Genomic DNA, 115,343 nt, shown 5'->3' with positions numbered 1-115,343 from the left:
CAACTGCGTTCGGTGGCGCACAATATCAGCGATGCCGTCTATGAGAAGATTGCCGGTATTCGTGGGGTGTTCTCCACCAAGATCCTTTATGTGATTGCCAACCGTTTTTCGGCGGAACGAACCGATTATCAGCTGGTCTATGCCGATATGGATGGGCGTCGTGCGGTGACGGTGTTGCGTTCCGGTGAGCCGATTCTGGCGCCCAGCTGGTCGCCGGATGGCAAAAAAATTGCTTATGTTTCCTTTGAAACCGGGCGTCCTGCCATATATATCCAGGAGCTCGCTACCGGTGAGAGGCAGAAGATGACCAGCTTCAAAGGCCTGAACAGTGCACCGGTCTGGTCGCCGGATGGCACCAGGCTGGCGTTAGTGTTGTCCCGGTCGGGCAATCCGGATATCTATACACTGGATGTGGCAACGAAAAAACTGACCCAGGTGACACGTCACTTTGCCATCGATAACGAGCCTGCCTGGATGCCGGATGGTAAAAGCCTGGTGTTTACGTCGAATCGCGGTGGCTCTGCCCAGATTTACCAGATCCCTGCAACCGGTGGGGATGCGCGCAGATTGACCTTTGAAGGGCGGTTTAATGCCCGGGCCAAGGTGTTCCCGGACGGTCAATCCATCGCTATGGTGCATAAGGGTAAAGGGCAATCGGATTACAATATTGCGGTACTGGATCTCGAAAGTGGCAGGACGCGTACGCTGACTTCCATGCCGTTTGAGGATTCGCCTGCTGTCGCACCGAACGGCAAGATGCTGATTTATTCTGCACAGGATGGGCAGCAGGGTGTGTTGGGCATTATTTCTGCGGATGGACAGGTGAGCTACCGTCTGCCCTCCAAGGAAGGGGATGTCAGGGAGCCAGCCTGGTCTCCCTACATGCGCTAGTGTGATACCCATTTTCGGACGCGTTGAGTGGGGTGTTCGTCAGTGGTTTGAAAAGGTTTCGTGCACTGGCCTGAAGTTACGTAGCAATACGTGTTTACGGATTGCTACGCTGACTGGTCTGTGCAGGCTAACTCTGTTACCTTAGTTCAACTTTTTTATTCATTGCATATTGAAATACGATCAGGAGTTCAGGATGGAATTAGCCAAAATCGGCAAAGGTCTTGTTGCGGCTCTGATGGCAACCTATCTCGTTGGCTGTGCTTCTTCGGGTGGCAGTTCTTCCGGTCAGGAAATGGCGGGTGAGACCGATCAGTCTGTCACTGAGGTGGTCACCACCCCTATCGTTGATCCTGCGGTTCAGGCTGTGATCGACAGTGGCAAGGTGCAGGCTACCCCTGAGCAGATCACCGAAATGCTCACCCGTGATGTGTATAACTTCGATTTTGACAGTGACCGTCTGAGCCCGGAAGACTACCTGGCGCTGGATGTGCAGGCCGCTTACCTGACCTCCGAAGCGGGCAAAAATGTTAATCTGATCATCCGCGGCCATACCGATGAGCGTGGTACCCGTACCTATAACCTGGCACTGGGTGAGCGTCGTGCCAATGCGGTCAAGAACTACCTGATGCTGAAGGGTATTACATCTGACCGTGTTGAGGTCATCAGCTACGGTTTTGAAAAGCCGCTGGATCCTGCACATACTGATGCGGCCTGGAATAAAAACCGTCGTGCTGAAATCGATTCAGCCAACGGCTCACTCTGATTGTTGCCATGTCATTGGTCAAGTTGCGTCTAGCAGTGATCATGACTGGCCTGTGCAGCCTGCCCGCGCTGGCTGCACCCGTGCCGGTTGTTGATTCGAACCCGTCTTCGTTGACACTGCCTGTGGCAAATACACAAAGTCATGTGCTTGGTGCCACTGCGCCTGTGGGGCAGGCCGGTGCGCTGCTTGAGCAGATCAGTTCACTCCAGCAGGAAGTGTTGCAGCTGCGTGGTCTAGTTGAAGAGCAGGCGAATGCCCTTCAGCGCCTCAGTCAGGAAAACCGGGATCGCTATCTGGATCTGGATCGTCGCATTGGGATGCTGTCGAAATCCGGTCCGGCGCCAGACACGCAAGTGACATCACGTCCGACGGAGACGGGTAACACATCCGAAGCTGCCATACCTGGTGGGACAGATTCTGTGTCGGAACAGACGGTCTACCAGGAAGCTTTCCAGCTGATTCGTACACGCAAATTCGATGAGGCGATCGTTGCGCTTAACGATTATATTCGTCGATTCCCTGCGGGTACTTATGCTGATAATGCCCAGTACTGGCTCGGAGAGGTATACCTCGCACAAGGTAAGCTTGAGCAGTCCAAAGGTGCATTCGAAACGGTGCTGAAGGATTACCCTAAAAGTGGTAAGTCGCCGGATGCTATGTACAAACTGGGGCGTGTATTTGACCAGTTGGGCGACAAGGCGCAGTCCGAGAAGTATCTCAAGTCTGTGATCAGCAAGTATTCACAGAGTTCGGCGGCCAAGTTGGCCGATGTCTATCTGCGCAGTCTGCAAAGCAAGCCTATGTAAGCCAGTAAAAACGCATCCAGCAGTATGTTGGTGCGTTTTTACCAAAAAATCGACATATGGTGGAAATTAACACTTGTAGTCGTCGATGTAATCCGTAAGATTGCGTTCTGTTCCGGGTCGTTAGCTCAGTTGGTAGAGCAGTTGGCTTTTAACCAATTGGTCGTAGGTTCGAATCCTACACGACCCACCACCTTCTTGTCAGAGTAATGTCTGTTACTCACCTCTATGCCGGGTCGTTAGCTCAGTTGGTAGAGCAGTTGGCTTTTAACCAATTGGTCGTAGGTTCGAATCCTACACGACCCACCATTTCCTTCGGCGCTTCGCCAGCATGAAATCCCTGCTCTCCCTGTGCTAACATGCGTCCCCCAATGCTGCCTGTTTTTCAGCGGCCGTATGCCTTGGTATACAGGTAAATGGCTGTTTGTCAGGGCAGCGATGACAGATATGAAAGTGCCACAGGCCATATAAGCGGATGACACAAACAAGAGACAGATTATTTGTCAGCCAATACCTGTCGGAAGCGCCTGCTTCTGGTCAGGGCGTGGTTGATGAGGGGGCGTTGAAGGCGCGAATCAAGGCCTTGCTCAAACAGAAGAACGCCGTATTGGTTGCGCACTATTATACCGATGATCTAGTGCAGGAGCTGGCCGAAGAGACGGGTGGCTGCATTGCAGATTCCCTGGAAATGGCCCGCTTTGGCACTCGACATCCGGCGTCAACGCTGGTTGTGGCTGGTGTTCGGTTTATGGGGGAAACGGCCAAAATCCTGAATCCTGAGAAGCGCGTGTTGATGCCGACGCTGGAAGCGACCTGCTCACTGGATCTGGGGTGTCCGGCGGATGAATTTACCCGTTTTTGTGATCAGCACCCTGATCGAAAGGTGGTTGTTTACGCCAACACTTCAGCGGCGGTAAAGGCCAGGGCTGACTGGGTGGTCACCTCCAGCTGTGCCATTGATATTGTTGAGCACCTTGCGGGTGAGGGAGAAAAACTGATCTGGGCGCCGGATCGTTACCTCGGCCGTTATGTCGAAAAGGCGACCGGTGCTGATATGTTGCTTTGGGATGGTGCCTGCATTGTGCATGAGGAGTTCAAGGCGAAGGGGATTCTTGATCTCAAGCAGGTCTATCCTGATGCTGCGGTGCTGGTGCATCCGGAATCACCGGAATCTGTCGTGGCGTTGGCGGATGCGGTGGGTTCTACCACGCAGCTGATCAAGGCGGCACAAGCTATGAACAACCCTGTTTTCATTGTTGCGACTGATCGCGGTATTTTTTACAAGATGAAGCAATTGGCCGGTGATGGGAAAGAATTTATAGAGGCACCTACTGCCGGTAATGGCGCTACTTGTCGCAGTTGTGCACATTGCCCATGGATGGCAATGAATAGTCTTGAGTTGATTGCTGGTGCACTGGAGCATGGCGACAGTGAGATTCATGTGGATCCGCTCATCAGGGAAAAAGCGTTGCTGCCACTGGATCGAATGTTGGCATTTACGGCATCGTGATGCTTTCACGGAGTTGAATAAAAAAAACCGGCGACTCAGGCCGGTTTTTTTGTTTAGTGCATTTGTATTTACAGTTTCATCCGCTTTTTATATTCCTGAATCTCGATGACGCGCTCTTTCAGGGCAGTTTTGGTGCTGAACGGTGTGCTGGGTAAGTCGGCGGCATACTCCAGGTGTTTGATGGCGTCATCAAAGTTGCCTGTCAGGAAAAAGAACTCTGCCCTTGCCTTGTGGACTTCTTCAATATCACCGGCTTTGCCTGCAGCCTCAGCCAGCTGGTACCAGATTTCCGGATCGTCCGGACGTGTGCGGGAAAACGTTTTGAGTGTGCGGGTGGCTGCTGCGTACTGTTTATCCTGAAACAGCATATCTGCATAGGCCATCGTGAGAGGCAGGTTGTCGGGGGTGAAACGCAGCATATCCTTGATGTTGGCAAGGGCTTCCTTGTGCTCTCCTTGGGTAAAACGAATGCGATTGTCCAGAATACGGTAATACACATTGTCCGGTGTGCTGGCTAGCAGGGGTTTGAGTGTGTTGGCCGCTTTTGCTGTATCGCCACTTTCCAGTTGTGCCAGTGCCAGGCCATAGCGCGTCGCATTGGGGTAACTGGTATGGCCGGTTTCAAGGTCGGCGGCAAGGCGTCGCGCCGTATTCTCCGGCGAACTGGATGATTCGACAATCACCCGCATACGCATCAGATGGTAGGACGGATTGTCCTGGTAATTACGAACCGGGTATTGCTCCGCACGGCCGAGGGAGTCGGCAACACGGTTTCGGGAGACCGGGTGGGTGCGCAGGAATTCCATCTGTGGGCCGCTGCCTTCCATGCGGCTCATGCGTTCAAACAGCCTGGGCATGGCCCGGGGATCAAAACCGGCGCGGGCCATGTTGCGGATACCCACCCGGTCAGCTTCCTGTTCATTGTATCGGCTGAATCGCAGTTGTTCGCTTTGCATGCCGGCAATAGTCGAGCTCAATGCTGCGGCGCCAAGATCGCCTCCTCCGGCTGCGGCCAGAATAATGCTGCCGAGCAGGGCGGCCATGGAGGGTATGCGCTGACGCTGTGCAGCCTCGACCTGGCGGGCGTAGTGTCGTTGGCTCAGGTGGGCGAGTTCGTGTGCCACAACGGAGACAAATTCCTGTTCGCTTTCTGCATACAGGAACAGGCCGGCATTAATGCCGATAATGCCACCGGGTGCGGCGAATGCATTTAGCTGCGGGCTGTCTATGATGACCAGAGAAATGCGCCTGTCCTTCAGTTCACTGGTTTCTGCCAGGCGATAGATCAGTGCTTCGGTATAGCTGGTCAGTTCCGGATCATTCAGGGTTTTGACCTGGCTGTTGATCATCTTCAGGAAAACCTGGCCCAACTCATGCTCTTGCTGGGCTGAAACAACGCCGGACGTTGCATCGCCAAGGGTTGGCAGTTCTGAGGTGCCCTGCGCGGTGTTGGTCAACACCAGCAGCAGGCTGATGGTGGAGAGAAAATGGGCGATTTTTCGCATTAGCAAACAGCTTATTGGTTTGTGGTGAATGGCGAGGGCATTTTCTTTGTCCATAAGATACTATGATGAATTGGGTCTTTCATTAATAATTCCGTGATTTTTACCGTTCATGGCGGGTTTGCCGAAATGTATCAGTAACCGGTGGTGTTCGGGCATGGAGTTTGCCGTTGTTTTCAGGGTTGTGCGGGTGGTATGTCAGACATAGATGTTGAATTGGATGTCAGGGGGATGGCCTGTCCGATGCCATTGCTCAAAGCCAAGCAGGCTTTGAGTCGGATGGCGGCAGGTCAGGTGCTCAGGGTGTTGGCGACTGACCCGGGTTCAGTAAGGGATTTTCGCAGTTATGCTGAACTGGCAGGGCATAGCCTTGTTGCGAGTGATGAGTGTGAGGGTGTGTTTGTCCACACACTGAAAAAACATGGATAAAACAGCAATGTTCAGACTTTTTCGTGGCTGGATGCAGCGTTATTTTTCCGATGATGAAGCAGTGATGCTGTTTGTTCTTCTGCTCCTGGCCATGGGTATTATCATGGCCTTTGGCAGTATGTTGGCGCCTGTCTTTGCCAGTATGGTTCTGGCGTTTGTGCTGCAGGGGATGGTCAGTTGGCTGGAGCGGCGTAGCGTGCCCCATATGGTGTCGGTGTCGCTGGTGTTTGCCCTGTTTTTGGCCATGCTGATGGTCGTGCTGTTGCTGCTGTTGCCTTTGGTCTGGGATCAGGGGGTCAACCTGCTCAATGAGTTGCCACGGATGGTGACGCGGGGGCATTTGCTGCTCAGTGAGTTGCCGGAAAAATTTCCGGGCTTTGTCTCGGAAGCCCAGGTCAATGCCTGGATGGAAACGGCCAGCAGCCAGGTGGCCAACCTGGGGCAGTGGATTGTTTCATTTTCCCTGTCACGGATATCCGGGGTAGTGGGGCTGCTGATTTACCTGGTGCTGGTGCCGATCCTGGTCTTCTTCTTTCTTAAGGATCGTAAGGAGTTGCTGGCGTGGTGCTCATCCATGCTGCCGAAAGAGCGAAGGATGCTCAAGCAGGTTTCGGAGGAAATGAGTCAGCAGATTGCCAATTATATCCGGGGCAAGGTGATTGAAATTGTCATTGTTGGCTTGGTGACGTTTGTCTCGTTTATTTTTCTCGGACTGAACTATGCCGCGTTGCTGGGATTGCTGGTTGGACTTTCGGTGCTTATTCCGTATATCGGTGCTGCTATTGTCACGATTCCTGTGGCTGCTGTGGGCCTCTTTCAATGGGGCATGGGGCATGACTTTATCATTCTGATGGTCGTCTACGGTGTAATTCAGGCGCTGGATGGTAATGTGTTGGTACCCTTGCTGTTCAGTGAAGCGGTGAATCTCCATCCGATAGCGATTATTGTGGCGGTACTATTGTTTGGCGGGCTTTGGGGATTCTGGGGTGTTTTCTTTGCGATTCCTCTGGCGACGTTGGTCAAAGCGGTGATCAATGCCTGGCCTGGTGGAGAAGAGTCTGCTGCTGTCGATGTTTGAGAGAGCCGGGAAGCGAGGTGATCTTTGCTTCCCGGAACAGGCTGCGTTTGTGTCTTATTCCTCTTCGGTATCCGGCCTGACGGCTGGTTCAATTAAATCGGATAATGCCTGGGCGGCCTGCAGTACGTCTTCGACATGTTGCTTGATATGTACCCGACGCCATTCGTGCTGAAGGATGCCTTCCCGATCAATCAGGAATGTGCTGCGCTCAACCATGGGTGTGTCCAGGTCCGCTCTGCGAGCACGTAGAACGTCGAATAGCTCACACAACAGTCCTTCTGTGTCGGCAATGAGCTCGAATGGCAGCTGATACTGGTCTTTAAAGAGTTCGTGGGATTCAAGGCTATCTCTGGAAACACCAAATACCAGCGTATTCGCTGCCTGGAACTGAGGGTGAAGTGTCTTGAAAGACTGGCCTTCACTGGTGCAGCCAGGGGTGTTGTCTTTGGGATAGAAATAGAGAACGATGTTCTGACCCTTGAGTGCGGAAAGATCGACCTTGTTGCCACTGGTGGCCTGGGCGGTGAAATCGGGAGTGGGTTTGCCGATGCTCGCCTTCATGCTATGTCCTTACCTGCGTTAATCTGATTCTGGTTTATGGGGCCAGAAGTATGGACCACGGTTTCAGGGTTATCCTCCCGGTTTTGGCCCGATGCCGGCGTCCTGATCTATGCTTTTTATCGGCAGAGGCGCGTAGCAGTGAATATCGTTGCGATTTTCTATCGGTAAGAATGGTTACGCAGCTTGTGATATACCGGCATGGCCGGTAACATTTGCGCTTATTTTTATGGCTACTGGAGTGTATCGATGATAACCGGCAGTCTTGTTGCGCTGGTCACCCCCATGTTGTCCGATGGGGAAGTGGACTGGCAGCGTCTGCACGATCTGGTCGACTTCCATCTGGATAATGGCACTGACGCTATTGTGGCCGTGGGCACTACTGGTGAATCGGCGACGCTGACCGTGGAAGAGCATTGCCAGGTCATTCGCGATGTCGTAGCGCAGGTCAAGGGACGTATTCCCGTGATTGCCGGTACGGGCGCCAATTCAACCCAGGAAGCGGTGCATCTGACCGCGGAAGCCAAGGCGCTGGGCGCTGATGCCTGTCTGCTGGTAACGCCCTACTATAACAAGCCGACCCAGGAAGGCCTTTACCGACATTTTCGTACCGTGGCGGAATCCGTCGCGATTCCCCAGATTCTCTACAATGTGCCGGGCCGTACCGCCGTCGATATGCTGCCTGCTACGGTAGAGCGTCTGTCTGATCTGACGAATATTGTTGCCATCAAGGAAGCCACCGGCGACCTGGAGCGGGCGCGTGACATTATTGCCCGCTGCGCCGATCGTATCGCGGTTTACTCCGGTGATGATGGTACCGCCGTGGAGCTGATGCTGCTGGGTGGTAAGGGCAATATTTCTGTTACAGCCAATGTGGTGCCAGCAGACATGCACGAATTGTGTGCCCTGGCAATTGCTGGCAAAGCGGATGAGGCGCGTGCCATTCATCAGCGTCTGTTGCCGCTGCATAAAGCACTGTTTCTGGAGTCCAACCCGATTCCTGTAAAATGGGCACTGCAGGCAATGGGGCGGATGGAAGGTGGAATCCGTCTGCCGTTAACATCATTGTCAGAACAGCACCATGAAGCCGTTGTCCAAGCCATGCAGGCAGCGGGTGTTAATGTTTTATCCAAGGAGAGTGCATGCACAGTGTAAGGATGTTGCCGCTGGTGGCAGCAGTCTCTCTCGTGTTGGGTGGCTGCAGCTACCTGACCGGTAAGGATGGCTATTTTCGCGATAAATCCGAGGATTACGCGGCCGAGAAAACCTATGGCCGGCTGACGCTTCCTGAAGGGTTGAATCCTCGGGAAATGCCGGAGTACCTTCGGGTGCCGGAGCAGGTCGCGGAGTCCGGCAAGGTCGGTGGCGAGGTGCCTCGTCCGGACCAGCGCATTATGCGCACCGCCGATGAAGGTTATTCCGTTCAGCGCAGTGGTGATCAGCGATGGTTACTGGCTGAGAAGAGTCCTGAAAAAATCTGGCCTCAGCTGGTGCGTTTCTGGGATGTGAGCAACATTCCGCTTTCCACGTCGGACGCCAAACAGGGTGTTATGGAAACCCAGTGGATTGTGATGCGTGATGAAACCAGCAAGGATCTGGTACGGCGCCTGTTTGGGCGTGTTGTCGGTATGGACAGTACGGAACCGCAGGAAGACCGCTTCCGTTTGACGGTGCGTCAGGGGGTTCGTGCCGGTACCAGCGAGATCAGATTGCAGCATGCCAACCGTGCATTAGGCAGTGAAGATAAGGCAGTCTGGCGTGATGGTGAATCTGAATCTGGTAAGAACACCAGTCTTGAAGCAGGTCTGCTGAATGAAATGCTGGTCTTCCTGGTGCAGAATGCGGATGATCAGTCTGTGTCCCTAGTGGCCCAGAATCTCAGCATTGGTGATCAAAGTGCCCTGATCTACGATGGTAATGGCAATCCTGTGCTGAAAATCAGCCAGCCATTTGCCCGTAGTTGGCAGGCCGTGTCGGTTGCCCTGAGTGAGGCGAAAATTTCGGTTACTGACCAGAACCGGTCTGCGGGCATCTTCTATATTGAGTTGGGCGAACACAAGGCTGATAAGGATGATCAGAAAGGATTCTTTGGCGGCCTCTTTGGTGGTAGCGCCGATGACAGTGAAGATGAAGAAACGCCCAAAACAGCCTATCGCGTCAGGATTTCTCCATTGGGAGATGAAGTCCAGGTAACCCTGGAAAAGGATCTCAATACCCTGCCGCCTGTCGACGTTTCCGAAAAAGTGCTGCAGTCCATCAAGTCGCATCTGAGTTAATGGTCGATTCGACACCTGTCAGCGTTAATGGTTGTGCTTATATGGCCGGTTCAGTCTGTCTGATGAACCGGTTCATTGTCTCCTTGTTCCCTGAATCTGTTGAGTTCGTTCACCTGTGTGGAGAGTATGATGGAAAAGCGTGAGGAGCTTTACTCCGGCAAGGCCAAGTCTGTTTACACGACAGATGATCCCAAGCGTATGGTTCTGCTGTTCAGAGATGACACGTCAGCTTTTGATGGCGTCAAAGTGGATCAGCTGGATCGCAAGGGCATGGTCAATAATCTGTTTAATGCCTTTATTATGCAGAAGCTGGAAGAGGCTGGCATAGCCACTCATTTTGAGAAGGTGCTGTCTTCCCAGGAATCACTGGTCAAGCGCCTGGATATGATGCCTGTGGAATGTGTCGTACGTAATATTGCCGCGGGCAGTATCTGCAAGCGCCTGGGTGTGGAAGAGGGTATTGACCTGAATCCGCCAACCTTTGAATTCTTCCTGAAAAACGATGAACTGCATGATCCCATGATCAATGAGTTTCACATCCGCTCGTTTGGCTGGGCGGAGCCGCAGCATGTGGAAACCATGAAAGAGCTGACGTTCAAGGTCAATGATGTCCTGAAGCAGTTGTTCCTGGATGCCGGTCTGCTGCTGGTCGACTACAAGCTGGAGTTCGGTCTGTACGATGGCCAAGTGGTGCTGGGTGATGAATTTACGCCGGATGGTTGCCGTCTCTGGGATAAGGAAACCCGTAAGAAGCTGGACAAGGATCGTTTCCGTCAGGGGCTGGGCGGCGTGGTTGAAGCCTATGAAGAGGTCGGTCACCGTCTCGGAATAAAGTTCGATTAAGTTCTTCCCTTTGAGCTGCTTTTATGGCAGCTCACTGCTTCCGTTTTTTTAACAATTTCCTGAAATTTTAACTTGCATTTTGCATAGCCCCTCTGAGTCGCGGTCTCGCGCGATTTTTCTCTCTTGTCAATAATTATGCACAAATTTTGATCACTCTCTGCGAAGGTCAATGATTTGGCGCTAAGTCCTTGATTTTTCGTAAATCACTTCGTAACTATTTGATTAATAAAGAAAAAAATATTGGTCAAAAAGTAACCAATTTAACATTCTGCGAGGTTCGATGGGGGATTTCGGCGTTTTTCTCCAGCTCATCCACAAAGATATCCACAGAAAATGTGGGTAACCTGAATGCCCACATTCGGGGCGTTTTCGGGTGGATTTTTCCATGGCCGTAATGACGCATCGGCGGTCAGCTGTTCCATCATATTTGCGTTCGCGTTGCCCCTTGAATTCGCGCTCCCGCGACGCCATTGTGTGGGTATCGCTAAATCACAATCACACGGGTCTGTCATGAATCCAACAACCAATGTCATCGAGGTCACTGCGGACAATTTGCACAGTGAGGTGCTGGAACGCTCACAATCGGTTCCGGTGTTACTCGATATCTGGGCAGACTGGTGCCAGCCCTGCAAGATGCTGATGCCCATCCTGATGAAACTGGTTGAGTCTTATGAGGGAAAGTTTGTTCTGGCCAAACTGAATGCTGAGGACCCTGATCCGCAGGTTCAGCAGATTGCCCAGAGCCTGATGATGCAGTTGGGCGTGCGTAGCATACCGGCACTGATCTTTTTGCATGAGGGCAAGCCGGTACAGGTGCTGACAGGTATGCAGCAGGAAGGTGATTTGCGCGCTATCCTGGACCAGCTGACCATGAGTCCGGCGGAACGGGTGCAGGCACAGATTGAAACCCTGGTTGCCGATGGGCAGCCGGAACAGGCACTGCAGCTGTTACAGCAGCTCTTGCAGGAAGAACCCGAAAATATGGGGTTGCAGGTACTGCAGGCTAACCTGTTGCTGCAGTTGGGGCGTGTGGCTGATGCTTCACAGCTTCTGGATGCGCTGCCGGATGATGCGCCGGGTATTGCGCAGCCCAAAGCGCGTCTGGCTCTGCTGGGGCTGGCGGGGGATATTGCTGACCGTGCATCTGTCGAAGCCCAGGTGGCGGCCAACGAAAATGATCATGAAGCCCGCTATCAGTTGGCGATTCATCAACTGCTTGCTGACGAGCCGGAACAGGCGTTGGAGAGCCTGCTGTTCATCGTGAGGCGTGATCGGGAATTCCGTGAAGATGGCGCCCGAACCTTGATGCTGAAGTTCTTTGAGCAGCAGGGGAATGCGGATCCTATCGTACGTCGTTACCGGAGCCGCCTGTTTGCATTGATGCATTGATGCCATTCCGTCGTATAAGCAGGCGCCTTCAGTAAGGGCGCCTTTTTTCTATATGGCGTCTTTTACTGTCATGGTGAGGCTTATGGCAGAGCGTCTTCTCAGGACGTTGTGCTGACCATGACCCTGTCGGATAATAGGCGTCTTTCTTCTGTCTTTGTCCTGCTACTCTCGCTGTTGTAATTGTTCAGGTTGTCCTGCCCGGAGTCTCTCCTTCAAGGTGTTCCTGTGCCACCCTCTTTTCAGCATACGGGCTGCCGGGATAACAGGTTTTCTTCTGACAACTGACGATGAGTGAGTGGCATGATTCAGACTGAGTCGATACAGGTAGCCCAGGCTGTCGCCCATTATGGTAGTTTCACGGTGGCCGCCCAGCACCTGCACAAGGTTCCATCGGCCATCAGTTATACCGTACGAAAGCTGGAGGAGCAGCTGGGTGTTCAGCTCTTTGTCCGTGACAGCAAGCGGGTGGCGCTGACACCCGCCGGTGAACACTTCCTCAAGCATGCCGGGCGTCTGCTGGATAAGGTTCGTCAACTGGAAGACAGCACGCGCCAGGTCGCACAGGGGTATGAGCGGGAGCTACGCATCGCCATCGACAATGTGGTGAACCAGGGGGTGATGTACGACTTGATTCGGGCCTTCAATCAAGCCTTTCCCACGACACGATTGGTGGTTAATGGTGAAATCTACATTGGTTGTTGGGATGCCCTGTTTCACCAACGCTGCCAGTTGGCGATCGGTGCGCCTCAGACCGTGCCTGAGATTATACCGGGCCAGAGTCGGTTTGATTTTCGTTCCATGGGACTGCTGGAGTGGGAGCTGGTCATGTCACCGGATCATCCACTGGCCCAGGCCGATGCGCCACTGACCGCTGAACAGTTGCGGGATTTCCTGACCATTACGATAGAAGACAGTGCCCGCTATTTCCGGCCGGGAGAAAACTGGCTGGATGATAACCCCTCGGTGCTGGTTGTCCCCAATTTCCGTAATGCCATTGAATGCGCCATGCAGGGGATTGGTGTGACAACGCTACCCAGGCATTTTGCCCGTTATTACCTGGATCGTAGGCTGCTGGTAGGACGAGCCATTCATGGCGTACCCTGGAACACGACCTGTCATGTTGCCTGGAATGATGAAGTACGTGGGCCGGCGCTGGAGTGGTGTCTTGACTGGTTGGGCGACAGTGAACGGCTGAATCACTGCTGGCTGACCCATGATCCGGATACGCAGCCTGAATTGCATATTCCCTGACTGACACTGGCATGGGTGATTGCGCGTGTGCCAGTCAGAGGTGGAAGCGGCCAATAGTGCTTGAGGCTATCGGTTCGCCAAATCAGGCATAATCCGGTTTTTTCATGCTGACAGATCGCCATTGCTGCAAGCGGTCGATTTCGGCCAGAAGTCGTTTGATGGCCTGGTTGAGGGACTCTTCCGTCAAGGCATTGCTGTTTTGTTTGAGAAGAGATTCGGCTTCCAGGCAGGTTTCCTGCAGCAGTGGTACGCCGCAGTAACGGGTGGCGCCGTGCAGCTTGTGGACAATTTCCAGCAGTTGATCCAGGTTGTGATCCTGCCAGAGATCAATAATGGCGTTTCGATCGTCGGGCAGTTCATCCAGCAGCATGGTCAACAATTCATCCGCCAGCTCCTTTTTGCCGCCAGCAAGATGCAGACCTTGTGAGTGATCCACCACAGGAATGCCATTTTTACTGGTGAAGGCCGGATGAGCGGTTTCGCTGCTCTCCTGTTGGGCGGCCAGCAGTCTCAGGCCGGTCCACTTTTGGATGACATGACGCAGCTGGGATTCGCTGATCGGTTTGCTGAGGTAGTCATCCATTCCTGCCAGCAGCAACTGCTTTTTCTCTTCTGCCAGGGCGTGGGCGGTCAGGGCGATAATCGGCATGCGGCTTTCTGAGACTTCCTGTTCCCGGAGTTGGCGGGTGGTTTCCATGCCGTCCATGACGGGCATCTGCACATCCATAAATACCAAGTCGAAATGGCGGTTGCGGGCAATATCAACGGCCGCCTGCCCGTTATTGACAGCGGTGGTTTCTACGCCCAGATCGTCCAGCAGGGCGCAAAGGAGTTTCAGGTTTGCCTCGTTGTCATCAACCGCCAGGATGTGGGGTTGTCTTGGCAGGCTCTGCTTGATCTGGATTTGTTCACCTGTGGGGGCGTGTGATTCCAGTCGGCTGCTGAGGGCATGCATGATGGCGCGGGACAAACGGTTCCGGCAGGGAGGCTTAGCCAGTGTCAGAACAGTGTGGGACGCCTTGGTTGCCATGGTGCTGATGCTATCGAGGTAACCGGTCATGGCGGTGACCAGGAAGAGCGTGTCATCCGGCGTCTGGTTGATTAACTGGAATATCCGGTCGCTGTCCAGGTTGGCAGGGTCGTGCCCGATGACCACAAGGTCGAAGATTTCCCGGTCCTGTTCCGTCAGGGCTTCCTCAAAGTGTGCCAGCTGATCACAGCCACGCACCATCATGTCAAACTCTTCCAGCAGCTGCTCGAACGCATACCGTGTGTAGCGGCGCGGTTCGAACAGCAAAACCTTCTTGCCTGGCAATCGACAATTCAGTGCGCTGAGCTGGCCTTCGGTTGCAAACGGCGCCTTGAGGGTGAACCAGAATGTGCTGCCTTCGCCGATATGGCTTTCGAGGCCGATATCTCCCTGCATCTGCTCAACCAGGTTTTTGCAGATCACCAGTCCAAGACCTGTGCCGCCAATCTTTCGGGTGCGGGAGTTGTCCACCTGTGAGAATGCCTGGAACAGATGTTTCTGCTGGGTCTCCGAAATGCCGACACCGGTATCCGTGACGCTGACCTTGAGGATGGCGTGTCCGTCTTCCCGGTGATCGAGCATGACGCGGACGACCACGGAGCCATCACTGGTGAATTTGATGGCGTTATTGACCAGGTTGGTTAACACCTGGCGGAGGCGAAGCGGATCGCCAATGATATCCAGTGGTACGTCCCGATAGATCAGGCTGGCTATTTCCAGCGATTTGTCGTGCGCTGTGGGTGCGGCAATGGCGAGCACTTCATCCACCAGTTCGCGCAGGTTGAGCGGTGTGGCTTCCAGTACCAGCTTGCCTGCCTCTATCTTGGAGAAGTCGAGGATGTCGTTGATCATCGCCAGCAGGCCTTCGGCGGAGCTCTGCAATGTGGTCAGGTATTCGCGCTGGGTTTCGTTAAGGTTGGATTTCAGCAGCAGATTGGTGAAACCGATAATGCCGTTGAGTGGTGTCCGAATCTCGTGGCTCATGTTCGCCAGGAATTCGGATTTGACCCGGCTGCCTTCCTGGGCCCGTTTTCTGGCCATGTCCAGTTCGGCGTTCTTCACCTCCAGCGTTTCCATGGTTTCGTGCAGATCTTCGGTGGCCTGATCTATGGTCTGCTGCATTTCCTGGTAAGCGTCCTGCAGCGAGGTCACCATCTGGTTGATGCCGGTTTCCAACTGAGCCAGTTCGGCTCCCGCGCCGGTATGGATACGGGTATCCAGCTTGCCGCGGCTGATTGCTGAAACTGAGTCGCTAATGTGCTGGATAGGTCGGGTAATACTGCCAGCCAGCCTCAGTCCGGCCACAATCGTCACCAGCAGCGAGCTGAGCAGGAGCAGACTGCTCAGCAGAACCAGCTGGTATTGGTGGATATCGGTGCTGTCACGGGAGAAGCGAATCTTGAGCCAGCCTGTGGGCTTGCCGGGTGGCGTCAGGTTGATCGCGTGCAATCTATTGCCTGCATAAATCGGCGTAATGACGCATAAGCCTTGATCCAGGCGTGTGAGCAGGCTGGTCTCCGGTAGTGAGTTGAGAGTCTGTTGTCGTGCAAAGCGGGAGCCGGAATGGATGATTTCCTGGCCAGTGTTGTCGTAGATGCTGACGGCTCGTATGTCCTGCCGGCTCAGGGAGGTATCAGCGAGGCTCTGTAATAAATCGCCGTCGTTTGCCTGAAGCGCATGCCCGTTAAGCAGGCTTAATTGCTCCGCCGTGCGTATTGCCTGTTGTTCAAGGCGCTGGTTGATGTCATTCAGGTAGAGCCATGTCAGCCCGAATCCCAGCAGGATAGCGGCGGCCAGGCCGGGGAGAAGAGCAAGCAGCAGAACACGATGCTTGATGCTGGTCAGTTTCTTTTTCATGTTCTTATCAAACTGGCTGAGTCATGTTGTTATTGATTTTTTCTGGCCGTTTGTTGCGGCCATGCTCAAGCATTGTCGCATAAAACAGCGAGCATTTTGTGTGTTTCTGTTACTGGTTGATACCGTTTCCTGGGGCTGGAGGAAAAGCTTTAAATACGGGGAATAAAACCGTTAAGATGCAGCCCGGTTCATCGCGTCAATGGCAGCAGTGAGTAATAAATGGTTGCTGTCGCCGAACGTTGCAGGAGCATTTATGGCTGTCGCTGAAGTGGGTTCCAAGCAGGCATTTTTCGACAGGAAACGCTTAATCTTTTTTGCCGACTGCATACTGTTTGCCGTGTTACTCAATACCCTGCCCTTTGAAGAGAATGTGGTGACAGGGCTGAGTATCATCGCGTTTGTCGCCATCCTCTGGCTGACGGAAGCCGTGCATGTCAGTATCACGGCCATACTGGTGCCTGTACTGGCGGTCGTGTTCGGTGTGTTTGAAACACCGCAGGCGTTGAGCAGTTTTGCCAATCCTATCATCTTCCTGTTCCTGGGCGGTTTTGCCCTGGCGGCGGCGCTGCACAAACAGAAGCTGGACCAGTTAATAGCGGATAAGGTGTTGATATTGGCCCGTGGTCGTATGTCGGTGGCTGTCATCATGCTGTTTGCGGTGACGGCGGGGCTTTCCATGTGGATCAGTAATACGGCCACAGCGGCCATGATGCTACCGCTGGTCATGGGGGTGCTGGCAAAAGTCGATACTGAGAATGAGCGCAATACGTTGGTCTTTGTGCTGTTAGGGGTTGCTTACTGCGCCAGTATCGGCGGCATTGCTACGATTGTGGGCAGCCCGCCCAATGCCATTGCTGCGGCGGAAGTCGGTATTGGGTTTACCGAGTGGATGGCCTTTGGTCTGCCGGTGACCCTGGTGTTATTGCCGGTGGCCGTTGGTGTCCTTTATCTGCTGCTCAAGCCCAATCTGAATCATACCTTTGAACTGGATCACAAGACGATCGAGTGGAATCGTCAACGGTTGATGACCCTGGCCATATTCGCTCTGACGGTCAGTCTGTGGATACTCAGTAAACCGCTTAACGCCTGGTTGGGTGGTTTCAGCAAGTTTGACACGGTGGTGGCCTTGCTGGCGATTGTGTTGCTGGGCGTGTCGCGCGTTGTTGACTGGAAAGATATTGATAAATCCACCGAGTGGGGAGTGCTGATCCTCTTTGGTGGCGGTATCTGCCTGAGCAATGTGTTGAAAGCGACAGGCACCAGTGTGTTCCTGGCCCATGAAATTGGTGGTTTTCTGGAGCAGGCTGGACTGCTGGTAACGTTATTGACAGTGGCAGTGTTTGTGGTGTTTCTCACCGAATTTGCCAGCAATACGGCCAGTGCAGCATTGCTGGTGCCAGTGTTTGCGACTATTGCAGAAGCCCTGGGTATCTCCCCCTTGATTCTGTCGGTATTGATTGCCGTCGCTGCTTCCTGTGCCTTCATGTTACCGGTTGCGACGCCGCCTAATGCGATTGTGTTCAGTTCGGGTCATATCAAGCAGCGGGAGATGATGAGGGCGGGTATTTATCTCAACATCGTCTGCATTGTTATACTGACCGGCTTCGCCTGGTTGGTCTGGTAGAGTACGCTGGCGAGGAATATGGCACCGGTGCTGGAATATCGCTGGATGCGGACATGATCTTGGGGTAGGAGTGGAACGGACGGGTATGGACTATCCAACAATAGAAGATCTGGTAGGTGAGACGCCACTGATCAGATTGCAGCGTCTGCCTGCGTCGGATCGTAATACGGTGCTGGTTAAACTGGAAGGCAATAATCCGGCGGGTTCTGTGAAGGATCGTCCTGCGCTGTCCATGATTCAGGAAGCCGAGCGCCGTGGCGATATCCGGCCCGGAGATACGCTGATCGAGGCTACTAGCGGTAATACTGGAATAGCGCTTGCGATGGCGGCAGCGATGAAAGGTTACCGGATGGTGCTGATCATGCCAGACCACATGAGTGAAGAGCGCAAGGCCGCAATGAGTGCCTATGGGGCAGAACTGCTTGAAGTGTCGAAACAGGAGGGCATGGAAGGAGCCCGGGATCTTGCCCTGAAAATGCAACAGGAAGGTCGTGGCTGTGTACTGGACCAGTTCAATAATGCTGACAATCCCCTGGCCCATTTTCGGGGAACGGGGCCGGAGCTCTGGCGGCAGACGGGGGGGGAAATTACCCACTTCATCAGTTCCATGGGGACGACTGGCACTATCATGGGGACATCGGCCTATCTCAAGGAAGAGAATCCCGCTATTCAGATTATTGGCCTGCAGCCCGCAGAAAATGCATCCATTCCCGGTATACGACGTTGGCCTGAAGCCTACCGCCCCGGCATTTTCAACGCCGCCCAGGTGGATCAGGTCGTGGACATTGGTCAGGAGGAGGCAGAAAAGACCATGCGTCGTCTGGCCAGGGAAGAGGGTATCTTCTGTGGTGTTTCTTCCGGAGGGGCTGTTGCGGCGGCATTGAAGGTGGATCGTGAGGTAGTTGGCGCGACCATTGTGGCCATCATCTGCGACCGGGGTGATCGTTACCTGTCTACCGGCGTTTTTACAAATGTGACCGGTGTATGTTCCCCGTAAATGCGCTGGCGGTTCCTGTCAGCAGGCGTACAATACGCCCTTGTTTTACTGACAGGAATTCTGCCGATGCAACCGCGCACGCGTAACGCGCGAGCGACTGCTCCTTTCGATCTCTCCATTGACTCCCTTACCCATGATGGCCGTGGTGTCGGACGGCACAAAGGGCGCGCTGTGTTTGTCGCGAACGCCCTGCCGGGTGATACGGTCACCGCCAGAGTCGTCAAGTGCAAGGCGTCATTATGGGAAGCAGAGATTGACCGCATAATCGTCCCATCTCCCCAGCGCAAGACGCCGGAATGTCCCATCTATGGACAGTGCGGCGGGTGCAGTCTTCAACACCTGGATCATCCCGGACAGTTGGCTGTACATACCGATGTTGTTCTCGGGCAATTGAAGCGTTTTGCAGGTCTTGAACCTGAAACGCTGATGACGCCTTTGCAGAGTCCCCCCTGGGGATACCGTCACCGGGCCCGTTTGGCCGTAAGGTGGCTGAACCGGAAGCTGTCCCTTGGTTTCAGGGCGGCAGGCAGTAATACCATTATTCCTGTGTCCGCTTGTCCCGTACTGGCACCTGATCTTGAAGCGCTGCTGCCTGGTCTCGAAGCGACGCTGAAAATCACGTCAGACCCTCGGGCTATTTCCCATATTGAGTTGGCTGCGGGGGATCAGTGTCGGGGTATTCTGTTACGCCATATCAGACCGTTATCGGGGCAAGATCAGGATCGCTGGCGGGTACTGGCGGAGGAATATGGTGCTCATCTCTGGTTCCAGTCCAGTGAGCCGGATCCGCTTGTTTGTGGTTATTCGCCGGATGGGCAAGTATCACTAACCTATCGGTTACCGGAATTTACTTTAAAACTCGCGTTTTTGCCGGTAGATTTTATTCAGGTTAATCCTTATATCAATCGTCAGATGGTCAGCCAGGCTGTCGAATGGCTTGATCTTGCCCCGACAGATACCGTACTGGATCTATTCTGTGGACTGGGTAATTTTACCCTGCCTTTGGCGACACGGGCCGGACAGGTCGTAGGTGTGGAAGGGCTGGCCTCATTGGTTGAAAAAGGCCGTGAGAATGCGCGGATGAATGGCTTGAGCAATGCGGCGTTCATGCAGGCCGATCTGAGCCAAGACATCTTGCTTCAGGTGTGGAGCCAAAAGACCTATGACGCCTGTCTGCTGGATCCGCCAAGAACCGGTGCACGTGAAGTGCTGGAGACCTTGGCTGACCGGCTTCCCGGCCGATTGCTGTATATCTCCTGTAATCCGGCTACGCTGGCCAGGGACGCAGGCATTCTGAAGCAGGCTGGGTATCGTCTGGCACGGCTGTCGGCGATGGATATGTTTCCTCAGACGGTGCATGTGGAAACCATGGCGTTGTTTCTACGCGATTAATGGCATCCACAGCGGTGCCGAAAAAGGCGATGTTGTATGGCTGCCATCAGGCAGCCTCTGTTAATAAAAAGTGAGATGACAAGTAGATGGTTAAGGTCCGTGAAGATCACCCGGTAGGTTCCGATGGAAGTGTCGATCTTCAGTCATGGCTCGGACGGCTGAAGCGTGATGTGAATCTTACGGACGAGCAGATGCTGCTGGCGGCCTGTGATATGGCGGCGGGGGCAGAGGTAAATCCCGGTAAGCCCAGTAGCTGGTCGCAGATGAGCGGCAGCAGCACCCTCAAGATCGGCATGGAGATGACGGATATCCTGGCCGAACTGAAGCTGGATCAGACGTCACTGATCGCCGCACTGTTATATCGCTCGGTACGTGAGCATAAGCTCGCGCTCAATGATGTGCGTGAGCGTTTTGGGGAGGAGGTCGCCCGACTGATCAAAGGCGTTCTGGGGATGGCGGTTATCAGCGCCATCCAGAATCCGGCCCGGGCCCAGGTGCTGGGGCAGCAGCAGGATCAGCTGGAAAAAGTCCGGAAGATGCTGGTCTCCATTGTAGATGATGTCCGTGTTGCCCTGATCAAGCTGGCGGAGCGAACCTGTGCAATACGGGCGGTCAAGAATGCGGATCGGGAGCGGCGTCAGCGGGTAGCTCGGGAAGTATTCGAGATTTACGCGCCATTGGCCCATCGCCTGGGGATTGGTTACATCAAGTGGGAACTGGAAGACCTGGCGTTCCGCTACCTCAAACCCCAGGACTATAAGAAAATCGCGAAACTGCTGGACGAAAAGCGTCTGGATCGCGAGCAGTATATCCACGATGCCATTGAGCACTTGCAAACCGAGCTGAAAGCCAGCGGGATTGAGGCGGAGGTCAACGGCCGGGTTAAGCATATCTACAGCATCTGGCGGAAGATGCGCCGCAAGGGGCTGGAATTCCGGGATCTCTATGATATCCGTGCACTGCGCATCCTGGTGCATGAGATGCGTGATTGTTATGCCGCCCTGGGTGTCGTGCATTCCATCTGGAACCATATCCCCAAGGAGTTTGATGATTACATCGCCACGCCTAAGGAGAATGGTTACCAGTCCCTGCATACCGCGGTCATAGGTCCAGCCGGGAAAACCCTGGAGGTGCAGATTCGTACCCATGCGATGCACGATGAAGCTGAGCTGGGTGTGTGTGCGCACTGGAAGTACAAGGGAACCGATACCAAAAACGGCGCTGACAGTTATGAGGAAAAACTCAACTGGCTGCGCCAGGTGATCGAATGGCAGGAAGAGATCGGTGATGGTGTGGAAGGTTTGGCAGACCAGTGGAGGCTGGATGTTGAGCCGGACCGGGTCTATGTCTTCACCAAGGATGGCCACGTGGTTGACCTGCCGGTGGGCGCAACCCCGGTTGACTTTGCCTATCGCGTTCACACAGAAGTGGGCAACCGCTGCCGTGGCGCCAAGGTGGGTGGGCGGATCGTTCCCCTGAATTACACCCTGCATACCGGTGATCAGGTAGAAATCCTGACGGCCTCCAATGCTGTACCAAGCCGTGACTGGCTTAACCAGAACCTGGGTTACGTCAAGACCAGCCGTGCCCGCGCCAAGATCGTCAACTGGTTCCGTAAGCAGAACCGGGATTCCAACATTGAGGCGGGCCGTCACTTTATTGAGGCTGAACTCAAGCGTCTGGATATCAAGGGTGTGGACTTCCGTGCGCTGGCGGAAGTCATGAATTTCCACGCCGAAGATGACCTTTTTGCGGCTTGCGGCGCCGGTGATGTACGCACCATGCAGGTGGTGAATGCCGCACAACGTCAGGTGGAGCCGGAAGAAGAGTCTGTCTTTGAGTTGCGGACTCGGCCAAAGTCCTCCCGCAATGACGGTGATATTACTATTCATGGTGTCGGCAACCTGCTGACACAGATGGCGGGCTGCTGTCATCCGCTGCCAGGGGATCCGATCATTGGTTACATTACCCTGGGGCGGGGTGTCACCATTCACCGGTCCGATTGCGCCAATGCGTTACAGCTCCAGGAGCAGGAATCAGATCGTTTAATTGAAGTGAACTGGGGTGATGGCAAGGAGCAGACCTATCCGGTTGAGATCCAGGTCGTGGCCTATGACCGTTCCGGCCTGCTGCGAGATGTCACCGTGGTACTGGCCAATGAAAAAGTCAACGTTCTTGATCTGAATACGCATACGTCGAAGGAAGACAACATTGCCACTATGCTGTTGACCATCGAGATTGGGACACTGGATGATCTTGGTCGTATATTGGCCAAAATCAGTCAGTTGTCCAATGTCATTGAGGCGCGCAGGCACCGCAAGGGACGATAAATGGCCCAGTACACCCTGGAAGACCTTCTTCATCTAATGGCCCGGCTCCGTGATCCGGAGACGGGCTGTCCCTGGGATATTCGCCAGGACTTTGCCAGCATCGCACCCTACACCGTGGAAGAAGCCCACGAAGTGGCGGATGCGATTGCCAGTGCAGACTATCCCCATCTTGAAGAGGAACTGGGTGACCTGCTGTTCCAGGTGATCTATCACGCCAGAATGGCGGATGAACGATCATTGTTTGATTTTTCCTCGGTGCTGGATGGTTTGGTTGAAAAACTGATTCGTCGCCATCCGCATGTTTTCCCTGACGGGACACTGGCCTCACGTAGGCCCGCTAACGAGGCGGTTGAGGAGGTGGATGTCAAACGACGTTGGCAGGAAATCAAACAGGCCGAAAAGCAGGCTTCATCCAGCAAGAAGCCGTCAGGTTTGTTAGAGGATATGCCTGCATCGCTCCCGGCCTTGAAGAGCGCACAAGCTATTCAGGCTAAAGCGGCGGGACAGGGATTTGACTGGCCAGATGTTGCGCCAGTGTTTGATAAGCTGCGCGAAGAAATTGATGAGCTTGAACAGGCGTGGCGTAGCGATGCTATCGATGCCGTGCGTGATGAAACCGGCGACTTGCTGTTCAGCTGCGTTAACCTGGCGCGTCATGTCGGGGTTGATGCTGAACAATCCCTGTTGGGCTGTAACCATAAATTCAGACGTCGATTTTCGTATATTGAGTCACATCTGAAGGTGCAGGGGAAAAAGTTGCAGGACTGCTCTCTATCAGAACTTGATGCGCTTTGGGACGAAGCCAAATCATCGGGTTTATAGTGCAATAACGCGTAATTTACTCAAGCAATACTGTCGAATAAGGTCTTTTTCAGGCGTATACCATGGTCTTTTGGGAGGCGTGACTGCTTTGCGTAGTTGTGAGCAGCAACGCCATGCTGGCACGTTACTGCGTCTTTATTGGTTGCTTGTCGCTTATGGGGCGAGCGACCCTCGCTTCATTGTTCGGTAGCTATTTTATGGCTGTCGGTTATTGACCTGTTCTCGGGCCAGCAAGCCAATGATAATGCTGGCCGAGAAGGCAAACAGGTCGGACATATGCTCTTTCAGTGCTTCATTGATAATACCAATCTGGCGTTCGTCCAGGTTTATATCTGCAGGTATTTCCATGGGTGACTCGAATTTTTCTGTCAATGAAGGATGGACAGAGCGGTAGCTGCTAATGACGGCAGTCGTCTCTTCCTCTGTCAGACCAATCTTGTCACTTACTTTCCGGATAAACGTATCAACAACATCATCTTCCCTGGCTTTGTCTGGATGTGGAAAATCAAGAATCACGCCCATGCAGCAGCTCCTCCTCCATTTTGATGCTGGCTTTCAGTATGTGTGCAAGCGCATGACTCTGGCAAGTCACGTATTTTTGAGAGGATGCGGCAGGACAGCAGGGCGGATCTTATCCGTCCGCCCTGTGCTTTGGGTCAGGCAGGTGTTTGGACTGAAACCGGGTGAGGTTGTGGGCTCTTCAGTGTCCGGAGATCCATCCAGAGAACCCAGGCAACCGGGATGGCAAGGATGATATTCGATACTGGCAACGCAATCAGTACCCCCGTGATACCCAATAGAGGCGGTAGCGCTAACAGCAGGGGGATCTGGATCAGCATATTACCCGCCGTGATCCAGCTGGCAACACGGGATCTGGCCATGGACTGGAACCAGGCGGCAGTCAGGACAATAAATCCATCCAGAAACATGGAGAACAGGTGTAGATGAAGCGCCGTTACCGTCATCTGTTGCAGGGCGATATCATCTTTGTTGAAGATGAAGGCAATCGCTTCCGGGAACAGGTTAATCAGCAGTACGCTGCCAATCCCGATGCTGAGTACGGTTCCCAAGCCAATCCGCAGGGTGGTGAGCAACCGTTGACGGTTGCCAGCACCATGGTTATAGCTGACCAGTGGTTGAATGCCTGTGGCTACACCCTCAGAGAACATATAGTAGATTGCCTGGACATAACCGACGATGGTGAATGCGCCGACAGCTAACACGCCGCCATAATCCATCAGTAACCGGTTATGGATTGCCAGTACAAAGCCATAGTAAAAAAACATGAACAGGCTGGGTAATCCGGCGCTGAGTGTTCTCAGGGTATAAACCCACGAGAAACGCAGGTCAGTATGATTGATACGGGTATTGGCTCTATGACTCAGGAAATAGGTAATGCCCCAGAGACCGACTGAGGCTTGCGCTAACACCGTGGCCATTGCAGCGCCTGCGGCTTCCAGGCCCAGTACCACAATAAACAGCCAGTCCAGCACAATGTTCAGGATGGCGCCGGTTGCCATGATGATGGTGGTCAGGTGTGGCCGTTCATCATTGCGGATCATCAGGGGCAGGGCGGCGCCAGTCAGGGCCGCAATACTGCCGATGATCAAAATGGTCAGGTAATCTGCGGCCAGTTCGTGAGCGTAACCGGTTGCGCCCAGAAGGGTCAGCATGGGCTCTTCCAGCGGCAGGAAGACCAGTGGAAACAGCAGGCCAAAGATAACCAGCAACAGCAATGCGTTACCAATATAAAGGCGCGGCTTGCGATGGTCGTTTTGCCCTCGGCTGATGGACATCCACGTACCGGTGCCCATGCCAATCATGATGCCGACGCCGAGAATGATACCGGCAACCGGCCAGGCAAAATTCAGGGCGGCAAGGCCTTCTGCACCGACAACTCGGCCAATGAATATGCCATCAATCAGGACATAAATGCCGTTAACGACCATAGCGGCAACGGCCGGAATGGCGTAACGCCAGAACAGCCGAAGAATGGGTTGTGTGCCCAGGTCTGAAGAGGGAGTGGTTATCTGTGTTGGTTCCATATTTTGTTAGGCTAACTAATTATAAAAAGTGATCTTGGCATCAATATGTCGGCTGCTATCCTTTAATCTGGCGTTGATTTTACTGAAGCGCTGTCCTGCAGGCAGCGACAGGCCTTGTCCAGAAGTGTTTCCAGTATCTGGTACTCTTCCTCACTCATGGCTGCGCAGATCTTTTGGGTCATATCGCCAAATAGTTTGTCTTCCAGTGCCATGAGCGCTTCCCCCTGGCGCGTGAGGCTGACGCGTGTTGATCGTCTGTCATCCGGGCAAGGCGTCCGTTTGAGTAGATCACGGCGTTCCAGCTTGGCGACCATGGTACTCGCAGACGGTTTCTGAACCCGCATTTCAGCGGCCAGATCAGACAGCCTTGGTCGACCGAGTGTCTGTACGGCTTTCAGGTAATCGTATTCATTAAACGTGACGTGTTCGAATTGTCTGCCGACGTCGTCACTGCGCCAGAGTTTGGCCAGATAACGCTCTATGTAATCAAATGACTGAGAAAGATGCATAATAATAAATGGTTAGGGTGGCTAACTAACTGGAGTGTACCACCGGGCCAGTCTGAAAGGAATTGTGTGAATTCCGGTCGTGATTAGAGTGTATCAGGCAGGAAAAGTCTAAACGGAGTCTGTATCAATAGCCGTCGGTAGCGGGTAATGGTAATGGCCCGCTACCTTCGACGGACATGCTTAGTTATGCGCGTGCAATTCTTCGTTCAAGGCAATAGCCGACTTGTTGGTCAGGCACTCAATGGCACCATTGATAGAATTCCGGCGGAACAGCAGGTCAGACTTGCCGGCCAGGCTGGCGGCTTTGACGGTCTCGACCACCTGACGATTTTCATCCAGTAGCTGCACTTTGGAACCACCGGTAAGGTAAAGGCCGGCTTCTACGGTGCAGCGGTCGCCCAGGGGAATACCAATACCGGCATTGGCGCCGATCAGGCAGTTTTCGCCAACAGAGATGATCACATCATTGCCGCCGGACAGGGTGCCCATGGTACTGCAGCCGCCACCCAGATCTGATCCCTTGCCAACAAACACACCGGCGGAAATCCGGCCTTCGATCATGCCCGGGCCTTCGGTACCTGCATTAAAGTTAATGAAACCTTCATGCATGACGGTTGTGCCTTCACCCACATAGGCGCCAAGCCGGACACGGGCTGAATGCGCGATACGGACGCCGGCAGGCACAACGTAGTTGGTCATTTTGGGGAATTTGTCGACGCAGGCCACTTCCAGTGTCCGGCCGGCGGCACGAGCCTGCAGCTGGCGCTGGGGGAGTTCTTCCAGGTCGATGGCGCCTTCATTGGTCCAGGCGACATTGGGCAGCAGCGGGAAAATACCCGTGAGGTTGATGCCGTGAGGTTTGACGCAGCGATGAGAAATCAGATGAAGCTTGAGATAGGCTTCCGGCGTGGTGGTCGGCGCCAGGTCGTTTTCCAGTAGCGTCAGGATTTTCGGGCTTTCTGAATCCTCGAGGGTCGCCATGATGGCCGCCTGCTCGGTCAATCCGTGCTGAGAGAAGATGTTTTCGAGTGCGTGGCAGGTGGGATTGTCCAGCTCAACCACGACATTGCCGCCCACATAGCCTACAACAGGGCCAATTTTTTCAATCATTTTGAAGGACGGCTGGAACAGAGGGGCAGGGTAGTAAACGTCCAGCCACTCACCTTTGCTGTTCTTGGTGCCAATGCCGGCAGCGAGGGAAAAAAACGTGCTCATGTGCTCTTCTCTTTGATCCTTGTGCGGGTGAGATGGGGGCATGTTGCCGGATTATCAAGCCTGCTGGCGACAATTGTCAGTTTGTCAGGAGCGTCTGCCATTGTGCGGGCTGAAATCCCAGCTGATAGTGATCACCGGCAACCAGTAAGGGTCGCTTAATAATGGCCGGGTTTTCCAGCATGATGGCAATGGCCGAAGCGTGGTCGATCGTGTCACGGGTTGCTTCAGGGAGCTTGCGCCAGGTTGTGCCCCGGCGGTTAAGCAGTGCCTCCCAGCCCAGGCTGTCAGTCCATTGGGTCAGTTGGGCTTCGGTCAGACCGTCTTTGCGGTAATCGTGAAACTGGTAGGCAATGTTATTTTCATCCATCCAGCGACGGGCTTTTTTGATCGTGTCACAGTTGCTGATGCCATACATCGTGATCATGGGGTGTCCTGTGGTATATCCCTGTTGCTCCGGGATTTATCATACGCGTATTGTATTGTCTTTTCCCCCGGCGTTTTATCAATTTTATCGTTTCTACAGCAATGCTTTAATGGCGCTTGCTTGCAGTGTGATCAAAGCGGGCTAGACTGCCATGGATTCTTATTTCATGGACATGGTGATTGTTGTCACTTTACACGTGTCGTGACAGGAAGCGGTTTTTATTATCTAACGATATTGCTGTTCGGCAGGCTGGCACAATATGAGTATCTCACCCTGTTTGCGTATGTCCTTCAAAGGGTTTTTAACGTTTATCACCTTTTGCATACCAACAATAAGTCATGGCGATGATTATTATTTGAAGGGTTTGCTTGGTTACTCCCATACTGAATCGAAATTAAAAAAAGATATGGATGTTATTAATCAGGCTAATAAGGTCATCATTGATTCTTACGAGAATCATGATAAATCGGACAATGCTGCTGTGGTGGGGCTTGGGGCAGGGATTGATTTCAATTATCGTACCTATCGATTATCGGTGGGGGCTGCGTGGTATTGGCAAAATGAGATAAAAAACAAAGGGTACATTGATCTCCATGGTGAGGGCAGCTTTCGGGATTACAGTTATCAATACAAAACCCAGCATCAGCGGTTAATGCTGGAAGGCGCTTTTTATTGGCTAATGCATGAGCCCGAATTGCAGCCTTATATTTCAGCCGGGTTGGGTTATTCACGTAATCGTTTTACGGGATACAGTGAAAAAGATATTTTTCCGACAGATAGTACCGCTAAAAGCCCTGACCCAATCACACCATTTAAAAGTGCTACGCGTAATGAGCCAGCTTGGCAGATAGGTATTGGCATACTCATTCCTATATCGGAAGAGCTGTTACTGGATATGGGCTATCAGTACGCGAACCTCGGGAAAGTGGAGTCCGGACGGGACAAACCGGGGCGTTATAGCGGTAAGCTGAAAACAGATGATCTGACTAGCCAGCAGTTACTGCTGGGATTGATCTGGCATTTCTGAGAATCGTGTTATGAAAGCGTTGTTTATCGGGCTATTCCTGTTGTTGAGTGGATTCTCCAGCCTGGTGTCGGCTGAGGCTATGTTTCATATTCAGGTCGAAACGGAAGGCGACTTGGTCAAAGGCGATAAAGGGTTGTTGAAACTCGCCATCACGAATCGTTCAGTAGAAGCCGCTGATATCGTATTGCGGATTACTCAGACTGATGGACAGGTTTTGCTGGACAAGCAATCATGTCCGTTGGTCCGCCCAAAGGAAACCTGTCGAGCAACAATTGCTGTCACGCCAGCCAAAGCCGGTGATCAGCGATTTATTGTAGAAACCTTGGGGTTTGATACCAAATACCTGTGCGGCAAAACGGTGCAGCTGTTTACAGTCTATGAGACTGAACGGTATAAGTCCGTCTATCTCTCCGATCAGAAGAGTGAGTTTGCCCACGCCTGGGCGCTGGTACACGGTTTAGGTAGTACAGAAGATGCCGCCTTGTATATTAATCGACATGACGGCGACCCGTTGATAGAAGATCGGGGTGGGCGCACGCTCATGTGGTCAAAGGCACTTGCTGATGCTGATGATTTGAGTCAGCAGGTTAATGTCATATTGGCCCGTGAGCTGGAAGGGTTCAGTGGCAAGATTCACTTGTATGTTCAGTCGTCCATGATTGCTGATACCCGTCAGGTCGCGATTGATTCAGCGCTGGCATCACGCTTGGCGTCAGTGACTGTTTTCCCGGTTGATGCATCGATGTTGTACTATGATGCTGCACGCCTTCAAAAACTGGCAGCATTTGCCAGTGACCTCTATGGAAAAGGGGTGGAAACGGTAAAAATCTTGTTGTGGGATACCATTGATCAGTCTGCATTGACGTCTGGTTCACTCTCAGAGCTAGGACGATTACGCGATCATGGTGTGGTATTTGATACGTTCAGTTTTCTTAATAAAGGGCACAATATTGCTGCCCTGGGTGTAAAGGATTTATTGCTTACAGGAGGGCTTTACGCACAGTTGATTCCTGAATCCTCAGTGATTAATGATGCATTCGTTCCTGTCGCCAATTACGGCGCCGATAAAACTAATCTTCTTTTTCTTGGTTATCATGGTTATAGCGATCCTTATAGTGAAGCCTGGCATGAATTGTTGCCAAAAAAGCAGATCGACATACTGCAGGCCTTAAATAATAACTATGATGAGAGCCAATATAATTCCATCTATCAGAGCGCCCCGGATGATTTGGACATAAAGGCGTGGCTGAGTGCGAATGGTGCGGTCAGTTATTTTAAGCCGTCATTTCCACTGGTTTTATGGATAGCGCTTAATGAAGGCGCAGTGACCTATCAGCATAATCACCAGCAACAGACGGCCTATTTTCCAGCGCTGCCGGTCAGAGTCCTGTCGGCGGATAATGACCTGCTATATAGCCTGGATATTGATCGAATTGATGCAATTCTTGGGTACAGTCCAGTGGGTTCCCAAGATTATGAGCAGGATTTTCAGGCTTACACGGCATTCCTTCAGATGGTTGGCCGAACCCGGGATCAGATTCCATTTGTCGAATACTCGCAGTGGATTTCTGGCATGACGGATGAGTCGGTTGGTTCACTTGAGGAGTTGACGACTGAGTCTGTGTCAATCAATACAGAACAGGACGCTTTTGAGGCTGAAGTTGCCGATAGCCAGGAGGGCGTGATAACTGTAGGCACTGAGATACCTTCTGGAGAAGGGGCACAGGATATGCCCGTGGGTGCTGAACAAGACCAGGAACCATTGTCTGATCAAGCGCTTGTCAGTAGCGAAGAAGAAAAGGCGGGAGAGGGCGTTGTTGTTATTGATGATCCATCGGCCACTGGACAGCTAAAGCCTGGTGATGATGAGAGCGCTGATAGCGAGCAAACTCAAACCCTATCTGATCAGCCGGAAACGGCTGATGAAGGCACAGTTACGAATGAAGAAATATCTGCTGCTGATCACGCAGCGACTCATGCGCCTGAGCCTGACAGCTCACTGGAGCATCTGCCGATAGATAATTCCGATGTAGTGTCCGCTGATGAGAGTGCATCCAAGACCGACAAGCCGTTACATTATATGGAAAACCTGGTTGCCGGCTTTTCTCAGGAAGCATTGGCTGCCGTTCAGGCGTCAGGCGGTCAAGTGACACTGTGCGTAAAAGAACAGCCTGAGTGTATTGATGGCATGGTGCAGGGGTGTCAGCTGATTTTATTGTTTGCTTGCTGTGATGGTGTTTGTCTCTGTCCAGAAGCAGCGAAGGATAACGTGCAACAGCCGTGTTTGTGGTCAATGCCCTTGGTTCTTCAGGCTACGAAACAATAGCGGTGAAGAAATGCAGTGCTGATTGTCTGGCAACCAGCACTGCGTTCACGTCATTGTCCCAGTGCGTCCTGATTGGCGTAGTCTTGCAGACGCATGCATAGCGTTTGTTTCAAACGGCTGCATAAGTCCTGGTCACTAATGGCATTGCCTGATTGATCCGTAATGAAAAAGACATCTTCCACTTTCTCGCCCAGTGTGGCGATCTTGGAATTTTGAATACGGATATCAAGTTCCGAAAAGGTTTTCCCCATCATGGCAAGCAGGCCTGGCCGGTCTGTCGCATAGACTTCAACAACGGTGCGATTATTCAGCATGTCATTACTGATAATGACCTCAGGCGCTTTCGAGAAATGCTTTAATTGCCTGGGCGTTCGGCGATGTATGATGTCCTGGAAAGAGTCGGGGTTGCTCAGGATTTTGCTTAAGCGGTTGCAAAGACGTTCAATGCGTCCGGGGTTGTCCCCAATCGGTGAACCATTGCTTTCCAGTACGATAAAGGTATCCAGGCTGAAACCGCCCGACGATGTAATAATCCGTGCATCGTGAATGCTGAGGTTTTGTTGATCCAGCGCGGCAGCCGTGGCGGCGAACAGGTTGGAGCTGTCTTTGGCGTAGATAAAAACGGCTGTACCACCTTCAAAATGACGTTCTGTCGTTTCCCTGATAAGGACCAGTGGGGTATCGCTGTCACCATGGTGCAGGATGCCTGAGGCATGCCATGCGATTTCCTCCGGTGTGTGCCGAAGGAAATAATCGTCTCCCAAGGTGTCCCAAAGTGTCTGCACGGCCGTATCGTTGACACTGTTTTCACGCAGAAATTCCCGGGCGATGTGCTGGGTTTCAGCAATCAGCTCGTGTTTGTCGATCGGGTTTTCCAGGCCGCGTAGCAGGGCACGGCTGGTTTCCCGATACAGTTGGCGCAGCAGGCTGGCGCGCCAGCCATTCCACAAGGTCGGGTTGGTGGCGTTGATATCGGCGACCGTCAGGCAATAGAGGTAATCCAGGTGGCGCCGATCGCCTACCAGTTGGGCGAAGTGGTTGATGGTTTCCGGATCGGACAGATCCTTGCGCTGTGCCGTCATCGACATCACCAGATGGTTGCGTACCAGCCAGGCGATCAGGGCGCCGTCCGCTTCACTCAGGCCGTGCCTCTGGCCAAACGCCAGGGCATCCTCGGCGCCCAGTTCGGAGTGATCGCCGCCCCGGCCCTTGGCAATGTCGTGATACAGGCCGGCAATGTACAGTAATTCGGGGCGGTTGATGCGACGTTTGGCTTCGCAGGCGACCGGGAAAGGTTCTTCGCTTTCCTGGTAATTGAAGCGGCGAAGATGCTTGATCAGCAGCAGCGTATGGGCATCGACGGTATAGATGTGGAACAGGTCATGCTGCATCTGGCCGATGATGCGCCTGAACTCCGGCAGGTAACTGCCCAGAATACCGTAGCGAACCATGCGGCGCAGATTGGCGGTCAGGGCATAAGGGGCGCGCATCAACTCAATAAACAGCTGGTTCACTTCCGGATCATTCCGGAAGGTGTCGTCAATCAGGTTTCGGTGGGTTCGCAGCAGGCGAATGGTTGTGGCGCGGGGCCCAAGGATGAACGGGTTGCGCGTCATCAGGACGAACAGTTCCAGAATCGCTGGTGGATAATCGGAAAAGACCTGGTCGTTGATCACTTCTATATAGTTGTTGCGTACCTGAAAGCGTTCATTCAGCGGGATGATGTCTTCTTCCTTGTCAGAAGACAGCATTTCATCGTCAAAGTGCTGGAGCAGGAGATCCTTCAGTTCGCCCAGAATCATGACGGCTCGGAAGTACTTCTGCATGAACTGCTCAATGGCCAGGGTGCCATTGGTGTCATGGTAGCCAAAATGCGCCGCTAAGCCGCGCTGGTAATCAAACAGCAGACGGTCTTCAGCCCGGCCGCTCAGGCGGTGCAGTCCCCAGCGTACCTGCCAGAGAAAGTCCCGGGAGCGAAGCAGCATGTCGTATTCGGTTTCGGTGAGAAAATCGACCTTGACCAGGTCTTCCGGCTGGTCTGTGCCGTAATGGCGCCGGGTGATCCAGCCCAGCATGTGAAGATCCCGCAGGCCGCCCGGTGAACTCTTGATATTGGGTTCCAGGTTGTACTCAGTCTGGTTGAATTTCCGGTGTCGGCTGCGCTGCTCCTCGTATTTAGCCTGCAGGTAGGTTTGGCTGGGCCACATTTTGTCGGTGCTGATCAGGGACATCATCCGGCTGCGGAGGGGTTCGGGGCCGGTGATGGTACGGGATTCCATCAGGTTGGTAATGATGGTCAGGTCGGTACTGGCCTGACGGGCGCACTCTTCAACCGAGCGGACACTGGACCCGACCTGCAGGTTGATGTCCCACAGCAGGGTCAGAAACTGTTCAATATTTTCCCGGTAAGGCTCGGGGTCATCCTGCAGCAGCAGGATCAGGATATCAATATCCGAAAAAGGGTGGAGTTCGCCACGGCCGTAACCGCCGACTGCCAGCAACGCAATATCGTCACGACCGCCAAACAGGTGTTCCCAGGCCAGCGACAGAACCTGATCAATCAGCCAGGCGCGTCCCCTGACCAGTGCCTGAATGGGGACGCCCTCGTCGAACCACTGGTTCATGGTGGTTTCAGCTTGCTTGAGGCACTTTTTGTAAGCCGGAATAGCGGTGCTGGAGAGGGTGAGTTCCGCTCGGAACTGGCCGCGGTCAAAGAGTTCTGACTGCTGTTGTTCGGTGAGTACAGCGTTCATTCTGGTTATCCTGGTCACCGTTGGATCTGATATCTGGCAGCGGGCTGCCAGCAGCAGGGTCTCATCAAGGAGACCCTGTTTGTATTATTGCATCATCGTGGTGAAGATTAAGCGGTAAAGGTACTGGTGGTAAAGGGGATCTGCTCATCATTGCGCAGTGTGAGGATTTCCACGCCATCCTGGGTTACCAGTATGGTGTGTTCCCACTGGGCAGAGAGGCGGCGATCCTTGGTGACAGCGGTCCAGCCATCGGGCTTGAGTTTGGTTTGCTTTTTGCCGGCATTTATCATGGGTTCAATGGTGAACGTCATGCCCGCCACCAGTTCAAGACCTGTGCCCTGCTGGCCGTAGTGCAGGACCTGGGGCTCTTCATGGAAGCCCTTGCCGATGCCGTGTCCACAATACTCTTCAACCACTGAATAATGGTTGGCGTGGGCATGTTGGGCAATGGCAAAACCGATATCGCCAAGGCGTGTGCCAGGGCGTACCAGCTCAATGCCCTTGTACATGCATTCCTGAGTGACGGTGGCCAGGCGCTGTGCGTGCTCGGCGACATCGCCGACCATGAACATCTTGCTGGTATCGCCATGGTAACCATCCTTGATCACCGTGATATCGATATTGATGATATCACCGCTTTTCAGGGGTTTTTTGTCGGTAGGAATGCCATGGCAGACCACTTCGTTGACCGAGGTGCAGATGGATTTCGGGAATCCCTTGTAATTCAGCGGGGCAGGAATGGCGCCCTGCTTGTTGACAATATGGTCGTGGCAAATGCGATCCAGTTCCTCGGTAGTGACACCGGGAACAACATGGGCACCGATCATTTCCAGCACTTCGGCGGCCAGTCGGCCGGCAATGCGCATTTTCTCGATGTCTTCCAGGGTTTTGATAATGACAGTCATGATTACCGTGTGATTACTTATCGTTCGCCTTTCTGTTCAGGCCTATCGCGCCATTCTAGCAAAGGGCTGCCAGCGAGCGATAGTCTGAAGCGCTACCAGCCTGTCGCACGGCGGCGGGATTCTGGTATTATTCCCGCCTTTGCAATCCTGCGGTGAGTGGCAGAGGTTTCCTCTGGCGTAGAGACCCCGGAGTGCGTAACAGGACTGTTTTCAGGATACCAGCCGGTTATATATGTCAGATAACAAGATTCAGCAGGCGCCGGTTCCCATGCGGCTCGTGGGACCGGTGACGATTATTGGTGATGTTGTCAATGACAGCGTCATGCTGCCCCTGGCCACCTATGAGACCCCGTTGTGGCCTTCCGTCGGCCGTGGCGCGCGGGTGGCCAGTGTGGCGGGTGGTATCCGGGCGACTGTGATTGATGAGCGGATGACCCGTTCCATCCTGCTGGAGGCAGGCGATGCGTCGAAGGCATTGGCGGCCTGGCACAGTCTGCAGGGGCGCAAGGACGAGATGAACATGGTGGTGCGTGAATCCAGCCGCTATGCGCGGTTGATCGATATGCATAGCCAGATCGTCGGCAATCTGCTGTATATCCGCCTTGAGTATCTGACCGGTGATGCGTCAGGCCACAACATGGTGACGCTGGCTTCGGAAAAGCTGCAGGACTGGATTCTGGGTGAATACCCGGAATTGCGTTACTGCTCCATCTCAGCCAACTACTGCACGGATAAAAAAGCAACGGCCATCAACGGTATTCTGGGTCGGGGCAAAAATGTGGTAGCGGAGCTGCTGATTCCCCGGGATCTTTGTGAGCGCCGTTTGAAGACGACGCCCGAAAAAATTGTTGATCTGAATATCAAGAAAAACCTGTTGGGTACCATGCTGGCAGGCGGCATTCGTAGCGCTAATGCGCACTTTGCCAATATGCTGCTGGCGTTTTATCTGGCGACCGGTCAGGATGCCGCGAATATTGTGGAAGGTTCCCAGGGCATTGTGCATGCGGAAGTCCGTGAGGGAGATCTTTATTTTTCCGTCAACCTGCCAAACCTGATTGTTGGTACGGTCGGAAACGGCAAGGGTCTGGATTTTGTTGAGCGCAATCTCGAATTACTGGGTTGTCGTGAAAATCGTGAGCCCGGCGCTAACGCACGTAGGTTGGCGGTTATTTGTGCGGCGGCTGTACTCTGTGGTGAGTTATCTCTGCTGGCGGCCCAGACCAATCCCGGCGAGCTGATGGCATCTCATTTGAAGCTGGAGCGCTGATGTCGGATAGCAACGCGCCAGGTGCCGGTGAGCAGACCAACAGCCGGAAGGTCGAACATATCCGGGTGATTGAGCAGGATAGCGGCACTGACCGTGACGGTGGCTACTTTGATCGTATCCGCCTTGCTCATCGAGGGCTGCCGGAAATAGCCCTGTCAGATATCGATACCCAGGTTGAATTCCTCGGCAAAACCCTGTCGTTTCCAATGTTGATCTCCTCAATGACGGGGGGAGATCATGAACTGGTACGCAAGATTAACCGGAATCTCGCTATTGCGGCACAGACGACAGGTGTCGCCATGGGCGTGGGTTCCCAGCGAGTGATGCTGGAGCAGCCCGCTGCCCGTGCCAGCTTCGAGTTGCGCCAGTTTGCGCCGGATGCACTGCTTTTTGCCAACCTGGGAGCCGTACAGCTCAATTATGGGTGCGGCTTAGCCGCGTGTCGTGAAGTCGTCGATGCGTTGGATGCGGATGCACTGTATCTTCACCTCAATCCATTGCAGGAAGCGGTTCAGCCTGAAGGTGACACCAATTTCTCCGGTCTGCTGGACAAAATTGGTGGTATCAATGAGCGGCTGGGTTGTCCTGTCGTGTTAAAGGAAGTGGGATGCGGTCTGTCGCCGGAGGATATCGCCGCGGCAGCGGTTCGGGGTATTACCTGTGTTGATGTGGCCGGCCAGGGGGGAACCTCATGGAGTCGTATTGAGCACCACCGTGCGGCAGGATCCGGTCAGTCCCTGGGGCTTCGTTTTCAGGATTGGGGTATTCCTACACCATTGGCATTAAAGCTTGCGGCACCTTTTCGGGACCGCGTTGACCTGATTGCCAGCGGTGGATTAAGAAACGGTGTTGATATGGTCAAGTCTGTTATACTCGGCGCCCGATTGTGTGGCCTGGCGGCTCCGTTGCTGAAGCCGGCCATGGAGTCAGCGGATCATGTGATTACTGTGATTGAGACACTGAAGCGGGAATTTGCCACGGCCATGTTCCTGCTGGGTATGCCGGATGTGAAGACACTGTACGGCAATGAACAACTGATTCTGGATGACCGTTTCTGACACGTTGTGTGCAGAAAGACCAGAAGTCAGGTGAGTGAAAGAATACTGTCATCCCCGGACCGTGCAGGGTGATGGCAGGAAAACCTCAGGATTTCCAAGAGGCATCATGTCTGTCGGTATTGATGACATCAGTTTTTATTCGTCCAGTCTTTATATTCCTCTGGCTGAGCTGGCCACGCGCTACGGGATTGATCCTGAGAAGTATCGCGTCGGGCTGGGGCAGGAGGAGATGGCGATTCCCGCAGTCGATGAAGATATTGTGACGATGGGCGCCAGTGCGGCCTGGCCTGTTATTGACGACGATAATCGTGACAGTGTCGGCACCCTGCTGTTTGCGACGGAGACCGGCATTGACCAGTCCAAATCGGCCGGTGTCTATGTGCATCGTCTGTTGGGGCTGGGTTCCAACTGCCGTGTCGTAGAGCTGAAGCAGGCCTGTTACAGTGCGACTGCAGCCATACAGATGGCCTGTGCGCTGGTGGCCCGGCAGCCGGAAAAGTCCGTGCTGGTCATTGCCTCAGATATCGCACGCTATGGCTTGGGCACGCCGGGTGAAGCGACCCAGGGGTGTGGTGCAGTCGCCCTGTTGGTTAAGGCGAATCCGCGACTCGTTGAGGTGCATCCGGAGACCGGCTGTTACAGCGAAGATGTCATGGATTTCTGGCGTCCCAACTATATGGATACGGCGCTGGTGGATGGTAAATATTCCACCATCGTTTATCTCAAGGCGCTGCGTCAGTCCTGGAAACATTACCAGCAGGCTGGCGGTAAGGTCTTTTCTGATTTTTCCCGATTCTGCTATCACCTGCCCTTCGCCAAGATGGGGGAGAAGGCCCACCGCAAACTGGCGGTGACCTGTGGTGAAAGCATGTCAGATGAGCTGTTTGCGGAGCAGACAGGCTCCGGGCTGATTTATAACCGCAAAATCGGTAACAGCTATTCTGCCTCCCTTTATATTGGGCTGCTGTCGATGCTGGAAAATGATTCGGAGGATCTGTCTGGTCGGCACATTGGCCTGTTCAGTTATGGTTCCGGTTGTGTGGGTGAGTTCTTTGCCGTGACGGTTCAGCCGGGATATCGGGCCTATAGTCGGAGGCAGGCGCATGTGGACAGGTTGGAATCCCGGCAGGCGCTCAGTTATGACGAATATGCCCTGCTATTCGAGCATCAATATCCCCGTGTGGATGGCGAGCATGATTTTCCGGAAATGACGGATGGCCGCTTCCGGCTGGCGGGGCTGCATGATCACAAGCGCATCTATACAGAGACAGGTGCGCGCTGAATGCGTTATGATGCGCACGCTTAGTTGTTGCAGTGTTTTGCTGCCTGGTAAGGCTACTGTAAATGGCGTGGATGAAGGCTCATTTATGGGTCGTACGCTGTGGGTTGAAACTGTTTTCGGGATTGTCTGCGGATGAGGTCTGTTGCTCCGGGCAAAATTATCATTTCGGGTGAGCATTCGGTGGTGTATGGTTCGCCGGCTCTGGCCGTGGCTGTGGATATTCACGCCAATGCCGTGGTTGAGCGACTGGATGAGCCGGGTATTCATCTGCATCTGGACAACTATGGCAAGCTGGCGTCGTTGCCGCTGGCTGAGCTGGAGCAGGTTCGTCTGACCATTGATGAAGCGTATCAGCATTATCTTCTCGGCCGCTGTGCGGTGGACAAGGTGTTGCCCCATGCCGGTGAGCTTTACCTGTATGCCATTGCCAGTCTGTATAACAGCTATTCATTGCCCTTTGATCATGGTCTGGATATTTCCCTGAAGTCTGCCATTCCGGTGCGTTCCGGGATGGGTTCCTCTGCGGCGACGGTAGCGTCAGTGCTGGTGGCTGTGGCGGGTTATTTTGGTGCTCAGTTGGATAAAGAGTCTCTGTTTCGTTTTACCAGTCATACCGAGCGGCTCCAGCATGGTTGTACCAGCACCATTGATCCCATGGTGACGGTACATGGTGGGCTGGTACGAGTGGAAAACAGCCAGCTGTCCAGAAGCAGTGAATTACCGGAATTGAACTGGTATCTGGTGAATACCGGTGAGCCTGAAGTCAGTACCGGACAATGCGTGGCCGAGGTGCGGCGCCGGTTTGGCACCAGCACCATCTGGAATGAATTTTCCGCCATCATTCAGGGCTTGGAGCAGGCGTTTCTCTGTCGTGATACACGGGCGCTACGTGAATACGTCAAGCGTAATCATCAGTTGCTGGTCGATATCGGCGTGGTGCCCGATACTGTGCAGCGATTTATCAGTGACCTGAAATCCCACTACGGTGCTGCTGGCAAAATCAGCGGGGCCGGTGCGGTGCATGGTGAAAAAGCAGGATTTGTGCTGGTTCAGAGTGATGAGCCGGTGGAAAGTCTCTGCGATGAATACGGTTTCTCTGTTGCCAAGCTGCAGGCGGATCCTCTCGGTGCAAGACTCTGTCATTAATCCCGGTCAGGTTGTAGCGGTGTCGGTGCCCGGCAGTATTATGCTGCTGGGAGAGCATTCTGTTCTGTATTCTCAGCCGGCTGTCGCCTGTGCGGTTGATCGCTATATGCGTGTTCAGGTGGAGCCACTGGCCGGTCGAGAGATTATTGTCGAATCCGCGCTTGGCCCTTACTGCTCCCATCTTGATAACCTTCAGGCATGTACTTCCCATCGTTTTCTTGTTGAGATTCTCCGGCGCTGGCGGACGATTTTGGCGTGTGGTCTGAAGATCAATATTGTCTCTGAGTTTTCCCATACTGTTGGGCTGGGGTCTTCTGCGGCAGTGACGGTGGCGCTTGAGTCTGCCTTGCGGCGGATTTGCGGGCTGTCCATTGATCAGCAGGCAATTCTTCCGGCCTGTGTTGATGTTGTGCGAACCGTGCAGGGGCGAGGGTCGGGCACCGACCTGGCCGCCAGTGTGTATGGCGGCGTGATTGCCTTTGATGCAGACACCTTACAGGTGCAGCGTTTATCGTCCGGCTTGCCTATCGATCTTTATTATGCAGGCTATAAAACGCCGACTACGGATGTATTGGCGAGAGTTGCAGAAGAGGCTGTGCCAGTCTCAGGTGTGGTTGGTGGGCTTTACCGGTTAATGGGTGACGTGAGCCGGGAAGCAATAGCCGCGATCAAGGCTGATGATCTACCGCAGCTGGGGCGTTGCATGAATATGTATCAGGGGTTGCTGGATGCCCTGAATGTGAATGATGCAACGCTGTCTGCCATCGTTTATGGTTTGCGGGCATTGCCCGGTGTACTGGGCGCCAAAATTTCCGGTTCGGGGCTGGGTGATTGTGTCTGTGCGCTGGGTGATACCGGTGCTGGCTTGCCTGGATTCGAACGCATTCCTGTTTCTGTTTCCCCTGTTGGAGTCTCCGTTGACGTTTTCCCGCGTTGATGTTGCCCAGGTGATCCTGGGTGATTGTGAATACTGTCCTGTCGATACGTTTGAAGCCTGGTCGCCGGTTAATATTGCCCTGTGTAAATACTGGGGTAAGCGTAATGGTGTCTTGAACCTTCCGGTTAATGACAGCCTGTCCGTCGCTTTGCCGGGCAAGGGGACGCATACGCGCGTGACTCGGTTACAGGTTGGGGCAAAAGATATTGTTTTTTTAAATGATCGGCCGGTGCATGAGGCGGATAGCTTTTATAAAAAGGTGGTCGCTCATCTGGACCTGTTCCGGCTGGGTCGATCGGATCGTTTCCGGGTTGATACGGTGAACACCATAGCAACTGCGGCGGGTCTTGCTTCGTCGGCGTCCGGTTTTTCTGCCCTGACCCGGGCAGTGGCAGGTGTGCAGGGTTTCAGTCTCGATGATGGGGCGCTTTCCATTTTGGCGAGATTGGGGAGCGGTAGTGCGTGCCGGTCCATTTTTGAAGGTTTCGTGCGCTGGCATAAAGGTGAGGCTGTCGATGGCATGGATTCCTGTGCGGCGCCGTTGTCTCAGGTTTGGCCAGGTTTACGTCTTGGGGTGCTGACCTTGACCGGATCTGCTAAGAAGGTGGGCTCTCGTGAAGGGATGGCGCGGACGGTTGAGTCAACGCCGCTTTACTCGGCCTGGCCTGTTCAGGCGGAAGCCGATATCGCTATCCTGGAAGAGGCGATTGCTGCCCGTGATTTTGAGCAGTTGGGGGCCACTGCCGAACACAATGCCTTGACCATGCATGCTACCATGATCGCCTCCTGGCCCCCCTTGCTGTACTGGGAGCCGGAGTCGGTCGCTGTTATGCAGAAAGTCTGGCAGATGCGTGAGGACGGTGTGCCGGTTTATCTCACCATGGATGCAGGCCCCAATGTGAAACTTTTGTTCGAAGCGCAGGTCGAAGGCAGCATCAGGCAGGCGTTTCCTGATGTTGAGGTGGTAAAACTCTTCCCGTAAAGGGGTTCTTTTCGCAGGGAATCCTTTTTCCAGGGCTGGTGCATGCCGGTGTGGTTGTGGTATAAAAGCGCGCTTGTGGCGACCGCCGCAAGTATTCTTATGACTTAAAACCACACATGCACCGACACATGGTTCCTGGGTGCCCGTTTAAAAAGGGTCGAATCATGGGGTGTATGGAGGCATAACCCTTTTAAGGAGTTTTACATGGCTCAAGTGTCCATGCGTGACATGCTGAAAGCTGGTGTCCACTTCGGTCACCAAACCCGTTACTGGAACCCCAAGATGCGTAAGTTCATCTTCGGCGCCCGTAATCGCATTCACATCATCAACCTGGAACACACCCTGCCGGCGTTCAATCAGGCGCTGGATCTGATCAAGAAACTGGCTGAAGGTAAGAACAAGGTTCTGTTCGTGGGCACCAAGCGTGCAGCGAGTAAGATCGTCCGTGAAAGCGCGCAGCGTTGCGGCATGCCTTATGTTGATCACCGCTGGCTGGGCGGCATGCTGACTAACTACAAGACGATTCGTCAGTCTGTACGTCGTCTGCGTGACCTGGAAGTTCAGGCTGATGACGGCACTTTCGAGAAGCTGACCAAGAAAGAAGCCCTGATGCGTACCCGCGATCTGGAAAAGCTGGACCGCAGTCTGGGTGGTATCAAGGAAATGGGCGGCCTGCCTGACGCGATCTTCGTCATCGACGTGGATCACGAAAAGATTGCCATCCAGGAAGCCAACAAGCTGGGTATCCCTGTTATCGGTATCGTTGATACCAATAGCAACCCTGACGGCGTAGACATCGTTATCCCCGGTAACGATGACGCAATCCGCGCAATTCAGCTGTACGTTGAATCTGCTGCTGATGCGATCCTGGAAGGTCGTGCTGCTGCTGGCGCAATCGTTGAAGCAGCAGCTGCTGAAAAGGCAGAAGCTGCTGAAAAGGCAGAAGCTGCTGAAAAGGCTGAAGAGAGTGAAGAGAGCAGCGAAAACTCCGCGGAGTAATCGTCCTGTTCAGAAAAAGGGGGCCATGCCCCCTTTTTTGTCATTGGGGCCGGGTGCATGCCGTCGAGACGGCGCGATCCTGGTTTCAGGCATAAAGATTCTTTCGTGATGGTTGTTGTCTTTTTAGGGGCTCTGGAAGGACGGCGGCGAAATCAAGGTTTAGAGGATACGAAAAATGGCAATTACTGCTGCACTGGTAAAAGAGCTGCGTGAGCGTACCGGTCTTGGCATGATGGAATGCAAGAAGGCGCTGGTTGAGGTTGACGGCGACATCGAAAAGGCAATCGAGGAGCTGCGCAAATCCGGTCAGGCCAAAGCTGCCAAGAAAGCCGGCCGTACCGCTGCTGAAGGTGTGGTTGCCGTTAAAGTGGCTGACGATGCTAAGTTCGGCATGCTGCTTGAAGTGAACAGTGAAACTGACTTCGTTGCTCGTGACGACAACTTCCTGGGCTACGTGAACACTGTTGCAGAGCGTGCATTTGACGCCAAGCAGACCGATATTCCTGCCCTGATGGAGGGCGACCTGGAAACTGCCCGTCTGGCGCTGGTTCAGAAGATTGGTGAGAACATCAGCGTTCGCCGTGCCGCTTCCCTGGAAGGTGATGTGGTTGGTTGCTACGTTCACGGTAACAACCGTATCGCGGTTCTGGTCAGCCTGGAAGGCGGTAACGCTGATCTGGCCAAGGATATCGCCATGCACGTAGCAGCGGTTAATCCTCAGGTTGTCAGCAAGGATGATATGCCAGCTGATCTGGTTGAGAAAGAGAAGGAAATCTTCCGGGCGCAGGCGCTGGACAGTGGCAAGCCGGCTGAGATCGTTGAAAAGATGATCGTAGGTCGTGTTAACAAGTTCCTGGCTGAAAACAGCCTGGTTGAACAGCCATTCGTCAAGAATCCTGACATGACAGTTGGCAAACTGGCTGCAGAAGCCGGTGCCACCGTCACGAACTTTGTCCGCTTTGAAGTGGGTGAAGGTATCGAGAAGGAAGAAGTTGACTTCGCTGCTGAGGTTCGCGCCCAGGCAGGCCTGTAAGGCATACTGATACAGGGGCGGCAGAGGATTCTGTCGCCCCTGTTGTTATTCGATGGCGAATACCAGTGACCAATCGCTGGTTGATTGTCAGATCATGGCAGTCATTGGTCAGTGGTATTGGTATCATCAGAGAACACATGGGCATGACAGGATCGTATCAGGCTCCTGGTCATGGCCAAGCCCGTTGACGGAGAGCAGACATGCCCGGAACAGATCGCCAGCCCAAGTACCACCGTATTCTCCTCAAGCTCAGTGGCGAAGCACTGATGGGGAGTGAAGAGTTTGGTATTGATCCCAAGGTGCTGGACCGTATGGCGCTTGAAATCGGTCAGCTGGTCGGCATTGGTGTTCAGGTCGGTCTGGTCATTGGTGGCGGTAACCTGTTTCGTGGTGCGGCGCTGAGTGCTGCCGGTATGGAGCGCGTCACCGGTGATCATATGGGGATGCTGGCCACGGTGATGAATGCCCTGGCCATGCGTGATGCGCTGGAGCGCTCCAATATTAACACGCGCGTCATGTCGGCAATCCCGATGAGTGGTGTGGTCGAGCATTATGACCGCCGTCGTGCGCTTCGCTACCTGAACTCCGGTGATGTGGTGATTTTTTCCGCAGGCACAGGTAATCCTTTCTTCACGACGGATTCTGCCGCTTGTCTGCGGGGAATTGAAGTCGATGCTGACCTGGTGTTGAAGGCCACCAAGGTGGATGGTGTTTACGATCAGGATCCGGTCAAGTTTCCGGAGGCGACCAAGTTTGATCACTTGAGCTATGACGAAGTGCTGGATCGTAAGCTCGGTGTTATGGATCTTACAGCTATCTGCTTGGTACGTGACCACCAGATGCCGGTGCGCGTGTTCAATATGAACAAGACCGGCGCCCTGTTGAATGTTGTCGTCGGTGGCGACGAAGGAACCCTGGTTTGCGGGAGTGACGCATGATTAACGAACTGAAGAGTGATGCTGAATCCAGAATGCAGAAAAGTGTAGAATCACTGAACACTGCATTTGCGAAAATTCGTACGGGACGGGCGCACCCCAGCCTGTTGGAAGGTGTACGGGTATCCTACTATGGTGCCGAATCTCCGTTGAGCCAGGTGGCAAACGTGACGGCAGAAGATGGCCGTACTCTGGCGATTCGTGTCTGGGAGCGGAGCATGGTGCCGGAAATTGAGAAGGCTATCCTCAAGTCCGACCTGGGCCTGAATCCTTCTACGGCGGGTGAAGTCATTCGTGTGCCGCTGCCCCCGTTAACTGAAGAAACCCGTAAAGGTTATACCCGTCAGGCACGCCAGGATGCTGAGCAGGCGCGTGTGGCGATCCGTAATATCCGCCGTGATGTGCTGGCTGATATTAAGGAGCTCGAGAAGGAAAAAGAGATCAGCGAAGACGAAGAGCGTCGTGCGCAGGACGATGTGCAGAAGATTACTGACAAGTACATTGCAGCCGTCGACAAAACGCTGGAAACCAAGGAAAAGGATCTGATGATCATCTGATCAGACGGAACCCGGGCTTTGCCCGGGTTGTTGTTTGCCCGGATAGTGTGTGAGGTAACCCTGAAACAAGTCATGGCTGAACCACCTGCTTCCCATTCTACAGCGGAGTCTGGTACTGAGATTCCCGCCGACCGTATTCCCCGTCATGTCGCGATTATCATGGATGGCAACAACCGCTGGGCCAAGAAACGGCATTTGCCGGGTATTGCCGGCCATCGCGCGGGTGTTGAAGCGGTGCGCAAGGTTATTGAAGCCTGTAGTGAGTATGGTATCCGCGTGCTGACACTGTTTGCCTTTTCCAGCGAGAACTGGAAGCGGCCGGCCGATGAGGTCAGTGCATTGATGGATCTTTTTCTTCGGGCGCTTCAGCGGGAGGTGCGGAAACTGCACAAGCACCATATTCGCCTGAAAGTGATCGGAGACGTCAGTTCGTTCAGTCCTGCTATCCAGGCGCGTATCCGTGAGGCAGAAGCCCTGACGGCTGAAAATGCGCGCGTTACCCTCGTAATTGCTGCCAGCTATGGTGGGCAGTGGGATATTGTCCAGGCTGCACAAACGCTGGCGGAAGCGGTAAGGCGTGGTGAGATGGCGCCGGAAGATATCACCGAGGATCGCTTTGAGGCGACCTTGTCTACCGGTGAATTGCCGTCGCCAGACCTGTTGATCAGAACCAGTGGAGAACACCGTATCAGTAATTTCCTGCTGTGGCAGTGTGCTTATTCCGAGTTGTATTTTTCGGACCTGTTATGGCCTGATTTTGGTCCTGAAGAATTCCGCCGGGCGATTGTCGATTACAGTCAGCGACAGCGTCGTTATGGCAAAACCAGTGAGCAGCTAGAGGCAGAGTCAACGTGCTGAAACAACGAATAATAACAGCTCTGGCGTTGCTGCCGGTAGCATTGGGTGGGGTTTTTCTTTTGCCGTTGACGCCGTTCTCGGTGTTTATTGCGGTCGTTATCGCATTGGCGGCCTGGGAATGGGCTGGGCTGGCAGGGTTTACGAATCAGCTGGTACGCGTTGGCTATGCCGCGTTGACCGGTGGCATGATCTTTTTGCTTTCTCTGGCTTCTGCCGGGTTTCTGCTGGGCGCGGGGCTCACCTGGTGGTTGATGGCGCTGATGTTGGTGATCAGTTATCCCGACTCCAGGGTTGTCTGGCAGAACCGAATTATTCGATTGCTGATGGGTTGGCTGGTTCTTTTGCCAGCGTGGGGAGGCCTTGTCTATCTCAAGGGGCAGCCCCAGGGTAATTTGTTGATTCTTTATGTCTTTCTGCTGGTTTGGGCGGCCGATGTGGGCGCCTATTTTGCGGGCAGAGCTTTTGGGCAGCGTAAACTGGCGCCGAGTCTCAGCCCCGGTAAAACCTGGGAAGGTGTTTTCGGTGGTTTGCTGATGACGTCGCTGATTGCCCTGTTGGTCGGTTGGTATCAGCAGCTGAATTTGTTTGAATGCCTGGGGCTTGTCGCCATTACCCTGGTGGTCACCATGGTGTCGGTATTGGGTGACCTGCTTGAAAGCATGTTTAAGCGTGAAGCTGGTTTGAAAGACAGTAGTCAGTTGTTGCCCGGTCACGGTGGTGTCATGGATCGCATTGACAGTCTGACAGCGGCTATTCCCGTGTTTGCCGTCTTCTGGTTTCTGGCTATGGCGACCTGAGTGGTTGGCCAATAGTAGACCATAAAGGGGTGCCGACGTTTGTTGTGTTGGCATCCTTCGTCGGTGACCGATACTCAGGGCTTTCTTTGTGATTGCAAGGAGAGTGCCGTGATAATTGGCCGCTGGCGATTCTATTTGATCAGGCTAGCATGCCTGCTTTTCCGTTAGGTTGCTGGTTCAGTCTGCCCGGAGTGACAGCTGTTATTTCAGCACAGCATAATTCCTGAATACGCATGAATAATGTACTAGACCGTATTTATGCAGAACCGCGCGCTGAGTTGTCGGGTTTTGCGTTTGATGATGCCGTTGCGCGGGTATTTCCCGATATGATCCGGCGTTCGGTGCCTGGGTATACCACGATTATTCCCATGACAGGCATAATCACGTCGCAGTACGCCCAGCCGGACTCCGTTCTTTATGACCTGGGGTGCTCGCTGGGGGCATCCACGTTGGCTATGCGACATGGGGTGGATAAGGCGGGGTGTCGAATTGTCGGTGTCGATAATTCGGACGCCATGCTTGAGCGTTGCCGGAAATACATTGAGGCGGATAGTAGCAGTGTGCCTGTTGAGCTGCTGCTGGATGATATTCGCAATGTGCCTGTGAGCAATGCCTCGGTTGTCACGCTCAATTTCACTCTGCAATTTATTCCTCTGGAAGATCGGCTGTCATTACTGTCCGACATTGCTGAAGGGTTGAATGACGGTGGCGTATTAATTCTTTCTGAAAAACTGGTTTTTGAGGAAGGGGAGCAGACAGTGCTTGAAGATTTGCATTATGACTTCAAGCGGGCCAATGGCTATTCCGACCTGGAGATCAGTCAGAAACGCACGGCGCTGGAAAATTACCTGGTTCCGGAAACGTTGGCGCAGCATCGTGAGCGCTTGCTGTCAGCGGGCTTTAGTCGTGTGGTGCTCTGGTATCAATGTTTCAACTTCTGCTCACTGCTGGCCATTAAATAAGTTATGCCTGTTGACGAAAAAAAGCGCTTGCTGAACCCCCTCGATTTTTTCAGTGATTTGTTTCCGCTGATGGATAACCGGTTGCTTAAGCGCTGGCTCGATGTGTTGCCACAGCAGATGCAGCAGGTATTGGTGGACAATCTTCACGGTGATCTTGATCGTTGGTTGGCAGCGTTGGATCGGTTGCCGGATATTGCGGTTGAACAAGTCAGGCTGGATGCGTCGGCCGTGAGTGTGACGCCGCAGCAGCCGTTAGCGGATGATGTTCGGCATAAGTTGCATGAGGGATTGAAAGCGCTCAGTCCCTGGCGTAAGGGGCCGTTTGATTTTTTTGGAGAATTCATCGATACCGAATGGCGTTCTGACTGGAAGTGGGAACGGGTGGCTCCCCATTTGTCGCCATTGGATGGTCGGCTCGTGCTGGATGTCGGCTGTGGTTCCGGTTATCACTGCTGGCGTATGCTGGGTGCCGGTGCTCGACAGGTGATCGGGGTGGATCCGTCCCGGTTGTTTTTGGTGCAGTTTGAAGCGTTTAAGCGGTTTGCAGGGCGGTCTTTGCCTGTCCATCTCCTGCCGCTGAAGATGGAAGATGTGCCAGAGAATCTGAAAGCCTTCGATACCGTCTTTTCGATGGGGGTGTTGTACCATCGTCGTTCACCCATTGATCATCTACTTGAGCTAAAAGGTGCCTTGCGGCCGGGTGGAGAGCTTGTGCTGGAAACGCTGGTCATAGACGGAGCGCTGGGGCAGGTGCTGATGCCGGAAGATCGTTACGCCATGATGCGTAATGTCTGGTTTCTGCCGTCGCCGGATACGCTGTTGTTGTGGTTGCGTCGTGCGGGATTTCGAAATGCCCGGGTGGTTGATATGGCAGCTACCACGACAGAAGAGCAGCGTCAGACAGAATGGATGGCATTCAATTCTCTTGCTGATTTTCTGGATCCTGATAATTCTGGAAAAACGGTAGAAGGTTACCCAGCGCCTCTGCGTGCGGTGGTGATTGCGGACGCTTGATATAATGAACAAAAGCCGGTGAGTGCCGGCTTTTGTTTTATACGGGCTTCTGGCAGAGCATGTGCACGTAGCGGGCGAGATCCCGGTAAGGCGGTTTGCGTCCGAAGTGTTTTTCAACCTGGAGCATATCTTCTGCGGGTGTCATGTCGCGAACCGGTTTTGGCATATGGTCGTGTATGGCGCGAATGCCTGACCAGGCTTTGATGGAGAGTTCCAGTGTGCTCAGCCACGCATGCACATCGGCAGGGTCCAGCGGCCAGGCTGGCGTCAGGGGATTTTTCCGGTTTTCAAAATTGTCATGGTAGGCCAGTTTGAAATTCCGGTTCATCAGGTGGCGCCAGATCAGGGCGTTTTTGTTGTAGAACAGGATGGAAAGCCATCCGCCCGGTCGGGTTAGTGTGGGCAGGATATCCAGTACTTCGCGCGGCTGTTTCAGCCACTCAAGTACGGCGTGCAGCAGTACAAGGTCGACGGGTTCATCCAGGTGTTTCGGTAATGACTGGATTGGGCAGTGGAGGAATCGGATGTCAGCATCGGGAGCGATTCTGGCATATTCTTCCTGTGCCAGTGCCAGCATGTCGGCTGAGATATCGCATAGGATAACCCGATGGCCCTGGGCCGCGAGCATGGCAGAGTGCTGGCCAATGCCGCCGCCTGCATCCAGAATGGTCAGTTTGCGATTGCTGTCAGACAGTGCCGGGATATGGGTGGTCAGGTCTTCCTGCAGGATTTCCAGTCGAAGTTGCCCTTTCAGGGTGCCATAGATCTGTTGGCGGAAGCGATCCGCGATGCCGTCGAAATTTCTGTCCATGCGGTACTGAAAATGGTGGTTCCTGTTGCGGAGTGCTTTATTAAGGTAAATGCGCCAATAAAACAGGTTGCTGGCACGATAGGCGGCGATACCTGAGGTTAGTGAGCGCTTTTGTATTTGCGAATCCGTCAGTCACTATGCGAGGATTGCGCAAAATGTTGTAAAATCAGACACTTTATCGTTTAAGCCTCTTGGGGTAAATGCAGGAAAGCCGACAGGACTATGGGAACATTGCAGACAATTCTGGCGTTCATCGTCACCCTTGGCCTGCTGGTCAGTATCCATGAATATGGGCATTTCTGGGTTGCCCGGCGTTGTGGTGTCAAGGTACTTCGTTTTTGTATTGGTTTTGGTAAGCCGCTGTTCACCTGGCATGACCGGCACGGGACAGAATTTGCTATCGCCATGATTCCGCTCGGCGGCTACGTGAAAATGCTGGATGAGCGTGAAGGGCCGGTGGCGGATGAAGAAAAAGATCAGGCGTTTAATAACAAGTCGGTCTATGCCCGTATAGCGGTTGTCGCTGCCGGGCCGATTGCCAACTTCCTGCTTGCGATTGTTGCACTCTGGCTGATGTACTTGATGGGCGTTAAAACGGTCATCCCGGTGGTCGGCGACGTTGTGCCTGAATCACCCGCAGCTGTTGCCGGTATGAGTGCAGGGCATGAGGTAGTCAGTGTGGATGGTCGGAATACGCTGTCCTGGCATGCTATCAATATGGCTTTGTTGGCTCCGCTGGGTGAAACCGCCACGGTTGTGCTGGGTACCAGGCCTTTTGATGAGCAGGGCGCCGATACTCAATACTCCGATGTTCATCTCAATAACTGGCTTGCCGGTGAAGAAAATCCGGATCCACTGCGTTCTCTGGGTGTTATGCCATGGCGCCCGGAAGTACCGGCTGCTATCGGTCAGGTATTGGAGGGTGGTGCGGCTGAAGCCGCCGGATTGCGTACCGGTGATGTTGTGCTGTCTGCGAATGGGCAACGCATTCTCAGCTGGCAGGGCTGGGTCGATTTTGTGCGGGAAAATCCTGGTGCAGCGATACAGGTTGAGATTGATAGAGACGGCAGTAGTCGTTCATTAACGCTGGTGCCGGGTGAGAAAACGTTAGCCGATGGCCTGAAAATTGGGTACATTGGTGCCGGCGCGAAACCCTTCGAGTGGCCAGCTGATCGTCTGCGGGACATCAGTTATGGGCCAGTAATGGCTTTGGGGGTTGCGCTTCAGGACACCTGGTCGTTGACAACGCTAACGCTGGACTCTATCCGCAAGATGGTTATTGGGCTGGTGTCGGTTGAACATCTCAGTGGCCCCATTACCATAGCAAAGGTGGCTGGAGCCTCGTTTAAATCCGGTCTTGAAAGTTTTCTGAACTTCCTTGCTATGCTGAGTATTAGTTTAGGTGTTTTGAACCTGTTGCCTATCCCTGTGCTGGACGGTGGGCACTTGCTGTATTATCTGGTGGAGCTGGTGAAAGGCCGGCCGGTGCCAGAGAAAATACAGATGATCGGGGTACGTATTGGCATGACGTTGATTCTCGGACTCATGTTTGTCGCCCTGTATAATGATTTGAGCCGACTGTAACCGAAGGGGGAGTCCCGGTGCGGTATCAGTTTATCTTTTGGCTTTACGACCAATTTCTGGAAGAACGGATTCCATGAATCGATTATTGCTGCCTTTTGTTGCCGGTGCGCTCGTGGCCGGACAGGCGAATGCCTTTGTCATCAATGACATCCGCCTGGACGGGTTGCAGCGTATTTCGGCGGGTACGGTGTTCAATGCATTGCCAGTGGCCATCGGTGATGACGTTGATAACCCGGAACTGGCTGACGCTGTGCGAGCTTTGTTCAAGACCGGATATTTTCAGGATATCCAGATGGGGCGTGACGGCAATGTGTTGGTCGTCACAGTGGTGGAACGCCCCTCCATCAGTGAGATCAAGATTGAAGGCAACAAGGCCATCAAAACCGAAGATCTGAAGAAGGGTCTGAAGCAGGCTGGTCTGGCGGATGGCGAGATTTTCCAACAGGCAACGCTGGAAGCGATTCGGATGGAGCTGGAGCGTCAGTACGTTGCTCAGGGTCGCTACGGTGCCAGTATCAAGGCCAATGTTGAGCCACAGCCGAGAAACCGGGTGGCTATTACCATTGATATCAAGGAAGGCAAGGTTTCCACCATTCAGCATGTCAACATTGTTGGCAACAAGGTATTCAACAGTGAAGAGCTGATGGATCTGTTTGAGCTGAAACCCTCTGGCTGGCTTTCCTTCTACTCCAATGACGACAAGTATTCCCGCGAAAAGCTTTCCGGTGATCTTGAGCGGTTACGCTCATGGTATCTGGATCGCGGTTATATCAATTTCAATATCAATTCCACCCAGGTTTCCATCACGCCGGACAAGGAAAGCGTCTACATCACGGTCAATGTGGATGAAGGCCAGAAATACAGCGTGAAGAACGTCAAACTGGCGGGTGATTTGGTAGTGCCTGAAGAGCAAGTCAAGGCGTTGCTGTTGGTGAAAGACGGGCAGACATTCTCCCGTAAGCGAATCACGACAACGGAAGACCTGATAACCCGGCGCCTGGGTAGTGAAGGTTATGCGTTTGCCAACGTGACAGGAATTCCGCAGACCAACGAAGAAGATCATACCGTTGATATTACGTTCTTTGTTGAGCCAGGCCGTCGTACCTATGTGCGCCGCATCAACTTCCAGGGCAATACCAAGACGGAAGATGAGGTGCTGCGTCGTGAAATGCGTCAGATGGAAGGTGCAGCGGCTTCCACATACAAGATTGAGCAGTCCAAGGTTCGTTTGAATCGACTGGGTTATTTCAAAGAGGTCACCAGTGAAACCACACCGGTTCCTGGTACCAGTGATCAGGTGGACGTCAACTATACCGTTGAAGAGCAGCCTTCCGGTGCGATAACCGCCAGTATCGGTTTCTCTCAGGGTGATGGCTTGATTCTGGGTGGCTCTATCAGTCAGAGCAATTTCCTGGGTACCGGTAACCGTGTGTCGCTGTCGGCCAACACCAGCAAATACCGTAAGCTCTATAGCTTCGGCTTTACCGATCCCTTCTACACCGTGGATGGTGTGAGTCGTGGTTATAACGTCTACTACAGTGAGACGGACTACGACGAGACGGATGTTACCAACTATAACGTTGATACCATGGGTGCGGATATGACCTTTGGCTATCCGATATCCGAAACCTCCAGTCTCAACTTTGGTGTGGGCATCGAAAGTTCCACGATCAAGGAAGGTAATGATCCGGCGTGGATTGTCTCTGACTTCCTGAAAAAAGAAGGCGATAAATTCACGAACTTCAAGGGTACGATTGGCTGGTCTGAATCCACCTTGAACCACGGTTTGCTCCCAACTCGTGGCTACTCTCAGGGTGTATCCATGGAAGTCGCACTGCCAGGCAGTGACCTTCACTTCTACAAGCTGCATTATCGTGGCCAGTACTTCTTCCCGGTGGCGTCAGATTATTCCGTACGTTTCCATACGCGTCTGGGCTATGGTGGTGCATACGGTTCTACCAGCCAGCTGCCGTTCTATGAGAATTTCTATGGCGGTGGTTTCGGCTCGATTCGCGGCTATAAGGACAACACGCTGGGCCCACGGGCGCTTCAGTCGGATGGTGACTATGATCCGATTGGTGGTAATGTCATGGTGGAAGGTGGTGTCGAACTGCTATTCCCGCTGCCGTTTGTCAAGGATCAGCGCTCCATGCGTACCGTCCTGTTCCTGGATGCCGGTAACGTCTTTGATACGGACTGTAGTACCTCAAAAGACAGCAATGGCAACGATCAGGTCAAAATGTGCTCCAAGCCAGCCTTTGGCGACCTGCGCTACAGCGCCGGTGTGGGTCTGACCTGGATTACACCGCTGGGTCCGTTGACGTTCAGTCTGGCGAAAGCGCTCAATAACAAGGATGACGACGAGACTCAGGTCTTCCAGTTCTCTCTTGGGGCGCCGTTCTAATCGTGTTCTGATGTGAGCTGATGTTTCATCAGTAACTGATGACTTTTTCGAGGCAAGGCAGTAGCCTTGCCTTTTGCTTGTTGTTTCACCCCGTTTGCTGAAGCACAGAGGTTGTTTGTCGGCAGGGATGAATCTATCGAACCAGGTAATAACAGGAGTTTCAATGTTGCGCAGTATCAAATTCGCCCTGCTGGCCATGATTCTGGTTGCCCCATTGTCGCAGGCGGCAGCCCCTAACCGTGTTGCAGTGGTCAACTCTCAGATGGCGCTGCTGGAATCTGCCGCGGCAAAGCAATATGCCAAAGTGTCCGAGCAGCAGTTTGGTGAGCAAATCAATAAACTGAAAGGGCTTGAAACGCAATTCAAGACGCTGATGGGCAAGCTTGATAAAGAAGGCCCTATGATGAGCGAGGCTGAGCGCAACAAGCTGCAGTTGGAAATGCGTCGCAAGAAGGAAGACTGGGAATATCAGGCGCGCCAGCTTCAGGTCGAAAAGAATGAAGCTGACCAGAAAGAGCTCGCCAAATTGCAGCCACAACTGGAAGAGGCGATTCAGGCCGTTGCCAAAAGCGAAGGGTATGATGTTGTCATTGAACGTGCCGCAGCGCGCTTTGTTAAGCCGGAAAATGACGTGACCCGCAAGGTTATCGACAAGCTGAACCGGCTGACCGCCAAACAGAAGTAAGCAGACGAAAAGTAGTACATCCTGTGATGAAAGCCGAAAAACACTTCACTCTGGCCGAACTGGCAGAATTTCTCTGCGCGGATGTTCAGGGTGATAGCACCATTGTGATCCATCGACTCGCAACGCTCCAGGAAGCGGGCAGGGGTGCGCTCACCTTCCTGTCCAATCCGGCCTATGAGAAGTTCCTGTCGGGTACAGAAGCTTCTGCCGTACTATTGAGTCCGGAAATGGCAGAGAAGTACGAAGGTAATGCTCTGGTCATGAAGGATCCCTACCTGGGGTATGCCCGTGTCTCCCGCCTGTTTGAACCTGAGCCGGTCGAATACGTTGTTCATCCGACGGCCTGGGTTGATGAAACGGCAGTGGTCAGCCCTGAGGCCAGTATTGGGCCGCAGGTGACGATTGAGGCAGGGGCTTCTGTGGCTGCCGGTGCCAGAATTGGTGCCGGTTCTGTCATCGGTCGTAACAGTATTATCGGGAAGGATACGGTTCTAAATCCTAACGTTACCATTTGTCACGGTGTTGTCGTTGGTGACCGCTGTATACTGCACAGCGGTGCCGTGCTGGGTTCGGATGGCTTTGGATTTGCCCATGATGGCCAGAGCTGGGTCAAGATTGCGCAATTGGGTGGTGTCGTCGTCGGTGATGATGTTGAGATTGGCGCCAACTCAGCCATTGATCGTGGTGCACTTGCGGATACGATGATCGGTCATGGTGTGATTATCGATAACCATGTGCATATTGCCCATAATGTGGTCATTGGGGACAAGACGGCGATTGCTGGTTGTACCGGTATATCGGGCAGTACCAAAATCGGCCGCAACTGTATTATTGCCGGCGGTTGTGGTATTGCCGGTCATCTGGAAGTTACCGATGGCGTGCATCTGGCGGGAATGGCGATGGTCACTAAATCCATCCTGAAGCCTGGGCAATATTCCTCTGGTTCTGTCGGTTGTATGCCGGTGCGTGAATGGCGCAAGAATACCGTGCGGTTCCGTCAGCTGGATGATATGGCCAGACGTCTCAAGGAACTTGAGAAAAAGCTGGATTGAGGTGCGTGAAACCCGATGCTTGGAACAGTGTCGGGTTGTTTCCCGGTTCCCTCCCTGATCGGCATCCGTTGCTGGCTGCAAGCCAGCCGTTCTGCACGGTGATTATCTGCTTCTTCGGAGAAATGGTTCGCACATGATGCGTATAGATGAGATCAAGGCGCTTTTGCCCCAGCGTTATCCTTTTTTGCTGGTTGACAGGGTTGTCGATATTGACCTGGAAAAGAACACCATCGATTGCTACAAAAATGTCACGGCGAATGAAGAGTTTTTTAATGGCCATTTCCCCGACCATCCCGTGATGCCCGGTGTGCTGATCATTGAAGCGATGGCGCAGGCGGCAGGTCTTCTGGGCTTTACCATGGCGGGCAAGACCGGTGGCGAAAACTCCGTCTATTATTTTGCTGCTGCCGACAAGGTTCGTTTCCGTCAGCCTGTCGTGCCCGGTGACCGGTTGCAACTGGTTGCCGAGTACATGGGATGTAAAAGAGATATCTGGAAATTTTCCTGTAAAGCACTGGTTGATGGTAAAATAGCGAGTTCTGCTGTTATTACCTGTGCGAAAAAGGATATCTGAACTTGATCGACTCCCGTGCAATTATTCACCCGTCCGCGCAGCTGGACCGTGATGTTGAAGTAGGGCCGTTCACCGTTATCGGTCCTGATGTTGAAATCGGGGCTGGTACAAAGATTCACTCCCATGCAGTGATCAAGGGCCCGACACGCATAGGCAAAAACAATACGATTTTTCAGTTTGCATCTGTCGGCGAGGATTGCCAGGACAAGAAATATGCCGGTGAGCCAACCCGGCTTGAGATCGGTGATAACAATACCATCCGTGAAGGTTGCACGATTCACCGTGGCACGGTGCAGGATCAGAGTCTGACTAAAATTGGCAGTAATAACCTGCTGATGGCCTATGTGCATGTCGCCCACGATTGCATGATCGGTGATAACTGTATCTTTGCCAACAATACCGCCATTGCCGGTCACGTCATTGTCGGTGATGGTGTGATCCTTGGTGGTCTGACCACCGTACACCAGTTCTGCCAGATCGGCGCCTACAGCATGAGTGCGGCTCACAGTGCCATTTTCAAGGATGTTCCTGCCTTTATCATGGTCAGTGGTAATCCAGCTGAGGCCCACGGTATGAACTTTGAGGGCATGCGTCGTCGTGGCTGGAGTGATGATGTCATTCGCAGCCTGCGTCAGGCTTACAAGGTGATTTACCGTCAAGGGTTGAAAACCTCTCAGGCGGTTGAAGTCCTTCAAGGCATGACATCGGAAACTCGCCAGGTGCAACTGCTGGTGGAGTCGCTGCAGTCCTCTACCCGGGGGATTACCCGCTAAGGTTCTCTGACCTGCAGGGACATTCTGGATGACGAAACCCGTTACGATTGCCATAGTTGCCGGCGAAGCTTCCGGCGATATTCTGGGGGCCGGCCTGATTCGTGCCCTTAAACAACGTTTACCGCATGCCCGGTTCGTGGGTATCGGTGGTCCTGATATGCTGGCTGAAGGCTTTGAAAGCCTGTTTCCCATGGAGCGCCTGTCAGTCATGGGGCTGGTGGAAGTGCTTGGCCGCCTGAAAGAGCTGCTCCATATCCGAAAGACACTGGTTGAGCATTTCTGTACCGAGAAGCCGGATGTGTTCATTGGTATTGATGCGCCGGATTTTAACCTTCCCCTTGAGCAAAAATTGCATGATGCCGGTATAGCAACGGTTCACTATGTGAGCCCTTCTGTCTGGGCCTGGCGTCAGAAGCGTGTGTTGAATATCAAGCAGTCGACAGATCATATGCTCACATTGTTGCCGTTTGAGGCGCGATTCTATGAAGAGCATGCGATTCCGGTCACCTTCGTCGGCCACCCGTTAGCCGACAAGATACCGCTGGATATTGATGTGGCCGGTGCTCGTGAAGCATTGGGTTATGACGCTGAGGATCAGGTTGTTGCATTGATGCCTGGTAGTCGCGGTGGTGAGGTTAAACGACTCGGGCCAGTGTTTCTTCAGGCTGCGCGGCTCATGCTGCAACAGCAGCCGCAGTTAAAATTCGTTATTCCCTGTGCCAATGCTCAGCGTCGCGAGCAGCTGGAACAGTATCTGGCAGACATGTCGGACATGCCGGTCAAGCTGCTGGATGGGCAGTCGCACCAGGCCATGGCGGCGGCAGACGCTATCCTGATTGCATCCGGTACGGCGACACTGGAGGCGATGCTGCACAAGAAGCCGATGGTGGTCAGTTATCGAGTCGCCTGGCTGACGTACCAGATATTGCGGCGTATGGTGAAGTCGGAATGGGTATCCCTGCCCAATCTGCTGGCAGGTAAGGCGTTGGTGCCAGAGATTCTTCAGGGTGCAGCGACACCTGAACGCCTTGCCCAGGAAACCCTGGATGCCATGGAAAACAATGCGCGTCATCAGGATCAGGCCGAGCAGTATATGGCCATGCATAAAATGCTGAGGCGTAATGCCAGTGAGCAGGCCGCTGAAGCTGTCGTGGGATTGGTGGAGAAGCAGGGAGGCAGAATTCGTGCAGCAGAATGAGTTGTCTTTTTTTGTTTCCGATGATGAGGCCATCATTATTGCCGGTGTGGATGAAGTCGGCCGCGGACCGTTGTGTGGTCCAGTGGTTACGGCAGCGGTGATTCTGGATCCTTCTCGGCCTATTGAAGGACTGAATGACTCCAAAAAACTCTCAGAAAGTCGCCGTGAAGCGTTATTTGATGTTATCAAAGAACGTGCCTTGGCCTGGGCGTTAGGGCGGGCAGAGGTGGCAGAGATTGACCAGCTGAACATCCTTCATGCCACCATGTTGGCCATGCAGCGCGCGGTTGCCGGATTGTCCGTCAAGCCATCGCTGGCGCTTATCGATGGCAATCGTTGCCCGAAATTACCCTGCGCTGCGGAGGCTGTTGTCAAAGGCGATAGCCGAGTGCCGGAGATTGCGGCTGCGTCGATACTGGCTAAGGTTGCGCGAGACAGGGAAATGCTGGAGATGGATCGACAGTATCCAGGCTATGGTATTGCCAAGCACAAGGGCTACCCAACGAAAGCGCATCTTGAAGCCCTGGTAAAACTGGGGGTGACGCCACACCATCGACGTTCCTTTAAGCCGGTGCGTGAACTGGTGGAAAATCTGCCAGCCTGATCTTTTCTCCCTTCAGTCGGTGGGCGGTGTCATTCCCTCCGGTCGGCTGATAGACTAATCCGATTCTGTTCTTCATCCCCGAGCCTGTGTTTCATGACAACCCAGTTCGTTCATCTTCGTCTGCATTCTGAATTTTCCCTGGTTGATGGCCTTGTCCGGATCAAGCCCCTGATCGGTGCTGTCGCTGAGCGGGGTATGGCGGCGGTAGCGGTGACGGATCAGTCCAATATGTGCTCACTGGTCCGCTTTTACCAGTCTACCCAAGGGGCTGGCATTAAGCCGATTTGCGGTTGCGATGTCTGGCTGGAAAATGTCGATCCTACGGAGCCGCCAACCCATCTGATTCTGCTATGTATGAATGAGCAGGGTTACCGCAACCTGATGGAAATTGTGGCGCAGAGCTATCAGACCAATCAGCACCAGGGTAAGGCCCTGGTAAAACGACAGTGGGTGTTGGATAAATCTGAGGGCCTGATTGCACTCTCGGGGGGAAGTCAGGGTGAAATTGGCCAGAAGTTGCTGGCAGGTCATCCGGAGGAAGCGGAACAGTTGTTGAGCGAATGGCAGTCTGTTTTTGGGGATCGTTTTTATCTGGAGCTCCAGCGCACGGGGCGTCCAGGTGATGAGTCTTACTTGCATGCGGCCGTTGAGCTGGCGTCGCGTTGCCAGTGTGCGGTGGTGGCCACCAATGATGTGATGTTCATGGATCGGGATGACTTTGACGCCCACGAAGCCCGGTTCTGTATTGGTGAGAGTCGCGTGCTGGATGATCCCCGGCGTCCCCGGCCCTACAGCGAAGAGCAATACTTCAAAACACCTGAAGAGATGCTTGAGCTCTTTTCCGATATTCCTGAAGCTATCGCCAATACGGTTGAGATTGCCAAGCGCTGTAGTGTGCATGTGCCATTGGGTACTTACCACCTTCCGGAATATCCGATTCCTGAAGGAAAGACCATGGATGAGTTTTTCCGTGAGTTTTCTGCCCAGGGGTTGGAAGAGCGTCTCGACACTATTCTCGATAAAAATGATCCGGACTATGCGTCGAAACGGCAGGCGTACTATGATCGCCTGAATTTCGAACTGGATATTATCCTGCAGATGGGATTCCCCGGTTATTTCCTGATCGTTATGGACTTTATCCAGTGGTCCAAGAATAACGGTATTCCTGTAGGCCCTGGTCGGGGTTCCGGTGCCGGCTCGCTGGTCGCCTATGCCCAGAAAATCACCGACCTGGATCCGCTGGAATATGACCTGCTGTTCGAGCGGTTCCTGAATCCGGAACGGGTTTCCATGCCTGACTTTGACGTCGACTTCTGCATGGATAACCGGGACAAGGTGATCGACTATGTGTCGCGTACTTACGGTCGTGATGCGGTCTCCCAGATCATTACCTTCGGTACCATGGCGGCCAAGGCGGTGGTCAAGGATGTGGCCCGGGTGCAAGGCAAGTCCTATGGTATGGCGGATCGCCTGTCCAAGATGATTCCCTTTGAAGTGGGCATGACGCTGAAAAAAGCCTATGACCAGGAAGAAGGGCTACGCGAATTTCTTGAGAATGACGAAGATGCCCAGGAAGTCTGGGAGATGGCGCTCAAGCTGGAAGGGATTACCCGTAATGTGGGTAAGCATGCCGGTGGTGTCGTCATTGCGCCGACCCGATTGACGGATTTTTCGCCGCTTTACTGTGATGAAAGTGGCCAGGGTCTTGTCACTCAGTATGACAAAAATGATGTTGAAACAGCGGGTCTGGTTAAGTTCGACTTTCTAGGACTGCGAACACTGACGATTGTCGACTGGGCGCTGAAAATGATCAATCCGCGCCTGGAGAAACAGGGGCAGCCTCCCGTCGATATCATGCAGATCGATCTGGAAGACAGTGCTTCGTACACGCTGCTGAAGAAGGCGGAGACGACAGCGGTCTTCCAGCTTGAATCCCGGGGGATGAAAGATCTCATCAAGCGCCTTCAGCCTGACTGTTTTGAAGATATCATCGCACTGGTTGCATTGTTCCGTCCGGGACCTTTGCAGTCAGGCATGGTGGACAACTTCATTAACCGTAAGCACGGCCGGGAAGAATTGTCCTATCCGGATGCCCAGTATCAGCATGAATGGCTCAAGCCCATCCTGCAGCCGACCTACGGCATTATCCTGTACCAGGAGCAGGTCATGCAGATCGCCCAGGAGTTGGCGGGGTATACGCTGGGTGGTGCGGATATGCTGCGTCGTGCCATGGGTAAGAAGAAACCGGAGGAAATGGCCAAGCAGCGTTCAGTTTTCCAGGATGGCGCCAAGGGTAAAGGGGTTGATCCTGAGCTGGCGATGAAAATCTTCGACCTGGTGGAAAAGTTTGCCGGTTATGGTTTCAACAAATCGCACTCTGCCGCCTACGCCCTGGTGTCTTACCAGACGCTTTGGTTGAAAACCCATTATCCTGCGGAATTCATGGCGGCGGTTATGTCGTCGGATATGCAGAATACCGACAAGGTGGTCACGTTCATCGAAGAATGCCGAAATATGGGGCTGACGGTGTTACCTCCGAATGTTAACAGCGGCAGCTATATGTTTGGTGTCAACGACGATGGCAACATTGTTTATGGGCTGGGTGCGATCAAGGGGGTTGGTGAGGGACCTATTGCGGCTATTGTGGATGCGCGCAGTCAGGGTGGTCCGTTCAAGGATATCTTTGATTTCTGCCAGCGTATCGACAGCAAGAAAGTGAACAAGCGTTGCCTTGAAGCGTTAATCCGTTCCGGTGCGCTGGATATGCAGGGGCCGTATCCCGGCAAGAAGAAGCAGCTCAACCTCAATCGTGCAGTGCTGGATGCGAGCATGGAAGAGGCCGTCAAGGCTGCTGAGCAGTCGGCACGAAGTCTCGACAGTGGTCTCGGTGACTTGTTCGGAGGGCTAGTGCCGGAAGAAGATACGGATGCTTATGGCAACTATGGTCGTGTCAGGGAGTGGGCCGACAAGGAACGGTTGCGTGGTGAAAAGGATACACTGGGGTTGTACCTGACCGGGCACCCGATTGATGAGTATGAGAAAGAAATACGACACTTTGTCCGTAACCGGGTCGTGGATCTTCAGCCCGGCAGGGATAAAGTGAATATTGCCGGTCTTATTGTTGCCCTGCGTGTCATGAAGAACAAGCGGGGCGATAAGATGGGCTTTATTACCCTGGATGATCGCAGCGGACGGATTGAGGTCTCGGTCTTTGCTGACACTTTCAACAAGTTCCAGCATTTGCTGATTAAGGATACGCTCATTGTCGTTGAAGCCGAGGTCAGTTTTGATGATTACTCAGGGGCACTGAAAGCGGTTGTGAGAAATGTACTCAGCCTGGTGGACGCTCGCTCGCACTATGCCAACGAGCTGGAGATTGTGCTGGATTATGCCAGTTGCACTGCCGGTTTCGAACGACGCCTTCAGCAGCTCTTTGGTGACCATTCCGGCCAGACACCGGTCAGTGTGCAGTATGAGGGTTCCGATGCCCGAGCCCGGGTTCGCCTGGGCGACCAGTGGCAGGTGAGCCCCAGCGATGAACTGGTGCAAATGCTGAAAGATCAATTTGGCAAGGAACAGGTCAACGTCATTTATAGCTGACAGAATGCCGGGCAATGTCGTTACTATTGCCCGGGCGGTTCATCAGCTGTCCTGTTGATTCAGAAGAATATCCAGGTGTTGGTCGGCGGTTTTCTGGTAGCTGGTGCCGGGAAATTCCCGTGAAACCTTTCGGAACGCCGCCAGTGTCTGCTCGCGCTTTTCCGCATTCTGAGGTTGGCTGTTATATATAAGAGCAATCTGTAGCAGGGCGTCAGCTCTGAGCGATGTTGGCATCCCCCGTTCCCGGTAGACCAGTGTATAGAGCTCAATCACTTCATCGGTTCTGTTTTTGACGACAGCCCGCTGTGATAGTGCATTCATGGCTTGATCCAGCTTCGCGTAGCGTGGATCCGGTATCCGTTTGATTTGCTCCCAATCCGCCAGTTTTTCGTCAGGTGTGAATTTCACCGGATTCTCGATGAGATTTTCCACTTCAATGATTTTCGGGCGCGCATAGTCAGCAGCCCGGGTTTCCGGGAATTCGTTCACAATGCGGTAGAGATAATTCAGAGAAAGTGGGTAGTTTCGTTCCCGGTTATAACTGCTTTTGTAAATGAGGGCGACCTGGTAAAGGGCGATGGCTTTTATTTGATTGCTGAAGCCAATATGGGTGTAGCCGTTGAGATAGGTTTTCTCCGCCGCCGCTGACTGGCCATTGATAATGGCGTCGACCGAATAGGTGAACAGGTCGCCTTCCTCATCAATGATCGCCTGGGCAACTTTTAATCGCTGGTCTTCGTGGCGTGCCAGTTCCCGGGTGCCGACATTGGCGACAAAGAGCGGCGTACTGGGGGCGCATCCGGGCAGGCTGCTAACGGTGAGCAGGATTAAAATGAGACCCGACAGGCTTCTCCCGTGACGCATTTTCGACACTCCATGAACCATTGTCTTATTGTTGTTGTGTGGTTATCTGCGTCGAAAGCATACCATGAAACGCGTAGCGGTAAATCATGTGGCAGGGGGATGACAGAAAAACGACACTGCGTTGATAGCCTTAATGAATGGATTCTCTTTTATAGCTATTCCTGATTGCTTGTCAGTTAAAGGAATTAAGTGGTCTGGCATCTAGTAAAAAGCGGTTTAAATGTCTGTTGGTGGCAGAGCTACGCTTTCTATGACGGCAATGGTTTTTACCAGCGTTTTTTCAGGGTAATGAATCAGGCTGTTAACCGGCTTGTCCGGTTTGAAAGAACGTCATGCTGCAGTCGATACTCTTTTCTTGTTTGAGCTGCCGGGGGCAGTGGGGGATGAGAACAGGGATCACAGAAAACCTCGATGCGCAGTGATGTCATCGGGGTGCAGTATTCTGCTGGGTCTTGATGGAAGTACAGGCATGGCAAGGAAGGCTATCAGTGAAAATAGTCACCGGATATGCAGTGAGCGTCTAGCCGAGTATCTGGTGGTGTATAACCGCTGTAATGACATGCAGATCGGGTATATCGGCAATATCAGCCGTAATGGCCTGATGTTGATCACGCCCTGGATGATGGAGTTGGGTGGCGTCTATTCGATGCGCATTCAGCTGCCGGAACCGCTGGGAGGTTATACGGTCATCGATTTTGATGCCCGTTGTCAGTGGTGTCACAGGGATATCACCCCGGACTGTTATGATTCCGGTTACACGATCATTGAGCGTAGTGAAGGCTTTGAGCAGTTGGTCAAGGCATTGCAGTTCTACTTCTCCTTTCAGACCTGATGCAGGCAGTCTCGCATCAGGTTTTTTTTCATCATTCCCTTAAAGTCACTAACGAGCGAATACGTCAGCTGTTACTCTTTCATCAGTTCTAGATGAAATGGGAAGTTTCAGTGACGCAGACTTTTTACTGGTACGACTATGAAACGTTTGGCACGGATCCGGCGCGAGACTGGCCTGCCCAGTTTGCCGGTATTCGTACCGATGCGGATTTCAATGAAATCGGTGAACCGCTCGAACTGTTTGCCCGGTTGCCGGATGATCAGGTGCCAAACCCGGAGGCCTGCCTGGTCACGGGGCTGACCCCGCAGAGGGTGAATGCGCGGGGAATCTGTGAAGCCGATTTCATTGCCCGTATCAACCAGGAGTTCAGTCAGCCAAATACCTGTGTGCTGGGGTATAACACACTGCGTTTTGATGATGAGGTGACCCGCTACAGTCTGTACCGTAATTTCATGGATCCTTATGCCCGTGAGTGGCAGAACGGTTGCAGCCGCTGGGATCTGATTGATGTTGTCAGGTTGTGTGCGGCCTTGCGCCCGGAGGGCATTCAGTGGCCCAGGCGTGAAGATGGCGCTGTCAATTTCCGGCTCGAAGAGCTGACGGTGGCTAACGGAATCAGTCATGCGGATGCCCATAATGCGGTGTCCGATGTGCGGGCGACAATCGCCATGGCGCGCTTGCTGCGGGAAAAGCAGGAAAAACTCTTTAATTACGCGTTGTTTAATCGTCAGAAATATCAGGCAGCAAAGCTGCTGGATATTCATGCACGGAAACCCGTTGTTCATATTTCTGGGCGCTATTCATCGGCACGCCATTGCCTGGGTATTGTTGTGCCGATTGTCGCCCATCCGACCAACAAGAATGGTGTTGTTGTTTATGATTTAAGTGTTGATCCTGAACCTTTTCTGGATCTCACTGTTGATGAGATCAGACATCGTCTCTATACCGCAACGGATCAACTGCATGAAGAGGGGCTTGCTCGTATACCCATAAAAACAGTGCACCTTAACAAGGCGCCAGTGGTGGTTCCGTGGAAAGTATTGCGTGAAGAGGATAAAGAGCGTCTCTCGATTGATCAGTCTGGCTGTGAGTTACATCATCAGCGTCTGTTTTCAGACCAAAGCCGGTTTAATGCCTTTGTGACAAAGGTAGGTCAGGTGTTGTCCGGGCATTCGTTTGAGCCGCATACTGATCCGGATCATATGCTCTATAGCGGTGGCTTTTTTAGTCCGGGTGACCGTGAACGGATTCAGCAGGTGCGGATGACGCCGCCTGACCAGTTGGGCACCTTAAAATTATCCTTTACTGATGCGCGGCTGGATGAAATGCTGTTTCGTTACCGGGCCCGGAATTGGCCTGAAACACTGGTTGATGATGAAGCCTCCGAGTGGCAGGCATTCCGGCGTCAGCGTTTGCTCGATAGCAGTGGTGGGGGAAGCATCACGCTCGAACAATGTTATGAGCGGATTGATGCGTTGAAGGCTGACGTCGATGAGGGGAAGAAAGCGGTACTTTCCGAACTGATAGCCTATGTTGATCAGCTTCAGTCCGGACTTTAGTTCTTCATGCGAGACATTATGATTCGGTGTGAGAGGATTCTGTGACAAGCATGTTGAAATGCTCCACCAGTCGACCCGAATAAACCGGTTTTTCAATGTAGTCCAGGGCGCCTGCACGAATGGATTCTACGGCGCTACTGACATTGCTGTGTTCCCCGAGCACGATTACGGGCAGTGAAGGCTCCCGCTGTTGAATCTCGGCCAACAGATCGGTCACGAGCATATCGCTCACCTCGTAAGCCGTAATCAGAAAGGCGGGTTGATTCTCATCCAGTTGCGCAATCAGTTGTTGCGCGCAGGTGAAATGCTGCATCTGGAGCTGTCGAGATGTGCACAGGCTGTTTACTGTATCCCTGACAGCGGTGTCTTCTTCCAGAAGGTAAACTGTGTTCCGTTTCGCAGTACGCATAGCTGACCCTGTCTTATCAGATACAGAGGCCGCCTTCGTCCATCAGGCATTTTATGCAGGTATGGAGCGATCGGGGGCAGCCAGGTGGTTCTTGATCTCTTTGGCTGGTGTACGCTGGTTTCAGATGATCTGTACCAGCCTGATAATCATAGAATTGAGGTGTCAGGGCAGCCATTGTTGCTTTTACCCAGCCCCCTGTGAGTAACACCTACGGTTGCGTGTGCGGTCGACAGGTTGTGTGTGAAAGGAGGATGTATACGACAATGAGCAAGTTGTTTTTATCGTCGGAAGTAGGCTTTTGGCGAACGCGGGCTTCGTTCTCAGTCTCTGGGGTAGGATGTGGCAATGGGATATCACGGTTGAGTGGGTATCCCATTGCTGTGTGGTGAATTCAGTGACGGATCACTTGAATTTGAATTCATCCTTGAGGTGTTCTTTCACCTGCATCACCTGACGAACCAGGTGGGCAAGGGATTTGGTCCCCATTTTTTCCATCACACGGGAGCGGTGGATTTCCACAGTTCGCTGGCTCAGGTTGATGTCAGCCGCGATCACCTTGTTGGCCTTGCCCTCGACAACGTGGTGCAGGACCTCACGCTCTCTTTCGGTCAAGGTGGACAGTCGGCGCAGAATTTCCTTGTGCTCCAGCAGTTCGGCGCGCTGCTGGGCATCCAGCTTCAGTGCGTCGTTGATATAGTCGAGCAGCTCCTGATCGCGGAAAGGCTTCTGGATGAAGTTCATCGCGCCATCCTTGATTGCCTGTACTGCCATCGGTACATCACCATGGCCGGTGATAAAGATAATCGGGAGGATACAGTGCATGTCGTTCAGTTTGCTCTGCAACTCCAGTCCGCTCATGCCCGGCATGCGGATATCCAGCACGATACAGCCAGGATGGTTTTCATCGTAGGCTTCCAGAAACTCGGCCGGTGAGGCGAAAACCTGGACTTTCTGGCCAACGGAATTCATCAGCATCTTGAGCGAATCCCGAACCGCTTCATCATCGTCAATGATAAATACTGTGGGCTCTTGTTGTTGCTGTTGCATGATTACTCCACTATTGCTAACAGGCTTGAATGATATATCGAATAACTTGCAGGGAGCGTGACTTTGTTTTCAGCATGCACGTTTAACATCTTCGTGATACCGATAAACCAGACTGAAGCTTGCAGGCAACGTCCCGAGTGGAATTTCACGTCACCAGTAACTACATAATGATTTCAGTGGGAGAATGCACATGGCTGTTTAATGGCGTGCATCGACCTATCTTTGGGATAGATCCATGCTTCTCTGCGGACGTGTAGCGTACTGCGAAGGGTGCACATCGCAACCACCTTGATCCCGGAAACACTATGTATAGCTACTTATAGTCCCTACCTTTCGAATCGGCAAACAGACTCACCTTCCGGCAAACTGTTGGCAAAAACGTGTTTTCATTACCAGGCCAGTGTCGCTGCGATGCTATGATGATTCAACGGGAATCAAAAGCCCCTGCCGGTCAACTGGTCAATGAGTATAACTGTACATCCTATGGATATCAGCAGTGTGATACACAGCGTAATGATTTCACTCTGAGTCAGCCTGTTACGCATTGATATATCCCTTGCAGGTAATATTTTGCGGTAGAACACGCCAAAACTGTCCTGATTCCACTAACCGGTTAGGTTATTGCCTTGGGTCAATTTGAATTAGTCGTACAAGTACCTGAGGTTGTACGGATAGTGCTTACTTTGGGGCGAGGTTAGCTTTCACGCGGTCAAAGAAAAGCAGGCCCTGTTCTGGTTCATGTGCTGTTGTCATGGTTGGGAAATGTGTGGAATACTGCACAGTCAGAGAATAAAAACAATAAGCTAAAGGGCTCTATCATGCGCCACTCCTGTTCTGCAGTCCTGTTTGTTTTCCTGTTGTTTTCCTCCAGCCTGAATGCTGTTCCCCTGACTTCTGATCAGAAAGAACAGGTATACCGCGCGCAGCTGGATATTTACCGGGCGGCAACCCACTTCCATCTTTATACCCTCCTTGAGGGTGACCGACAGACACGGGAACAGCTGGATATTGTTGTTAGCCAGCTACAGGGGAATCCACTTTTCACTGAAACGCCTGAAGATCAGGATGCATCTTTTGACGCCGTTTTGTCTCGATACATCTCTCTAATTCAGTCCAATGAAATTGCTTCAGAAGGCTATACATCGGTCTATACCATCAATGATATGGAGTCTGCCCAGACTGAATTGCTGGCGATGCTGGAAACGCTGGCAGCCAATGAAGAGAGTGATCAGGCACTCAAGCTGGAGTTGTTAAAAAGTGCCGTTCAGATGGAAAAGATCAGTACGCGTTATACCCGTCTGGCCGCACACTGGAATGGACGAACCGGCATATTACCTTATCCGGAAGGCGATACTGTGGATGTTCATGCGCAGCGTTTGACAGAGCAGCTGGATAGGCTGCTTAGCCGGAATGATCTCCCCAATGCATTGTCAGCAAGACTGTCGAAAGTTGAGAAAAAGTGGCGTTTCATTGCACCGAAGCTGATGGATTACCAGAATCAGACCGTGCCTTATCTGGTGAGCCGGTACAGTGAATCGATAGTGGGGCAGTTGATGCAGGCAGCGGGTGAGTAGAAGGACGATTGTCGTGTTTATGGGTAAAAACCGGCTTCCATGGAAGCCGGTTTTTTTTACGTTTAATGATCAGTTTGCTTTACGCGTTCTCGCCGTCATGTCGATGGGAGCGATCATGTTCTCAGGCTTGAGCAGCTCCATCAGCTCTTCGTGATCCATCAGGCCTTCTTCTAGCACCAGATCCACAACCCGCCTGCCGGTCAGCAGTGCGGTCTTGGCGATACGGCTGGAATTCTCGTAACCCAAGTAGGGGTTCAGAGCTGTCACAATACCGATGCTGTTATCAATATAGGCGCGGCAGACGTCAACATTGGCGGTGATACCTTTCACGCACTTTTCAGACAGCATGGTCATGGCATTGGTCAGGTCCTGGATGGATTGCAGGATCTTGTAGACGATGACTGGCTCCATCACGTTCAGCTGCAGCTGACCCGCTTCGGCAGCCATGCTCACGGTCAGGTCGTTACCGATGACGTGGAAGGCCACCTGGTTGACTGCCTCCGGAATCACCGGATTAACCTTGCCAGGCATGATGGATGAACCCGGCTGCATCTCCGGCAGGTTGATTTCATTGAAACCACACTTCGGGCCGGACGACAGCAGGCGCAGGTCGTTGCAGATCTTGGACAGCTTGATCGCCAGACGCTTCAGCGCACCGGACAGGATGACAAAGGCACCCATGTCAGAGGTTGCTTCCACCAGGTCGGTGGCCAGGATCATTTGATGGCCGCAGATGTCAGACAGGTGTTTGACGGCCAGCGGCGCATAACGGCTGTCGGCGGTGATGCCGGTGCCGATGGCGGTACCGCCCAGGTTAATTTCCTTGAGCAGGTCGATCATGCTCTGGATCCGGTCGATGTCTTCCCCAATGGTGGTGGCGAAGGCACGGAACTCCTGGCCCATGGACATGGGCACGGCATCCTGCAGCTGGGTACGGCCCATCTTCAGGATATCCTTGAACTCCTCGGACTTGACGTCAAACGCGGCTTTCAGCTGCTTGGCGGCAACCACCAGCTGCTTGTGCTTGAGCACCATACCCAGACGAACGGCTGTCGGGTAAACGTCGTTAGTGGATTGCGCCATGTTGACGTGGGTGTTGGGGTGCAGGTACTGGTATTCCGCCCGCTTGTGACCCATCAGCTCCAGCGCACGGTTGGCAATCACCTCGTTGGCATTCATGTTGGTTGAAGTGCCGGCGCCGCCCTGGATCATATCCACGGGGAAGTGCTCATGGTGCTTGCCATCGATGATTTCATCACAGGCCATGCAGATGGCGTCCGCCTGCTCGTCGGAGAGCTGGCCGAGGTCATGGTTGGCCATGGCGCAGGCTTTCTTGACCATGGCCAGCGCCTTGATCAGGTTGGGGTAATGGCTGATCGGCACGCCAGTGATGTTGAAGTTCTCCATGGCGCGCTGGGTTTGTACACCCCAGTAGGCTTCCAGGGGAACCTGCTTGTCGCCGAGCAGGTCGTGTTCAATACGGTATGCGCCGGAGAGGTGAATCTGTGTCATGCAATGGCTACCTGATGCCAGGACTGTGAGAAATCAGCGGTTATGTACTATGGACTCAGACATCGATGAGGGCCGAGGAGTTCCAGTGACTGCTCATACCGCCTTATGAAAGGGCGATAGTCTCTGGGTGGGTGGGGTTTACCACAATAGGCAGAACTACCTATTAGGTGGGAGCGGCGCTGATCGTTTGTGGTGTGATGAGCGGGATTGGCACGATACCTGTTGATGGATGCACCACAATGGCGGTGTGTGACGCGCTGCTATAGTTAAAAAGTAAGTGATTTCAAGGCTCTGCTGCATTCTCGAAGGCGGACATCTGGACAGCCACAGGACGGCCTGCATGGGGTTACAGAGTGAAAAACCGGACGACAAGACCATTGATGATGCGCTGAGTCAGTTGGCCACACTCTATCAGCAACTGATGGACGAGTTGCCGGAGGCGTACCTGGAAGCCATTGAGACATTACCAGCTGACCAGTTTACCCCCCAGGCATTGTCTCAATTAGCCAGCACGTTCACGGCGGATCTGGATGAAACGGAGCGGGACAAGCTGGACGCCTTGAACCAGACATTGGCCGAGCAGGGGGAACAGCTGATTTCGGCCCTGAGAGTTATTGCTCAGGAGCGTTCTCCCAAGCGCTCCACAGGACGTAATCGCAAGCGGTTTATCTGAGGGATGGATGACAATGGATGGCATTAACTCTCCCCGGCGAATCCCTTCTCAGGCTCCCGTTCAGGAAAAGCCCCAATCCTCACAACCGGAACACCAGGCAGGCGGTACGGAAAAACCTGCCAGCAAATCTGCCTGGGCGAACACCGAAAGCTGGTTTGAGGCGACACTTGGACGTAAGAAAGGGGGCGTTCGCCAGGCGGGTCAGTTACTGGAAATTATTCGGAGCGCCACGCTGGTGGCGGGCAGTTTGACGGGCAAGGTCCCGGCTATTGCTGGAAAGTCGCTGGAAGATATCAGTCTTGGCAGTGTGTTACCCGATACCCGTCCGGAGGCCTTATTGCAATCAACCGCAGCCAAAACGGCGCCAGATACCCAGCTACCACCAGCAACGGTCAGGAAGCCAGCAACATCGAGCACTGAGGCGCTGGCCCAGCTGCTGGATAATGCTGAAAAAACGCTGTCCACGCTCGACAAGAAAACGGCCACATTGACCAAAGTGGTGAAGCAACTGCAGGCAGAGTATGACCGGCTAACCACCCCGAAGCCCCAGTGGCGGGATCCGTTCCAGGGACAGCGCCTGGAAGCGGCAGATCGTTACCAGGCGGATTCGGTGGTCAAACCGAAACTGGAAAAGGCACAGCAACTACTGGCAGACCACAATCGATCCGCCAGGGCTGAAAAAAAGGCTACTATTCGGCAGATCCAGCGCGACCTGACCCATGGCATGGAAACAACGGCGCTGAATGTCAATGCAGACACGATCAGTCGGGAACTGGCCGGTAAGTACAAGCAGGCGACCCTGAATGTCTGGAACCGGGTCAGTGATCTGCTCAATGGCTTGGGGGGGCAGGCCAACAAGCCGCTTGAGGCCGCCTTTTCCAATCTGTATGACAAATACGAAGCACTGGACGAGGCGGGTATCACCAGCGATGAGAGTAGTGGTGTTGCGGATGAGGACGGCGATGCACGAGGCTGGATGCACCAGACCCGTAAAGAGGTCTTCGGCGAAAAGGGGCCGACGCATGAGGCGGTGCACCAGGGGATGATTGGTGATTGCTTCTTTCTCGGACAGCTGGCGGGTGTCGCCCAAGAAGATCCGGATTTGATTCGCTCCGGGATTCGAGAGCGTACGCATCCTGTGACGGGTGACACTATTGCCAACCAGTTTGAAGTCCGCTTTTTCGAACAGGATAAAGAGGGCAAAATGGCTGAGGTCTGGGTGCCGGTCGATGCGCTTAATATCCTGGATAAAAACGGTGAACCCATGTTTGCCGATACCCCGGACATGGATCGGGATGGCCGGGAAGAGATCTGGGTGCAGCTGTATGAGAAAGCCTATGCGGCGTACCGTTCTGATACCAAGGAACTCGCCGATGGCCTGCTGGAAATCGACCAGGGCGGCGGAGGGCATGAAGCCTATTTTTCTCTGACGGGGAAAACGGCGACCCCTAAGGATGTGGCCCGGCTGTCAGATGCGGAACTGGTGGCAACACTGGCCAAGACTAACCCGGATCCCCCCCATGGCCAGCCGGTCATGATTGGCAGCAAGGGGCGCAGTGATCGGCAGGAAATTGCACAGGGGATTCCCGGTAACCACGCCTTTCAGGTGCTTCAGGTGAGGATGGAACAGGATAGCGGTGAGTATCAGGTCATGATCCGTAACCCCTGGGGCCATACGGAGCCAGGCCAACCGGCGAACCAGGGTGATGGCATCTTTGAAATCAGCCTTGATGAATTCCGCGAACACTTCTTTGTGGTGATTGACCCGGACAAGCCGCTCCTGGCCTGACCGGGTGTTTTATTGATCTGAATTAGGGAAATAAAACCTTACTGTTGATAGGGTTTGCCCACATTGCGACTATTGAACTCGCTAAAAGGAATACCCCTGTGTTGTTACCTGTCACAACCATCCGGCACTACGTGCTGGACGATGTTCTGTGCAACATCGTTTTCTCCTTACATGACATTTCCTGTCAGCCATCCCGATTATCCATCAGGCCATTGCTAACCGATATTCCCGATCAAGCGTCTGGCTAACGGGTCGGAATACCGTTGCTCTCATGGCAAGACTGACCGGTTTATACCGGTAACCGACACAATACTCTGATCATACCTTTGACCTGACCGCGTCATGCTGTCGGGAGAGTGTTGTTGTGCCTGTTATCTGCGTAAAACCGGCTCTGGATATTGCCGCTTTTTATTGTGCTTATGATGGACGACAGATCATGCATGCCATCGGTATTGATATTGGTTCAACAGCCGCCAAGGTTGCGGTATTACATCGGGATGCGCTTCAGCACCATTTTGTCATCCCCACAGGCTGGAACAGCGCGGAAACGGCGCAGATTATTCTCCAGAATTTATCAGAACAGGGACTTAGTCCGGACAACGCCTACATCATCGCCACGGGTTATGGCCGGGTGTCAGTCCCCTATGCCCACAAGACCATCACAGAAATAACCTGCCATGGTCGGGGCGCAGCGTTTTTTACGAATAGAAACTGCACCATTGTGGATATTGGCGGCCAGGACACCAAGGTCATTTCCATGGACGGTGGCCGGGTGGTCAACTTCACCATGAACGACAAGTGTTCTGCCGGTACCGGCAAGTTCATTGAAGTTATGGCCAATACCCTCGGTGTCACGATTGACGATCTGACGACGCTGGCCGCAGCCGGTTCCGGCATCACGATTACCTCCATGTGCACGGTCTTTGCAGAATCCGAAGTCACCAGTCTGATCGGGCGGGGCGAAAAGAAAGAAAATATTGCCTTTGGCATTGTGGATTCGGTCGTCAACAAAGTCCGTTCTCTCTGCATCAAGCACGGACGTGATGAGCAGTATCTCCTCACCGGTGGCTTGAGCAGTAATCCCTATCTACTCCACAGCCTGGAAAAGACATTGCAGGCGAGCGTGACGTCCAGCCCCCTCGGCCGCTACGCCGGAGCGATTGGCGCCGCGATGCTGGCGCAGGAACGTATTCACTGAAACCAACGGATGATAACCATGGAAAAGATTGCTGTATCCAATTTGCCGGAAAAGTTTGATGAGTTTGGTGAAGCCCGCAGAAACGGTTTTCTGGCCGTCAAGGAATTCAAGGATCGGGGGGAAAGGGTGGTCGGCACCTTCTGTACCTTTACCCCGAAAGAGGTGATTTATGCCGCTGGCGCCCATCCCGTGTCGCTGTGTTCCGTCAGTGAGGAAACCATACCGGATGCAGAAAAGCATCTGCCCAGAAACCTCTGTCCATTAATAAAAGCCAGTTACGGTTTTGCGCTGACAGACCGTTGTCCCTATATGTATTTTGCCGACATGATCGTTGGGGAAACCACCTGCGACGGTAAAAAGAAAATGTACGAGTTACTGGGGGAGATCAAGGATACCTGGGTCATGCAGCTGCCCCAGACCCAGGAAAAGACCGATGCCCAGGTGCTTTGGCAGACGGAAGTCAGAAAACTGATCGAGAAGCTGGAGCAGAAGTTTGATACGGTCATCAAACAGGAAGACCTGGCTGCGGCAATCCGGTCGTGTAACGAAGACCGTCGTGTACTCAAAGCCTTCCACCAGCTGGGGCGATACAAGCCTTCGGTGATAACCGGGTTCGACCTGTTTACGGTGCTCAATGGCGCCAGTTACACTTTTGACAGGGAAACCATGAAGGCCAATGTCCGGCAGATGATTGCGGATGTTGAAGCACGCCATGCAGAGGGTGAATGGGTCGCTCCCGAGCATACCCCGCGCATATTGATTACCGGTTGTCCGATTGGCGGTGTCGCCAATAAGGTGATCAAGGCGATCGAAGAGGCCGGTGCTGTCGTGGTGGCGCTGGAAAATTGTCAAGGGTATAAGGAACTTCATGAAGAAGTGGCGGAAGACATTGATCCGGTCGAGGCCATTGCCAGGAAATACCTGAATATCCCCTGTTCTGTGATGACGCCAAATAAAGGCCGGGAAACATTACTCAAGGCTATGATTGATGACTATCAGGTCGATGCTGTCGTTGATGTGCTGCTGCAGGCCTGCCACACCTATAGCATCGAAAGCTATGGTATCCGGAAAATCGTCACCGGTGAGAAACAGATTCCGTTTATGACCCTGGAAACCAATTACTCCGAGTCTGATACTGGCCAGATCAGAACCCGGATGGAAGCCTTTGTAGAGATGTTGTAGCAACGTCTTTTTCCCGTAAAAAACACCTTTCTTGTCAGCTATTGATGAAAGGTGTTCCCTTCCTTCGACAGTATTCAATGAAACCTATTTCTCGCTCTATAGGTGTTCCTCTTGTGCCATGTGTATTGCTTTGTCAACAGGAAACAGTGCGATTGACTATAGTGAAAATGAAAAGCGAGATATTGATTGAATGATGGATAAACGGGCTGACTGACACGGCTGTCATTCAGCAGAAAAGGAGGCAATGTTTGTGATTCGGGCGAAATGGATTTTGCCTTTACAGGTTTGGGTTTTCACGACGTCATCCCTTGGTGAAGCGCAGAATATTCCTTCTTCTGCAGACCCGGGAGTGGTGGTGCGCTCTTTGCCTGAGTACCGGCAGCCGGTTAACACCCTGTCGATTGAAGGGAGAAAGGCTGAATCATCAAAACAACTACCTGTAGAAACGCAATCCGTGACATTTCCCCTGTCAGCGATCCGTCTTGACGGGAATACTGTCTATACGCCGGAACAGCTATTGCCGCTGTACAGTGAATTGCTGGGTACAACGGTTTCTCTGGCTGTTCTGCATCGTGTGGCAGATGAGATCACTGCCCAATATCAGCGTGATGGTTACCTGTTGTCTTTTGCGATTATCCCTGCTCAGGAAATCAATCAGGGGATCGTCACCATTAAGATCATTGAAGGCTCAGTGGATCGGGTGCTGGTGAACCAGGGGAGCGATATCCCCGTTGACATCTCACTCATTCAGCACTTCTTACGTCAGATTACGGCAGAGAAACCACTGAATACCAACAAACTGGAGCGCCAGCTCCTAATGATTAATACCCTGCCGGGCATTGCCATCGAAACGGTTCTCAAAGCGTCTCCTGATAAGCCGGATGTAGCGGATTTATATGTATTCCTGATCCAGAAACCCCTGCAGCTGGCCGCTACGCTGGATAACCGCGGTACGCAGTACCTCGGGCCTGAGCGGCTGAGCGTTCAGCTTACCGGCAATTCGCTGCTGGGGCGCTCTGAGCGGATATCCGTGGGGTTGAATACAACGCGTGGCGTGGATGCCTTCGGGAGCGATGACCCTGGGCGATTTAATTATGTTTCCATGGCGTACCGTGAAAATATCGGCTACTCCGGCCAGCAGTGGTTTGTGAATGCCAATGTTGGCAGTACACACCCGGCGTCTGTGGACGCACTGGCAGGGTTGGATATTGAAGGTGACTACCAGCAGTATTCGATTGGGCTGCTATGGCCTGTCAGGTATCAGCGAACTGAGCGGTTCATTGTGCAGGGGCGGTTTGATTATCAGCAGACTGATTCGCACCTTGCTAGTGAACTGATCACCCGGGATCGGGTGCGCAGCCTCAGGTTGGCAGGATTGTACCAGTTTGCCGATGCCGGGGCGGGCATCAACACGTTTCGGCTGGAGTTGAGTACGGGGCTGGATATCCTGAACGCGTCTGATAATGACAGCACGCTCAATTCCCGTGAGGGAGGGCGAAGTGATTACTGGAAATTGACATTCAATGCCAGCCGGACACAGCCGTTAACGTCGCGGCTTGAATGGTCTTGGAGTGGGATGGCTCAGTGGAGCGGCACGGAACTGCTGGCCGGTGAAGAATTTGCCCTTGGCGGCCCGGGGCTGGGGGGCGCCTATGATAGCGGTGAGCTGACCGGTGAGCATGGGGTGGCTGTGCGCACCCAAGTGACCCACTGGCTTTCCGGCAGTCACCCTCTGCTGTCAGGGGCTGGTGTTTATGGTTACTACGATGTTGGACTTGTTTGGGACAGGTCTGACGATCAGCATACACGATCCAGCCTGACGTCATCCGGCGCCGGAATCACGCTGGATTTTGGCCGTGTCAATCTTAATCTCGAGCTGGCAATGCCGATGAATCGTCATGTTGAAAGCGAGCGCGCCGCCAGCCATGGCAAGGGGCCCCGGTTGTTTTTCTCTCTCTCCGGGAGTTTTTAGTTGATGCGGCTACAGTGGATGACAGTGCCAGTCTTGCTGGCCATTCAGACGTCCGTACAGGCATTGCCCGAAGGCCAGACGGTGGTCAGTGGTAATGCTACCGTGGTCTCGGATGGCACGACCATGGTCATTGAAACCAGTGATAAGGCACATATCCGCTGGAATGAGTTCGATATCCCTTCAGGCAAATCCGTGTGGTTCAGGCAGCCCAATGCCAGTTCCATTGTTGTCAACAAGATCCATTCAGGCAGTCGCAGCGTTATTCATGGTCAGCTGGTGGCTAATGGCCAGTTGGTTCTCATTAATCCCAATGGAATTCTGTTCGGGGCGGGATCTCAAGTGGATGTGAATGGCCTGCTGGCCACAACCTATAACCTGCCAGATGCCAGTATTAGCACTGGATTGGCGACAGGGGCGTTCACTTTCAGTAATGGCAGCGTCGGACTGGCGACGATTGAGAATCAGGGGCGGATTTCCGCACTGGATGAAGGGGTGATTGCATTGGTTGCACCGGCCATCAGGCACTCCGGTGAGATCAATGCCCGTCTCGGAAAGGTATCGTTGGGCGCGGGTACTGAGTTTACCCTGGATTTTTTTGGCGATGGACTGGTTAATCTGGCAACAGGCCAATCTGTATCCACTATCCCAACGGGAGGAAGTGGTAGTCCGGTTGACAGCCTGCTGGATGTAGCGTCATCCGGGGTGATCAAGGCGGATGGTGGTACGGTGAGTCTTCAGGTGCAGGCTGCTGCGGGATTGATGGACAGCGTGATCAATATGGATGGCGTTATACGGGCGCAAACCGTCAGCACCGGATCCGGAGAACAGCGTGGAACCATTATTCTCCATGGGGGAGATCCTTACGAGTACAACGATGCCCGTAAGCGGGTGCTGGTTACGGGAACCCTGGATGCCAGGGGGCTGGATACTGGTGAAGCGGGGGGGGAAATCGGGATTTTTGGACGTACCGTAGAGCTGGATGGCGTCAGGGTTGATGTCACAGGTTCTGCCGCCGGCCTGGGAGGGACGGCACTGATTGGCGGGGATTACAGCGATGTTGCGGATGGTGGTGATTATAACGGAGGAGAGGACAAACCGCTTTCCCTGGGCACCTACCTGTCCAGTGACTCATTGATCCTGACCAATGCCAGCGCCAGTGATCAGGAAAAGGCCATGCCGACCGGATTAATCGTTTACCAGCAGGGCACGACCAATACGGTGTTTTCAGCGGGCCATGATGGGCTGGTGGACCCTAACCAGGCCGCCGGTGTCAGTGGTGCCGCCGCTTTTGCTCCCGACCGCACACAGCTGGACAGTAATGGGATCACGGATGGTCATGGTCTGGGATCAGAGGTGTCACGTGATACGGAATCAGGCGCGATCTTTGATGAGCTTATGGCATGGTTTCGGGACAATACCGGCAATTTGGCTTACGGGATCCGGCTCAATGTGGCAAGACGGTATGTGGACGTGAATCGTGACCTTAATGCCCCCTCGCAGCAGATTGCTGTAGGCAATAACGATGGTAGCGGCAGCGCTTCCCTGGGTAATCTTGGCGTTCCGGCGACGTTTGGGGCCGATATCTGGCAGGAGTATCATGACGCCATTGACCGGGCGCAGGCAGACATTGACAGCAATAATACCTACACCGTGGGTTCAACGACCGGGGTCGGTCTTTATATTGACCTGCACGGTTATTCCGGTAGCTACACGGGTGCCAGCGGGACAGATTATAACCGGGCCATCCAGTTTGGTTATAATTTCAGCGCCAATGGACTTTCCGACCTGAGTGCAACAGATCTTACCTTCCAGTCAGCCTCAGGGGCTGGTGGTTATGGCTATAACGCTGGCACGGGGGATGTGTTGAAATACAGCGCCACGACGGATCCTTTCTATGGTCGCATACGCGGTAATTCAGCCTACGCATTGACTGTTATCCGTCAGGGAGACGGAGAAACCGGGCTGGATCTCGATGAATTGCTGCGGGGCAGCAACAGTCTCGCGAATCGGTTGCAAGCCCATGTGGAAAGCGACTCCGACTTAGGGGCAGATTACCAGCCCGGCGGAAGCAAGGCCTATTACGCATGGCCCAGCCCTGACTATTCTCAACCGCCTTATGAAAGCTATGATCCCGGCAGTGGTTCAGTCACCATTGATTCCTCCCAGGATGCGCCTGGTGGTGCAGTACCGGTCTTTCCGTTTGGTGATGCAGACCACTATTACATCGGAGGCTATTCGACTGATGCCCATGGCTCATCAAAAACCTATGTCCAGGATGATGCCAGCAGTGTGGGAAAACATGTGGATGGCCTTCAGATAGAAATGCCCCGATGGATTCGCACGGATGCTGATGAGCGCACCGTTTTTAGCAGAGCACTTGGTAATACGGTCAAGGATTTTTCCACAGCCTATTATGGGGTGGATTGGTCAACCCATCGTCTGCCGACGGTGGCCGGTGACAGCTATTCAGATACCAGTACAGTGTCTTATACAACAACCCCCACGGTTCCCACGATTGGAGTTGAGGCGGCATTAAGTCAGTCTGGACATGTCAGGACGGTAATGGGGTATTGGCATGATTTGACGCTTCCTGTAATGACAGATACCCATAGCGACGGCATTAGGCATGATAAGGTGACGAGTTCTGCTAACGCTGAGCAGACGGAGGAAACAGAAAACAACACCGTCGTGCCAGAGACGGATGTTTCACCATCAACCGGTCTAAATGAGCCACTCTCTCTTCAGTGCTTTTGGGACTGGAGTCAGGAAACACCGACCCCCGTTGGCCAATGTAATCGTTCCTGACCCTGGAAAGGGTACATGGTGTGGTCATCGGTTATCTTCAGAGCGCTTATGCGTTGCATAAGCGCTCTGGGAATGAAATCAAGCAGAAATATTCACCAGTCTCGCGGGTATCGTCAGGTTATCAGGTATTGCATCATTGGCGTAATTTGTTAGTTCCAGGCACATACCGCATTCCGAAGAAATGGCCCGTGGAACGGGCATCACACGGCATGCTACCGCTGCCGCTTTGAGTTGGGCCTCGGCCTGGATAACAGCGCGGGTATTTTCAAACAGAAGAAACTGACGCTTCATTGTTCTTTTGCCACCTTGGTCAAAGCATCCAGCAGATAATCAAAATCGCTGTTGGAATGGTAAGGAGAAAGAGAAAATCGACAGGTGCCGTCCGGTGCGGTGCCCAGGTGTCGATGCGCCAGTGGTGCGCAATGCAGACCGGCGCGGGTTTCAATGCCAAAACCCTCATCCAGACGCCATGAGAGTTCTGAACTGGCCAATATATTGTGCGTTAGCGAAAAGAGGCTGCCTTGGTGGGCAAAGTCCGCAGCTGCATGCAATTGAAAGCCCGGAATCACTCGAATAGCTGTCAGTAATTCTTCAAGATCATCACGATAATGTGACGCTTCCGGTGGATGAGTCAGCGCGGCCTCCAGACCAAAGATGCCGGCGACATTCGGTGTGCCCGCCTCAAACCGGTCAGGCAGGAATTCCGGCATATCGAGATGTTCACTGTTACTGCCGGTTCCCCCTAAGAGCAGAGGCTCTAGTGTCTGGGGATCACGTGCCCAGAAACCACCGGTACCGGTGGGGCCAAGTAAACCTTTGTGACCGGTAAAGATCACATAATCCAGCCCCCATGCCTCGGCGTTGAAGGGGACTTTACCCAGTGACTGGGACGCATCAACCAGCAGTGGTGTATGACCGATAGCCTGTCGTATAGATGGCAAAGGCTGCGTTACACCGTTGACATTGCTCTGGTGGTTAATGACAACCAGACGGGTGTCGTCAGGTACGCTGATATGTGCCACATCAATCAGGCCGTCGGAGAAGGCTGGAAGATAGTCCAGCTCGATGGTACCGGCCTGGCGGAGCGCCTCGAGAGGGCGCGCAATGGCATTATGTTCCATCGGAGAAATCAGAACCCGCCCGCCGGTAAGATCCATTCCACGAATCACGGTATTGGCGGCCTGAGTGGCGTTGGCGGTAAAACAGAGATGACCGGCGTCGTGAATGCCAAGAATACCGGCCAGGGTATCGCGACACTGCTCCACCACCCGTGCCACCGTACAGCAGCGCTGATTGGCTGAGCGGCCATAGCTGCCACCGACTTCTGTCAGGTAGCGGGTGACGGCTTCAGCCACCTGAGGTGGCTTGGGAAAGCTGGTGGCGCTGTTATCAAAATAGGTCAGGGGTTGGGTCACGTTCATGGATAGATCACATGGCCTGTGCTGGACAGGGTGTCGGAAATGGCATACATGTTTGAGATCGTGCCTGCCGCCAGCCGTTGCTTGAGATCAAAGAACTCGACGCATGTGCCACATAGCAATAGCTCAACGCCCTGTTCTTCCAGTACCTGCAGGGCGGGTGCGGTATCGCTGTCTTCTGCAGCCAGCAAAACGCCGGCGTTGTAAAACACCAGGGCTGCAGGTTTGTTGTCGTTTTCAACCAGAGTATTGATATAGGCCTTGATCAGCAGGCTACCAAGTTGATCGTCACCGGAACCCATCTTGTCGCTCTTGAAAGCGACAACAAAGTGCTGTTGGTCTGCGTTCATGTTGTGATCCTCTCCAGAAAAGCTGTCCGGGACAGGGCGGTTATGCCGTCAGTGATACCTGTCTGCCAGAGTATTCAGAAAAAGCCGTATTCCTTGTATCCGCAATACCCCGTTCGTTAGATACAGAGGGTGAACCAGAACAGGAAAAATCACCTGCGAAGTGCATCATTAGCGTGTTGATCAGCTGGTCTATAATGCCGGAAGAGGTGTACGACAATGCTTAATCATGTAATAGGCATGTTCTACCATCCGCACAAGGAATGGGATGCCATAGATCATGAAATTGATCGTCATGAGCGTTTTTATCTCTCCCACCTGTTTCTGTTGGCGGCCATACCCGGTATTTGTTCCTATCTCGGTGCGACACGCGTCGGCTGGTCACCGTTGGGTCTTGACCCTGTCAAACTGACGCCGTTCAGTGCGCTTCTGATGAGTGCGCTTTCCTACTGCGCCATTGTCGGTGCGATTGTCTTCATGGGATTGTTCATTCACTGGATGGCTCGAACCTATGGTTGTCATCCGTCCCGTGGGCGTTGCATCATCTTTGCGGCCTATACGGCAACACCACTCTATATGACGGGATTGCTGGCCCTGTTTCCTTCCGTCTCCCTGAGTCTGTTCGGAATTCTGATGGGGGTCAGTTATGCCGTGTATCTGCTGTTCATCGGGATTCCCCATGTCATGCATATTCCGTTTGAGCGGGGGTTCCTGTTTGCCAGTGCGATTGTGTGTGTTGGCTTGGTGGTTCTGGTGTCAATGAAAGTGATTTCAACGCTGTTCTGGGAGGTGGGTTTCGGGCCGGTCTTTGTGGATGGCTAGGAGGCTGCCCGAGAATAGACTGCCATCCTCGCTATGGACGCAATTCTCTAGGCGTCGCCATTATCGCCCTGTTGCTGTTTCAATTGCTGGACCCAGCGGAAGACTTCGGCGACAGGGCCTATCAGGTCAGAAGGAATAAAGGCGCCAACTTCTGTCTGGCTGAACAGGGCGCGGGCAAGGGCGACATTTTCCATAACCGGAATGTCGTTTTGCTCTGCAACCTTGAGAATGAATTTGGCCTGTCCCCGTTTGCCCATGGATGTCACCATCGGCAGTGGTGTTTTCTCCCGGTCGTAATATAAGCCTACAGCGATATGGGTCGGGTTCTTGATGACGACATCGGACTTTTTCACCCCTTCGTCAGAATTAATGATTTCCTGGTGGATCTCTTTCCGCTTGTTCTTGATTTCTGGATTACCGTCCATTTCTTTGTATTCTTTTTTGACCTCATCCTTGGTCATTCGCTGTTCTTTTGTGAAATTCCATTTTTCAAACATGAAGTCTGCAATGGAAATGACAAGAAACGCGATGATCGAGAAAATCATCAGTTTCTTCAGCAGCGCAGCCAGTACCGGCAGGATGCAGCGTGAACCACACCAGGGCATGTTGACCATATCCGGTAAGCTGGCCTTGATCACGTAATAAACGACGAATGACAGAAAGACAATCTTGATGATGGATTTGAGCAATTCCACCAGGTTCTTGATCGAAAAGATTTTCTTGGCACCCTGTACCGGGTCGATTTTCTTGATATCCGGTTTTATCGATTCAAAGGCGATCAGGAAGCCAAATTGCATGACATTGCCGAGGATGGCAGCAAATGCGGCGACGGCCACCAATGGCGCCAGCATCGTGAGCATTTTATGCAACAGGCCTTCGGCTACGAGTCGGAATGCTTCCTTGAATTCCAAGTTGTAGAATTCTGCCGGGTACAGCAGGATTTCCTGAAACATCATCAGGTACCAGTCACCCAGCGCCCACAATGTAGCGACCACCATCAGGATGGTTGCGGTGGAAGCGACTTCCTTGCTTTTGGCTACCTGACCTTTTTGTCGGGCGTCGCGGAGTTTTTTCGGGGTGGGTTGTTCTGTCTTTTCGCTGCTGCTCTGGCCGCTCATACCATCAATTCTCCCAATCGGGTGAACAGCCAGGGGATTTTGGCGGAATGCTCTTTGCCCAGTGTCATGATGGTGGTGATGCAGACCACCAGTAAGGCGAGTGCGACGGCACTTTTGATCGGCATGGCCAGGATAAACACGTTGAGCTGTGGTGCTGAGCGGCTGATGAGGGCGACGCCGAACTCGGCAATGAACATGCTGATGATTGCCGGTGCCGCAAGCCATACCGCCAGAGTAATGATCTGGTCAAACTGACCCAGGAAAAAAATGACCGCTGACTGGTTCAGCACCGGATAAAAACTGAAAACAGGCCAGGCTTCATAGCTGTGGAAAATGCTGTTGAGCAATATCAGGAAGACGCCACTGACCAGGTAAAGGGTAAAGAATGTCTGGCCGAAGAGGATACCCATCGGTGAAGATTCCGAGCCGGTCATGGCGTTCATGCTACTGGCCATGGAGGCACCACGCTGGTTATCAATGAAGAAACCGGCGGACTCCAGCGCCCAGAAGGGAATGGTAGCAATAAAGCCGATCAGCATGCCGATCAATACTTCCTTCATGATCAGCGCGAGCAGCATCCACATGCCCGGTGAGGTGTCAGGCTGTTGTTGTGACACCAGGGGAAACAGAAAAATGGCAAGGCCGCCCACCACGCCATTACGGATCATCGCACTGCCAAGGGATTTGGCGTTTAGCATGGGCACCACGGTAAAAATCGCCGTCATCCGGATCATCGTCATGGAATAGACATAGAGGTATTCCTTGATCGTATCGATGAATTCCGGCGGCATCAGCGTATCTCGGGAATCTGGTTCATGACGGCCAGGGCAAAGTTGAAGATTTCAATGCCCACCCATCGGGCGGTCAGGAAGATACTGATGACCACGGCCACCAGTTTGAAGGCAAAGGGCAGTGTCTGTTCCTGGATCTGGGTCAACGCCTGGATAAGACTGATCAGCAGGCCGATACCGGCTGCCGCTATGATAGGCGGCATGGATAGAACCAGCGTCAGCATCAGCGCTTCGGCGGTTAGATTGAGTATGTCGGCATTGACCATGATGTGCTCCTGTCCCGGTTCAGGCGTAACCCATGACCAGCCCGTGAATTAGCTTGGTCCATCCATCCAGTAGCACAAACAGCAACAACTTGAACGGCAGTGAGATGGTCATGGGTGAGACCATCATCATCCCCATGGCCAGCAGAATGTTGGAAACGATCAGGTCAATCACAATGAACGGCAGGTATAACAGGAAGCCGATCTGGAATGCCTTGGTCAGTTCACTGATGGCAAAGGAGGGGACCAGTACCATCAAGCTATCGGTGGCGATCTCTTCCTGATAATCGGGTGGCCAGAGCGCCTTGGCGCTTCTCAGGAAAAAAGACCGTTCCCGTTCATTAGTATTTTTGATCAGGAAGTTGCGGTAGGGTTCAATGCCATCTTCAAAGGCGCCCCGCCAGCTGTCGTCCTTCAGGCTGACTTCCCGATCCTTGAGAATTTCATAGGCATCCATCCCCACGGGCGCCATGATGTAGATCGTCAGAATAATGGCCAGCGCGTTCAGCGCCATGTTGGGCGGAATCTGCTGCAGACCCGTGGCGTTACGCAGAATACCGAACACCACCACCAACTTGAGGAACGAGGTGCCCAGAATCGCGATAAAAGGCACCAGCGACATCAGCGCCAGCGGCAGAATGAGGTAAAACGGCGTTGTAAGATTCAGGTCCATGCGTGCGAGTCCCTGGCGGTTGCTGTTTACAGCAGTCGAACGATTCGCGCGCCCAGCTGATTATTGATCTGTACCAGTTCACATTCGGCGAAGGGCTTGCCGTTGGCTTTTACCGTGACCGGGCTGGACATATCCCGGTTCAACTCAAACGTGAAACCAGGCTGGAGCTGGCGGGCTTCGCCGAGGGTCAGTTCCTGCTGGCCGACATCGAATACCAGCCGGACAGGAATGCCATCAATATCCCGGCCACTGGCCGTCTGGGCTTGCTGCGCCTGCTGGCCGTCATCAACCTGTTCGTCAAGGTCTTCATCCAGGTCGTCATCGTATTCATCAAATTCATCACTCATGTGATTCTCCACGGTCTCTTCCAGAAGGACGCGGGTTCCGTCGATACGACCGAGAAACCCGTTCTGCGACGAAAGCCGCACAAACAGGTGGGTTTTGTCCTGGTAATAGCAATGGTCGAACAGCAGCACATCGCCGGTGGCCAGATGGCGCAACTGGGTATCGGCCAGCACGGTGTAGCCCACTTCGAGGGTCAGAGGGCACATGAGTGTGTCTGGCAGGTAACCGCCAGCCTGCTGCTGGAGCAGAGCAAGCCACTGTCGGGTCTGGTTGTTGACAGTCATCAGAGCGCTGCTGTTCTGGCTGTCAGTGCTGAGCATCAACTCGATGCCGGCGGGCAGTTCTTCGGCCGGGTTGAAACGGTTGGCGTGAATCAGCTGGATGTCGGTCTGCAGCAGGGAACGGAGGTCGCCCAGCAGCCGGTCCATGACCATGGACAGGGTGCCCACCAGCAATTCTTCCGGAAGACTCTCAGCTATATCGCCGAGTCGGCTGTTACCCAGTGACACCTCATTGAAGAGTGCGCTGTTGAGGAAAATAAAGGTATCCATGCCATCAATACTGGCTGTCAGCCGCAGGTTGTAGCGGCGGTTCAGCAGTAATGGGCGCACCGTCACCATGCAGTTTTCAGACGCCAGCTGTGAACGAAGCGCTGGAGGCTGACCACAGACCATGTTGTTCAGCAGGGCCTGCTCATGGCTGATTTCCGTGCAGATCAGGGGCTTGATGGCCATGATTCAGGTTACCCGTTATCCTCGGCATCATCGTCTTGCGACTCGTCCCCGGCATACTGGTTACGGGAGCGTCCATCGCCGGACTGATCCGAGTCACTGTCGTTCTGCAACTGGATGTTGACGGAGACATTGTCGCCAAACTTCCGGTTCAGGGTGTCATTGAGTGCCTGCTCGCCCTTGCTGAGAAAATTGAACGAATCGGCGGAGGTCGTCATGAACTCGACCTTGATGTCTCCGCCTTCGCGGCGAAATATCACTTCGGTACCCGGCAGGATGCTGTTGTTCAGCTTGATGTTGACAGTTTTGACATCACCCGCCGTCTGAACCTGTATCCGTTCAACAATCTTCTCAATCTTGTCGATGGCATCTTGGGTGTTGGCGCCCTGGACTTCAGCGGTTTTGGCGGCTGAGACATCGGCACCTTTGGCATGAACGGCCTGTGCACCCTGCTCCTGTTCCCGGTCACCATAGACAGAGCGAAACAGGTCTTCAGGCGATTCGCTGTCGGTCTTTTTGGCGTCTGGCTGCTTGCCTTCGCGCAGTGTGTCTTTTTTATCGGTGGGTAGCCTGGCGTCTTCTGGTAGCTTGTCCTGTTTGGATTCTTTGGCACCTTTGGCCTTGTCATTCACCAGGGCTTTGCTGAAATCATCGGCATCTTTCTGGTCGGCATTGCCTCGGGCTTGCTCGTCAGCACCGGTTGTGGATTGCTGGTTGTTTGTTGGCCCTGTAGATGGCGTTGGTGTGCCACTGATGCTCATGTCTGCTTCCCTGCTGTGTCATCAGAACTGGTAACGCCATTAATACCGGTTTCTGGGATTGAACTCTTCGAGTTCCTGTTCTTCCTGGTAGGCCTTCTTTTTGGCCTCTTCCTCGTCCAGAACCTGGGTGAACTCCTCGAACTTCTTGACCGCCTGCATGGCCACTTTCAGTACAGCCTCGGCCTGCTGGAGCTCTTCCCGGACTTCTTCAACGCGGGTTTCGGCCTTCCTGATGGTTTCCTCGAGTACGAGGTCATGCTCCCGCATCCTGGCAATGCGTTGTTTCAGGAAGTCCAGGTCGTGCTGATGGACCTGGGCATTAATGATGTTATCGTAGAGATTGCGTTCTTCTTGACCACGCCAGTCTATATAAGTCGTCAGCTCTTCCTTTTTCTGGTCGACTTCAATCACCGCCTGTTCAAGGCGATAACGGATTTTCTTGACCTCATCCTGGGCGGATTTTTCCCGGATACGTTTGATTCTCAGCAGGTCATGCAGCATCAGCGAACCAGTTGCAGCATTTGTTGCAGGGTGGTTTCGTACTCCGTGAATTCATCGGTGCGCTGCCTGAGGAACTGGCGGATGTAATCAATCTTGGCCAGTGCTTCATCCGCGACCTGATCGGTACCCTGACGGTACTCGCCCACTTTGACCAGCAGTTCAATCTCCTCGTACTTGGCCATCAGTTCCCGGATTCTGCCGGCAGTCATCTGTTGTTCTTCAGGAACAATGTTATTCATGACCCGGCTGGCGCTGGCCAGTACATCGATAGCGGGGTAATGGTTGGCGGCTGCCAGTTTTCTGGACAGGATGATGTGGCCGTCGAGAATCGAGCGGGTTTCATCGGCTACCGGTTCGGTCATGTCATCACCTTCCACCAGGACGGTGTATAGCGCGGTGATTGAGCCCTTGTCCGACATGCCGGCCCGTTCCATAAGGCGGGGCAGGGTCGCGAACACCGAGGGCGGAAAGCCTCGCCGGGTGGGCGGTTCACCGGCGGACAACCCGATTTCACGCTGGGCTCGGGCAAAACGTGTGACTGAATCCATTAGCAACAGCACTTTCTTGCCCTGGTCACGGAAATATTCGGCAACGGCCGTTGCCGTATAGGCTGCCTTGGCCCGCTCCATGGAGGATTTGTCGGACGTTGCGACAACCGTCACGGATTTCTTGACGCCTTCCGGGCCCAGGTCATGTTCCAGGAATTCCCGGAGTTCCCGTCCCCGCTCACCGATCAGCGCCAGCACTGTCACATCGACTTCGGCGCCTTTGACCAGCATGGACAGCAGGGTCGACTTACCGCCACCAGCGGCTGCAAAAATACCCATCCGCTGACCTTCACCGCAGGTCAGCATCCCGTCCAGTACACGGATGCCCAGGGGAAGCGGGTGGTCAATGAGTTTCCGGGTCAGGGGATCAGGCGCATCAGCGTAAACCGGATACCAGGCTTCGGGCTTTGCATTGTTATTGGGATCCTTGTGGATCGGATTGCCCATGCCATCAAGCACCTGGCCGAGCAGATGGGGGCCAACTGCCACATGATGCACCCGACCGGTAGGAATGACTTCAGTATTGGATGAGATACCCAGCATTTCACCCAGGGGCGTGAGGACAGCATCGTATCCCTGGAAACCAACCACCTCAGCAAAACCGACTTCCTCTTCTCCCGGGGTGACCAACTCACACAGCTCGCCGATCTTGGCGCCAGCAACGGCGGCCTTGATGATCATGCCCTGGACTTCCGTGACCCGGCCACGGATATCCACCAGTCGGCTGCCGTCAACGGCGGTCTGCAGGGCTTCTGTCAGGTATTCGAGTGCGTCATTGTTGCTCACGAGACAGTTCCTTCTGTCTGATCAGCGGAATATTAGGAAAGTATATGTTTCCACTGTCGATGATGTCCGGGACGATCGCTAAAAGGTGCTGGCAACCGTCAAAATAAAAGCGCCGACAGAGCGGCGCTTTTATTGCGGAACCGACATCTGTCAGAAATCAGACCATGATGCCCATGTCCCCGCCCGCTTGACCGGGGGGTGGCTTGGGTGCGTCATTCGAGGGACCCGTCTTGCCGGACAGATCAATCGGGGTATCACTCTCGTTGTCCACTTCCGCGATACACCACTCCAGCGTATTCACGAACTTCTCCAGATTGGATTCAAAGGAACCGTAATCAACGGAGCCTGGCATGGACTTGATCAGCAGGATCTCAGTCTTGTCATGGTTGAGCGCGAGGAACGCACCCTGCATGCTGTGATGCTGCAGGTTGATGAACAGCAGCTTTTCAAACAGCTTGGCTTTATCGGTGCCATGGGGGTCGAGACGCTTGACGGAGGAGACAAACACCATCGCCTCGTCATCCTCGAGGTACTCGATGTTGACGATCATGGTATCGTCGAAGCAGAGGCCGCAGGCGCCGTGCTCATTGAGCTTCAGTTCGCCCAGCCCAATCCCTTCGGCAAAGCGTTGCAGGTTTTCTTCGACATTCTGCCGGTGTGACATGGTGGTGAATCCTCCCTGGATCTAAAAATGTTGACAGGTTGCAGTGATTACAGGGTTAGACTCACATTCCCCCTGTAAAGTTCCGGCTATTTCAGTGACTTATAGCTGGAACTTCACACCAGACGACGTTCAGTTGCATAGATGCCTCCTGAAAACCTGCCATCAGATATACCCCTAAGTATATACAAGCTCAGAGCAGGGAAAGCGCAATTACCGTTCCAGTATGGCAGTGACCCCCAATCCACCGGCGGCACAGATGGAAATCAGACCCCGGCCACCTCCGTTTTCTGCCAGCGTCTTGGCCAGTGTAGCGATGATTCTGGCACCGGTGGCCGCAAAAGGATGGCCTGTGGCCAGTGAACTGCCTTTGACATTGAGCTTGTTCCTGTCAATGGCGCCCAACGGAGCGGAGAGTCCCAGTTTTTCCCGGCAGAATGCCGGATCTTCCCAGGCCTTGAGCGTAGACAGCACCTGGGCGGCAAAGGCCTCGTGGATCTCATAGAAATCAAAGTCCTGCAATGTCAGCCCGGCTTTTTGCAGCATTCTGGGTACAGCATAGGTGGGTGCCATCAACAGGCCTTCCTTGTCATTGCCCGTCTTGCCAAAGAAATCGACAGCAGTACTGTCATAATGGGTGAGGTAGGCCTGTACCGGCAGATTACGCTCAGCCGCCCAGGCTTCACTGGCCAGCAGGACACAGGACGCACCATCGGTCAGGTTGGAGCTGTTGGCGGCCGTCAGAGTGCCTCCGTCACGGTCAAAGACCGGCTTAAGGCTGGCCAGCTTTTCTAGCGAGGTTTCAGGGCGCAGGGTGTTATCCCGCTCCACCCCCTGGAAGGGCGACACCAGGTCATCAAAGAATCCCGAAAGATAGGCATTGTTCAGGTTCTGGTGGCTGTTAAAGGCCATTTGGTCCTGGGCTTCCCGGGGAATTTGCCAGTGTTTCGCCGTAATTTCGGCATGTTCGCCCATGGATTTGCCGGTGCGGGGCTCGCCATTGACCGGAATGAGCGGAATCAGGTGACGTGGCCGGATCTGTGTCACGAGCTTCAGGCGTTCTCCCAGGGATCGGGCCCGGTTCAAGGCCAGCAGAATATGGCGCAGCTCTTCATTCACCCCGATGGGGGCATCTGATGTCGTGTCCGAGCCGCCGGCTATCCCCGCATCTATCTGTCCCAGGGCAATCTTGTTGGCTACCAGGATGGCGGCTTCCAGTCCGGTGGCGCAGGCCTGCTGGATATCGTAACAGGGCGTCTCCGGACTCAACGCGGTATTCAGTACGGCTTCACGGGCGAGGTTGAAATCCCGGGAGTGCTTGATGACCGCGCCGGTCACCACGTCGCCCAGCCGCTTGTTCTGCAGCTGGTAGCGATTGACCAGGCCATTGAGTGCAGCGGTGAGCATATCCTTGTTGCTGGCGTTGGCGTATGCCCCGTTGGAGCGGGCGAAGGGGATACGGTTGCCACCAATGATGGCGACGCGTGTGATGGTCTGGCTCATAATGTCCCCGCGATGCAGCTGTTGTTGTGTCTGAGGGCAGTCTAATCATCATGCCCTGCTTCTCATTGGCCTGTCAGCCCCGTATTCTTCTGTGGCCAGTCAATTCCCTGACGTGAAGGCTTTGCTGAAATAGCAGACCGCCAGAGGGTGTCTGCCTGCAGACAATGATGTCGCCGATAACAAAAGAGGCCCGCCATGCCCGACAAATACCAGAAATTCGCCAATTCCTCCCTGGGTAAAAGCCTGTTCAGTGCGTTGGGCTTACCGACGCCGGTGCCGCTGGAACGGCAGAATACTGCATCCAATACCATCATTCAGGGCAAGGTCCTGCTGGGCGCTGCCGACAAGGCTGAGCTGGTGCCGGCCCTGGCTAAAACCCTGTACGACGGCGGGGTGGAATTCTGCCGGATGGCGACATCAGAGACTGCAGACCTGATAGCTGATGCTGTCACGGCTATAGGTGGGCAGTCGGACACTGTCGATTTACAGGACGAAACAGGGCCGGGCTTTAAAGGGTTGGTCTTCGATGCCAGCGGGATTGCCTCAACCGTTGAACTGCGCGCATTGCATGCGTTTTTCAGCCCCGTGGTTCGACAGGTACAGTCCTGCGGCAGAATTGTGATACTGGGGCGTCCGGTGGTTGCCGCGAAAACACCGTCCCAGGCGGCCGCCATGCGGGCGCTGGAAGGGTTCGTACGCAGCCTGGCCAAGGAAGTCGGGCGCAAGGGGATTACCGTACAACTGATTTATGTGGCACAGGGAGCCGAAACGCTGTTGGCCTCGCCGCTGCGATTCTGTCTCTCGGCCCGTTCCGCCTATGTATCCGCCCAGGTGATTACGGTTGACAGCGCCCAGGGGGATGATGCCCTCAACTGGCAACAGCCCCTGTCAGGTAAGGTCGCGCTGGTGACCGGTGCGTCCCGAGGCATCGGTGAAGCCATTGCCGGGGTGCTGGCACGGGATGGCGCGACAGTGGTCTGTCTGGATATTCCGGTGGCAGCACAGGCGCTTGAGGCGGTTGCCGCCTCGATAAACGGCAAGACGTTGGCGGTTGATATCACCGATGACAAGGCGGGGGAGACCATCGCCGATGCCTTGGCGGAGATTAGTGGTGGTGTGGATATTGTGGTGCACAATGCAGGGATCACCCGAGACAAGACCCTGGCCCGGATGAAACCGGAATGGTGGGATAGCGTCATGGATATCAACCTCTGTTCCGAAGAGCGCATCAATGAGGCGTTGCTGGTGCGAAACCTGCTGCGCCCCGGTGGACGCATTGTCTGCGTATCCTCCATGAGCGGAATTGCCGGGAATTTTGGTCAGACCAACTATGCCGCCTCCAAGGCCGGCGTTATTGGTTATGTGCAGGCCATGGCCAAACCGCTGGCTGAGAAGCAGATCACCATCAACGCCGTTGCACCGGGTTTTATTGAAACCCAGATGACTGCTGCCATCCCATTGCTGACACGCGAGGCCGGGCGCCGCATGAACTCGCTGTCACAGGGCGGGTTACCTGAGGATGTCGCCGAGACCATCGCTTTTTTTGCCAGCCCGGCTTCAGCGGGGGTCAATGGCAATGTGATCCGGGTCTGCGGACAATCCCTGCTGGGTGCCTGATGGCTGCGCAAGGCTGTCGGGACTTATCAGAAATCCCGACAGTCGATCGTTTTTATATTCGTAATTAATCCAGAACTGTCCATGAACGATGCCGATACATGCCTGTATACCTGATGTTGGTTTGGAGGTATGGACAGAGTCATGCATCGGTGGTTTGCAGTCGTGCTGTTGTTGACATTTACTAGTCATCTTCCTGCGGAAGAGCGACGTCTGCTGGATTGGCTCGCCAGCCTGCCCAGTCATGGCTTGTCTGTTTCACACCAGGACTGGCTGGTTCTGTCGACTTCACCCTCCCCGGAACAATTACAGGCCATTACCACGAAATACGCCCGTTACCTGGATACCGGTTGGCTTGAACGGCGTCTCTATCAGCCGGGATGGCAGATTCCAGACATCCCTCAATTATCGCCTGAACAACATCGGATAGAGATAAATCAGCTTTACCTGACCCAATCCGCGATTCCCCAGTATGAAGTCCTCAGGGAGGCGATGGCTCGCTTACAATACTGGTTGAAGGACGCGCAACGGCTGTTTCCTGATGAGCTCGTCATTTATGCGGGCGACCAGCACATTACTATCCCGCTGCTTAATGCCTGGTTGCGTGATCTCGACCTTGCCCACGACCTGCCGGATGATCACTACAGCGAAGCGCACCTTGATGCCCTGACCAAGGTTCAGGAGCGTTATAACCTGGGACCGGACGGACGCCTTGGGCCAATGACGCGTCAGGCGCTCATCGCGATTACCCATGACCGCATTCGTACCCTCAAAGTGAATCTTGAGCGATTGCGCTGGTTGCCCCGGGCGTTGCCGGAGCAGCATGTCTGGGTGGATATCGCTGGTTATGAGGTCATCTGGGTGAACGATGGTCGTGAAGCCGGACGTTACCGGGCGATCAGCGGCATGCCCAACCGCCAGACCCCCGTTTTTCAGGAGAGTATTGAAAGTGTGACAGTTAATCCTGTCTGGAAGGTGCCCCATTCCCTGGCGGCGTATGACCTGTTGCGCAAGGAGAAAAGGAGCCCTGGTTTTCTGAAGCAGGAAGGGTTCAGGGTCTATGAAAGCTGGGATTACCGGGCGCCAGAGGTGGCGATTGACCGGATCAATTTCCAGCGTCTGACATCGATAGAATTTCGCTACCGGCTGGAACAGCAGCCAGGTCCGGAAAACCGTCTGGGCCGTTACAAGATCAACTTGCCCAACAAGCTGGGTATTTACCTCCATGATACCCACAAGCCGGAACTGTTCGATAAGAATGATCGCTCTCTGAGTTCAGGATGCACACGTGTTCAGGGAATCGAACAGCTGGTTCATCAGATCGTTACACCACAGGGGTTAAGTGCGGACTGGTTGGCGCTGAAGGTATCGCCCTCTACCGAAAAACTGGTGTTACCGCAGTCCGTGCCGGTATTCTTCGTCTATTTTACTGCCTGGCCCGATGCAACCGGCAGGGTGCGGTTCAGGGACGATATTTACCAATTGGATAATGCTCTGGAAAGCCGGTTCTAACGTATTGGCCGGGTCTGGCCGATAGACCTCGTATTCGCTTCATACATGAATTACAAAGGCTGTAACTGCATGGATGCTTTTGACTCGCCTGATAAGGAATCAGAGACGACACTGCCAGCTACGTCGCTGCTGACCTGCATGGTCGCCATGACCAAAATGCTGGGCAAGCCGCTCAGTGCCGAATCCCTGACGGCCGGGCTGCCGATCCAGGAACATAGCCTGACCCCTGACCTGTTTATCCGCGCCGCCGAACGGGCCGGTTTTTCATCACGGATGCTCGAACGTAAGCCGGATGAACTGAGCAGCCTGATCTGCCCCGCGGTGATGCTGTTCAGTGAAGACTCCGGCTGTATCCTCACGGACATTAATAAGGCGAATAAAGAAGCCACCGTCATCCTGCTCCATGGTGATGCGCCTGAAACACGGGTAGTGTCGTTTGAAGAGCTGACAGCGGCGGGCAATGGGTCGATCCTGTTGATCAAGCGCCGTATGGAGCATGACAGCCGCACACCGGAAGTGTTGAAGCAGAAACAGTCCCACTGGTTCTGGGGCACGATTCTCCGGTCAGTACCGATTTACCGGGATGTGCTGGTGGCCTCGTTCGTGATTAACATGCTGGCGCTGGTCAGTCCGTTCTTTGTCATGAACGTCTATGACCGGGTAGTACCTAACAATGCCATTGAGACCCTGTGGATGCTATCCATCGGGGGGCTGATTGCCTTCACCTTTGACTTTATCCTGAAATGGCTCCGTTCCTACTGTATTGATGTGGCGGGCAAGAAATCCGACATCCTGCTCTCGGCCAGTATCATGGAGCATGTACTGGGGCTGGAGATTGCGTCCAAGCCTGCATCGGTGGGCAGTTTTGCCAAGAGCATGCAGGAGTTTGAAAGTATTCGAGAGTTCATCACATCATCCACGACCACCACCTTGATTGATATCCCGTTTACGGTCCTGTTATTGCTGGCCATCGCCATGGTCGGTGGTCCCATTGCCCTGGTGCCGATAGTGGGGATTATTGCCATCCTGACCTACAGTTTCCTGATCCAAAAACCGCTGAAAGAATCCATTGAGAAGACCTATCGCGCTTCAGCACAGAAAAATGCCAGCCTGATCGAAAATCTCACCGCGTTGGAGTCCCTCCGCCTTTATGGGGCGGAGTCACAGATGCAGCATACCTGGGAAAGTTCGGTCGGCCATATCTCCCGCTGGAGTATGAAAGGGAAGCAGTTGAGTAACTCTGCCAGCCTGTTTGCCGGATTTGTCCAGAGCAGTGCCACCATTCTGATCGTGCTGGTCGGGGTTTACCTGATCAGTGCCGGTGAGGCCAGCATGGGGGCATTGATCGCCACAGTCATGCTATCGGGTCGCGCTATGGGGCCGATGGTTCAGGTCGCCAGCCTCTCGACCCGTTACAACCAGGCCAAGGCCGCCCTGGAAGGCTTGCAGAAGGTCATGGATATGCCTAAGGAGCGTAATCCGGAAAAAGCTTATCTGCATCTGGACCATTGCCGCGGCGAACTCGAAATCAACAACCTCTCGTTCTCCTACGCGGATCAACCGGTACCGGCGATCAGGGATCTCACGATCAAGATTGAAGGGGGCGAGAAGGTGGGGCTGATAGGCCGGGTGGGTTCCGGGAAATCGACTCTGGCCAAGTTATTGCCAGGTCTGTACAAACCCTCAGAAGGATTAATTCGTCTGGATGGTATTGATATCAACCAGGTGGACCCGGCTGAGCGCCAGCGCCTGATTGGCTGTGTGCCACAGGACATGAACCTGTTCTTCGGAACGGTCAAGCACAATATTACTCTGGGGGCGGAAGATGTCGACATGGGGCGGGTCGCGGAAGTTGCCAAAATTGCCTGTGTCACGGATTTTGTGAACCTGCACCCCGAAGGCATGGATATGCCGGTGGCCGAACGTGGCGCTAACCTGTCCGGTGGGCAGCGTCAGGCCGTGATTCTGGCCCGATCCCTGCTGCTGGATCCACCGATCCTGATCCTGGATGAGCCGACCAGCGCCATGGATCAGGTGACGGAAGCCAAGGTCATTGCCAACATTAAGGAACACTGTAAGGGCAAGACAATTATTCTCATCACACACCGTACATCGCTGCTGGGGCTGGTGGATAAGCTGGCCGTGCTGGATCACGGTGCGTTAGTTGCGTATGGAGCCAAGGATGGCGTTATCGAAGCAATTAAGAACGGTAAAATACCGTTTCATTAAAACGCGTCGGCAGTTCTGGAGCAGTCCAGTCGGTCACGCGCTTCGCCCTTACTTTCCCCGGTTCCGGAAGAAGGGGGCGGAGCAGCGCTATTGGCTGCGCATGCCGCCGGAATTGCAGTTCATGTCCGAGTCCAGTGCGGCCATGCTGCTCAATACCGCCTACCTCACTCGGCTGTTGATTCTGGGGCTGACGGCCTTCCTGTTGTCCGCAACCATCTGGGCGGCGTTGACAGAACTGGATGAAATCACCCGGGGACAGGGCAAAGTCATTCCCTCCTCCCGGCTGCAGGTGGTACAGAACCTGGAAGGCGGCATTGTTGAAACTATCTTTATCGGGGAAGGCGACGAGGTAAAACTTCACCAGCCGTTGATGGAGCTGGACGACACCCAGTTCGCGTCCAATTTCCGTGAAAAGGAACTGGATTATTACAGCAACCTGGCCCGGGCGTCGCGCCTGAAGGCTGAGCTGGCACAGAGTGAAACACTGACATTCCCCAGCGAACTGGAAGACTACGACAATTATCGCATGCGAGAGCAGCAGTTATTCCAGAATCGTCGCAATGCCCACCAGGCTGAACTGAATGTTATACGCCAGCAGCAGCGGCAGGCGGTGCAGGAACTGACCAGCATCCGGGCACAATTGAAGATTCTTGAGAAGAATTTCCTGCTGTCCAGGCAGGAATTTGAGATGACCGAGCCGCTGACCGAAAGAGGCATTGTTTCCAAGGTTCAGTTGCTGAGGCTGGAACAGGAGGTCAATGATCTGGCGTCCCAGAAAGAGAATGCCGAGCTGTCGATCCCAAGACTGGAATCTGCCAGGGATGAAATCCAGGACCGAATTGCCGAAGTTGAGCTGAAATACCGCTCGGAAACCCTTGAATCACTGAAAGAAGTGGAAGTGGTGCTGGACCAGCTGGAAGAGGCGACAAAATCCCTCGGAGACCGTGTGTCACGTACCATCATTCGTTCACCCGTCAACGGCATTATCCAGAAGCTGCATATCAATACCCTGGGTGGCGTGGTGGATCCCGGTATGGACCTGGTGGATATCATCCCGATCGGGGATTCCCTGGAAGTGGAGATGATGGTCAGCCCCCGGGATATCGCGTTTATCCGGGTTGGCCTCAAGGCGGTGGTCAAACTGACGGCCTACGACTTCACGATTTACGGCGGACTGGACGGTGAAGTCGTCCATATCAGTGCCGATACTATACAGAATGAAAAAGGCGAAGCCTTTTATATCGTCAAAATCAAAACCCATGAATCGCATTTGGGTGGTATCGACAAGCCATTGCCGATCATGTCCGGCATGCAGGCGGAAGTGGATATCATCACGGGACAGAAAAGCCTGCTGGCTTACCTGATGAAACCGATTCTCAGGGCCAGGAACCGGGCCTTTACGGAACGCTAACAGATGCCTTCCGGGGATTGCAGAGGATCAACGTAGCCATCCTTCCGGCAGGAAGCGATGGTGGAAAAGGGCAGTAAGCGAGCTGCCATAACAGCAGGGAGAGGCTGTTATACCATTTACCGGGTGAATGGATGTGTAGAAGTCATTGCACGGGTAAAGAACGCAAGCAGGGATGCTGTGATGACACGATACACAAGACTATTTCAGGTTGCGTCGTTTCTATTGCTATGCACCGGTAGCCACGCCTTACTGGCGGATGATGCCGCTTCCCTGAAAGGATTGATCGGGGAAATCCTTGACGGTCACCCGGATGTCATGGCCGCCTACAACCGCATGCAGGCTGAAAAGGCCGGCTACAAACAGGCCAAGGCTGGTAAGCTGCCTACGCTGGATCTGCAAAGTGGGTGGGGTAAGCAGCGCCGAAACAGTTCAACGACCCGTTCCAGTGGCAACGAAGATACCCATATGACCCGCCAGGAGCTGTCGCTCAGTTTGCGTCAGCCCCTGTTTGAAGGGGATGCGATCGACAACCGCATTGAACAGTCCAGTCATCTCTATCTGGCCCGTCGCCAGGAATGGTTGAGTGCGGCTCAGGATACCGCGCTGTCCATTGCCGAGGTATATTTCACCTTACTGGAAAAGCGCCGACAGCTGGCGTTGGCGGAGGAAAACTTTGGCATTCACGAGAAAACCCATGACCAGATACGTCAGCGGGTTGAGCAAGGCCTGGCCAGCGAAGCGGATCTGTCCCAGATGGAAGGTCGGACGGCACGGGCGGCTGCCAACCTGATGGTCGCACGCAATAACCTGGATGATGCCGAAAGCCAGTTTCTGTCAGTAACGGACCGTTTACCAGGGAAACTGTCGCCACCGCAGATGGATAAAGCCCTGCCTTATCGTTCGTTGGGCGCTGCCAGGCAACTATTGGTTATGCATCCCCAGATGCAGGTCGCCAACCTGGAGGTGGATGCAACAGAGAATGCGTACAAGGTCAGCTTGGCGAGTTATTACCCATCGCTGAACCTGGAAGTGGATCGGAGCTGGAGCCACGATACTGATGGAGTCAAGGCCAGTGATGATAACTTTCAGGCGATTCTCAGGATCCGCTACAACCTGTTCCGTGGCGGGGCAGACAAAGCCGCGGTAAGTGAGTCGGCCTACCGTATGGCGGAGCGGGAGGAGATCCGGGAAAAGGTGCGGCGTCAGATCAATGAAGTTCTGGAGTTGTCCTGGTCATCCTACCGTTACCTTGAGAAGCAGATGCCATTTCTTGAAACCCATGTAAAAGCCAGCCGTAAGACCCAGTCTGCCTATGAAGAGCAGTTTTCCCTGGGGCAGCGGGGCCTGCTTGATCTGCTTGACAGTGCCAATGAGCTGTTTCAGGCTCAGCAAGCCTACACCTCAGCCCACTATGAACTGTTGTATGCACGGTTGGAACTACTGAGTGCAACCGGCGACTTGCTCCCATGGCTCAATATTCCGCTTAAGGATGAATGAGCGTGTCGGCTCGTAATGGACAGGGAAGCAACGATCGGGCTCGTTTTTATCAGAACTTGCGATAAAAGCCTCTGATCAATCGCTATTTAGTTATTCTCACATTGATGCGTTATTGGTAATTGCAATCCTTTCTAAAAAACGCCTGCCTGAGTGTGTTATCGCTAATTTTGCCCGTTCACCAGCGTTTATCATTAGATAAATAGGCTACTTGTTTGTGGAAAGAAGGGCTTTAACTGTTTGACAGGGAGGGCTTCTTTCTACCGAGCATGGCTGGTGTGCTGATTGATGGGCACCAAATGGATGACGGATCTATCCAGCCGGTCTTAGTGGGTGAGTAGCGTGCAGTCAGTATCAGCGGAGGATGTATGGCTGATAAAGAAACCAGTGAACCGGAAAACCAGAACAGGGAAGAATCACAGCCTGAGGACGGTGCGCCTCGCCAGGCTCCCCCTGACGGGCAGGCCCAACAGCAACCCGACGAGGAAGCGCTGGACCAGGCGGTGGTTCTGGGGGCGGATCAGTATGATCAGTCCGCCGTCGAACGATCGGCTCCGGAGTCTTCGGGCGAGCAGCCCCCTGAAGAGGAGCTCGACCCGTCACTGGCGCTCGACCGTGACCAGTATGACCAGAACGCCATCCGGCGCGACGGCATTCAGCGTTCCGGTGAGCCGGAGCCGGAAGAGGCGCTGGGTCGCACGGCTGCTTTAAACCGTGACCAGTACAGCCAGTCAGAGATCAACCAGCCCGCCGCTGACACCGATACGACCCTCACGCGACGCAGCGATCCGGAGTCCCGGAAAGAGGGGCCTGAGCAACAGGAAGAATCCCTGGGGCGTACCACCGCCCTGAACCGGGATCAGTACAGCCAGTCTGACATTAACCAGCCTTCCACTGAGACGGCCAGCACGATGGCCCGGCGCAATGAACCCACCTCCCGCTCAAGCGGTAACCAGAAACCGGATGCTGAAACCGCTTATGCCCGTATGCCGACAGTTGACCGAACCGAAGAAAGTGTCCTGATTGTCCAGGAACCTTCGGTGCGGGTGGTGATCGGTGAACGCGGTGGGCCAGCGCCGGTACGGCGTGTTGAGAGTAAAGAACCGCCCGCCGAAGAGACCAGTGCCCCTGAACCGGCGGCCCGGGTCAACCAGGCGCCGGTGGCCAATGCGGACCGTGGCGAGGGTCGGGCTGACAGCCAGTTCGAGATTGATGTGCTGGCCAATGACACAGACGGCAATCCTGATGATACGCCAGGCACTTTCACACTGGATCAGGTTCGAATCGTTAGCCACATCGGCCCTGGAGGCAGTGGACAGGTGGCCATTGTTGACAATCGACTGGTCTTTACGCCAGGTACGGATTTCGATGCCCTGGCGGAAGGGGAAACGGCCACGGTCACCGTGCGTTACCAGATGTCGGACGATGAGGGCGCCAGTGCTTCATCCATGGCGACTGTCATTGTCACCGGCGTCAACGCCACCCCGGACGCGACGGACGATACCCTGTTGGTGCAGGAAGGCGGCAGTCATACGTTCACGGTGGCCGACTTTGGTTTCCGTGATATCGATACCAGTGATTCCCTGCAGTCGGTCACTATTACACGGTTACCCGCGGCGGGTAGCCTGACTCTCAACAATGTAGCCGTCATAGCAGGACAGATGATCACGTCCGCTGAACTGTCTACCCTGACGTTTACACCAGAGAACAATGCTAACGGTGACGGTTATGCCGACCTGCAATTCACGGTCAGTGATGGTCGCGCTGTCAGTTCGGTACGAACACTGACTGTTGATGTCGGTGAGGTAAACGATGCGCCGACTGCACAGGATAAAACCCTCAGCATCAACGAAGATAGCAGCCATACGTTCACGGTAGCAGACTTCGGCTTCAGTGATATTGATACCGGCGACACCCTGCAGTCGGTGACCGTGACCCAACTGCCAGCGGCAGGCACACTTACCCTCAATGGTTCGGCGGTGACGGCCAACCAGGTGATACAGGCATCCGATATCGGCAACCTGATATTCACTCCGGCCGCCAATGCCAACGGAACCGGCTATGCGGACCTGAAGTTCACTGTCAGCGACGGAGCGCTGAGCAGCAGCGCACAAACCCTCACCTTTGATGTCACCGCAGTCAACGATGCACCCACCGCAGCAGACAAGACGCTGACCATTAATGAGGATGGCAGCCACACCTTTGCGGCGACAGACTTCGGCTTCAGTGATATTGATACCGGCGACACCCTGCAGTCGGTGACCGTGACCCAACTGCCAGCGGCAGGCACACTTACCCTCAATGGTTCGGCGGTGACGGCCAACCAGGTGATACAGGCATCCGATATCGGCAACCTGATATTCACTCCGGCCGCCAATGCCAACGGAACCGGCTATGCGGACCTGCAGTTTACCGTCAGCGACGGAGCGCTGAGCAGCAGCGCACAAACCCTCACCTTTGATGTCACCGCAGTTAACGATGCACCCACCGCAGCAGACAAGACGCTGACCATCAATGAGGATGGCAGCCACACCTTTGCGGCGACAGACTTCGGCTTCAGTGATATTGATACCGGCGACACCCTGCAGTCGGTGACCGTGACCCAACTGCCAGCGGCAGGCACACTTACCCTCAATGGTTCGGCGGTGACGGCCAACCAGGTCATTTCTTCGGCCGATATCGGCAACCTGGTGTTTACACCGGCCGCCAATGCCAACGGAACCGGCTATGCGGACCTGAAGTTCACCGTCAGCGACGGTGCGCTCAGCAGTAGCGCACGAACCCTGACCTTTGATGTAACCGCCGTCAACGATGCACCAGTACTACCGACGCTGGAAATGCAAGGGCTTCGTGGTGAGGTCTTTGAAACCGGTTCAGGTATTCCCAACCTGGCGACAGTGGATAACCTGATCGCTTCTCAGGCGGCGACGGCGACCTTTACGGCTACGGAGTTGAACTACAGCGGGGGAACTACACTTTCCGGATTCCTCGGAGATGATGGCAACAGCCTCAGCGGTTCCCAAACCTTGACGCCGGAGACCTTCGGGATACGCCTGACCGGTTGGATAGAGATACCTGCCGGCACCCACAGCTTTACCATCAATTCGGATGACGGGGTCAGGCTGACTATTGGTAATGAAGTGGTGATCGAACAGGATCAGCTGGGTAATTTTACCGGCTTGAACGGGCAGTACACCGCAGCTGAGAGCGGCCTGGTGCCGATTGAGATCATTTACTACGAGCATAGCGGCGGGCAGGTTCTGGAGATATCCAGCAGTCTGACCGGCAATGCGGCGCTGGACACCAGCGTTTTGTCGACATCGGCACTGACGCTCGATTCCATTGCCGAGGATATTGATGGCGCCAGTAACACAGGGACGACGGTCAGTGCGTTTTTGCAGGATGTCACCATTGGTGATGTGGACGGCAGTGCACAGGATGCCATTGCCATTACCTCAGTAGATGACAGCAATGGTACCTGGCAGTACTCACGGGATAGCGGTACGACATGGACAGCCGTTGATGACGGCGCGCTGGCGGAGACCCATGCGCTGCTGCTGGCGGGCAGTGATCTGTTCCGGTTCGTACCCAATGCCAACTACCATGGCCCCGTCGCCTTTGATTTTCGGGCCTGGGACCAGTCCAGCGGTACGACGGGCAGTTATGCCGATACCAGCACTAATGGTGGCACCACGGCCTTCAGTCAACAATCGGGTGAAGGGCATCTCTTCGTCAGCCCGGTGAACGATGCGCCTGTCTCTGAGGACAAAACATTCACCATTGCAGAGGACGGTAGTCATACCTTTGCGGCGGCGGATTTTGCTTTCACCGATGCTGACAGTGGAGATACCCTGCAGTCCGTGACGATCACACAACTACCGGCGGCTGGCAGTCTGACACTGAACGGTACTGCTATCACCCTGAACCAGACCATTCATGCAACGGATATCGGCAACCTGGTCTTTACGCCGGTGGCGAATGCTCATGGTGATGATTACGCTGATCTGCAGTTTACCGTCAGTGACGGTACGGCCAGCAGCACAGCCAAAACCCTCACCTTTGATGTGACCTCAACCCCTGACCCCCTGGTGCAAACCGGGCAGGGGCTGAGGGGGGAACTCTTTGATGCGGGTTCTATTCCCAACCTGGCCACGATGGACAACCTGATATCGACGGGTACCCCTGTCGCAACCTTTACTGCCAGCTCGCTCAATTATCAGAACGGTGCCAATGTCGAGGGATTCCTGGGAACGGATGGTGCCAGCCTGACAGGCAGCCAGACATTGGCCCCGGAAACGTTCGGCATTCGTCTGAGCGGGTTTATCCGTGTGCCGGCGGGGATCCACGATTTCACCATCAATGCCGACGATGGTGTCCGTTTGACCATTGACGGTGAGGTGGTGATTCAACAGGATGGCACCGGCATGTTTAATGGGTTGTCGGGACAGTATGTTGCAACAGAACCTGGCCTGGTGCCCATTGAGATTGTTTACTACGAGCACGAAGGTGATCAGAACTTCCGGGTCACCAGCAGCCTGACCGGTGGCGGAACCCTGGACAGCAGCGTTCTGTTTGCCCATGTCCTGCCGGCCATTGCAGAAGATATTGATGCATTGACCAACACCGGTACCCGGGTCAGCGACCTGCTGACCGATGGCACCATTACCGACGATGACGGCGCTGTCTCCGAATCCATGGCCATCACGTCTGTGGATAACGGCAATGGCGCCTGGCAGTACTCCCGGGATGGCGGCACCAGTTGGCAGGCAGTGGATGACGGATCACTGGCCGAAAACCATGCGTTGCTGCTGGCCGATACCGACCTGCTCCGATTTGTTCCTGATACTCATTATAGTGGTGCCGCATCGTTCGATTTCCGGGCCTGGGACCAGTCCAGTGGCACGGCGGGCAGCTATGCCGATACCAGCAGCAATGGTGGCACCACTGCTTTCAGTACGGCCATCAGCAGCGCAGCGGTGGAAATTTCGCCGGTGACGGATGCCCCCGCCATTACCTTGAATAATAATGACTTTTTACTGGATACGGAGTTAATCACCAATGGCAGCGTGAACGGAACCGAAGGCTGGGATTTCAGTGGTAATGTCCGGGTCTTCAACGACTTCATGCAATTCAGCGGAGGGCAAACCCCGATCACTGGTGTGGTAGAACAATCTTTCGCTATTTATCAGGACGCCAATTATGCCCTGAACCTTGATTACCGAAGCTGGAATACCAGCCTGGTCTCGGCTCGCGTAGAGATTGTTGACTCGGCTTCGGGAACCGTACTGGCCTCACAGAATGTCAGCAGCAATACGGCGTCTTTACAGGGGTTGAGTCTCGACTTCACTGGTATAGCTACAGGTAATGCATTGCTCCGTATAACGGATACAACACCAAACACCGATGGTGCTGATCTTGTCATTGATAATGTATCTATCCAGGCTCCCAGCGTGGAAAACGATGCGATGCCTGCGGTGGTTTCCGGGCAGGAAGACCAGGCTATTGCCGTTGATCTCACGGTTACCACGCCAGACAGTGACGGTTCGGAAACCCTGGCCATTGAGCTAAGCGGTATTCCCTCCGGTGTCGTACTGAATGATGGTACAAATACATTGACGTCTACTGGGGCGGCGATAGATGCTTCTGGCTGGAACCTGGGCAGCCTGACCCTGACGCCGCCGGCAAACAGCCACGATGATTTCACCTTCACCGTGAAAGCGACCGCCACGGAAACGGCGACGGGCGCCACGAATGTCACCAATCAGGCACTCACTGTCCATATCGAAGCGGTCAATGATGCACCGACCGCGCAGGATAAAACCCTCAGCGTCAACGAGGATGCCAGCCATACGTTTGTTGCCGGGGATTTTGGCTTTGCGGATGTCGACACGGGCGACACCCTCCAATCTTTGACTATTACACGACTGCCATCTGTGGGCAGCCTGACGCTGAATGATACGCCGGTCACACTTAACCAGGTCATAACAGCCGCCAATATCGGCAACCTGAAATTTGCCCCGGCAACTCATGCCAGCGGTAACAGTTATGCGGATCTGCAGTTTACGGTCAGTGATGGTGAGCTGAGCAGTAGTGCTCAAACAGTGACGTTTAATATCTCACCAGTGACAGATGCCCCAACGGTCGAGTTGAATAACGACGTATACGGAGACCTGTCGCTGGATACTAATCTGATCAGTAATGGGCAGTTTGCGACGGGTTCTGACTGGACATTGTCGGGCAGTGTTGGCATTTCCTCATCACGCCAGAGCCTGGGGTTTAGTGGCGGTGAGTCACCCGTGACAGGTGTGGCAGAGCAAACCTTTGTCATTCATCCTGATATCAACTACTCGTTGAGTTTGGGATTTGCCAGTGCCAATACGAATCCGGTTTCCGGACGGATAGACATCATTGATGCGGATTCCGGCACGGTACTGGCCAGTCAGAATGTGAATACGAGTAGCCCAACGTATCAGACACTGAATCTCGATTTCACCGGCATTGCCGCTGGCAATGCGATTCTGCGGATTACGGATACTACGGCGACTACCTCCAACAGAGACCTCTATGTTGATAATGTTTCCATTCAGGCTGAGAGTGCGGACAATCCCAACCATAATCCCCAGGTGAATGGCACTGAGGACCAACCGGTTGTGGTCAACCTCAGCGCGGCGACGCCGGACAGTGATGGCTCGGAAACCCTGGCCATTGAGTTAAGTGGTATTCCCTCCGGTGTTGTACTGAGCGACGGTACGAACACGCTGACGTCCACCGGCGCAGCCATTGATGTATCGGACTGGGACCTGGGCAGCCTGACCCTGACGCCGCCGGCCAACAACCACGATGATTTCACGTTCACAGTTACGGCGACTGCCACTGAAACTGCCACGGGCACGACGAATGTCACCACCCAGGCGATCAATGTCCATATCGAAGCGGTGAATGATCCGCCCGTCATTGCCGAAGGCGATACCGTCGACACCAGCGCCGCTTTTGTGTTCTCGGAAGGTACTGGTACTACGGTGGCTGATCAGAGTGGCAACGATAATGGGATGACACTAACCGGTAGCGCGACCTGGGGTACGGGACATGATGGTTCCGGCACCGCATTTGAAATGGACGGTACTTCCGGTGCCGGGGAACTCAGTGGTCTGCAGACTGGCGGTGCCATGACGGTTTCCGCCTGGGTGAGATTCGACAGTTTCGGCCAGAACTGGTCACGGGTGTTTGATTTCGGTGATGGACCCAGTGCCGATAATATTCTATTGGGCCACGTAACAACGACTAATGATCTGGGTTTCCAGGTCCGTGATGGCGATGGTACGGCACATACGCTGACCATTGACAACTTCTTCACCGCCGGTGAGTGGGTGCATGTCGCTGCAACGGTCGACAGCAGTGGTTTGATGACCGTCTATAAGGACGGCGTGGAGGCTGGAACCCTTCAGGGGGGCGTCCCGCCGGAAAAAGTCCGGACAAATAACTTCATCGGTAAGAGTAACTGGTCTCAGGACGGTTATATGGATGGCGCCGTGGATGATTTCGCGGTATTCAATGAAGCGCTGGATGCCTCCCAGATCAGCAACCTCTACCAGGCCAGTCAGCTGGACGATTTCATCGACGCCAACTTCACCCTGGATGAAAACAGCGCCAACGGCACAGTGGTCGGGCAGGTCTCCGGCAGTGATACGGAAGATGGCACCAATGTGACTTATTCTCTGGCGGACAACGCCGGCGGCCGCTTCGCCATCAACAGCACCACCGGTGAGATCACCGTTGCCGACAGCAACCTCCTTGACCATGAAACCGACGGCAGCCATACCCTGCGCGTGCGGGTGACCGATTCCGGCGGACTCAGCAGTGAACGGGATTTCGTGGTTCAGGTGGCGGATGTCAATGAGGCGATCAGTGACCTGACATTCTCAGTAGACAGTGCACAGGCAGACCCTACCCCCGCCCCGGTGTCGGAATGGAACTTTGATAACAGCTTTGACAGTGAGGCGGGCGGTAACAGCTTTTCTGGTGATAGCCCGACGTTTGTCACCGGGCCCAACGGTCAGGTTGAAAATGCCATTCATTTTGACGGTAGCAATACGGCTTTTCTCGCCAGTGCGGCGGTATCCGAAACATCGTCTGCCATTGGTCTCTGGTTCCGTACCACGGGGGCAGGGACATTGATGGAGATAACAACTGCTAGTACGCTAAGCGCCCATGACCGAAATGTGTGGATTGATAGTGATGGCAGAATCAATGCCCGTATCTATACCTCAGGTGGTAGCGAGGTCATCACCAGTGATATTTCTGACACCTTCAATGATGGTGAATGGCATTATGTAGTACACAGTTATGGTGGTGATGTGGGTGGACAAACGCTGTTTGTTGATGGGCAAAGCGTGGCTTCCGGTAATTTCACAGCATCGGGATTCGACTGGCAGGACAGCATTCGGCTCGGTAGTTCAGTGAGTACGCTGACTGGTGGCTCAACCTTTAACGGTGATATCGGCGGACTACAAGTCTTTGATCAGGCGTTAACGGCGAATGATGTGTCTGCTGCCATGCTCCGCCCGGATGCCGTTATTGATGAAAATATTACCACCGCTGTCACCATCGGTACCCTGTCACTGGTTGATCCCGACAATGCGGATGAAGCTTTTGGCCAGCACACCTTTACGGTGTCGGATAACCGGTTCGAGGTCGTCAATGGCGAACTGCGCCTGAAAGCGGCGCAGTCGCTGGACCACGAGACTGAATCGTCCATCGATGTCACGGTGACCGCTACCGACAACAACAACGCCGGCTTTACCCGCAGCGAGACCTTCACGATTCTGGTGCAGGATGTCAACGAAGCACCGACGGCCCAGAACAAGACGCTGTCCCTCAATGAGGACGATAGCCACACGTTTGCGGCAGCCGATTTCGGTTTCAGCGATGTGGACGATGGCGACAGCCTGCAATCGGTGACCATCACCCGGTTGCCGTCAGACGGTAGCTTGACCTTGGATGACACACCCGTTACCGCCAACCAATCGATTGCTGCAAGTGAACTCGGTAACCTCAAGTACACACCTGCCGCCAATGCCCATGGCACCGGTTATGCCGACCTGCAGTTTACCGCCAGTGATGGCACAGCAGACAGCGGCGTACAGACGCTGACCTTCGATGTGGCCTCCGTCAATGACGCGCCCGACATCTCGGCGACGGTTGATCCGGCACGGGCAACCACCGGGCCGACGGCGGATCATGCATGGGATTTCGACAACAGCTATGACAGTGAAGCGGGCAGCCAGGCCTTTGCCGGTGCAACCCCCACCTTTACCAGTGGACCACCGAACAGTCAGTTTGCGAATGCCGTAGCGTTTGATGGCAGTGCTACGACGTTCAATGTACCGCTGAATGTCTCGGAAACCGCCTATACCGTCTCTTTCTGGTTCAGGGCCGATAATGCCGGTGGGCTGCTTCAGATCGAAGGCGGTGGCCATGATCGCAATGTTTTCCTCAACGCCGATGGGACGATTACCGCCCGGGTATGGCAGGACGAGTCCATCACCAGCACGGTAGGGGAAACCTACAACGACGGCGAGTGGCACCATGTAGTACACACGTTCGGTGGCGCGGTGGGTGGCCAGACACTGTATGTGGATGGTGGAGAAGTGGCCAGCGGTACGATGTCAGCCTCCGCCTTTACCGGCCAGACGCATTTGCGGCTGGGATATTCCAGTCAGGGGAATACGCACCTAGACGGGGCGATTGCAGGGCTTCAGGTGTTCGATGACGCCGTGACTGCCACCGAGGCCCAACAGCTTTTTGACCCGAACAGCGTGGTGGCGATTGATGAAAACACCACCGGCGCAGTGGTCATTGGCACATTGGATGTGACCGACCCAGACAGTGAGACAGATCCTTTCGGCCAGCACAGCGTCACCGTCTCTGATAACCGCTTCGAGGTGGTCAGTGGCGAACTGCGCCTGAAGGCCGGGCAGTCACTTGACCATGAGGCCGAGGACAGGATCAATGTCACGGTCACAGCAACCGATAACAACGGCACAGGGTTATCCACCGACAAGGTATTCACCATCCTGGTGCAGGATGTTAACGAAGCCCCGGTATTAACCACCACCCTGGATACCGCGGTCAGCAATGAGGCCATGGTCAACACCGAGACCGACAGCACCCAGAATCAAGCGGTGCTGTCACCCATGGACGATGGCGGTTATCTGGCCGTCTGGCACTCTACAGAAAACGGCGGCCATGCCATCAAGGCGCAGAAGTATGCGTATGTGGATGAGACCCGCACCATCACCGTCGCGGATCACAGTTTTGAGAGTGTCACGTATGCGGATGGTGGGCATTCAGGTCTCCCTGCAGACAGCGCCTGGTCATTCAGTGGAATCGGTAATACCTGGAACCCCCAGGCCGCTGCCATTACCTCGGAGGCATCGGATGGCGATAATGTCGCTTATATCAGTTCCGGAACAGCCTCCCAAACCCTGACGGAAACCTTTTCCCGTGATACCAGCTATCAACTGCAGGTCGATGTCGGGAACCGGAGTGATACAGCGGGCTTTGCCAATTATGCCGTAAGGATTACTGCCGGCGGGGTGGTGCTGGCGACCGATGGCTCTGTCTCACCGGCAGAAGGCCAGTGGGAAACCCTGACGCTCAACCTGGATGGTTCTACCATTGCGGAGAATTCGGCGGCATTAGGTCAGCCTATTACGATTGAACTGGTGCATGTCAGCGGGCCGCAGATGCATTTTGACAATGTCCGCCTGACTGGCACCACACCCGAACTGCAGACGGAGGGTGCTGAGTTCCAGGTGGATACAGTGACTCTGGCCAGTGATGAATCCGTCTCACAACCGCTGGTAGCGACACTGGACAATGGCAGTTATGCCGTCGCCTGGCGCTTCCTGGATCCGGGCAGTCTCAGTCAGACAAAGATGCGGATTTTTGCCAGTGACGGTACAGAGATTCAAAGTGAGTTCATAGTGGATTCGGCCAGTGGAAATAACTATACACCCGACCTGATAGCGCTCACGGATAACCGATTCCTGGTTGCTCATACGGTGGATGCGGGATCCATCAATGCCGTCATCATGGATGCCGAAGGGAATACCCTTCAAACCACGACCTCCATTGGTACGCTGGGTGGTTGGGGTAGCCCGGGCTGGGCGGGGCCTGAGGCAACGGCCCTGAATAATGGCGGGTTTGCCCTGGTGTGGCGCGCTTCGGGTGATACGGCCGATGACAGCGCCAGAATCCAGTTCTTTGACAGTGATGGGAACAATACCACCGGCGAGATCAGCTTTGGCGACACCAACCCCGCTGCCGACCGCCATTTTGAGATCGATACCCTGGAAAATGGCGAGGTGGTCACCGTCTATCAGAGCGGCGACAACCTGTTCTTCCAGCGCTGGTCCGACACGGGCACCGAGCAGGGTTCCCCGGTTCAGATCAACACCTCGGTGGCGCCGGATATTTCCACACTGGCAGAGGTCTCCATTGAAGCACTAAGTGATGGCGGTTTCTTTGTGGTCTGGCGCAGCACCTCGCAGGATGCGGATGGCACCCTGGGTGTCTTTGGTCGGCGTTTCGATGCCAGCGGTAATCCGCTCACCGGTGAGATTGCCATCAACAGCACGTCGGCGGATAACCAGTTTGATCCTTCCGTGGTTCAACTCGATAGCGGTGCTTTGCAGGTACTGTGGACCTCGAACCAGGATGGCAATGACAACATTTACAGTGCTTCAGTGGGACTTGGTGGCAACCAGGTACATGAAAATGCTAACCATGGCACCCTCGTGGGCCGTGCCAGCGCCACGGATGCAGAAGATGGCACGACCCTGACCTACGAACTGGTTAATGATGCCAGCGGTCGCTTTGCCATTGATGCGACGACCGGTGATATCACGGTGGCCGATGGCACCCGGCTGGACCATGAAACGGATGCGTCCCATACGATCCGGGTGCGTGTGACCGACAGTGGCAGCCTGACCGCCGAGCAGGACATGGTCATCCAGGTGCAGGATGTGAACGAGGCGCCGGAGGTCTCCGGTGCGGTGATGGTCACGGCGCCGGAGAGTCTGGACGCCCATACGGTGACAGAAGCCTTCCTGCTCGGTAATGCCTCTGATGTGGATGGCGACACCCTGAGTGTTCAGGATGTCAGCATCAATGGCGTGACGGCGCACCGGCATGATTTCCAGGGCAGTTTCTCAGCCGGTACCGGCGGCAGCGTGGCGATCAATGGCGATACGCTGACATTGACATCCGGCGCGGAAGAAAACGTGGTGCTGATTGATACCACCGGCGGTGGAACCCGTGATACAGATTTACACCTGGATTTCACGGTAGCGCCGACGGACGGCCATGCAACCCGCAATAATTTTATCGTCTTTGACTATGTTGATGCCAATAACTACAAAGCCATCGGAAGTTATGATGGCGGTGGTTCACCACACTGGGTCGTTGAACAATGGACTAACGGCACATCGACCCGACTGTCTTCATTTAATGAAACCAGTGCTAATTCCAACATCAACACAGGCCGCCATTATGAAGTAGATATTGTTGATAACCGGGTGAGCCTGACAGTGGATGGCGTGGAAAAGATTACCCATCAGTTCAGCGAAAATATCAGTGATGGCGAGCTCGGGGTCATGAACCGGGGGAACGCTGTTTCTACCTATACACTGAACGGTGCTGACTGGGATATCTACCCGGATAACCAGCATGCCGTCTACGACAACAGCGACGGCACCTGGACCATCCTGCCCGGTGACGACCTGGCCGGCGACCTGACCCTGGATTACAACGTCTCTGACGGTGAACTCACGACCGCCGCAACGGCGGTGATTCCCGTTGACCGGTCGCCGGACGCCAGCATCGAACTCAGCGATACCACGGGCATCAGCGACGATGTGCTGCCGGTGGAAACCACTGCCAGCGGTGATCCACTGACCGTGACTTCGGTGAATGGCCAGACGGTGGCGGCCACGGGCACGACCAGTATCGACGGTGAGTTCGGTACCCTGGATATTGCCGCTGACGGCAGCTGGACCTATAACCTGGATGCCGCCTATGCCAGTGTGGATCTGGACAGCAACCTGGTAGGCCGGTGGACCTTTGATGAAGGCACTGGCACCACGGTAGCGGACAGTTCAGCCGTCGACACGATCGCGGATAACGGCACGCTGAATGGCGCGACATTTGCCAGTGAGGGTATTAGCGGCAGTGCGGTCGCTTTTGATGGCAGCAATGACCGCATTGACGTGGCGAATTCCACTGAACTCAACACCTATACCGGCACCAAGTCAGCCTGCACCATCAGTCTGGCCTTTAAAGTCGATCCGGCCAATGACCTGACGGGTACCCAGATACTCTATGAACAGGGCGGAATATCCAATGGCTTCAATATTTATATTCGTGACGGCAATTTATACGTTGGCGCATGGAGTGAGTCGACGTCATGGAATGGTGCTTATGTCAGTACTAGCCTCAGTGCCTTGGATTCAGGTTGGCATAGCGTTTCGCTAGTGCTAGATGCCACCAGTGCAACTGCTGGTGAGAGGACGCTGACAGGTTATTTGGATGGTATTGATTTTGGTACGAAAACAGGCGCCGCAGCTGTCAGCGCTCATGGCGGTGCCATTGCGTTTGGTGGTATGAGTCAGGATACCCAGATTGATACGGGTGACCTGTCGGGAGATGGGAATTATTTCCAGGGTGAGATGGATGAGGCCCGGATTTACAACCGGGCGTTGAGCGATGCAGAGGTCCGGGTACAGGGCCAGATGGATAAGTCGGAAACCTTCAGCTACGACGTCTCGGATGGCACGCATACCAGCACTGCCACTTTGGCCATTGATGTGCAACATACCCTCGACAGCACCGGTGGCATCAGCGGCACAGTGGGGAATGACACCCTGACCGGCACTGCCTTCGGTGAACGGATCGATGGCTTGGCCGGCATGGATACCCTGATTGGTAATGGTGGTGATGATTGGCTGGTCGGGGGCGCCGGCAACGATACCCTGACCGGCGGCGCCGGTTCCGACACCTTTGTCTGGATTGCCGGCCATGAAGGCACGGCATCTTCGGTTGCCATTGATACCATCACGGATTTCAACGCCACCGCCGGTGGTGATGCGATTGACCTGAGCCTGCTGCTTGCGGGTGAAACCGAGACAACGCTGGATCAGTACCTGAACGTCAACGTGACCGGCGGCAATACCGAGATAGAGGTCAAGCCTACCGGCGCCGGTGGTGATGTCACCCAGAAAATTGTCCTGGAAGGGGTTGACCTGTCAGGGCTTGGGGATAATACAGCGATTTTGAATACCCTGTTGCAGAACGGAAATCTGCACATTGACGGTTGAGCGGTATCGGGGATAACCGCTTGTGTTGTACAGCCATGGATAGGGAGGTCGTATGGCTGATAATGAAAATAAGCAGACCGGCTCTGAGTCTGCTAATGGGCCGAATGAACCGGTAAAGCCAACACCTGAGGATGCGCAGGAACACCATGAGGAGCAGGAGTCCTCTTCCGCACAACCGGTGGTGGTACATCCAGAGCAGGAACAGCCTGAGGGTGAGGAGGGAGCACCGGAAGAGTCCGTTGATCCCGCCATTGTTGTGGACGGGGTGACCTACGACCGGTTCGGCAACCAACAAGATTCCGGGGAAACGGAAAATCCGTTTATGCCGGAAGACGTTGATGAACTGGATAAGGGGCAATCCGATTACACGGTTTTAACGCAGAATTCCGAGACACGTGAATTCCCGCAGCCATCGTCCTCCCGCGATGACACTGACGCCCGTCACAGTGAACAGGGCAGTCACGACCAACCTGAAGACAAGCTGGATAAAACCCCGTTCATCACCCGCACAGAATCCAGCATATTGGATATAGACACCGAAGATGCCCGTCAGACAGTGGACAGGACACCTGGTGCATTCTCTGAGTCCGATAGAGAGCAGCCTGAAGAGATCGTCATGACGACGGTCACGCGGGTGAATGAAATCCCGGTTGCCCGGCAGGACAGTGGTACGGGTGATGAAAATGAGACCTTTATCGTTGATGTGCTGGCCAATGATACGGATGCCAATACCGATGATGGGCCGATGAACTTCACCCTTGATCGTGTCGCGATTATTGCGGTTGATGGTGACGTCGAGACCGGTCGTGGGCAGGCCAACATTGTGAATAACCAGTTGCAGTTTGTCCCCGGTGAGGACTTTGATGCTTTGGCGGAAGGGGAAGACGCAACGGTTGTCGTCCGTTACAGCATGTCGGACCGGTTTGGAGGCAGCTCGGAATCGACTGTGACGCTGACGATCACCGGCAGCAATGATGCCCCTTTTGTCAGCAGCGCGATTACCTCAGAGGCCGGCGCGGATGACGCCAGCTATACCATTGATCTTCTGTCCCATGCCAGTGATGTTGATATCAGTGACACGTTGTCGGTACAGGATGGCAGTGTCCAGCTGGTGAGTGGTGATGACAGCGGTATCCGTATCAGCGGCAACCAGATGGCTGTGGATCCTTCCGCGTATGCCTATCTCGAGAACAATGAGCAGGCGGTGATTGAATACCGCTTTACGGTGGAAGACGACAAAGGTGGCACCGTTGAACAGGTTGCCACCATTACCCTGACGGGGACAAATGATATCCCGGTCGCTGCTGCCGATGTCGGCAGTGCCTCGGAAAATCAGGTGCTGATGCTGGATGTGCTGGCCAATGATACCGATGCCGATGCCGGTGATCATTACGGGACATTGAATCTCGATCGCGCTGAGATTGTTGATAGCAATGGCGATTCGTTAACAGGACAAGGTTCAGTGACGATTTCAAACCGGCAACTCCGGTTTGAACCGGGAACCGATTTTGATTACCTGGCGACCGGTGAAACCGCGACTGTCACCGTACGCTATGAAATCTCTGACAGAGCCGGCGCAACCTCTGAGGCTACAGCGACGATCACCGTGACTGGCACCAACGATGATCCGGTGGCCACTGCTGATACCGCATCGGGTCATGAAAATCAGACGCTGACTATCGATGTGCTGGCCAACGATACTGATGTGGATCACAACGATGGCCCAGCCAACTTCAGCCTCGATAGCGTGCAGATCGTCGATGGTGACGGCAATCCGTTAAGCGGTCAGGGCACCGTCAGCGTGGTGAACAACCAGCTGCAGTTTGTGCCGGGGGCGGATTTCGACAGCTTGGCCAATGGTGAAAGTACGACCGTCACCGTGCGTTATGTGATGTCCGATAACGAAGGGGCGACCTCGGAATCCACGGCGACCATCACCGTGACCGGCACCAACGATGATCCGGTGGCGAGTGCGGATACGCAAACGGGTCATGAGAATGAAACCCTCACGATTGATGTATTGGCCAACGATACCGATGTTGATCATAACGATGGTCCAGCAAACTTCAGTCTCGATAGCGTGCAAATCGTCGATGGTGACGGCAATCCGTTAAGCGGACAGGGCACCGTCAGCGTGGTGAACAACCAGCTGCAGTTTGTGCCGGGCAGTGACTTCGATAGTTTGGCCAACGGTGAAAGTACGACCGTCACCGTGCGTTATGTGATGTCCGATGATGAAGGGGCGACCTCGGAATCCACGGCGACCATCACCGTGACCGGCACCAACGATGATCCGGTGGCGAGTGCGGATACGCAAACGGGTCATGAGAATGAAACCCTCACGATTGATGTATTGGCCAACG

General features: G+C 54.0%; 87 protein-coding genes and 2 tRNA genes (1 of these 89 running past the window's edge). 61 read left to right on the top strand and 28 right to left on the bottom strand.

Annotated elements, in window-relative coordinates; all coding sequences use genetic code 11:
- The 6 genes from tolB to nadA form a co-directional block, all read left to right on the top strand.
- Positions 1–891, top strand: partial view of a Tol-Pal system beta propeller repeat protein TolB gene (gene tolB / locus KHS78_RS04910; RefSeq protein WP_343216871.1) — the 3' portion only. Its footprint begins 441 nt before the window's first position; only the last 891 of its 1,332 coding nucleotides appear in the window; its start codon lies beyond the left edge, outside the window; it ends in the stop codon at positions 889–891.
- Between the two features lie 193 nt (positions 892–1,084).
- On the top strand, positions 1,085–1,654 hold the full coding sequence (locus tag KHS78_RS04905; protein WP_211825719.1) for an OmpA family protein: 570 nt from the start codon (positions 1,085–1,087) through the stop codon (positions 1,652–1,654).
- A 41-nt stretch (positions 1,655–1,695) separates the two neighbouring features.
- On the top strand, positions 1,696–2,460 hold the full coding sequence (gene ybgF / locus KHS78_RS04900; protein ID WP_211825717.1) for a tol-pal system protein YbgF: 765 nt from the start codon (positions 1,696–1,698) through the stop codon (positions 2,458–2,460).
- A 114-nt stretch (positions 2,461–2,574) separates the two neighbouring features.
- Positions 2,575–2,650: transfer RNA gene (locus tag KHS78_RS04895), tRNA-Lys, on the top strand.
- Between the two features lie 40 nt (positions 2,651–2,690).
- Positions 2,691–2,766: transfer RNA gene (locus KHS78_RS04890), tRNA-Lys, on the top strand.
- Positions 2,767–2,932: 166 nt separating this feature from the next.
- Positions 2,933–3,967 (top strand): quinolinate synthase NadA, encoded by a 1,035-nt coding sequence (gene nadA, locus KHS78_RS04885; protein WP_211825714.1) that lies wholly within the window; start codon positions 2,933–2,935, stop codon positions 3,965–3,967.
- Positions 3,968–4,035: 68 nt separating this feature from the next.
- On the opposite strand, the gene KHS78_RS04880 is transcribed toward nadA, so the two are convergent.
- Positions 4,036–5,472 (bottom strand): M48 family metalloprotease, encoded by a 1,437-nt coding sequence (locus KHS78_RS04880; protein WP_211825713.1) that lies wholly within the window; start codon positions 5,470–5,472, stop codon positions 4,036–4,038.
- 192 nt (positions 5,473–5,664) lie between these two features.
- On the opposite strand from KHS78_RS04880, the gene KHS78_RS04875 reads away from it, so the two are divergent.
- Both KHS78_RS04875 and KHS78_RS04870 read left to right on the top strand, forming a co-directional pair.
- Positions 5,665–5,898 carry a sulfurtransferase TusA family protein gene (locus tag KHS78_RS04875; protein WP_211825711.1) on the top strand — a complete coding sequence of 78 codons (234 nt, stop codon included), beginning with the start codon at positions 5,665–5,667 and terminating at the stop codon, positions 5,896–5,898.
- A gap of 7 nt (positions 5,899–5,905) precedes the next feature.
- On the top strand, positions 5,906–6,976 hold the full coding sequence (locus KHS78_RS04870; protein WP_211825708.1) for an AI-2E family transporter: 1,071 nt from the start codon (positions 5,906–5,908) through the stop codon (positions 6,974–6,976).
- Between the two features lie 54 nt (positions 6,977–7,030).
- Here the strand turns inward: KHS78_RS04870 and KHS78_RS04865 are convergent, their stop codons facing one another.
- Positions 7,031–7,537, bottom strand: coding sequence for a peroxiredoxin (locus KHS78_RS04865; RefSeq protein WP_211825706.1), 507 nt, complete (start codon positions 7,535–7,537; stop codon positions 7,031–7,033).
- Positions 7,538–7,783: 246 nt separating this feature from the next.
- On the opposite strand from KHS78_RS04865, the gene dapA reads away from it, so the two are divergent.
- From dapA to KHS78_RS04840, 5 genes are all read left to right on the top strand, one after another.
- Positions 7,784–8,689, top strand: coding sequence for a 4-hydroxy-tetrahydrodipicolinate synthase (gene dapA, locus KHS78_RS04860; protein ID WP_211825705.1), 906 nt, complete (start codon positions 7,784–7,786; stop codon positions 8,687–8,689).
- Entirely contained in the window at positions 8,677–9,810 is a 1,134-nt protein-coding gene (gene bamC / locus KHS78_RS04855; protein ID WP_211825703.1) for an outer membrane protein assembly factor BamC, read from the top strand. Before dapA ends, bamC begins: the two co-directional genes overlap by 13 nt.
- A gap of 129 nt (positions 9,811–9,939) precedes the next feature.
- Positions 9,940–10,653 (top strand): phosphoribosylaminoimidazolesuccinocarboxamide synthase, encoded by a 714-nt coding sequence (purC, locus tag KHS78_RS04850; protein WP_211825701.1) that lies wholly within the window; start codon positions 9,940–9,942, stop codon positions 10,651–10,653.
- A 510-nt stretch (positions 10,654–11,163) separates the two neighbouring features.
- Entirely contained in the window at positions 11,164–12,042 is an 879-nt protein-coding gene (locus KHS78_RS04845; protein WP_211825699.1) for a tetratricopeptide repeat protein, read from the top strand.
- 300 nt (positions 12,043–12,342) lie between these two features.
- On the top strand, positions 12,343–13,293 hold the full coding sequence (locus tag KHS78_RS04840) for a LysR substrate-binding domain-containing protein (protein ID WP_211825698.1): 951 nt from the start codon (positions 12,343–12,345) through the stop codon (positions 13,291–13,293).
- 82 nt (positions 13,294–13,375) lie between these two features.
- Here KHS78_RS04840 and KHS78_RS04835 read toward each other — a convergent pair whose 3' ends face one another.
- The gene (locus KHS78_RS04835; RefSeq protein ID WP_211825696.1) at positions 13,376–16,180 is read right to left on the bottom strand and encodes a response regulator; all 2,805 of its coding nucleotides are present in this window, start codon (positions 16,178–16,180) and stop codon (positions 13,376–13,378) included.
- 253 nt (positions 16,181–16,433) lie between these two features.
- On the opposite strand from KHS78_RS04835, the gene KHS78_RS04830 reads away from it, so the two are divergent.
- From KHS78_RS04830 to mazG, 5 genes are all read left to right on the top strand, one after another.
- Positions 16,434–17,804, top strand: coding sequence for an SLC13 family permease (locus KHS78_RS04830; RefSeq protein WP_211825694.1), 1,371 nt, complete (start codon positions 16,434–16,436; stop codon positions 17,802–17,804).
- Positions 17,805–17,889: 85 nt separating this feature from the next.
- Positions 17,890–18,801, top strand: coding sequence for a cysteine synthase CysM (gene cysM / locus KHS78_RS04825; protein WP_211825692.1), 912 nt, complete (start codon positions 17,890–17,892; stop codon positions 18,799–18,801).
- Between the two features lie 66 nt (positions 18,802–18,867).
- Positions 18,868–20,193: a 23S rRNA (uracil(1939)-C(5))-methyltransferase RlmD gene (gene rlmD / locus KHS78_RS04820; RefSeq protein ID WP_211825690.1), complete on the top strand. Its 1,326-nt coding sequence runs from the start codon at positions 18,868–18,870 to the stop codon at positions 20,191–20,193.
- A gap of 86 nt (positions 20,194–20,279) precedes the next feature.
- Entirely contained in the window at positions 20,280–22,523 is a 2,244-nt protein-coding gene (gene relA, locus KHS78_RS04815; protein ID WP_211825684.1) for a GTP diphosphokinase, read from the top strand.
- Positions 22,524–23,345 (top strand): nucleoside triphosphate pyrophosphohydrolase, encoded by an 822-nt coding sequence (gene mazG / locus KHS78_RS04810; RefSeq protein WP_211825682.1) that lies wholly within the window; start codon positions 22,524–22,526, stop codon positions 23,343–23,345.
- Between the two features lie 195 nt (positions 23,346–23,540).
- Here the strand turns inward: mazG and KHS78_RS04805 are convergent, their stop codons facing one another.
- The 5 genes from KHS78_RS04805 to KHS78_RS04785 all read right to left on the bottom strand — a co-directional run bounded on the left by KHS78_RS04805 (position 23,541) and on the right by KHS78_RS04785 (position 27,538).
- Positions 23,541–23,867 carry a hypothetical protein gene (locus tag KHS78_RS04805; protein ID WP_211825680.1) on the bottom strand — a complete coding sequence of 109 codons (327 nt, stop codon included), beginning with the start codon at positions 23,865–23,867 and terminating at the stop codon, positions 23,541–23,543.
- Between the two features lie 134 nt (positions 23,868–24,001).
- A complete protein-coding gene (locus tag KHS78_RS04800) occupies positions 24,002–25,390 on the bottom strand; it encodes an MATE family efflux transporter (protein WP_211825679.1) in 1,389 nt (462 codons plus the stop codon).
- 62 nt (positions 25,391–25,452) lie between these two features.
- Positions 25,453–25,899, bottom strand: a complete 447-nt coding sequence (locus KHS78_RS04795; RefSeq protein ID WP_211825677.1) for a MarR family winged helix-turn-helix transcriptional regulator — start codon at positions 25,897–25,899, stop codon at positions 25,453–25,455.
- Positions 25,900–26,079: 180 nt separating this feature from the next.
- The gene (gene dapD, locus KHS78_RS04790; protein WP_211825675.1) at positions 26,080–27,114 is read right to left on the bottom strand and encodes a 2,3,4,5-tetrahydropyridine-2,6-dicarboxylate N-succinyltransferase; all 1,035 of its coding nucleotides are present in this window, start codon (positions 27,112–27,114) and stop codon (positions 26,080–26,082) included.
- A gap of 76 nt (positions 27,115–27,190) precedes the next feature.
- Positions 27,191–27,538: an ArsC family reductase gene (locus tag KHS78_RS04785; RefSeq protein ID WP_211825672.1), complete on the bottom strand. Its 348-nt coding sequence runs from the start codon at positions 27,536–27,538 to the stop codon at positions 27,191–27,193.
- Between the two features lie 259 nt (positions 27,539–27,797).
- Between KHS78_RS04785 and KHS78_RS04780 the strand changes: the two genes are divergently transcribed.
- Together KHS78_RS04780 and KHS78_RS04775 are read left to right on the top strand one after the other, a co-directional pair.
- Positions 27,798–28,565, top strand: a complete 768-nt coding sequence (locus KHS78_RS04780) for an outer membrane protein (RefSeq protein ID WP_211825670.1) — start codon at positions 27,798–27,800, stop codon at positions 28,563–28,565.
- Between the two features lie 10 nt (positions 28,566–28,575).
- On the top strand, positions 28,576–30,891 hold the full coding sequence (locus tag KHS78_RS04775; RefSeq protein WP_211825668.1) for a hypothetical protein: 2,316 nt from the start codon (positions 28,576–28,578) through the stop codon (positions 30,889–30,891).
- 50 nt (positions 30,892–30,941) lie between these two features.
- On the opposite strand, the gene KHS78_RS04770 is transcribed toward KHS78_RS04775, so the two are convergent.
- On the bottom strand, positions 30,942–33,644 hold the full coding sequence (locus tag KHS78_RS04770; protein WP_211825666.1) for a [protein-PII] uridylyltransferase: 2,703 nt from the start codon (positions 33,642–33,644) through the stop codon (positions 30,942–30,944).
- Positions 33,645–33,751: 107 nt separating this feature from the next.
- Positions 33,752–34,549, bottom strand: coding sequence for a type I methionyl aminopeptidase (gene map / locus KHS78_RS04765; RefSeq protein ID WP_211825664.1), 798 nt, complete (start codon positions 34,547–34,549; stop codon positions 33,752–33,754).
- Between the two features lie 232 nt (positions 34,550–34,781).
- Here map and KHS78_RS04760 point away from each other — a divergent pair, with 232 nt between their 5' ends.
- From KHS78_RS04760 to cmoB, 14 genes are all read left to right on the top strand, one after another.
- Positions 34,782–35,816 (top strand): hydroxymethylglutaryl-CoA reductase, encoded by a 1,035-nt coding sequence (locus KHS78_RS04760; RefSeq protein ID WP_211825662.1) that lies wholly within the window; start codon positions 34,782–34,784, stop codon positions 35,814–35,816.
- On the top strand, positions 35,816–36,874 hold the full coding sequence (fni, locus tag KHS78_RS04755; RefSeq protein WP_211825660.1) for a type 2 isopentenyl-diphosphate Delta-isomerase: 1,059 nt from the start codon (positions 35,816–35,818) through the stop codon (positions 36,872–36,874). Before KHS78_RS04760 ends, fni begins: the two co-directional genes overlap by 1 nt.
- A 106-nt stretch (positions 36,875–36,980) precedes the next feature.
- On the top strand, positions 36,981–38,156 hold the full coding sequence (locus KHS78_RS04750) for a hydroxymethylglutaryl-CoA synthase (protein WP_211825655.1): 1,176 nt from the start codon (positions 36,981–36,983) through the stop codon (positions 38,154–38,156).
- A gap of 132 nt (positions 38,157–38,288) precedes the next feature.
- Entirely contained in the window at positions 38,289–39,302 is a 1,014-nt protein-coding gene (locus KHS78_RS04745; protein WP_211825653.1) for a mevalonate kinase family protein, read from the top strand.
- The gene (gene mvk / locus KHS78_RS22225) at positions 39,283–40,239 is read left to right on the top strand and encodes a mevalonate kinase (protein WP_343216870.1); all 957 of its coding nucleotides are present in this window, start codon (positions 39,283–39,285) and stop codon (positions 40,237–40,239) included. The genes KHS78_RS04745 and mvk overlap by 20 nt, the downstream gene beginning before the upstream one ends.
- Positions 40,220–41,221 (top strand): diphosphomevalonate decarboxylase, encoded by a 1,002-nt coding sequence (mvaD, locus tag KHS78_RS04740; protein WP_246506119.1) that lies wholly within the window; start codon positions 40,220–40,222, stop codon positions 41,219–41,221. Before mvk ends, mvaD begins: the two co-directional genes overlap by 20 nt.
- A 204-nt stretch (positions 41,222–41,425) precedes the next feature.
- Positions 41,426–42,220, top strand: a complete 795-nt coding sequence (rpsB, locus tag KHS78_RS04735) for a 30S ribosomal protein S2 (protein ID WP_211825651.1) — start codon at positions 41,426–41,428, stop codon at positions 42,218–42,220.
- A 175-nt stretch (positions 42,221–42,395) separates the two neighbouring features.
- Positions 42,396–43,253, top strand: a complete 858-nt coding sequence (gene tsf, locus KHS78_RS04730) for a translation elongation factor Ts (RefSeq protein ID WP_211825649.1) — start codon at positions 42,396–42,398, stop codon at positions 43,251–43,253.
- A gap of 200 nt (positions 43,254–43,453) precedes the next feature.
- Positions 43,454–44,191 (top strand): UMP kinase, encoded by a 738-nt coding sequence (gene pyrH / locus KHS78_RS04725; protein WP_211825646.1) that lies wholly within the window; start codon positions 43,454–43,456, stop codon positions 44,189–44,191.
- Positions 44,188–44,745, top strand: a complete 558-nt coding sequence (gene frr, locus KHS78_RS04720) for a ribosome recycling factor (RefSeq protein ID WP_211825640.1) — start codon at positions 44,188–44,190, stop codon at positions 44,743–44,745. The genes pyrH and frr overlap by 4 nt, the downstream gene beginning before the upstream one ends.
- A gap of 72 nt (positions 44,746–44,817) precedes the next feature.
- Positions 44,818–45,603 (top strand): undecaprenyl pyrophosphate synthase, encoded by a 786-nt coding sequence (uppS, locus tag KHS78_RS04715; protein WP_211825638.1) that lies wholly within the window; start codon positions 44,818–44,820, stop codon positions 45,601–45,603.
- Complete coding sequence (locus KHS78_RS04710; protein ID WP_211825636.1) at positions 45,597–46,400, top strand: phosphatidate cytidylyltransferase; 804 nt, start codon at positions 45,597–45,599, stop codon at positions 46,398–46,400. Before uppS ends, KHS78_RS04710 begins: the two co-directional genes overlap by 7 nt.
- Before the next feature lie 233 nt (positions 46,401–46,633).
- Positions 46,634–47,362: a carboxy-S-adenosyl-L-methionine synthase CmoA gene (gene cmoA, locus KHS78_RS04705; protein ID WP_211825634.1), complete on the top strand. Its 729-nt coding sequence runs from the start codon at positions 46,634–46,636 to the stop codon at positions 47,360–47,362.
- Between the two features lie 3 nt (positions 47,363–47,365).
- Positions 47,366–48,376, top strand: a complete 1,011-nt coding sequence (gene cmoB / locus KHS78_RS04700; protein WP_281416990.1) for a tRNA 5-methoxyuridine(34)/uridine 5-oxyacetic acid(34) synthase CmoB — start codon at positions 47,366–47,368, stop codon at positions 48,374–48,376.
- Positions 48,377–48,413: 37 nt separating this feature from the next.
- Here the strand turns inward: cmoB and KHS78_RS04695 are convergent, their stop codons facing one another.
- Positions 48,414–49,187 (bottom strand): methyltransferase domain-containing protein, encoded by a 774-nt coding sequence (locus tag KHS78_RS04695; protein ID WP_211825627.1) that lies wholly within the window; start codon positions 49,185–49,187, stop codon positions 48,414–48,416.
- 222 nt (positions 49,188–49,409) lie between these two features.
- On the opposite strand from KHS78_RS04695, the gene rseP reads away from it, so the two are divergent.
- From rseP to dnaE, 10 genes are all read left to right on the top strand, one after another.
- Positions 49,410–50,771 carry a sigma E protease regulator RseP gene (gene rseP / locus KHS78_RS04690; RefSeq protein WP_211825626.1) on the top strand — a complete coding sequence of 454 codons (1,362 nt, stop codon included), beginning with the start codon at positions 49,410–49,412 and terminating at the stop codon, positions 50,769–50,771.
- Between the two features lie 73 nt (positions 50,772–50,844).
- On the top strand, positions 50,845–53,175 hold the full coding sequence (gene bamA / locus KHS78_RS04685) for an outer membrane protein assembly factor BamA (RefSeq protein ID WP_211825623.1): 2,331 nt from the start codon (positions 50,845–50,847) through the stop codon (positions 53,173–53,175).
- 163 nt (positions 53,176–53,338) lie between these two features.
- On the top strand, positions 53,339–53,860 hold the full coding sequence (locus tag KHS78_RS04680; protein ID WP_211825621.1) for an OmpH/Skp family outer membrane protein: 522 nt from the start codon (positions 53,339–53,341) through the stop codon (positions 53,858–53,860).
- Between the two features lie 26 nt (positions 53,861–53,886).
- Entirely contained in the window at positions 53,887–54,912 is a 1,026-nt protein-coding gene (lpxD, locus tag KHS78_RS04675) for a UDP-3-O-(3-hydroxymyristoyl)glucosamine N-acyltransferase (protein WP_211825619.1), read from the top strand.
- 5 nt (positions 54,913–54,917) lie between these two features.
- Complete coding sequence (locus KHS78_RS22425) at positions 54,918–55,049, top strand: hypothetical protein (RefSeq protein WP_281416989.1); 132 nt, start codon at positions 54,918–54,920, stop codon at positions 55,047–55,049.
- Positions 55,046–55,486 carry a 3-hydroxyacyl-ACP dehydratase FabZ gene (fabZ, locus tag KHS78_RS04670; protein ID WP_211825615.1) on the top strand — a complete coding sequence of 147 codons (441 nt, stop codon included), beginning with the start codon at positions 55,046–55,048 and terminating at the stop codon, positions 55,484–55,486. The genes KHS78_RS22425 and fabZ overlap by 4 nt, the downstream gene beginning before the upstream one ends.
- A gap of 2 nt (positions 55,487–55,488) precedes the next feature.
- Complete coding sequence (gene lpxA, locus KHS78_RS04665; protein ID WP_211825614.1) at positions 55,489–56,259, top strand: acyl-ACP--UDP-N-acetylglucosamine O-acyltransferase; 771 nt, start codon at positions 55,489–55,491, stop codon at positions 56,257–56,259.
- Between the two features lie 28 nt (positions 56,260–56,287).
- Entirely contained in the window at positions 56,288–57,457 is a 1,170-nt protein-coding gene (lpxB, locus tag KHS78_RS04660; RefSeq protein WP_211825612.1) for a lipid-A-disaccharide synthase, read from the top strand.
- A complete protein-coding gene (rnhB, locus tag KHS78_RS04655; protein ID WP_343216868.1) occupies positions 57,444–58,061 on the top strand; it encodes a ribonuclease HII in 618 nt (205 codons plus the stop codon). Before lpxB ends, rnhB begins: the two co-directional genes overlap by 14 nt.
- A 93-nt stretch (positions 58,062–58,154) precedes the next feature.
- Positions 58,155–61,661: a DNA polymerase III subunit alpha gene (gene dnaE / locus KHS78_RS04650; RefSeq protein WP_211825608.1), complete on the top strand. Its 3,507-nt coding sequence runs from the start codon at positions 58,155–58,157 to the stop codon at positions 61,659–61,661.
- Between the two features lie 42 nt (positions 61,662–61,703).
- On the opposite strand, the gene KHS78_RS04645 is transcribed toward dnaE, so the two are convergent.
- Complete coding sequence (locus KHS78_RS04645; RefSeq protein ID WP_211825606.1) at positions 61,704–62,525, bottom strand: tetratricopeptide repeat protein; 822 nt, start codon at positions 62,523–62,525, stop codon at positions 61,704–61,706.
- Positions 62,526–62,994: 469 nt separating this feature from the next.
- On the opposite strand from KHS78_RS04645, the gene KHS78_RS04640 reads away from it, so the two are divergent.
- Positions 62,995–63,357, top strand: a complete 363-nt coding sequence (locus tag KHS78_RS04640; protein ID WP_211825604.1) for a PilZ domain-containing protein — start codon at positions 62,995–62,997, stop codon at positions 63,355–63,357.
- A gap of 110 nt (positions 63,358–63,467) precedes the next feature.
- Positions 63,468–64,916 carry an exodeoxyribonuclease I gene (sbcB, locus tag KHS78_RS04635; RefSeq protein ID WP_343216867.1) on the top strand — a complete coding sequence of 483 codons (1,449 nt, stop codon included), beginning with the start codon at positions 63,468–63,470 and terminating at the stop codon, positions 64,914–64,916.
- Positions 64,917–64,932: 16 nt separating this feature from the next.
- On the opposite strand, the gene KHS78_RS04630 is transcribed toward sbcB, so the two are convergent.
- Positions 64,933–65,325, bottom strand: coding sequence for a response regulator (locus tag KHS78_RS04630; protein WP_211825600.1), 393 nt, complete (start codon positions 65,323–65,325; stop codon positions 64,933–64,935).
- Between the two features lie 402 nt (positions 65,326–65,727).
- Positions 65,728–66,372: a response regulator transcription factor gene (locus KHS78_RS04625; protein WP_211825598.1), complete on the bottom strand. Its 645-nt coding sequence runs from the start codon at positions 66,370–66,372 to the stop codon at positions 65,728–65,730.
- Positions 66,373–67,190: 818 nt separating this feature from the next.
- Here KHS78_RS04625 and KHS78_RS04620 point away from each other — a divergent pair.
- Positions 67,191–67,946: a hypothetical protein gene (locus KHS78_RS04620; protein ID WP_211825597.1), complete on the top strand. Its 756-nt coding sequence runs from the start codon at positions 67,191–67,193 to the stop codon at positions 67,944–67,946.
- 69 nt (positions 67,947–68,015) lie between these two features.
- Here KHS78_RS04620 and aspA read toward each other — a convergent pair whose 3' ends face one another.
- On the bottom strand, positions 68,016–69,458 hold the full coding sequence (gene aspA, locus KHS78_RS04615) for an aspartate ammonia-lyase (protein WP_211825595.1): 1,443 nt from the start codon (positions 69,456–69,458) through the stop codon (positions 68,016–68,018).
- A 340-nt stretch (positions 69,459–69,798) separates the two neighbouring features.
- On the opposite strand from aspA, the gene KHS78_RS04610 reads away from it, so the two are divergent.
- The 6 genes from KHS78_RS04610 (at position 69,799) to KHS78_RS04585 (ending at position 79,077) form a co-directional block, all read left to right on the top strand.
- Positions 69,799–70,131, top strand: coding sequence for a hypothetical protein (locus KHS78_RS04610; protein WP_211825593.1), 333 nt, complete (start codon positions 69,799–69,801; stop codon positions 70,129–70,131).
- A 13-nt stretch (positions 70,132–70,144) separates the two neighbouring features.
- A complete protein-coding gene (locus KHS78_RS04605; RefSeq protein WP_211825591.1) occupies positions 70,145–71,920 on the top strand; it encodes a C2 family cysteine protease in 1,776 nt (591 codons plus the stop codon).
- A gap of 364 nt (positions 71,921–72,284) precedes the next feature.
- Complete coding sequence (locus KHS78_RS04600) at positions 72,285–73,118, top strand: acyl-CoA dehydratase activase (protein ID WP_211825589.1); 834 nt, start codon at positions 72,285–72,287, stop codon at positions 73,116–73,118.
- Between the two features lie 18 nt (positions 73,119–73,136).
- Positions 73,137–74,300, top strand: coding sequence for a double-cubane-cluster-containing anaerobic reductase (locus KHS78_RS04595; protein ID WP_211825587.1), 1,164 nt, complete (start codon positions 73,137–73,139; stop codon positions 74,298–74,300).
- A 244-nt stretch (positions 74,301–74,544) separates the two neighbouring features.
- The gene (locus KHS78_RS04590) at positions 74,545–76,272 is read left to right on the top strand and encodes a ShlB/FhaC/HecB family hemolysin secretion/activation protein (RefSeq protein WP_211825585.1); all 1,728 of its coding nucleotides are present in this window, start codon (positions 74,545–74,547) and stop codon (positions 76,270–76,272) included.
- A gap of 3 nt (positions 76,273–76,275) precedes the next feature.
- Positions 76,276–79,077 (top strand): two-partner secretion domain-containing protein, encoded by a 2,802-nt coding sequence (locus tag KHS78_RS04585; RefSeq protein WP_211825583.1) that lies wholly within the window; start codon positions 76,276–76,278, stop codon positions 79,075–79,077.
- A gap of 78 nt (positions 79,078–79,155) precedes the next feature.
- Here KHS78_RS04585 and KHS78_RS04580 read toward each other — a convergent pair whose 3' ends face one another.
- Genes KHS78_RS04580 through yedF form a run of 3 tightly spaced genes read right to left on the bottom strand, consistent with a single transcriptional unit; the run spans position 79,156 to position 80,845 of the window.
- Positions 79,156–79,368 (bottom strand): putative Se/S carrier protein, encoded by a 213-nt coding sequence (locus tag KHS78_RS04580; protein ID WP_211825581.1) that lies wholly within the window; start codon positions 79,366–79,368, stop codon positions 79,156–79,158.
- Positions 79,365–80,498, bottom strand: a complete 1,134-nt coding sequence (locus KHS78_RS04575) for an aminotransferase class V-fold PLP-dependent enzyme (protein WP_211825579.1) — start codon at positions 80,496–80,498, stop codon at positions 79,365–79,367. The genes KHS78_RS04580 and KHS78_RS04575 overlap by 4 nt, the downstream gene beginning before the upstream one ends.
- Positions 80,495–80,845: a sulfurtransferase-like selenium metabolism protein YedF gene (yedF, locus tag KHS78_RS04570; RefSeq protein WP_211825577.1), complete on the bottom strand. Its 351-nt coding sequence runs from the start codon at positions 80,843–80,845 to the stop codon at positions 80,495–80,497. Before yedF ends, KHS78_RS04575 begins: the two co-directional genes overlap by 4 nt.
- A gap of 216 nt (positions 80,846–81,061) precedes the next feature.
- Here yedF and KHS78_RS04565 point away from each other — a divergent pair, with 216 nt between their 5' ends.
- Positions 81,062–81,664, top strand: coding sequence for a Yip1 family protein (locus tag KHS78_RS04565; protein WP_211825575.1), 603 nt, complete (start codon positions 81,062–81,064; stop codon positions 81,662–81,664).
- Positions 81,665–81,711: 47 nt separating this feature from the next.
- Here the strand turns inward: KHS78_RS04565 and sctU are convergent, their stop codons facing one another.
- The 10 genes from sctU to KHS78_RS04515 all read right to left on the bottom strand — a co-directional run bounded on the left by sctU (position 81,712) and on the right by KHS78_RS04515 (position 90,345).
- The gene (sctU, locus tag KHS78_RS04560) at positions 81,712–82,782 is read right to left on the bottom strand and encodes a type III secretion system export apparatus subunit SctU (protein ID WP_211825573.1); all 1,071 of its coding nucleotides are present in this window, start codon (positions 82,780–82,782) and stop codon (positions 81,712–81,714) included.
- Positions 82,779–83,573 carry a type III secretion system export apparatus subunit SctT gene (gene sctT / locus KHS78_RS04555; protein ID WP_211825571.1) on the bottom strand — a complete coding sequence of 265 codons (795 nt, stop codon included), beginning with the start codon at positions 83,571–83,573 and terminating at the stop codon, positions 82,779–82,781. Before sctT ends, sctU begins: the two co-directional genes overlap by 4 nt.
- Positions 83,573–83,839: a type III secretion system export apparatus subunit SctS gene (gene sctS, locus KHS78_RS04550; RefSeq protein WP_211825569.1), complete on the bottom strand. Its 267-nt coding sequence runs from the start codon at positions 83,837–83,839 to the stop codon at positions 83,573–83,575. The genes sctT and sctS overlap by 1 nt, the downstream gene beginning before the upstream one ends.
- A gap of 19 nt (positions 83,840–83,858) precedes the next feature.
- Positions 83,859–84,509 carry a type III secretion system export apparatus subunit SctR gene (gene sctR, locus KHS78_RS04545; RefSeq protein WP_211825567.1) on the bottom strand — a complete coding sequence of 217 codons (651 nt, stop codon included), beginning with the start codon at positions 84,507–84,509 and terminating at the stop codon, positions 83,859–83,861.
- Between the two features lie 26 nt (positions 84,510–84,535).
- Positions 84,536–85,588, bottom strand: coding sequence for a type III secretion system cytoplasmic ring protein SctQ (gene sctQ, locus KHS78_RS04540; RefSeq protein ID WP_211825566.1), 1,053 nt, complete (start codon positions 85,586–85,588; stop codon positions 84,536–84,538).
- Between the two features lie 8 nt (positions 85,589–85,596).
- A complete protein-coding gene (locus tag KHS78_RS04535) occupies positions 85,597–86,346 on the bottom strand; it encodes a type III secretion HpaP family protein (RefSeq protein ID WP_211825563.1) in 750 nt (249 codons plus the stop codon).
- Between the two features lie 39 nt (positions 86,347–86,385).
- On the bottom strand, positions 86,386–86,847 hold the full coding sequence (sctO, locus tag KHS78_RS04530; protein WP_211825561.1) for a type III secretion system stalk subunit SctO: 462 nt from the start codon (positions 86,845–86,847) through the stop codon (positions 86,386–86,388).
- Positions 86,847–88,181 (bottom strand): type III secretion system ATPase SctN, encoded by a 1,335-nt coding sequence (sctN, locus tag KHS78_RS04525; protein ID WP_211825560.1) that lies wholly within the window; start codon positions 88,179–88,181, stop codon positions 86,847–86,849. The genes sctO and sctN overlap by 1 nt, the downstream gene beginning before the upstream one ends.
- Before the next feature lie 157 nt (positions 88,182–88,338).
- Positions 88,339–88,845, bottom strand: a complete 507-nt coding sequence (locus KHS78_RS04520) for a type III secretion system chaperone (RefSeq protein WP_211825558.1) — start codon at positions 88,843–88,845, stop codon at positions 88,339–88,341.
- Positions 88,846–89,055: 210 nt separating this feature from the next.
- Positions 89,056–90,345 (bottom strand): acetyl-CoA C-acetyltransferase, encoded by a 1,290-nt coding sequence (locus KHS78_RS04515; protein WP_211825556.1) that lies wholly within the window; start codon positions 90,343–90,345, stop codon positions 89,056–89,058.
- Positions 90,346–90,540: 195 nt separating this feature from the next.
- Between KHS78_RS04515 and KHS78_RS04510 the strand changes: the two genes are divergently transcribed.
- From KHS78_RS04510 to KHS78_RS04480, 7 genes are all read left to right on the top strand, one after another.
- Entirely contained in the window at positions 90,541–91,962 is a 1,422-nt protein-coding gene (locus KHS78_RS04510; protein ID WP_211825554.1) for a 3-oxoacyl-ACP reductase, read from the top strand.
- 141 nt (positions 91,963–92,103) lie between these two features.
- Entirely contained in the window at positions 92,104–93,471 is a 1,368-nt protein-coding gene (locus tag KHS78_RS04505; RefSeq protein WP_211825552.1) for a L,D-transpeptidase family protein, read from the top strand.
- A gap of 69 nt (positions 93,472–93,540) precedes the next feature.
- Positions 93,541–95,700, top strand: a complete 2,160-nt coding sequence (locus tag KHS78_RS04500; RefSeq protein WP_211825550.1) for a type I secretion system permease/ATPase — start codon at positions 93,541–93,543, stop codon at positions 95,698–95,700.
- The gene (locus KHS78_RS04495) at positions 95,654–97,111 is read left to right on the top strand and encodes an HlyD family type I secretion periplasmic adaptor subunit (protein WP_211825548.1); all 1,458 of its coding nucleotides are present in this window, start codon (positions 95,654–95,656) and stop codon (positions 97,109–97,111) included. The genes KHS78_RS04500 and KHS78_RS04495 overlap by 47 nt, the downstream gene beginning before the upstream one ends.
- 180 nt (positions 97,112–97,291) lie before the next feature.
- A complete protein-coding gene (locus KHS78_RS04490) occupies positions 97,292–98,608 on the top strand; it encodes a TolC family outer membrane protein (protein WP_211825546.1) in 1,317 nt (438 codons plus the stop codon).
- Positions 98,609–98,973: 365 nt separating this feature from the next.
- Positions 98,974–112,980 carry a tandem-95 repeat protein gene (locus KHS78_RS04485; RefSeq protein ID WP_211825544.1) on the top strand — a complete coding sequence of 4,669 codons (14,007 nt, stop codon included), beginning with the start codon at positions 98,974–98,976 and terminating at the stop codon, positions 112,978–112,980.
- A gap of 52 nt (positions 112,981–113,032) precedes the next feature.
- Positions 113,033–115,343 (top strand): Ig-like domain-containing protein (locus KHS78_RS04480; RefSeq protein WP_211825542.1); only part of this gene is annotated, 2,311 nt, incomplete at its 3' end.

Origin of the sequence: Kistimonas asteriae, assembly GCF_018263925.1 — a bacterium.
Classification (GTDB): domain Bacteria; phylum Pseudomonadota; class Gammaproteobacteria; order Pseudomonadales; family Endozoicomonadaceae; genus Kistimonas; species Kistimonas asteriae.
Note: the sequence above shows the minus strand (reverse complement) of the source record. Positions and strands in the feature narration are given on the sequence as shown.

Coding starts and splice junctions, on each gene's coding strand:
- KHS78_RS04905 (WP_211825719.1), top strand. CDS start 1,085: ATGGAATTAGCCAAAATCGGCAAAGGTCTTGTTGCGGCTCTGATGGCA.
- ybgF (WP_211825717.1), top strand. CDS start 1,696: ATGACTGGCCTGTGCAGCCTGCCCGCGCTGGCTGCACCCGTGCCGGTT.
- nadA (WP_211825714.1), top strand. CDS start 2,933: ATGACACAAACAAGAGACAGATTATTTGTCAGCCAATACCTGTCGGAA.
- KHS78_RS04880 (WP_211825713.1), bottom strand. CDS start 5,472: ATGCGAAAAATCGCCCATTTTCTCTCCACCATCAGCCTGCTGCTGGTG.
- KHS78_RS04875 (WP_211825711.1), top strand. CDS start 5,665: ATGTCAGACATAGATGTTGAATTGGATGTCAGGGGGATGGCCTGTCCG.
- KHS78_RS04870 (WP_211825708.1), top strand. CDS start 5,906: ATGTTCAGACTTTTTCGTGGCTGGATGCAGCGTTATTTTTCCGATGAT.
- KHS78_RS04865 (WP_211825706.1), bottom strand. CDS start 7,537: ATGAAGGCGAGCATCGGCAAACCCACTCCCGATTTCACCGCCCAGGCC.
- dapA (WP_211825705.1), top strand. CDS start 7,784: ATGATAACCGGCAGTCTTGTTGCGCTGGTCACCCCCATGTTGTCCGAT.
- bamC (WP_211825703.1), top strand. CDS start 8,677: ATGCACAGTGTAAGGATGTTGCCGCTGGTGGCAGCAGTCTCTCTCGTG.
- purC (WP_211825701.1), top strand. CDS start 9,940: ATGGAAAAGCGTGAGGAGCTTTACTCCGGCAAGGCCAAGTCTGTTTAC.
- KHS78_RS04845 (WP_211825699.1), top strand. CDS start 11,164: ATGAATCCAACAACCAATGTCATCGAGGTCACTGCGGACAATTTGCAC.
- KHS78_RS04840 (WP_211825698.1), top strand. CDS start 12,343: ATGATTCAGACTGAGTCGATACAGGTAGCCCAGGCTGTCGCCCATTAT.
- KHS78_RS04835 (WP_211825696.1), bottom strand. CDS start 16,180: ATGAAAAAGAAACTGACCAGCATCAAGCATCGTGTTCTGCTGCTTGCT.
- KHS78_RS04830 (WP_211825694.1), top strand. CDS start 16,434: ATGGCTGTCGCTGAAGTGGGTTCCAAGCAGGCATTTTTCGACAGGAAA.
- cysM (WP_211825692.1), top strand. CDS start 17,890: ATGGACTATCCAACAATAGAAGATCTGGTAGGTGAGACGCCACTGATC.
- rlmD (WP_211825690.1), top strand. CDS start 18,868: ATGCAACCGCGCACGCGTAACGCGCGAGCGACTGCTCCTTTCGATCTC.
- relA (WP_211825684.1), top strand. CDS start 20,280: ATGGTTAAGGTCCGTGAAGATCACCCGGTAGGTTCCGATGGAAGTGTC.
- mazG (WP_211825682.1), top strand. CDS start 22,524: ATGGCCCAGTACACCCTGGAAGACCTTCTTCATCTAATGGCCCGGCTC.
- KHS78_RS04805 (WP_211825680.1), bottom strand. CDS start 23,867: ATGGGCGTGATTCTTGATTTTCCACATCCAGACAAAGCCAGGGAAGAT.
- KHS78_RS04800 (WP_211825679.1), bottom strand. CDS start 25,390: ATGGAACCAACACAGATAACCACTCCCTCTTCAGACCTGGGCACACAA.
- KHS78_RS04795 (WP_211825677.1), bottom strand. CDS start 25,899: ATGCATCTTTCTCAGTCATTTGATTACATAGAGCGTTATCTGGCCAAA.
- dapD (WP_211825675.1), bottom strand. CDS start 27,114: ATGAGCACGTTTTTTTCCCTCGCTGCCGGCATTGGCACCAAGAACAGC.
- KHS78_RS04785 (WP_211825672.1), bottom strand. CDS start 27,538: ATGATCACGATGTATGGCATCAGCAACTGTGACACGATCAAAAAAGCC.
- KHS78_RS04780 (WP_211825670.1), top strand. CDS start 27,798: ATGAGTATCTCACCCTGTTTGCGTATGTCCTTCAAAGGGTTTTTAACG.
- KHS78_RS04775 (WP_211825668.1), top strand. CDS start 28,576: ATGAAAGCGTTGTTTATCGGGCTATTCCTGTTGTTGAGTGGATTCTCC.
- KHS78_RS04770 (WP_211825666.1), bottom strand. CDS start 33,644: ATGAACGCTGTACTCACCGAACAACAGCAGTCAGAACTCTTTGACCGC.
- map (WP_211825664.1), bottom strand. CDS start 34,549: ATGACTGTCATTATCAAAACCCTGGAAGACATCGAGAAAATGCGCATT.
- KHS78_RS04760 (WP_211825662.1), top strand. CDS start 34,782: ATGTCAGATAACAAGATTCAGCAGGCGCCGGTTCCCATGCGGCTCGTG.
- fni (WP_211825660.1), top strand. CDS start 35,816: ATGTCGGATAGCAACGCGCCAGGTGCCGGTGAGCAGACCAACAGCCGG.
- KHS78_RS04750 (WP_211825655.1), top strand. CDS start 36,981: ATGTCTGTCGGTATTGATGACATCAGTTTTTATTCGTCCAGTCTTTAT.
- KHS78_RS04745 (WP_211825653.1), top strand. CDS start 38,289: ATGAGGTCTGTTGCTCCGGGCAAAATTATCATTTCGGGTGAGCATTCG.
- rpsB (WP_211825651.1), top strand. CDS start 41,426: ATGGCTCAAGTGTCCATGCGTGACATGCTGAAAGCTGGTGTCCACTTC.
- tsf (WP_211825649.1), top strand. CDS start 42,396: ATGGCAATTACTGCTGCACTGGTAAAAGAGCTGCGTGAGCGTACCGGT.
- pyrH (WP_211825646.1), top strand. CDS start 43,454: ATGCCCGGAACAGATCGCCAGCCCAAGTACCACCGTATTCTCCTCAAG.
- frr (WP_211825640.1), top strand. CDS start 44,188: ATGATTAACGAACTGAAGAGTGATGCTGAATCCAGAATGCAGAAAAGT.
- uppS (WP_211825638.1), top strand. CDS start 44,818: ATGGCTGAACCACCTGCTTCCCATTCTACAGCGGAGTCTGGTACTGAG.
- cmoA (WP_211825634.1), top strand. CDS start 46,634: ATGAATAATGTACTAGACCGTATTTATGCAGAACCGCGCGCTGAGTTG.
- cmoB (WP_281416990.1), top strand. CDS start 47,366: ATGCCTGTTGACGAAAAAAAGCGCTTGCTGAACCCCCTCGATTTTTTC.
- KHS78_RS04695 (WP_211825627.1), bottom strand. CDS start 49,187: ATGGACAGAAATTTCGACGGCATCGCGGATCGCTTCCGCCAACAGATC.
- rseP (WP_211825626.1), top strand. CDS start 49,410: ATGGGAACATTGCAGACAATTCTGGCGTTCATCGTCACCCTTGGCCTG.
- bamA (WP_211825623.1), top strand. CDS start 50,845: ATGAATCGATTATTGCTGCCTTTTGTTGCCGGTGCGCTCGTGGCCGGA.
- KHS78_RS04680 (WP_211825621.1), top strand. CDS start 53,339: ATGTTGCGCAGTATCAAATTCGCCCTGCTGGCCATGATTCTGGTTGCC.
- lpxD (WP_211825619.1), top strand. CDS start 53,887: ATGAAAGCCGAAAAACACTTCACTCTGGCCGAACTGGCAGAATTTCTC.
- fabZ (WP_211825615.1), top strand. CDS start 55,046: ATGATGCGTATAGATGAGATCAAGGCGCTTTTGCCCCAGCGTTATCCT.
- lpxB (WP_211825612.1), top strand. CDS start 56,288: ATGACGAAACCCGTTACGATTGCCATAGTTGCCGGCGAAGCTTCCGGC.
- dnaE (WP_211825608.1), top strand. CDS start 58,155: ATGACAACCCAGTTCGTTCATCTTCGTCTGCATTCTGAATTTTCCCTG.
- KHS78_RS04645 (WP_211825606.1), bottom strand. CDS start 62,525: ATGCGTCACGGGAGAAGCCTGTCGGGTCTCATTTTAATCCTGCTCACC.
- KHS78_RS04640 (WP_211825604.1), top strand. CDS start 62,995: ATGGCAAGGAAGGCTATCAGTGAAAATAGTCACCGGATATGCAGTGAG.
- KHS78_RS04630 (WP_211825600.1), bottom strand. CDS start 65,325: ATGCGTACTGCGAAACGGAACACAGTTTACCTTCTGGAAGAAGACACC.
- KHS78_RS04625 (WP_211825598.1), bottom strand. CDS start 66,372: ATGCAACAGCAACAACAAGAGCCCACAGTATTTATCATTGACGATGAT.
- KHS78_RS04620 (WP_211825597.1), top strand. CDS start 67,191: ATGCGCCACTCCTGTTCTGCAGTCCTGTTTGTTTTCCTGTTGTTTTCC.
- aspA (WP_211825595.1), bottom strand. CDS start 69,458: ATGACACAGATTCACCTCTCCGGCGCATACCGTATTGAACACGACCTG.
- KHS78_RS04610 (WP_211825593.1), top strand. CDS start 69,799: ATGGGGTTACAGAGTGAAAAACCGGACGACAAGACCATTGATGATGCG.
- KHS78_RS04605 (WP_211825591.1), top strand. CDS start 70,145: ATGGATGGCATTAACTCTCCCCGGCGAATCCCTTCTCAGGCTCCCGTT.
- KHS78_RS04595 (WP_211825587.1), top strand. CDS start 73,137: ATGGAAAAGATTGCTGTATCCAATTTGCCGGAAAAGTTTGATGAGTTT.
- KHS78_RS04590 (WP_211825585.1), top strand. CDS start 74,545: ATGTTTGTGATTCGGGCGAAATGGATTTTGCCTTTACAGGTTTGGGTT.
- KHS78_RS04585 (WP_211825583.1), top strand. CDS start 76,276: ATGCGGCTACAGTGGATGACAGTGCCAGTCTTGCTGGCCATTCAGACG.
- KHS78_RS04580 (WP_211825581.1), bottom strand. CDS start 79,368: ATGAAGCGTCAGTTTCTTCTGTTTGAAAATACCCGCGCTGTTATCCAG.
- KHS78_RS04575 (WP_211825579.1), bottom strand. CDS start 80,498: ATGAACGTGACCCAACCCCTGACCTATTTTGATAACAGCGCCACCAGC.
- yedF (WP_211825577.1), bottom strand. CDS start 80,845: ATGAACGCAGACCAACAGCACTTTGTTGTCGCTTTCAAGAGCGACAAG.
- KHS78_RS04565 (WP_211825575.1), top strand. CDS start 81,062: ATGCTTAATCATGTAATAGGCATGTTCTACCATCCGCACAAGGAATGG.
- sctU (WP_211825573.1), bottom strand. CDS start 82,782: ATGAGCGGCCAGAGCAGCAGCGAAAAGACAGAACAACCCACCCCGAAA.
- sctT (WP_211825571.1), bottom strand. CDS start 83,573: ATGCCGCCGGAATTCATCGATACGATCAAGGAATACCTCTATGTCTAT.
- sctS (WP_211825569.1), bottom strand. CDS start 83,839: ATGGTCAATGCCGACATACTCAATCTAACCGCCGAAGCGCTGATGCTG.
- sctR (WP_211825567.1), bottom strand. CDS start 84,509: ATGGACCTGAATCTTACAACGCCGTTTTACCTCATTCTGCCGCTGGCG.
- sctQ (WP_211825566.1), bottom strand. CDS start 85,588: ATGGCCATCAAGCCCCTGATCTGCACGGAAATCAGCCATGAGCAGGCC.
- KHS78_RS04535 (WP_211825563.1), bottom strand. CDS start 86,346: ATGAGCATCAGTGGCACACCAACGCCATCTACAGGGCCAACAAACAAC.
- sctO (WP_211825561.1), bottom strand. CDS start 86,847: ATGCTGCATGACCTGCTGAGAATCAAACGTATCCGGGAAAAATCCGCC.
- KHS78_RS04520 (WP_211825558.1), bottom strand. CDS start 88,845: ATGTCACACCGGCAGAATGTCGAAGAAAACCTGCAACGCTTTGCCGAA.
- KHS78_RS04515 (WP_211825556.1), bottom strand. CDS start 90,345: ATGAGCCAGACCATCACACGCGTCGCCATCATTGGTGGCAACCGTATC.
- KHS78_RS04510 (WP_211825554.1), top strand. CDS start 90,541: ATGCCCGACAAATACCAGAAATTCGCCAATTCCTCCCTGGGTAAAAGC.
- KHS78_RS04505 (WP_211825552.1), top strand. CDS start 92,104: ATGCATCGGTGGTTTGCAGTCGTGCTGTTGTTGACATTTACTAGTCAT.
- KHS78_RS04500 (WP_211825550.1), top strand. CDS start 93,541: ATGGATGCTTTTGACTCGCCTGATAAGGAATCAGAGACGACACTGCCA.
- KHS78_RS04495 (WP_211825548.1), top strand. CDS start 95,654: ATGGCGTTATCGAAGCAATTAAGAACGGTAAAATACCGTTTCATTAAA.
- KHS78_RS04490 (WP_211825546.1), top strand. CDS start 97,292: ATGACACGATACACAAGACTATTTCAGGTTGCGTCGTTTCTATTGCTA.
- KHS78_RS04485 (WP_211825544.1), top strand. CDS start 98,974: ATGGCTGATAAAGAAACCAGTGAACCGGAAAACCAGAACAGGGAAGAA.